The sequence below is a fragment of the Streptomyces sp. NBC_00536 genome (assembly GCF_036346295.1).
Lineage (GTDB): Bacteria > Actinomycetota > Actinomycetes > Streptomycetales > Streptomycetaceae > Streptomyces.
In genome coordinates this window covers 2287959-2403301 of record NZ_CP107819.1, presented here as the reverse complement: position 1 = coordinate 2403301, position 115343 = coordinate 2287959, and the positions used below count along the sequence as shown (strand labels likewise).

Here is a 115343-nt window from a genome sequence, read left to right as displayed (position 1 = left end):
CCGCCGTCTTCGTCGACAACCACGACACCGAGCGCGGCGGTGACACCCTCAACCAGACCGCGGGCGCCACCTACACCCTCGCCAACGTCTTCATGCTGGCCTGGCCCTACGGCTCCCCGGACGTGCACTCGGGGTACGCGTTCACCGACCGGGACGCCGGTCCGCCCAATGGCGGGGCCGTCAACTCCTGTTACAGCGACGGGTGGACGTGCCAGCACGCCTGGCGCGAGATCTCCTCGATGGTGGGCTTCCACAACTCCGCCCGCGGTCAGGCCGTCACCAACTGGTGGGACAACGGCGGCGACCAGATCGCCTTCGGACGCGGGGCGACGGCGTACGTCGCCATCAACCACGAGGCGTCGGCGCTGACCCGGACCTTCCAGACCTCGCTCCCGGCGGGCGACTACTGCGACGTGCAGAGCGGCCGGGGCGTCACGGTGAACGGCTCCGGGCAGTTCACGGCGACCCTCGGACCGGACACGGCCGTCGCGCTCCACGTCAACGCCCGCACGTGCGCGGGCGGTACGACGCCCCCGCCCGCCGCGGCCGGGGCCTCCTTCGCGGTCAACGCCACCACCGTGCCCGGCCAGAACATCTACGTCACCGGTGACCAGGGCGCGCTGGGGAACTGGAACACCGCCTCCGCGCTCAAGCTCGACCCGGCCGCCTACCCGGTCTGGAAGCTCGACGTCTCCCTGCCCGCCGGGACGACCTTCGCCTACAAGTACGTCCGCAAGGACGCCGCGGGCAACGTCACCTGGGAGAGCGGCGCCAACCGTACGGCCACCGTCCCCGCGAGCGGCAAGGTCGCCCTCAGCGACACCTGGCGCAACTGATCCGTCGCTCCACCCCGCCGCCTCAGCCCATCCGCCCCGTCCCGAGGAGATTCCGCCTTGATACGCCCCGTCGCAGGAACCGTCGCCGCCGCGCTGGCGGTGGCCCTCCTGCCCGCACTCCCCGCGGCGGCCGCCGTCAAGGCTCCCGCTCCGCCGCCCTCGGACGCGAAACTGGCGGCGCAGCCCGCCCGGCACGATCTCACCCGGGAGCAGTTCTACTTCGTCCTCCCGGACCGGTTCGCGAACGGCGACCCGCGCAATGACCGGGGCGGGCTGACCGGCAGCCGCATGCAGACCGGTTTCGACCCGACCGACAAGGGCTTCTACCAGGGCGGGGACCTCAAGGGGCTGACCGACCGGCTGGACTACATCAAGGGGCTGGGCACCACCGCCATCTGGATGGCGCCCATCTTCAAGAACCAGCCGGTGCAGGGCGAGGGTTCGAACGCCTCGGCGGGCTACCACGGGTACTGGATCACGGACTTCACCCAGGTCGACCCGCACTTCGGGACCAACGCCGACCTGGAGCGGCTGATCGACAAGGCGCACGGGAAGGGGATGAAGGTCTTCTTCGATGTCATCACCAACCACACCGCCGATGTCGTCGACTATGAGGGGACGTCCCACTCCTATCTGTCGAAGGGGGCCTTTCCCTATCTGACCAAGGACGGGGTGGCCTTCGACGACTCCGACTACGCGGACGGGAAGAAGCCCTTCCCGAAGACGGGTCCGGCCTCCTTCCCGCGCACGCCGCTCGTGCCCGCGGCGAAGAAGGACGCGAAGGTCCCGGCCTGGCTGAACGATCCGGCGATGTACCACAACCGCGGTGACTCGACCTTCGCGGGCGAGTCCGCCGAGCAGGGCGACTTCTCCGGGCTCGACGACCTGTGGACCGAGCGTCCCGAGGTGGTCAGCGGGATGGAGAAGATCTACGAGAAGTGGGTGCGGGACTTCGATATCGACGGCTTCCGGATCGACACCGTCAAGCACGTCGACCTGCCGTTCTGGACGCAGTGGGCCACCGCCCTCGACGCGTACGCGGCCAAGCGCGGGCGCCCGAAGTTCTTCATGTTCGGCGAGGTGTACTCCGCGGACACCGCCGTCACCTCGCCGTACGTGACGCGGGGGCGCCTCGACGCCACCCTGGACTTCCCGCTCCAGGACGCGATCCGGGCGTACGCCGCCCAGGGCGCCGGAGCCGGGCGGCTGGCGTCCGTCCTCGGCGAGGACTACCGGTACACCAGCGACAAGGCGAACGCCTACGAGCAGGTGACCTTCCTCGGCAACCACGACATGGGGAGGTTCGGCTCCTTCCTGAAGCAGGACCGGCCGGGGGCGGGGGAGCAGGAGCTTCTGGACCGCTACCGGCTGGCGAACGAGCTGATGTTCTTCTCCCGGGGCAACCCGGTCATCTACTACGGCGACGAGCAGGGCTTCACGGGCGCGGGCGGCGACAAGGACGCCCGCCAGTCCCTCTTCGCCTCCAAGACCCCGGACTACCTCGATGACGACCAGCTCGGAACAGTGCGCACACACGCGAGCGATGCTTACGATCCGGGACACCCGCTCTACCAGCAGATCAGTGCTCTCTCGAAGCTGACCAAGGCCCACCCCGCCCTGCGCGACGGCGTCCAGAGCGAGCGCCTCGCCGACGGCTCCGTCTACGCCTTCGCCCGTACGGACCCCCGCACCCGCACCGAGTACCTGGTCGCCGCCAACAACGGCCCGGCCCCCCGCACCGTGGAACTCGACGCCCCGGCGGGCGCCGCCTACACCGTCCTCTACGGCGGCGCGGGCACCACCACGGTCTGGGCCTCCTCCACCGGCAAGCTCTCCGTCACCGCCCCCGCCCTCGGCAGCGTGGTCCTCATGGCCACCACCCCCCTCCCGGCCCCCGCCACCCGCCCCGCCGTCACCCTCGCCCCGCCCGCCCCCGGCACCACGGGCACCGCCGAACTGTCCGCCACCGTCACCGGCGGCGGCCCGAGCGGCCCGAGCGGCCTGAACCGCGTCGTCTTCGCCGCCCAGAGCGGCAACGACCCCTGGCAGGTCCTCGGCTCCGCCGACCACGCCCCCTACAAGGTCACCCAGCACATCACCGCCCCCCAGGGCACCCCGCTGCGCTACAAGGCCGTCGTCATCGACGCCTCCGGCCGCACCGCGAGCGCGCTGGCCGCCTCCACCGCCGGCCAGGCCCCGCCCCCCGAGGTCCCCACCGCCACCCAGCGCGAGGACGCGGTCGTCCACTACCACCGCCCCGACGGCGACTACACCAACTGGCGCCTCTACGCCTGGGGCGACCTCGCGGACGGCGAAGCCACCACCTGGCCCGCCGGGCACGACTTCACCGGCCGCGACGCCTACGGCGCCTTCGCCCACGTCAAGCTCAAGCCCGGCGCGAGCAGCGTCGGTTACCTGGTCATCGACAAGGACGGCACCAAGGACGTCGCCGCCGACCGCACCATCGACGTGACGAAGACCGGCGAGATCTGGCTGGAGCAGGGCAAGGAGCCCGCCCGCACCGACCGGCCCGCCTACCCGCCGCAGGACCAGAACAAGGCCGTCCTCCACCTCCAGCGCGCCGACGGCGCCTACGACGGCTGGGGCCTGCACGTGTGGACCGGCGCCGCCACCCCCACCGACTGGTCCAAGCCGCTGCTCCCCGCCCGCACCGATTCCTACGGCGCGGTCTACGAGGTCCCGCTCGCCCCCGGCGCCACCTCGCTCAGCTACATCCTCCACAAGGGCGACGAGAAGGACCTCCCCACCGACCAGTCCCTCGATCTCAAGGCCACCGGCCACGAGGCCTGGCTGCTCGCGGGCCGCCAGAAGTACCTGCTCCCGCAGCCCGCCGGATCCGCCGCCGCCCTCGACCTCACCAAGGCCGAGGCCGTCTGGATCGACCGCGACACCCTCGCCTGGAACGCCCCGCCCGCCGCCGCTTCAGTCCAGCTCCTGGCCTCCCGCGAGGGCGGGATCAAGGCCGCGGACGGCGCCCTCACCGGCACCGACAAGGCCCGCTGGCTGCGGCTGACCCCGGGCGCGCTGAGCGACGTACAGAAGAAGAAGTTCCCGCACCTGGCCGCGTACACCGCCTTCACCGTCGACCCGCGCGACCGCGACCGGGTGCGCGAGGCGCTGCGCGGGCAGCTCGTCGCGAGCGCCCGCGCCGCGAACGGCGCCGTGCTCGCCGCCACCGGGGTCCAGCTGGCGGGCGTACTGGACGACCTGTACGCGAACACCACCCCGCTCGGCCCCACCTTCTCCGCCCGCGGCCCCCGGCTCGCGCTCTGGGCGCCCACCGCCCAGCAGGTCTCCCTCGAACTCGACGGCGGCGCCCGCACCGTCCCCATGCACCGCGACGACGCCACCGGCGTCTGGTCGGTGGACGGCGAGCGCTCCTGGACCGGCAAGCGCTACCGCTACGCGGTGACCGTCTGGGCCCCGAGCGTGCGCCAGGTGGTCCGCAACCTGGTCACCGACCCCTACTCCACCGCGCTGACCACCGACTCGACGTACAGCCTGGTCACCGACCTGGCCGCCCCCGCGCTCCAGCCACCCGGCTGGCGCGACCTGCGCAAACCCGCGCCCGTCCCCTTCACCTCGGCCCAGATCCAGGAACTCCACATCCGGGACTTCTCGATCGCCGACCCCACCAGCAAGCACCCCGGCCAGTACCTGGCCTTCACCGACACCGACTCGGCCGGCATGAAGCACCTGCGCTCCCTCGCCGCGGCCGGCACCTCCTACGTCCACCTGCTCCCGGCCTTCGACATCGCCACCATCCCCGAGGACCCGGCCAACCGCACCACCCCCGCCTGCGACCTCACGGTCTACGCCCCCGACTCCCCGCAGCAGCAGGCCTGCGTGGCGGCCGCCGCCGCGAAGGACGCCTACAACTGGGGCTACGACCCGCTCCACTACACCGTCCCGGAGGGCTCGTACGCGAGCGACCCGAACGGCACCGCCCGCACGGTGGAGTTCCGCCGCATGGTCCAGTCCCTCAACGGCGCGGGCCTGCGCACGGTGATGGACGTGGTCTACAACCACACCGCGGCCTCCGGCCAGTCGGACCTGTCCGTCCTGGACCGCGTGGTCCCCGGCTACTACCAGCGCCTCCTCGCCGATGGCTCCGTCGCCACCAGCAGCTGCTGCTCCAACACCGCCACCGAGAACGCCATGATGGGCCGCCTGGTCGTGGACTCGGTCGTCACCTGGGCCAAGGAGTACAAGGTCGACGGCTTCCGCTTCGACCTGATGGGACACCAGCCGAAGGCCAACATCCTGGCCGTGCGCGCCGCCCTGGACCGGCTGACCCCCGCCAAGGACGGGGTCGACGGGAAGAAGGTCATCCTCTACGGCGAGGGCTGGAACTTCGGCGAGGCCGCCGATGACGCCCGCTTCGTCCAGGCCACCCAGAAGAACATGGCGGGCACCGGCATCGCCACCTTCTCCGACCGGGCCCGCGACGCGGTCCGCGGCGGCGGCCCCTTCGACGAGGACCCGCGCGTCCAGGGCTTCGCCTCCGGCCTGTTCACCGACCCCAACGCGGCCGCCGCCAACGGCACCCCCGAGCAGCAGCTCGCCCGGCTGCGGCACGCCCAGGACCTGATCAAGGTCGGGCTGACCGGCAACCTGGCGGGCTACCGCTTCACGGACGCCACCGGCCGTACGGTCACGGGCGCGCAGCTGGACTACAACGGCCAGGGCGCCGGATACGCGGCGGCGCCGGGCGACGCGCTCGCCTACGCGGACGCCCACGACAACGAGTCGCTGTACGACGCCCTCAAATACAAGCTCCCGCCCGCGACCCCGGCCGCCGACCAGGCCCGTATGCAGGTCCTGGCGATGGCCACGGCCACCCTCTCCCAGGGCCCCTCGCTCTCCCAGGCGGGCACCGACCTGCTGCGCTCGAAGTCCCTGGACCGCAACTCCTTCGACAGCGGCGACTGGTTCAACGCCATCCACTGGACCTGCGCGGACGCCAGTGGCACGGGCAACGGCTTCGGCCGGGGCCTGCCGCCCGCCGCCGACAACCGGGCGAAGTGGCCGTACGCCGCCCCGCTGCTGACCACCCCCGGCCCGTCCTGCACCGACATCACCGGTGCCTCGGCCGCCTACCGGGACCTGCTGTCCATCCGCACCACCGAAGCCGACTTCGCCCTGACCGGCACGGCCGAGGTCCAGGCGCGGCTGGCCTTCCCGCTCGCGGGCCCGGCGGAGACCCCGGGCGTCATCACCATGACCCTCGGCGACCTCGTGGTGGTCTTCAACGCCACGCCCACCGCGCAGCAGCAGCGCGTACCGTCCCTCGCCGGACGGCCGTACGTCCTGCACCCGCGCCAGGCCGCGGGCGCCGACCCGGTGGTCAAGTCCGCGGCGTACGACACCGGGACCGGCGGCTTCACGGTCCCGGCCCGCACGGTGGCCGTCTTCACGACGAAGGGGGCGGCGCAGGGAGCCCGCTGAGCGGGATCAAGGGCCGCCTCACACCACGGTGAGGCGGTCCAGCCGCTTCTCCAGCAGGATCACCCCGTACACCCGCCCGTCCGAGGCCTGCTTGGACGGGAACTCCCCGACCACCCGGTAGCCCGCGCCCTGGTAGTACGCGAGCAGCCGGGGGTTGGTGGAGACGCAGTCCAGCCGCACCCGCTCCAGGCCGGCCCGGGCGATGCGCCGCTCCGCGTGTTCGAGGAGGCGCCGCCCGGCTCCGGCGGGCGCGGCCTCGCGCTCGACCATCAGCCGGTGCACGTACCCGGCGACCGGCGGCTGGACGCCCCAGGCCTCCTCGTCGGACCACCACAGTTCGTACGCCCCGCACACCCGCCCGTCGGCATCGGCGCCGATCCACACCTCGCCGTCCTTCATCCGGGCGCGGAAGTGCGCGGTGTCCTTCTCGCCCGGCTTCCACTGCTCGATGCCCCGCGCCCGCATCCACCGGGCGGCCTGGTCGTACAGGGACACCAGCGTGCCGGCGTCCTTCTCCTCGGCCTGCCGGAACAAGATCCCGTCGTCAATGATCACGCGGTCATTATCACCGCGGGCGGGGCACCGGCTGATGCGCCGACGGCTGCGTCGACTGAGGTACTGCGGGCACGAACGCCGCGAGCCGCCGCACCAGTTCACCGAACGGGCCGTCCGCGGGCTCGTCCGCCAGGATCCGCACCAGCAGCGCGGCCATCTCCTCGTCGTAGGCGGCGCTCACCGCGGCGAGCGCGGCGAAGTCGTGCACCAGCTGCAACTCCAGCTCGGCGCGCGGGATCCGGCGGCCGTCGAGCCAGATCAGCGCGGTGGACTCGGCGAGCGAGACCCAGGAGCGCACGACCAGCTCCAGCCGCGCGGGCGGCCGCTGGACGCCGAGGTGGCTGAGGATCTGCTCGTAGGCGGCCTGGCGGACCTCGTCGATCATCGCGTTGGTGCGGCTGGAGCCGACCGCGGGGCCGCCGCGCATCAGGGCGGAGAAGCCGGGGCCGTGCTCGTCGACGAAGGCGAAGTACCGGCCCATGACCCGCAGCAGCCGGGCGCCCAGGGGCCCTTCGGGCGGTTCGTCGAAGCGCGCGGCCAACTCGTCGGCGGCCCGCCGCAGCGCGGCCTCGTACAGGCTCAACTTGCCCGGAAAGTAGTGGTAGACGAGCGGCCGCGATATCCCGGCGGCCGCCGCGATCTCGTCGATCGACACCTCGTCGGGCGACCGGTGGCTGAAGAGGTCCAGCGCCACCCCGATCAGCTGCTGCCGCCGCTCCTCGACACCCATCCTGCGTCGCACCCCGGTTGTCATGGCAACACCCTACGGGTAGTGCGCGCGGGACTGCATCCGCTATGTTGAACACGTTCAACTGAACGCGTTCAGAATCCAGGGTGGCGGGGGCGATGACCGGCATGCGGGCAGCCGTGACGGTACGAGCGGTGCGGGACGACGACCGGATCCACTGGCTGCAGCGCACCTTCGCGCTGGTCGCGGCGGTGGAAGCGCTCGTCGTCGTCGCGGGCGTGCTGCGCATGGGCGAGTGGGGCCAGCCCGCCACCTGGGGTGTCCTGGTGACGACCGTACCGATCCTGGCGCCGTCCTTCCTCGGCCACCGCCGGGCCGCCTTCGTCGGCGCCTGCCAGGCCATCGGCGCGGCCCTCATCCTGTGGTCCGTGGCGGGCTGTTCGCTGGGCGGAGTCTTCTTCCTTCCCGCCGCGCTGCTCCTGCTGCTCGCGGCGGTCGCCGATCCGCGCCGCCGCCCGGTCGGGGCCTGGGCGGCCTGCGTTCCGGGGGCCCTCCTGACGGCCGTCGTGGTCTGCGCCGCCCGGTACCTGACCGTCCACCTGTGAGCCTGAACCCGCCGGTCGCAACGGTCCCGCTCAGAGGTCCAGCGTCAGGTGTTCTCCCCGGGCCCGGGACACGCACAGCAGCATCGACGTCCCGCGCTCCTCGTCCGTCAGCAGGTCGTCGCGGTGGTCCACCTCGCCCGACAGGACTCCCTGCCGGCAGGTGCCGCAGAAGCCCTGCTCGCAGGAGTACGGGGTGTCGGGCAGCTCCCGGCGCACCGCCGCCAGCGTCGTGCCGTCCGCCGGGACCTCGACCGTGCGGCCCGAGCGCGCCAGCGTCACCGTGAACGGCGCGTCCGCGCCCGAGGGCGCGCCCGGAGCGAACCGCTCCAGCCGGACCTCCACACCGGCCGGGGCCGCCGCCACCGCCGCCGCCATCAGCGGCTCCGGGCCGCAGCAGTAGACCAGCGTGCCCGCCGGGGCCGCCCCGAGCACGCTCAGGCCCGGCAGGCCCGCCTCGTCCTCGGGGACCACCGTGACCCGCTCCCCGTACGCCGCCAGCTCGTCCAGGAACGGCATCGAGGCCCGCGAGCGGCCGCCGTAGAGCAGGGTCCAGGCGGCCCCCGCCGCCGTGGCCGCACGCAGCATCGGCAGGATCGGGGTGATCCCGATCCCGCCCGCGACGAAGACGTACGACGGGGCCGCGGCCAGCGCGAACCGGTTGCGCGGCGGCCGCAGTTCCAGCTCCGAGCCCTCCGTCAGCCCCGCGTGCGCCTCGCGCGAACCGCCGCGCCCGTCCTCGACCAGCCGGACCGCGATCGTGTAGCGGCCCGTGTCCGCCGGGTCCCCGCACAGCGAGTACTGGCGCACCAGCCCCGACGGCAGCGTGATGTCGATGTGCGCGCCCGGGCTCCACGCGGGCAGCTCCGGTGATTCCAGGACCAGGTGGAGCACCCCCTCGGCGGGCTCCGTGCGCGAGACGATCAGCGCGCGCAGGGCCCGGCGCGGCGAGTACCCCGATATCGGGTGTTCCAGGGCGGGGAGCGGCCACAGCGGCGAGCGCTCGATCCGCCGCCGCAGGGCCCGCCTGGCCAGCCACGCGGCCCCGGCCGCCGCGGTCACGGTGGCCGCGCGCCGCACCGCCGGGCTCAGAGCGCTCGCCGGGCCGATCGCGCTCACCGGGCTCACCGGGCACCGCCGTTCGCGCCGGGCGAGGTGGCGAGGTACGCCGCGGCCTGGGCGGTCGACCCCTCCTGCGAGGGGTGGTACGTACGGGACAGGTACGAGGGGATCGACTTCAGCATCGCGCCGGTCGAGGGCAGTACGCCCTGCTGTCCCGCCCGGAAGAACTGGCCGAAGGACGCCTTGGCCCGCGGCAGGCCCGGGTCGTTCTCCATGAAGAAGCGGGCGCCGCGCTGCCACAGGAACACCAGCGCGGTGAAGGCCGTCGCCCAGGTCCTGGCCCGGCGCCGGTAGCCGCCGTCGATGTGCATGAACAGCTCGAAGGCCACCGCCCGGTGCTCGACCTCCTCCGCCCCGTGCCAGCGCAGCAGGTCCAGCATCACCGGGTCCGCGCCCCGCCGGTCCAGCTCGTCGGCGTTCAGGATCCAGTTGCCGAGGAAGGCGGTGTAGTGCTCGATCGCCGCGATCGTCGCCACCCGCTCCTTGAGCCACCACTCGCGGGCCCGGCCCGGCGGCAGGGTGCGGTCCCCGAGGAGCTTCTCGAAGAGCCAGTCCACCTGCGCGGTGTACGGGGTGGGGTCCAGGCCCAGGCGCTTGAGGTGGGGGAGTACGTCGTCGTGCGCGGCGGCGTGCATCGCCTCCTGGCCGATGAAGCCGACCACGTCCGCCCGCAGCCGTTCGTCCGTGATGTACGGCAGCACCTGCTTGTACACGTGGACGAACCAGCGCTCGCCCGCCGGGAGCAGCAGGTGCAGCACGTTCATGGTGTGCCCGGCGAAGGGGTCGCCGGGCAGCCAGTGGAGCGGGGTGTCCTCCCAGGAGAAGGACACGTTCCGGGCCCTGAGCGGTATGTGCTCCGACGCCACGGGTGCGGGTGCAGGTGCGGACGGCGTATTAGACATGGCGTCAATGTACTGATGGGTAGAGCCCGCGCAACACCCCCGTGCAGCTTCCGGTCGCGGGACTACCGCAGGACGCCCGCCTTCGAGCCGTCCGTCAGCTTCCCGGACAGTTCCACCTGAGCGCCCTCCGGTGCCTTCACCGCCAGCCGGTTCCCGGCCGCCGACCCCGTGGCCCCGCCCGTCACCGACAGCGACGTGAACTGGGCCGTGCCCGCCGCCAGTACGTACCAGTGGCCGCCCTGCGACTTCCACAGCACGCCCGCCAGCACCCGGGGCTCCCGCGGCCCGCAGGCCGGTGAACCCTCCGCCTTGGCCGCCTGCGCCGCCACCTGCGCGCCCGGCGCCAGGAACTGCGCCTGCACCCGGTCCGCCGTGCCCCGCCAGGTCTCGGCCCGGGTGCACAGCCACTCCGCCGTACCGTTGTTCTCCGGCAGCGGCTGGCGCGCGTACGCCCACGAGTTGACCGACCGCACCCCGTGCGAACGGACCGCCGGCAGCAGGCACGCGATCCGCGACCACTCGCTCAGCTCCGCCGCCTGCGTCACGTCACGCACCGCGCCCGGAGCGCCCGAGGTCAGCCGGGCCGGGGTCAGCTCGCCCAGGTCCGTCACCAGCCGGGGCCCGGCGGCCGTCTCCAGGGCCAGCGCGTTCCAGGCGGTACACGAACCCGCCGGAGCCGGACCCGCCACCGGAGCGGTGATCCCGTCCGCGGCCAGCCGCAGCGGCGTCGGCGCGTCGGAGGGCTTGAGGAGGTCCCGTACCGACGCCCCCGTCACCCAGGGAGCCGTCAGATAGCGGACGTTGCCGTCCACCCGGCTCAGCACCAGCGCCGTCGCCGACTCGGCCGCAGCGCCGTCCGTACGGGCGAAGTCCAGGGCCGCGCCCGCGGTCCCGGAGCGCGGCTCGGCGTAACGCACCACGCGCAGCCCGTCGTACATCAGCACCACCACCGCCTGGTCGACCGCGCCCGCGAACAGCAGCTGCGGCGGTCCCATCGGCGGCCCCGCCGGAGTACCGGGGGTCGCCGACACCACCACCGAGGCGCCGGGGCGGGCCCAGACGGCCAGCGCGCGGCGCAGCAGCTCCTTGTCGTCCGTACGGTCGCCCCGCGCGGGCCAGACCGCGAAGTCGGAGCGGTCGGCGCCGCGCCAGTCCGCGGCCCCCGCGCGGGTCACCTTCGCCGGGTCCAGCGCCTGCTCGGCCGCCGCGTTACGGGCGTACGCGGGCGCGGCGGCCCCATCGGCGCCCCAGCCCCCGCCCGGCAGCCCCAGCAGCGCCCCGCCCACCAGCAGCGCCACGCCCGCCGCGAGCGAACCCCGCACCCAGCGGCGGCGGCGCAGCAGGTCCGTGGGGCGGGCCTGCAGCACGCACGGATCGAACTCGGGGGAGGCGAAGAGGGCGTCGTTCGAAGGCCCCCCGGCGGCGGCCAGCGCGGCCTCCGGATCCACCACCCCGGCCTCCGTCAGCACCAGCAGCACCTCCGGGCCGTCCAGCCGCTCCAGCGCCCGCAGCACGCACGCGGCGCGGGCGGGCCCGTCGAGCGTGGCCAGCCACTGGTCCAGGGCCAGCTCCTCGGCCCCGCCGGAACGCGGGAACAGCCGCAGCCCCCACACCTGCGGCAGCGCGGGCGGAAACTGCGCGCGGCGGGGCAGGGACCGGAAGGTCAGCGGCAGCCCGGCCTCCAGCGCGGCCCGCAGCACCCGCAGCCGGACGTACGCGTACCCGGCGTCGGAGGCGGGATCGGCGTCCTGCGCACCGCGCTGGAACGGTACGAGGCCCTGCGCGCCGGACGCCTCCCGGCCGCGCGGCAGCGCCCGCTGGGTCAGCGAATGCGCGGTCAGCACCCGGCGGTTGCGCCCGAGGGAGGGCGGCAGCACGAGGTAGGCGAGCCGCACCAGCCGCGGATAGTGCTCGACGATGGCGGCCTCGGCGCGCTCGACGTCGACCCCGGCGTCGAGGGGATGCGGGCGGGGGCGGGTGGCGGTGTCCGGCGCAGTCACGTTCAGCAGAACGAGCGAATCCCCGTATGGTCACCCCGCCGGCTCTTGCCGGGGGCGCGCTTGGCCCCTGCGGGGCAATTCCAGCCTCGCCGGCGTTTGAGGCGCGGGTCTGGGCAGAGCCCAGGAGTGCGGCCTGCGGTCGCGTGTCAAGGGTGGGGGCGCCTGCGGCTGGCGTCCCGGGCGCTGCCCGGACCCGGTCCTCAAACGCCGGACGGGCTGGGGTGGGCCGGGCGTCCCGGGAGGTGGCCCCGGTCCTCAAACGCCGGACGGGCTGAAAACAGCCTCGCCGGCGTTTGAGGCGCGGGTCCGGGCGGAGCCCAGGGAAAGGGGGCCGGGGTCAGGTCGTGAGGCGGGTGCGGAGGGTGGTGATCGTGGGGTCGGGGACGCCGAGGCCTTCGCGGACGTACTTCTCCATCGACCCGTACCGCACCGCGACCTCGTCCAGCGCCGCCGCCAGGTACTCCGGCACGACCCCGATCAGCGCCAGCGCGATCTCCGGGTCACCGCCCGCCGCGGTGAAGCCCTCGATCATCGGGGCGAAGGCGGCGCGGACGGCCGGGTTGACCGAGAGGTACTCCGTCATCAGCGTCTCGTCATCGGCACCGAGCAGCGACAGGACCACGGTCGCCCCCCACCCGGTGCGGTCCTTGCCCGCCGTGCAGTGGAAGAGGAGCGGCCCGGACTCCTCGTCCGCCAGCTCCGTCAGCAGCGTCCGGTACGACCGCTGGCCCGAGGCCGAGCTGACGAAGGAGCGGTAGGTCTCGGCGAAGAGCGCCTGCGCCTTGCCGCCGCCCAGGTGCCGCTCCGCCACCGCGGGGTCGGCCAGCAGGTCCTTGAGCTGCGCGGCGGCCGGCATGCGGCCCGAGTTCACCTTGTCGGCCAGGACGTCGGCCACCAGCATCCGCGCCCCCGGAGGTGCCACGTCCGGGTGGTCGCCGCGTTCGGCGTCGGTGCGGAAGTCGATCACCGTCCGCAGGCCCAGCGCCGCCACGGCGGGGTCGGCGGCCAGGTCGAGCCGGTCGAGCTGGCCGGAGCGCAGCACCAGGCCGGGGCGCACCGTCCGGCCACCGGCTATTCGGGTGCCGCCGAGGTCGCGGAAGTTGGCGACGGTGGTGGACGGGGTGGCGGTCATCGTGGGCAACTCCAGTGGTACGGGCGGGCGGGCACGGCGCCGACCGCGCTCAGGCTATTTTCGGATGTTTTGTGCGGGAAAGGTAATCGGCGGCGAGGGCGACCCCGACCCCGATCCCCAGCGCCGCCAGGTGCCCGGCGTCGGTGAAGGTCCGCTCCCGCCGCAGCACCGGCCGCAGCGCGAGCGCCAGCAGCCCCGCCCGGGCGGCGCCGCGCACGGCCCCGCGCGGCAGCGCCGAGGTGAGGGCGCCCAGGACCGCGTTGAAGCCGTAGCTGGTCCCCACGTCCACCGCCCGCCGGGTCGGCGCCCCGGCCCGGCGCGCCCGCAGCGTCCCGTAAACGAGCAGCGTGGCCCCCGCGTGCCCGAGCAGGAAAACCCCGGCGGCCCACCAGGCCCCGTACGCGTACTCGGCGTACCCGAGGACGGTGAGCAGCAGCAGCGCGTAGGGCAGCGGCATCGGCTCCTCCACCACGAAGGCGCTGCTCAGCAGGGTCTCCCAGCGCCCGTCGGCGAGATTGTCGACATTGGTCGAGCAGCCCCGCAGCACCCGTTCGCGCTCCCGCTCGCCCAGCCGCTCCAGCGCGTACGCACCGAGCTGCACGCCGCCGGTGTAGACCGGCCCCAGCAGTAGTGGATTCACTTGATCATGATCGGCCATGGGCGCGTGGCCCGCACAACCGGTACCGCCGTTCCCGGCGGGCCCGGCGGGTGGGAACATGTTCGGACCATGTCACCTGCCCCCGCGCCCATGCGCCGTACGCGGGCCGCGATGTTCGCGGCGGTGTGTGTCGCATTGGCCGCGCTGGGGCATTCGTACATGTCTGGCCATGACATTCCGGTTCCAGGGCTTCTGGCAGCTTTTGGGGTGACCGGTTCCCTCGCCTGGCTCGCCGCCGGGCGCCGCCGCGGGGGCGTGGCCATCGGGGGCGCGCTGGTCGCCGTACAGGGCGTGCTCCACCTGCTGTTCTCCGCACTGGGCGAGCCGCACGGGACCGCGTCCCCGTCCGCGCCCGGCCCGGCACAGGCCGCCCACGGCCACGCGCCCATGCCCCCCATGCCGGGGATGGACGCGATGCCCGGGATGGCAGCCATGGACGGCATGGACGGCATGGGTGGCATGCCCGGCATGGACTCCATGGGTTCCATGGCCGGGCACGGCGGTCTCGGCATGATCGCCGCCCACGTGCTCGCCGCGCTGTTCTGCGCGGTGTGGCTCGCCTGGGGCGAGGCCGCGGTCTTCCGGCTTGCCCGCACGCTGGGGGCGCTCGCCGCGGTCGCGGCCGCGCCGTTGCGCCGGGCGCTGGGGCTCGTACGGGCGCACCGCCCCCGGACGCCCGCCCGCCCCGCGCGCCCCCGCACTCCGGAGCCGCCGCGCACGCTGCGCGGCGCCGTACGCGTCCATGACGCCGTCAAGCGGGGACCGCCCGGGCCGTCGCACACCCGCGCCACGGCCCCCGGCCGTCCTGCCTGCGCCTGACCGGCGATCCGGCGAGACCTGGGGCCGGTTTCCCCATGTCTTCGCCAACCCCTAGGACCGTCATGTCCATTGAGGAAATCAGGGACACCCATGTCCCTGCCGCCGATCCCGAAACCACCCCCGCCACCACCCCCGCCCCCGCGCCGCGGCCCCGCCGGCGCGGTGCCTGGGCGGCCCTGCGCCCGCTCGTCCTGCGCGTGCACTTCTACGCCGGGCTGCTCATGGCCCCGCTGCTCTTCGTCGCCGCCGCGACCGGGCTGATGTACGCCCTCTCCTTCCAGGCCGAGAAGGTCGTCTACTCCGACGAGCTGACCGTCGCCCACGTCGGACAGCACGCGCTGCCGCTCAGCGCACAGGTCGCGGCCGCCAAGGGGGCCGCGCCCAAGGGCGAGGTCACCGCGGTCTGGCCCGCGCCCGAGGCGGACGCCACCACCCGGGTGGTCATGAAGAGCCCGGGGCTCGCGGACGGCGAGACGCTCACCGTCTTCGTCGACCCCTACACCGCGGACGTGCGCGGGCAGCTGGCCACGACCGGCGACGCGCTGCCGCTGCGGGCCTGGCTCAGCGAGTTCCACTCCAGCCTCCAGCTCGGCGAGTTCGGGCGCAACTACAGTGAGCTGGCCGCGAGCTGGCTCTGGGTCGTCGCGCTCGGCGGGCTCGTGCTGTGGATCGGCCGAACCCGCAAGCGCCGGGCGGAGCTGGTCCTTCCGGACCGCGCGGCCACCGGGCGGCGCCGCACCCTGTCGTGGCACGGGACCGTCGGCCTGTGGGCCGTCGTGGGTCTGGTGGCCCTGTCGGCGACCGGTCTGACCTGGTCGAAGTACGCCGGTGAGAACATCGGGCAGCTCCAGGACCGGCTGGGCGGCGCCACCCCGTCCGTGTCCGCCAAGCTCAAGGGCGGCGCCGACGACGGCGGCGACGAGCACGCGAACCACAAGATCGACGCCAACGGCCAGATGATCATGCCGGTCGGCCCCGACGTCGGCATCGACAAGGCCGTCGAGGCCGCCCGCGCGGCCGGGGTCACCGAGCAGCTCCAGGTGACCCTGCCCGCCCAGGGCAAGGGGTACGTCATCAAGGAGCGGGACCGCACGGTCCCGGTCCACCTCGACGCGGTGTCCGTGGACCCCGCCGACGGCACGGTCATGGACGAACTGCGCTTCGCCGACTACCCGTTGCTCGCCAAGCTGACCCGCTTCGGCATCGACGGGCACATGGGCCTGCTGTTCGGGCTGGTCAACCAGCTCGCGCTGGCGGCCCTCGCCCTCGCGCTCATGTTCCTGGTCTTCTGGGGCTACCGCATGTGGTGGCTGCGCAGGCCGACCAAGGACCGCACCCTGTCCGTGGGCCGGGCCCAGCCGCGCGGGGCCTGGCGGAAGGCGCCGGTGACGGTGCTGCTGCCGCTGGCCGCAGTGACGGCCGTGGTCGGCTGGTTCGTGCCGCTGCTCGGGATCAGCCTGCTGTGCTTCCTGGCGGTGGACATGGTGCTCGGCGCGGTGTCCCGCCGCGGGAAGGCCCGGCGGGAGGAGCCCCAGGAGGCCCCGGCTTCCTGACCCTGCCCCGCACGCGCCAACGGTGGACCCGTGCCTCCCCTCGCGAAGCACGGGCCCACCGTCGGTACCAGTTCAGTTCACTTCGGCCGACTGCGCACGAGCGCTCAGGGGGCGTACTTGTAGCCCACCCGGCGCACGGTCTGGATCGCGCCGCGGTGCGCCACGCCCAGCTTGCGGCGCAGCCGGGCGATGTGGACGTCCACGGTCCGGCCGTCGCCGACGTGGCCGTAGCCCCACACGGTGGTGACCAGCTGGTCACGGCTGTGCACCCGGTGCGGGTGCGCCACCAGGTGCGCCAGCAGCTCGAATTCCAGGTACGTCAGGTCCAGCACCTCGCCGTCGACCTCCGCCGTGCGCTGCTCGGAGTCGATCCGCACGAGCGCGTCGCCCGTGATGGCCGGGGCTGCGGCGGAGGGGGAGGCGGGGGCTCCCGGGCCGAAGGCGGCCGTGGCGAACGGGGCCGGCGCGAGCGTGAGCGGCGGCTGCTGGTGGTCGGCCGGTACGAGCACCAGGTAGCCGACCATCGGCGGCTGGCCCGGCAGGGTCGGCACGGTGTGCTGCGGCGCGGGCAGCCAGGTGGCGCCGGGCGGCAGGAAGTCCACCACGCGGGCGACCTCGTCCCGGTCGACGGCGCGCAGCCGGTGGCGGGGGCTGGGGTTCGTACTGGGCGGGTAGGGGCGGTGGGCGGTCGCAGCGGAGGTGGCGGTGGAGAGGGAACGGGTGTTCGCCATGAGTGGTCAGCTCTTTCACGCGGAGAGTCGGCAGGAGACGTACGTCGTCGTCGTACCGCGCAGACCGAAGGCCTTCGGGAAGGTCTGGAGCAGAGGTTCCGGAAGGCTTTAGAGGGCCGGCGCGTTCTTCGCGCGGCAACACACCCGGTCGAAATCGTGATCCTGACGGGAAGGCCAGAACGGCTCGAGGTCGCTGCGACCTGTCGAGGAGTTGTGCGGATAGCCGGCCATGCGGCCATTCAAGCAGATGTCCCGCGCCCGGGGCAGACCCCGTCTCACCTGCTGGATCGGAATCTCAAATTCCGCGATCATGGTCGCGCGACACCCGCTCAATACCGGACATACCGTCAACGGGTCAGTCGCTTCCGCCAGTCCAGGCCGGTCACACGTATCGCATCGTGGGCGGATCCGTCCCAGCTCCACCGCAGTCCCACCCCCTCCAGGGCGGCGACCACCTCCCGCCCCACGGCCACGGTCCGCTCGTCGGACGCCGCGTCGTCCGGCTCCCCGTCACGCTCCCCGTCCGGCGCGAAGCCCCCGTAGAACAGGAAGAGGTCCCCGCCCTCCGCAGCGCCCTCGGTGCACTGGCGGTGGAAGAACACGAACCCGCGCGCCGCCCCGGATCCCGCGCCCCGGATCTCCGCCAGGCCGCAGCCACGGCAGCACGTGAAGTTCTCCCGCGCCGTGATCCCGGCGGCCTCCAGCGCCGCGAACGCCCGGGCCAGCCGCTCGGGATCGGTCTCGCCGCTCCAGTCGGCCTGCTCCGCGAGCCGCTCCCGCCACAGCCGCACCGCCAGGGCCATGGCCTGCGCCGCGGAGACCGGGCGTACCGTCCCGGTGACCAGGTAGTCCTCGGCCAGCTCGGCCAGTTCCTTCCGCCCGGCGTACCCGCACCGCAGCGACAGCCGGACCCGCTCCTCCAGTTGCTCGCGCACGGCGTCGTCTAGCGGCGGCGGCGTCTCCTCCGGGGTGAAGAGGACGCGCTCCCAGGCCGGACCCAGCTCCCAGCCCTCGTCCCCGCGCGCCCAGCCCGCCATCACCGCACCGACCTCGGCGCCGGTGTGCAGGAAGGCACGGAAGTGCCGGTCGGGACTGCCGTCCCGGTACTCCAACTGGTAGGCCTCGCCGCCGCTGTCGGCCGCGTCGTGCCAGACCTGTATGTAGACGTCGGGGTCGCTCGGGAGCCGCTCGACGATGAGGAAGTGGTCGCCGTCCGCGCCGATGCGCTCCGCCAGCCGCTCCAACTCGCCCGGCGCGGGCCGCACGTAGGCCTCGCCGCGCTCCGTCTCGATCCTGATCGCCATGCCCGTCGCCAGGCCCATCGTCATGCCCGTCGCCCTCGCTGTCCCCGTCATGGGAACAACGGTGGCACGGCCCACTGACAACGGCGCCCACCGCACCCCCGAAGGGGCAGGTGGGCGCCGTTGTCAGTGCCGTCGGGCGGGCGGTCTCAGACCAGGCCGTCCTTCTCCAGGGCGGTGCAGCAGGTGTCCACGATCAGGCGGGTCACCACGTACGGGTCCACGTTCGCGTTCGGGCGGCGGTCCTCGATGTAGCCCTTGCCGTCCTTCTCCACCTGCCACGGGATGCGGACGGAGGCGCCGCGGTTCGAGACGCCGTAGCTGTACTCGTTCCAGGGGGCGGTCTCGTGCAGGCCCGTCAGGCGGTCGTCGATGCCGGCGCCGTAGTTCTTCACGTGGTCGAGCGGCTTGCTGCCCTCGCCCAGCGACTCGCACGCGCGGATGATCGCGCGGTAGTCCTCGCGCATCGACTTCGTCGAGAAGTTGGTGTGCGCGCCCGCGCCGTTCCAGTCGCCCTTGACCGGCTTCGGGTCCAGGGTCGCCGAGACGTTGAAGTCCTCGGCCGTGCGGTAGAGCAGCCAGCGCGCGATCCACAGCTGGTCGGAGACCTCCAGCGGGCCGACGGGGCCGACCTGGAACTCCCACTGGCCCGGCATGACCTCGGCGTTGATGCCGGAGATGCTCAGACCCGCCGCGAGGCAGTGGTCGAGGTGCTTCTCGACGATCTCGCGGCCGAAGATCTCGTCCGCGCCCACGCCGCAGTAGTAGCCGCCCTGGGCGGCGGGGAAGCCGCCGACGGGGAAGCCGAGCGGGCGGATCCCGTCGAAGAAGGTGTACTCCTGCTCGATGCCGAAGATCGACTCCTGCGCGGCGTGCTTCTCGGCGACCGGGCGCAGCAGGGCGCGGGTGTTCGACTCGTGCGGGGTCATGTCGATGTTCAGCACCTCGCACAGGACGAGGAGGTTGGCGCCGCCGCGGATCGGGTCCGGGCAGGAGAACACGGGCTGGAGCACCCGGTCGGAGGCGTGGCCCTCGGCCTGGTTCGTGCTCGATCCGTCGAAGCCCCAGATCGGCAGCTCGTCGCCGTCCGACATGATCTTCGTCTTGGAGCGGAGCTTGGCCGTCGGCTCGGTGCCGTCGATCCAGATGTACTCAGCCTTGTAGCTCACGGGACCGTCCTCAGACTCTGCGGGTGCTGCGGTGACTGCGGTGATGACCGCAGCGTGCCCGCTCGCGATTTCTCTTCCGTTGCCCGTGTGTGAACCCCGTGTTACCGACGTTTACGGCGCGGGCGGGGGTGTGTGTGCGGGTGCGGGGCGGCGGGTGGCCGCGCGTCCGTCCGGGGGCCCGGCGCGTGGGGCAGACTGGGCGCGTGAGCATTTCGTATGATTTCACTTCCGCACATGACGGCTCCGACCAGCCCCGCGGGGCACTGCCCCGCGTGGGCCTGCTCGGTACCGGCCCCTGGGCCCGCCGCACCCATGCCCCCGCCCTCGCCGCGCACACCGGCTCCGCGTTCGCCGGAGTCTGGGGCCGACGGCCCGAGGCCGCCGCCGAACTCGCGGCCGAGTACGGGGTGAAGGTGTACGAAGACCCCGACGCGCTGTTCGCGGACTGTGACGCCGTGGCCTTCGCGCTGCCCCCCGATGTCCAGGCCCCGCTCGCCGTCCGGGCGGCCGCCGCCGGATGCCACCTGCTGCTCGACAAACCGGTGGCCACCGATGTCGACCAGGCCCGCGCCGTGGCCGACGCGGCCGCCCGCCACCAGGTCGCCTCCATCGTCTTCCTCACCCTGCGCTTCGCCCAGCCGACCGCGCGCTGGGTCGAGGAACAGGCCGCCCGGGACGGCTGGTTCACGGCCGGCGCCCACTGGCTCGGCGCGGTCTTCCCGCCCGACGGCGCGCCCAGCGCGTACGCCGATTCGCCCTGGCGCAAGGAGAAGGGCGGCCTGTGGGACGTGGGCCCGCACGCCCTGTCCGTCCTCATCCCCGTCCTCGGCGACGTGGTCCGGATCAGCGCCACGCGCGGCCCCGGCGACGTCGTCCAGCTGGCCCTGCGACACACCTCCGGCGCGGCCAGCACGGCCACCCTCAGTCTGAGCGCCCCCACCGCCGCCGCCGGAGTGGGCCTGGAACTGCGCGGCACGGCCGGGGTGCACGGCCTCCCGGACTGGAGCGACGTACCGGGCGCCTACGGCCGCGCCCTGGACGCCCTCCTGACCTCGGCGCGCACGGGCGTACCCGACCCCCGGGACGCGGCCTTCGGCGCCCGGCTGACGGAGATCCTGGCGGAGGCGGAGGCCCAGGCGGGCCCGGCGGAGCGGTAGCCCCGGCCGGGTCCGCCCGACCGGCCACCTGACCCGGCTACTTGATGAGCGCGTTCGCCACGATGATCACCAGCCCGATCGTGGCGTCCGCCGCTCCGATCAGCAGCGCCGAGGCCATCCGGTAGCCGACCCGGAGCGCGACCAGGGACCCCCACGCGAAGAGCAGCGCGGTGTTCAGCCCGAGCCCGACGGCCGTCACCCCGTGCGAGTCCCAGCCGATCACCCCGGCCAGCACCAGCAGGAGCACGGTGGGCAGCGTGGCCACGATCATCGGCCACTCGTTGAACAGCGCCCGGGCCAGCAGCCGCCAGCGGTGGCCCGCCGAGCCGTCCTGGTGGGTGGTCATGTGGTGGGAGTAGCCGTGCGCGAGCGCGGCGGTCGCGGCGGTCACGAGCACCCAGCTGGCGTCGTAGTACGGGGTGTACTCGCCGCTCTTCTGGTCGAGCGCCGCCAGCAGCCCGCTGGCCAGCACCGTCCCGTACACCCCGCCGAACATCCAGTCGGCGCCCCGCCGCGGGCGGGGGAGCGGGGGCGGGGACGCGGGCGCGGGCGGCGGGGAGCTGATGTCGTCGCTCATGGATGAATGTCCCTTTGGCTGGAGAAAGGGGTGGAAGTCCCCTTTGTGTCGATCAGCCTACGAGTTCCTCCCGTACCGGTCGAAGAGGGCCTGGAGGTAGCCCTCCAGCCGCCCGGTCAGCACGGCCGGGGTCAGGTCGGTGCGGCCGAGGTCGCGCCAGGGCACGGCCACCTTCTCGGCGTCCGGCGCGAAGGCCAGGGCGTCCAGCAGCCGCCAGTAGAGGTGCGCGGCGGGGTCCCCGGCCAGGGCGCCGCCCGCCGCCGCGTACCGGTCGGCGAAGGCCATGCCCGCCGGGACGCCGTGCAGCAGCGCCAGCGCCGTCGAGCAGTGGGCCACGTCCAGGTCGGCCGGGCCCCAGGAGGTCTCCACCCAGTCGACGACCCCGCTGATCCGCAGCCCGGCGCCGCCGCCCGTGAAGAGGACGTTGCCCGGGTGGAAGTCCCGGTGCAGGAAGCACGGCCGGTACCCGGGCGGATCCCGGCGGATGACGTCCACGGCCCGCCGCCACAGCTCCGGCCGCCCGGTGTCCGCGGGCGGGCGCACCCGCTCGGCGGAGGTCCACGCCTCGTAGGCGCGGGGCCGCGCCGCCGCGGGCACCGGCAGCCCGTGGACGCGCACCAGCTGACGGGCCAGCAGTGCGGCGCGCGGGCCGGCCTCCGCGTCGTCCGTGCGCACGGTCCCGGGCAGCAGGGTCATCAGCAGGGACGGGTGGTCGCAGTGGCGCGCCGCCGCGTCCAGGGCCACGAACCCGGCCGCGGGTACGTCCGTACCCGCCAGGAAGCGCAGGACGTCCGCCTCGCGGCGCAGCAGGCCTTCCGCGTGCCGCACGTAGAACGGCTTGACGAAGGACCGCAGCACGAGCCCGCGCCGGCCGCCGGGTCCGGCGATCTCCAGCCGGCGCATCTCGGAGGTCCAGCCGCCGCGCAGCCGCGCCGCCGCCTCGATGCGCTCTCCTTCGGGCAGGCCCCCGGCCACCCACGCCCGCGTGGCGGCCCAGTCGGCTCCCCGGTCCTCGTCCATCGGCGTGCTCACAGGCTCCCCTGCCACGGCTGGTGGCCCGGCCCGGTCGGGTGGGTGCCCGTCACGCCCATGACCAGCGAGTAGAGGCTGGTCTCCGCCGTGATGAAGAGGCGGTTCCGCTTGGCGCCGCCCCAGGCGATGTTCGACACCGTCTCGGGGACCCGGAGCCGTCCGATGAGCGTGCCGTCGGGGTCGTAGCAGTGCACCCCGTCGTCCATCGCGGCCACCCAGAGCCGGCCGCCGTCATCGAAGCGGAGGTTGTCGAAGCGGGCCCCGCCGCGCGCCGCGGCCTCGGCGAAGACCTCTCCGTCCGAGAGGGTGCCGTCCTCGCGCACGTCGAAGACCCGGATGCGGCCCGCCCGGGTGTCGGAGACGAAGAGCTGCCGCTCGTCGGGTGAAAAGACCAGGCCGTTCGGGGCGCCGAAGCCGTCGGCGACCAGCCGCACTTCGCCGGTGGCGGGGTCGACGCGGTAGACGTTGTTGGCGCCGATCTCGCTCTGCGCGCGGTGGCCCTCGTAGTCACTGGTGATGCCGAAGTCGGGGTCGGAGAACCAGACCGAGCCGTCGGAGTGGACCGCCGCGTCGTTCGGGCTGTTCAGCCGCTTGCCCTGCCAGCGGTCGGCCAGGACCGTGACCGTGCCGTCGTGTTCGGTCCGCGTCACCCGGCGGTTGCCCTGCTCGCAGGTGATCAGACGGCCCTGACGGTCCAGGGTGTTGCCGTTCGTGTGTCCGGCGGAGCGCCGGAAGACGCTGACGGCGCCGGTCTCCTCGTCCCACCGCAGCATCCGGTCGTTGGGGATGTCGCTCCAGACCAACTGCCGCCAGGCGGGCAGGTAGAGCGGGCCCTCGGCCCAGCGGCAGCCGGTGTGGAGGACTTCGAGCCCGTCGTCGCCGTTCATGCACCGGCCGGTCCGGAACCGTTCGTCGAACATCTCGTACAGCGCGGGGCGCTCGCTGACCATGTGCGTCTTCCCTCCGGGCGGGTGGCTGCCGAATATCCTTCGGCGTGAACTCAAGTCTCCAAGATGGTGTCTTGCATGCGCAAGATCAATCAGAACAGGGAGTCGCGGATCACAGGGATCGCAGGGACCCTGATGCCGTCCCCAGCGCCCCCAGGCTCCCGGCCAGGACCTCCACCGCCTCCGCGAACCCTCGGTCGCCCAGGCCCGCGTAGCCCACGACCAGCCCCTCGCGGGGGGCCTGGCGGGAGATCTCGTCGCGATCCCCGGCCGAGGGATGGCGGTACTCCGACAGGCCGTCCAGCAGCAGCCCCGCCCCCCGCGCCGCCGCCAGGGCCGAGGACTCCGTGCCCGGCGGGACGTCGAGGACCGCGTGCAGGCCCGCCGCGATGCCCGTGACCCGGACCTGCGGGGCGCGCCGCGCCAGGGCCGCCACCAGGTGGTCGCGGCGGGCGCGGTAGCGGTGCCGCATCCGGCGGACGTGCCGGTCGTACGCGCCCGAGTCCAGGAAGTCGGCGAAGGTCAGCTGGTCCACCGCGCTCGTCCACGACTCCCGCTGCCCCTTCGCCGCCACGACCCGCCCGGCCAGCGCCTCGGGCAGGACCAGCCAGCCCAGCCGCAGGGCGGGGGACAGGCTCTTGCTCAGCGACCCCGCGTAGACCACCCGGTCGGGGGCCAGGCCCTGGAGGGCGCCGACCGGCTTGCGGTCGTAGCGGAACTCCCCGTCGTAGTCGTCCTCCAGGATCACGCCCCCGGTGGACCGCGCCCACTCGACGGCCGCCGTCCGGCGGGCCGGGAGCAGGGGGCCCCCGGTCGGGAACTGGTGCGCGGGGGTGAGCAGGACCGTACGCGCCCGGGCCGGCAGGGCGTCGGTACGGGCGCCGTCCCCGTCGATGGGGACGGCGTACGGGCGCACCCCCGCGGCGGCCAGGATCCCGTGGTGGAACGGCAGCCCGTACGCCTCCACCGCCCAGTCCCGCGGCCGCAGCCCCGCCAGCAGGCGCAGGCCGTTGGCGAAACCCGCGCAGACCACGATGTGCTCGGCATCGGTACGCACCCCACGCGCCCGGGCCAGGTACTCCGCCAGCGCCCGCCGCAGCTCGGGCCGCCCGCGCGGATCCCCGGGCCCGAAGGCATCGGCCGGAGCCGCGGCCAGCGCCCGGCGGGCACTCGCGGACCAGGCACCGCGCGGAAAGGAGGCGGGGTCGGGCTTGCCCTGGGTCAGGTCGTACCGGTGCGCCCGGGGCACGGGCGCGGGCCCGGCGGCGGGCCGCACCGGACGCACCGGCATCCCCTCCGCGACCCGGGTGCCGGAACCCTGCCGGGCGGTGAACCACCCCTCGGCGACCAGCTCGGCATACGCGTCGGCGACCGTCCCCCGGGCCACCCCGAGGTCGGCGGCGAGGGACCGGTACGGCGGCAACCGGGTCCCGGCCACGAGTCGCCCCCCGCGAACGGCCTCGCGCAGCGCCTGGGCGAGCGCGGTACGGCGGGAACCGTGCGGGGACAGGTCGAGGTGCAGGTCGCTGCCGTTGGCGCTGGCGGGGGGTGTGGGGTCGTCGGCGGGGTGGGACTTCGGGTGGGCGGTCACGGGGTGAGGGCCGTTCGGGCGGAGGTCAGGAACCGGTGGATGGCGGCGCGCTCGGCCGGACCGAAGGTGCCGAGCAGATCGACCAGGCCGTCGATCACGGGCCCGAAGAACGCCTGGCCCATCCGTACGGCCTCGGGGGACACCTGGAGCAACACCCGTCGCCGGTCGGCCCCGTCACGGAAACGGTTGACATGGCCGAGCCGTTCCAACCGGTCGATCACGGCGGTCGTACCGGCCGAGTTGAGACCGAGCCGCGCGGCCAGCAGCCCCGCCGTGGCCCTCTCACCCGCGCGCGCGGCGTCGAGCAGGCAGATCAGGGCACGGACATCGGTCGGATGCATCCCGTGAGCGGCCCCGAACTCCGCCTGGCGCAGCCCGAATTCGACGGAGGCGGCACGGAGGAGGTGGACGAGCTCCAGGGGGTCGGGGTCGGGGTTGTCGGGCATGGTGCCTCCGCCTAGGATCCGGTACGGATACAGATCTCTCGCTCATCAAGATGATTGTTCATCAAGATTATTGCTGAGGAAGATTATCGCGTGGACACCTTCCGTACCGCCGCTTACGAGGACTTCCGTACCGCGTACGACGCCGCGCTCCACCAGTGGCCCGGCCCGCCCGGCGCCCGCATGATCCCGACCCCCTACGGCCTCACCCGCGTCAACAGCACCGGTCCCGCAGGCGCCCCGCCGCTCGTACTCCTCCCCGGAGGCGGGACCTCGTCGCTGGTGTGGGGGGCCTGCCTGCGGGCCGGGCTCGCGCGGGAACGGCGGGTCCACGCCGTGGACCTGGTGGGGGAACCCGGGATGAGCGTGCCGGCCGAAGGGCGGTCACTACGCACGGCCGCCGACCTCGCGGAGTGGCTCGACGCCGTCCTCGACGGACTGGGGCTGGGGGAGGGGGAGGGGGTCGTGGAGCTGGGCGGGTATTCCTACGGCGGATGGATCGCCGCACACTACGCCGCCCAGCGCCCCGAACGGCTGCGGCGCCTGGTGCTGCTCGACCCCACCCAGGTCTTCACCGGACTGCGCCCGGGCTACGTGGCGCGGGCCCTGCCGATGCTGCTGCGCCCCACGCCCGAGCGGATCCGCTCGTTCCTGGCCTGGGAGACCGGTGGCGCCCCTCTCGACCCGGCCTGGCTGCGGGTGCGCACGGCGGCAGCCGGATTCCCGGCCACCCGCCCCGTCACGGGCGCGCGCCCGGTACCGGGGGTGGGCGCGGGGGCGGATGTGCCCCTGCTGGCCGTCTTCGCAGGAGCCGCCCGATGCCACTCCGCCGCACGCGCGGCGCGCGCGGCGGCGGCGATACCGGGCGCGGTGGTCGACGTACTCCCCGGGATCTCGCACCACGCACTCCCGTTCACGGGGGCGGTGGAGGTCGTGGAGGCGGTGGGGCGGTGGCTGGCTTAGGGGATGATCACCTCAACCGGCATGGCCGCGAGGCGGGTTGAGGCGGCGCGAGACCGCTACGGGACGTTCCACGCGCCGATGACGGGCTGCCCGTCTTCGGTGGCCAGGAAGCTGAGGGTGCCGGGGTGCGGGTGGCCGAGCAGTCGGGCGGCGGATGCGTCGAGGCCGAGCCAGCGCACGGTGAGCACGCGCGCCAGGTGGCCATGGGCGACGACGGCGACATCGCCGTCGTCCAACAGGGGCCGAATCCGGTCGAGTACCGCGTCTGTGCGCGCTGCCACCTGCTGGAGATACTCACCAGGGCAGGTGGCGTCGCCGGGAATGACGCCGTCCCGCCACAGGTCCCAGCCCGGCCTCGTCTCCTGGATCTGCGCCGCGGTCAGACCCTCGTAGCCGCCGTAGTCCCACTCCATCAGGCCGGGATCGGGCCGGACACCCGTGAGCCCGGCCAACTCGGCCGTCGGGCCGGTGTTTTACGTGTCCGGGGCCGGGGGGGCGGCTGCGCCGCCCTTACCTGTGTTTCGAGCGTCCGGGGTCGGGGATCGTCCGGGGGCTGCCCGTCAGTTCAACTGTCTCTTCGTGCCGGGTCACCCTGTCAAGGGCGCTCCCTTCGGTCGCGTCGCTTCGCGATGGCCTGCGGCCACCCTTGACAGCGCGCCCCGTCACGAAAAGCCAAGAACTGTCGGGCGGCCCCCGGGGGAAGGCGTGGGGGACCTGATCCACGACCCGGTGTTCTGGGCGGGTGGGCCAGCGGCCGGGTGCGGCCCAGCCGCGCCCTCCGGGCGAACAGACGACAAGCAACAGACCCGCGCTCAGATCGCTACACAGTTGCGCTCGGGGAGGCGTCTGCGGGCTGTTTGTGCCTGGGACTTCCGTCAGGCCGAAGTGGAGACGGGTCTGGCAGCCGTCCGCACCAAAGTGAGGGGTCCAAAGCGCCGCAAAAGGTGCATCTTGAAGGGGTGTTGAGTGTCGAGAGTCGCTTGACCCGACTCCATGCTCATCTGGCCGAGCTTTCGGCCTCCCCGCACCCGCCACCAGCCCAAAACGGGCCGCAGACGCCGCTCTCGGAGGAGCGCGTAGCGATTTGGGTGCGGCTTGTCGCTTGTTTCGCCCGGAGGGCGCGGCTTGGCCGCACCTGGCCCCCGGCCCACCCGCCCGGAATCCCGGTAAGTGGCTCCTGTCCCCCATGCCTTCCCCCGGGGGCCGCCCGACAGTTCTTGGCTTTTCGTGGGGACGCGCCCTGTCAAGGGTGGCCGTAGGCCATCGCGTAGCGACGCGACCGCAGGGAGCGCCCTTGACAGGGCGCGGCACCGCGAAGAGACAGTTGAACTGGCGGGCAGCCCCCGGAACCTCCCCGACCCGGACGCGCACAACGCACCCTTTGCGGCGAAGCCGCACCCGGCGCCAGCCGGGCCCCCAGTTACACCCCCACCCGCGTCAGCACCCGCGTCACGCCCCCGTCCCGCTCGCGGACGTCCCTGGTGTGGGTGAAGCCGATGCGGGTCAGCAGGGTCAGGGAGGCTTCGTTTTCGGCGGCCACCGTGGCGTGGACTTCGGTCAGGGCGAGGGTGGTGAAGGCGTAGGCGACGAGCGCCTCGGCGATCTCCGTGCCGAGGCCCGCGCCCCAGGCGGCGGGGGACAGGGCGTAGATGAGTTCGTGGCCGCCGCTCTCGGTGGTCGGTTTGATCTCCGCGTGCCCGACGAGGGCGCCGTCGCGGCGGACGGCCCAGACGTCGAAGAGCTGCTGGGCGTAGACCTTCGTGAAGATCCGCCCGAACAGGGCGCGGTCGTCGGCCTCCGGCGCCGGCCCGTCGCCCATCCACCGCGACACCCGTTCGTCCTGGAACAGGGCGACGAAGTCCTCTTCGTCGCCCGGGGTGTACGGGTCGAGGGTGAGGCGTGCGGTGCGCAGCGAAGGCGAAGTGGTCATGCGCACCGACGCTACGGACCGGTGAGGGGGTGTGGCCAGCAGTTTTAGCGTGGCCAGCGGTTTTACGCGTGGCGGGAGAGGGCGTCGCGGACGGCTTCGTCCGTGCGGGCCACGACCGCCGTGCCGTCGTCGGCCGTGATGATCGGGCGCTGGATGAGCTTCGGGTGTGCGGCGAGGTGGCTGATCCAGCGGGCCCGCGCCGCGTCCGTCGCCTCGCGCGGCAGCTCTCGTACGCCGGTCTCCTTGGCGAGCGGGTCGGACGTACGCGTGATGTCCCAGGGCTCCAGGCCGAGGCGGCCGAGCACCGTGCGGATCTCGTCCTCGGACGGTACGTCGTCCAGGTAGCGCCGCACCGTGTAGTCGGCGCCTTCGGCGTCGAGGAGGGTGAGCGCGCTGCGGCACTTCGAGCAGGCGGGGTTGATCCAGATCTCCATGGGCCGAAGCCTAGCGAGGCTGTCTGGCCAGGGGCTTTTGTCAGTGGTCCCCGGTAAAATCGAGGGAGCACGACAGGAAGCCAACTACCGTTTGGGAGGCTGTAGATGGCCGCTGCCGCGATCATTTCGATGCCCAAGAAGAAGGCACTGCCCGCGGGTCTGCCCCGCGAGTGGTACGAGAGCCACAACCGCCGTCTCAAGGCGATGCGGCTGGCGATATCCCTGCTCGACACGGGGACGTATGACGCTCAGCGCGCGACGAACCGGAAGATCCGGACGATGGCGGTGCGGGTGGGTATCCACCGGCCGTCCAATGTCACCTGCAAGATGGTGCGCTCGTTCATCCGCCAGGCGGGCTGAGCCTCACCGGCCGCCGGGGGTCGCCGGGGTCCCAGGGACCCTGGCGACCCCCGGGGTCAGCGTGCCGGGACCGACAGGACGAGCAGGGCCACGTCGTCCCGGGGGCCGCCGTCGGTGAAGCGGACCAGGTCCCGCCACACCGCGTTCGCCAGTCCCGTGAGGTCCGCCGGGCTGCCCGCCAGCAGGGCGGGCACCCGGTCGGCCAGCGGGTAGAACGCCCCGATCGCGTCCCGGGCCTCGGTCACCCCGTCCGTGTACAGCAGCAGCCGGTCGCTGGGGCGCAGCGCCGTGACGGCGACCTGGAGCGGGGTCAGGTCCAGGAGCCCCAGGCCGAGCGGAGGGCCCGGCTCCGCCGCCAGTTCCGTGACCGAGCCGTGGCGCAGCAGCAGCGCCGGGGGATGGCCGCAGGAGACGATCCGTACGAGGTCCAGCGCGGGCGGGAACTCCAGCAGCAGGGCGGTCGCGAACACCTCGGTGTCCGCCGTGTTCTCCGCGTCCGTGCGCAGGCGGCGGTCCAGGCGGGCGGCGACCGCCGTCAGCCCGGCGTCGTCCAGCACCGCCTCGCGGAACGCGCCGAGCAGCGCCGCGACCGTGGCGACCGCGGCCAGCCCGTGGCCCTGGACGTCCCCGACCAGGGCGCGGACCCCGTGCGGGCCCGCCCGTACGTCGTACAGGTCACCGCCGACCAGGGTGCCGTACTGGGCCGCCCGGTACAGCCCGGCGCACCGCACCGGGCCCACCGCGGGCGGGACCGGCGGGAGCACGGCCAGCTGGGCCGCCTCCGCCACCGTCCGTACGCTGACCAGCTGTGCGTCCCGGCGCTTGCGCACCCAGGCGATGACCACGCTGAGCAGCCCGATGGCGGCCACCGTCGCCAGGTCGGTGCCCCGGGCATGGCCGACGCCCAGGCCCGGCAGGCCGAGCAGGGCCAGCACCAGGGCGGCGAAGAACGCGGTGCCGGTCGCCCCGTACGAGAACGCCGCCACCGGAGGCAGTCCGGCCAGGAAGAACCCCAGCTCCACGTTGCCCGGGGTCAGGCCCTGGGCGGCCACGAGCACCACCAGGGCCACGGCGGGCGCGAACCGGGCCCAGCGCGGCGGGGGCTCCCCGCGCAGCCAGCCCGGTTCCTCGCGTCCGCGTCTCACCACTCCACCCTGGTACCAGGGGCGTCGGCGCGCACGCCGGGCGGCCGCGTGACCGAGAGTGGACCCGTGACGGACTACGACGGGGAATCGCAGAGCGGGGCCATCAGCACCCGGCTCAACTGGCTGCGGGCCGGTGTGCTCGGGGCCAACGACGGAATCATCTCCACGGCCGGGCTGGTGGTGGGCGTGGCCGGGGCGACGACGAGCCGCCCGGAGATCCTGACGGCCGGGGTCGCCGGACTGCTGGCGGGCTCGCTGTCCATGGCGGCGGGGGAGTACGTGTCCGTGAGTTCCCAGCGGGACTCGGAACGGGCCGCGCTGGAGATGGAGCGGCGGGAACTCGCCGAAGAGCCCGAAGCGGAGCTGGCCGAGCTGGCCGGGCTGCTGGAGGCGCGCGGGCTGAGCGAGGAGGTGGCGCGGGAGGCGGCGCAGCAGCTGACGGAACGGGACGCGCTGCGGGCCCATGCCCGGGTGGAACTCGGGATCAACCCCGACGAGCTGGCGAACCCGTGGCATGCGGCGCTGGCGAGCCTGATCGCGTTCACGGTCGGGGCGGTGCTGCCGTTGCTGGCGATCGTGCTGCCGGGGGCGGGGTGGCGGGTGCCGGTGACCGCGGGGGCGGTGCTGTGTGCGCTGGCGCTGTGCGGGGTCGTCAGCGCGCGGCTCGGGGCGGCGCCGGTGGGGCGGGCGGTCCTGCGCAACGTGGCCGGCGGCGCCGTGGCCATGTCCGTCACCTACGCGGTGGGCACCTGGCTCGGCTCCACCTGACCGCCCCCCTGCGGGGCGGCCCTCGGCTCCACCTGACCGCCCCCCTGCGGGGCGGCCCTCGGCTCCACCTGACCGCCCCCCTGCGGGGCGGCCCTCGGCTCCACCTGACCGCCGCCCTCCGGGGCCGCCCTCCGCCTCCGCGGGCCCCCTTCGGCCCCGCCGGGCCATCCCAGCCGCGCCCGCCGCCACCCTTTGCCCGGCCGGGCAGCTTCAGCCTCGCCCACCGGGCATGCCTTGCCCGGCCGGGCCATCTCCAGCCTCGCCGGCGTTTGAGGCGCGGGTCCGGGCGGAGCCCGGTGCGGCCCGCAAGGGCCGTTGCCCCCTGCGGGGCTCCTGGGGCTCCGCCCCAGACCCCGCGCCTCAAACGCCGGCGGGGCTGGAGGTGGCGGCGGCGCCTGGGGCTCCGCCCCGGACCCCGCGCCTCAAGCGCCGGCGGGGCTGGAGGTGCCAGGCGGGGCTGGAGGTGGCGGCAGCGCCTGGGGCTCCGCCCCGGACCCCGCGCCTCAAACGCCGGCGGGGCTGGAGGTGCCCGGCGGGGCTGGATTTGGCCCCGGCGAGCTGAGGGTGGCCCGGCGGGGCTGGATTTGGCCCCGGCGGGGCTAAAGGTGGACCGGCTCGGCGGGGAGGCAGGATGGGGGGATGCGGATCGTGGTTACCGGCTCGGCCGGGCTTATTGGGACGGCGCTCGTGCGGTCGTTGCGCGCGGACGGGCATGACGTCGTGCGGCTCGTGCGGCGCGCCCCCGCCGCGGCGGACGAGGCGGAGTGGGACCCGCGCCGCGGGTACGTCGCGCCCGGCGCGCTGGCCGGGAGCGGCGCCGTCGTGCACCTGGCCGGGGCCGGGGTGGGCGACCACCGCTGGTCGGCGGCGTACAAGCGGGAGATCCGGGACAGCCGTGTCCTCGGCACCGCCGCGATCGCCACCGCCGTGGCGGCGCTGGAGCGGCCGCCGTCCGTGCTGGTCTGCGGGTCGGCCATCGGCTACTACGGCGACACCGGACAGCGCGCCGTCGACGAGAGCGCCCCGCCGGGCCACGGCTTCCTGCCCTCCGTCTGCGTCGAGTGGGAGGCGGCCGCCGCCCCCGCGGCGGCGGCCGGGGTCCGGACCGTCTTCGCCCGGACCGGGCTGGTCGTCGCGGCCGAGGGCGGAGCCTGGGGCAAGCTCTTCCCGGTGTTCCGGGCGGGCATCGGCGGCCGCTTCGGCAACGGCCGCCAGTACTGGTCGTACATCTCCATGCACGACGAGATCGCGGCCCTGCGCCACCTGATCGTCACCCCGGAGCTGTCGGGCCCGGTGAACCTGACCGCCCCGGAGCCCCTGACCAACCGTGAGGTCACCGCGGCCATGGGGCGCGTACTGCGGCGGCCGACGGTGTGCGCCGTACCGGCGCCGGTGATGCGGCTGGTGCTGGGGGAGTTCGCCGGGGACGTGCTGGGCAGTCAGCGGGTGCGACCCGCACGGCTGCTGGAGTCGGGATTCCGCTTCCGCGACCCGGGGATCGAGGACTCGATCCGGGCCGCGCTGGGGTAGTCGCGCGGGGGAAGCCCGGGGCGCGCGGGGGCGCGGACCGGGGGCGCGTACCCGGGGCGCACCGGCGGGCGGACGCCCTTCGGCGTGCGACCGTTTGTGACCCGCATGCGACCCGTATGTGTCCGTAGTGCGACCTGTATGCAACCAGATCTGTTCGAAAATGCGCGTCCAACTCGGGTTCTGCTGGAGCTGGTTGGGGGAAGGAGGACCAGACAAGCCGCGCCGACCTCGGGGAGGGGCACGTGCTCAGCAGCGCACACCATGCGGACGTAGTCATCGTAGGAGCCGGAGTCTCAGGACTCGCGGCGGCACACCATCTGATCGCAGCGGGGGTCAGCGTCACCGTCCTGGAGGCCGCCGGCGATCCCGGCGGCCGGATGGCCACCGAGCGGACCGACGGATTCCGGTTGGACCGGGTCGGTCAGCTCCTCAACACCACGTACCCGGAACTCACCCGCACGCCAGGCCTGGAGGACCTGGTCCTGCGGCCCTTCGCACCCGGCGTCCTCGTCCACAGCGAGGGCAAACAGCTCCGGGCCGGAGCCCTCACCCCGGCCCGCGCCCTCGCCAGCGGCTCGCTCGACCAGGCCCGGCTCAGCGCCGCGCTCGGCCGCCTCGCGGCCCTGCCCGAGGAACGGGTCCTGGCCCGCCCCGAGCGCACCGCGCTCGCCGCGCTCCGCACCCGGACCCTGCCCCCGCGCACGGTCACCGGCGTGCTGCGCCCCCTGCTCGCCACCCTGCTCTGCGACCCGGAACTCACCACCTCCAGCCGGGTCGCCGACCTCGCACTGCGCCGCTTCGCCCGCGGCCGCCTCGCGGTACCGCAGGGCGGGGCCGCGGCCCTGCCCGCGCTCCTCGCGGCCGGGCTGCCGCCCGGCACGGTGCGCACCGGCGTGCGGGTGCGCTCGGTCGCCACCAACCTGGTGACCACCGAGGAGCACGGCGACTTCGCCTGCCGCTCCGTCCTGCTCGCGACCGGCGCCCGCGCCGCGGCCGAGCTGCTGCCCGGCCTGCGGGTGCCCCGCTTCCACCAGATCACCGTCATCCACCACGCGACCGCCGCCCCACTGCCCTGGGACGGATCGCTGCTGCTCGACGGCGACCCCACCTGGCCGGTCTCCCACACCACCGTGATGAGCGCCGTCGACCCGAGCCGCGCCCCGGCCGGGCGTTCGCTCGTCAGCACCACCGTCCTCGGTCCGCCGCCGCCCGCCCGGACGGTGGCCTCCCGCCTCGCCCGGCTCTACGAGACCTCCACCCGGGACTGGGAGCTGCTCGCCGTCCACCACACGCCCGAGGCCGTCCCCGCGATGCCCGCGCCGTACGACACGCGGCGCACGGTCCGACTGCTCGCCGGGCTGTACGTATGCGGCGACCACCGGGACACCAACACGGTGCAGGGCGCCCTGCATTCGGCGCGCCGCGCCACCACCGCCGTCCTGCGCGACTTCGGCATCCCGGTGCCGGCCGCGGAGCCCGTGCCGGCGGCGGCCTGAAACCACCCAGTACGGGGCCCGGTTCCCTCAAGGGGGCCGGGCCCCCGGTGCGTCCGGGGCGCGACTCGGGTCGGCGGGCTGGTGCCGCTCGGTTGGCCCTCCGGGGGCGCCTCAATCGCCGGCGAGGCTGGAGTGGGCTGCGGTCGGCGCTACGACAGGGCCTACGACAAGGCCGCCACCCGGTCCCGGTAGGTCCGTACGGCCGCCGCGTCCCGGTACGGCTCCAGCCGCCGCTCGAAGTCCCGTACGTACTCCACCGCGCGCGCCGAGCGCATCTCCATCGCCTGCTGCGCCGCCTCCGCGCCCAGCGCGCACGCCTGGTCCAGCTCGCCCAGCCCCAGCCGGGCCGTGGCCAGCACCACCCGGCAGAACAGCCGGGAGCGCGCGAAGCCCGGCGCCCGCAGCTGGAGCGAGCGCTCCGCGTGCTGCGCCGAGGCCCGGTACTGCTGCAGGTCGCGGTGGCAGTGCCCGAACTCGTCGGCCAGCTCCCCCTCGTCGAAGGTGCGCGCCCAGTGCGGTACGTCGTCACCGGGGCGCGCCGCGCCGAGCGCGCGTTCCGCCCGTACGAGGGAGGCGGTGGCCGCCCGTACCTCGCCGAGCACCGCGTGCCCCCGGGCCTCCGCCGCGTGCAGCAGCCCCTGGACCACCTGGGGCGGGCCCGATCCGACGCCCTGCTGCGCCACCCGGGCCAGCTGGACGGCCTCCCGGCCGTGGCCGAGGTAGACCGCCTGGCGGCTCATGGTGACGAGCACGTAGGCGCCGTAGGGCCGGTCCCCGGCGGCCTGGGCGAGGCGCAGGGCCTGCACGAAGTAGCGCTGGGCCAGTCCGTGGGCGGCGATGTCGTACGAGGTCCAGCCGGCCAGCCGGGTCAGGTCGGCGGCGGCCGCGAAGAGCCGCCGCCCGGAGTTCTCGCCGTAGGTGCCGCGCAGCATCGGCTCGGCCTCGTGCTCCAGATAGCGCACCAGGGCCTGGCGGGCGTGACCGCCGCCGTAGGCGTGGTCCAGGGCCCGGAAGAGCTCGCCGACCGATCTGAGCGCGGCGATGTCCCCGGAGGTGACCCGCTGGCCCGGGCCGCGGTCGATCTGGCGCTGGCGGGGCACGGTGGACCGGCCCTGGGCCGGGATCCGGGAGGCGCCGGGGTCCGCGCCGCGGCCGACCCGTTCGTCGGCCCGGCCGATCAGCCAGTCCCGGCTGGGGACGACGAGTCCGGCGGGGGTGAAGGCGATCTTCCGCAGTTCGGCGTGGGACCCGGAGTCCTTGCGCCACAGGCCGCTCGCGATGTCCACCGCCTCCTCGGGGGTGGCCGCGAACTCCAGCCCCGCGTAGACCGGAGCGCAGGCGTCCAGCCCGAGGTCCTGGGCCGAGAGCCGCCGCCCGAGCCGCCGGGTGAAGACCTCGGCGATCAGCGCGGGGGTGGTCCCGCGCGGCTGCTGGCCGCGCAGCCACCGGGTGACCGAGGTTTTGTCGTACCGCAGATCGAGACCGTGTTCCAGCCCGAGCTGGTCGACGCGGCGGGCGAGCCCGGCATTGGAGAACCCGGCCTCGGCGATCAGTGCCGCGAGCTGCCGGTTGGGGACGCGCTGGGCAGGTCGTTCCGTCATCGGCTCCACGGTCTCCTGACGTGACGGACCGGTGTCCCGGCCCTGTGAACGGCGTGAATGTAGCGGCGAACACTGCCCGGACCGCCCCTTCTATCCCACATTCATCCGATCGTGCGAAGAACCGGGCAGGCTCTTTACGGACTGCCCCCGAGCCCCCGCATAAGCTGCGGGCATGACCCGCTGGCCCCACGAGCCCGTACCGGAATCCACGGCCCCGCTTCCCGCGCCGGAGATCACCGAGGCCGAGTGCCGCCGGTGCGGCACGCTGATCGCCGGGCTCGACGGGCGCTACGCCTGCGGGGTGTGCGGCTGGGTCAACGACCACTCCGAGGGGCACCGGCGGCTGCCGCGGGCCGACGAGGACCCGGACCGGCCGCCGAAGGGCCGCCGGCAGCCCCGGCGCCTCCCGGCTCCGCCTCCGGCCCAGGACTAGGGGGCCGCGCGGGGGCGCTGCCGACCGGCCGCGGGGGAGCCGTACGCTGGGTGGGTGCGATATGGGTGCGATATGCACGCACAGCGGGTTCAATGAGGAGGCGCTGCGGTGGCTGAGCTGCGGTTTGTCCATCTGGGCTTCGGGCCGGATGCCGTCGAGTACACCGAGGCCTGGGAAGAGCAGCGGCGGGTCCACGCCGCGCGCTTCGCGGACGAGACCGAGGACACCTGTCTGCTGCTGGAGCACCTGCCGGTCTACACGGCGGGCCGGCGCACGGCCGACAGTGAGCGCCCCCTCGACGGCACCCCGGTGGTCGACGTGGACCGCGGCGGCAAGATCACCTGGCACGGCCCCGGCCAGCTCGTCGGCTACCCGATCATGAAGCTGCCCCGCCCGGTGGACGTGGTCGCCCACGTCCGGCGGCTGGAGGACGCGCTGATCCGCACCGCCGCCGATTTCGGCCTGGAGACCACCCGGGTCGAGGGCCGCTCCGGCGTCTGGGTGCTCGGCGACCCCGTCGAGGACCGGCCGAAGATCGGCGGGCTGTCCCTGGACTTCGACCCGCGCCTCGCGGACGAGGAGTTCGACCCCCGGCTGAACGGGCCGGAGTACGCCCCCTCCAACGCCGGCCAGCGCCGCGAGGACCGCAAGCTCGCCGCGATAGGCATCCGGGTCGCCAAGGGCGTCACGATGCACGGCTTCGCGATCAACGTGAACCCCGACAACACCTGGTTCGACCGGATCGTCCCCTGCGGCATCCGCGACGCCGGTGTGACCTCGCTCTCGTACGAACTGGGCCGCGAGATCACCATCGCCGAGGTGCTGCCGGTCATCGAGGGCCACCTGAAGGACGTCCTGGAGGGCGCCGAGCCGCGGCCGCGCGTCGTGGAGCCCGCGGCCTCCTGACCCTGCGGGAATGGGTCCGGCCGCCCGCAGGTTGGCCGACGTAAGAACATATGAAATTACGGGCGTACCCTGGTGGGCGCCGAAGAATCGAAGTCACAGGGAGCCGGTCGTGTCCGCAGTCGCACCCGACGGACGCAAGATGCTGCGCCTGGAGGTCCGTAACGCCCAGACGCCCATCGAGCGCAAGCCCGAGTGGATCAAGACCCGGGCGAAAATGGGTCCCGAGTACACCAAGATGCAGGCCCTGGTGAAGGGCGAAGGACTGCACACGGTGTGCCAGGAAGCGGGCTGTCCGAACATTTACGAATGCTGGGAGGACCGCGAGGCCACCTTCCTCATCGGTGGCGACCAGTGCACCCGGCGCTGTGACTTCTGCCAGATCGACACGGGCAAGCCCGAGGCCCTCGACCGCGACGAGCCGCGCCGCGTGGGCGAGTCCGTGGTCACCATGGACCTGAACTACGCCACCATCACCGGTGTCGCCCGCGACGACCTGCCCGACGGCGGCGCCTGGCTGTACGCCGAGACCGTGCGCCAGATCCACCAGCAGACGGCGGAGCGCGCGGGCGGCCACACCAAGGTCGAGCTGCTCGCCCCGGACTTCAACGCGGTCCCGGAGCTGCTGGAGGAGGTCTTCGCCTCCCGCCCCGAGGTCTTCGCGCACAACGTCGAGACGGTCCCGCGGATCTTCAAGCGGATCCGCCCCGGCTTCCGCTACGAGCGCTCGCTCGACGTGATCACCAAGGCGCGCGAGTACGGCCTGGTCACCAAGTCGAACCTGATCCTCGGCATGGGCGAGGAGCGCGAGGAAGTCACCCAGGCGCTCAAGGACCTGCACGCCGCGGGTTGCGAACTCATCACGATCACCCAGTACCTGCGGCCCTCGTCGCGGCACCACCCCGTGGAGCGCTGGGTGAAGCCGGCCGAGTTCGTGGAGCTGGCGAAGGAGGCCGAGGACATCGGCTTCTCCGGTGTGATGTCGGGTCCGCTGGTGCGTTCCTCGTACCGCGCCGGCCGGCTGTACCAGCAGGCGATGGACCACCGGACGACCGCGTGACGCGGACTGTGTGAATTCGCGCACAAAGTCTTACCAAGCAGTAACACCACGGCGACGCGGCCCCTAGGCTCCCTCAAGGGAGACACCTGGTGGGCCGCGTCAATGTTTCATCACCGTTTGACCAGTCGGTCATGCCCTGGTAACACCAATCAGTGACGCTGGGTCCACTCACCGCACACGCGCCACCGCGCGAGCGCCGCCCCCGCAGTACCCCGCAGCACCACGCAGCTCCATCGATGAGAGCACCAGAGAGGGATCGACATGCAGGCCGCGCCCGTTCGCGCCATCGCCATCCCGTCGTTCACCGATGCCTTCCGGGGCATCGAGTCGCTGCTCATGAGCGGCGCCCGGCGCAACGCCTGGACGGCGGTCCTCGAAGACCGTCGCAGGGCCAAGGACCGGGTCGAAACCGAGCACGTACTCGAGGCCGCGGCGACCCGGACCCCGCAGGCCACGTAAACTTCGCTGCATGGCGAGGAAGTCAAACGCAGAGACTGCTGCGAACCCCGGGCGACTGAAGCAGATCGCCCTGACGTACAAGATGACCCGTAAGGCCGACCCCAAGGTCGGTCTCATCGTCGCGGGCGTGGGAATCGTCACCCTTGGTGTCTTCCTCGGGATCGGCTTCCTGATCGGCCACCCGGTCTACCTGGGCATCCTGGGTCTCCTGGTGGCGTTCCTGGCGATGGCGATCATCTTCGGACGGCGTGCCGAGGCCGCCGCCTTCGGGCAGATGGAGGGCCAGCCGGGCGCCGCCGCGGCGGTACTGGACAACGTGGGGCGGGGCTGGACCACCACCCCCGCCATCGCGATGAGCCGCCAGCAGGACATCGTGCACCGCGCGGTCGGCAAGGCCGGCGTCGTGCTCGTGGCCGAGGGCAACCCGAACCGGGTCAAGAGCCTGCTCGCCGCCGAGAAGAAGAAGCTGGCGCGCATCATGCCGGACATCCCGGTGCACGACATCATCGTCGGCACGGGCGAGGGCGAGGTCCCGCTCAAGAAGGTGCGCACGACGCTCCTCAAGCTCCCGCGCGTCCTGCAGGGCCCGCAGATCACCGCGGTGAACGACAAGCTCCGTGCCATGGGTGACCTGATGAGCAACATGCCCATCCCCAAGGGTCCGATCCCGGGCCGCGGCGCCCGGGGCGGTCAGCGGCCGCCGCGCGGCTGACCCGCGACGCGAGCCGCATTGCATACAAGACATACAAGTGGGGCGCCCCCGGTCATCGACCGGGGGCGCCCCACTTGTATGTGCACCGGATGTTGTTCAGATACGGACCTGGACGGCGCGGGAGAGGCGGTCGTGCAGGCCGCGGGCGTCGCGGTCCCAGATGACCGCCGGGACGACCAGGGCCAGCAGCAGGGTGCGCAGCACCACGCGGCCGAAGCCGAGGCGGCCGCCGTTCTCCGAGATCACCCGGAGTCCGAGGATCCGCTTGCCGGGGGTGAAGCCCACGGTGCCCACCGTCAGGACGGCCAGCGTCACGAAGAGCCCCAGGGTCCAGTTGCCCGTCGCGGTCATGTCGCCCCGCGCGATCAGGCCGTACGCGATCACCTGGCAGCCGAACCAGTCGATGGCCACGGCGCCCAGCCTGCGGCCGAAGCGGGCCACGGAACCCGGGCCCTCCTTGGGGAGGCCGAGCTGCTGGCCCGGGTACCCGAAGTCGGCGCCCATGTCCTCGGCGGCCGCGCGCGGGCCGGAGAGCCACGATCCGATTGCTTGCCTGTTGTCCACCCGACCACGGTACCCGTGGTGTTCCCGCGGGCTTCGACGGGACCCTGGTTAACTTGTGCGAAACAAATGGGTCATGCTTGAGAAATCCCGTTTGCTTATGGTCGGGACCAGCGTGCGCCACCGCACTGGACGCACCACGAGCTATGCAGCCCGCCCCTGCCCGGGGGGTCGGGAGTAGGAGGAGTTGGATGTTCCAGAACGCCGACGAAGTGAAGAAGTACATCGCAGACAACGACGTCAAGATGGTCGACGTCCGTTTCTGTGACCTGCCCGGCGTGATGCAGCACTTCACGATCCCGGCCGGCGTCTTCAACCCGGACGATGAACTGGCGTTCGACGGCTCTTCGATCCGCGGCTTCCAGGCGATCCACGAGTCCGACATGGCGCTGCGCGCCGACCTGTCGACGGCCCGTATGGACCCGTTCCGCAAGGACAAGACGCTCAACATCAACTTCTTCATCCACGACCCGATCACGGGCGAGGCCTACAGCCGCGACCCGCGCAACATCGCGAAGAAGGCCGAGGCGTACCTCGCCTCCACCGGCATCGCCGACACCGCGTACTTCGGCCCCGAGGCCGAGTTCTACGTGTTCGACAACGTGCGCTTCGCGACCAGCGCGAACGAGAGCTTCTACCACATCGACTCCGAGGCCGGCGCCTGGAACACGGGCTCGACCGAGAACAACCGCGGCTACAAGGTCCGCTACAAGGGCGGTTACTTCCCCGTCGCCCCGGTCGACCACTTCGCCGACCTGCGCGCCGAGATCTCCCTCGAACTGGACGCCCAGGGCCTCCAGGTCGAGCGCCAGCACCACGAGGTCGGCACCGGCGGCCAGGCCGAGATCAACTACAAGTTCAACACGCTGCTCGCCGCGGCCGACGACCTCATGCTCTTCAAGTACATCGTGAAGAACGTCGCCTGGCGCAACGGCAAGACCGCGACCTTCATGCCGAAGCCGATCTTCGGCGACAACGGCTCGGGCATGCACGTGCACCAGTCGCTGTGGGCGAACGGCGACCCGCTGTTCTACGACGAGTCCGGCTACGCGGGCCTCTCGGACACCGCCCGCTACTACATCGGCGGCATCCTCAAGCACGCCCCGTCGCTCCTCGCCTTCACCAACCCGACGGTGAACTCGTACCACCGCCTGGTGCCCGGCTTCGAGGCCCCGGTCAACATGGTCTACTCGCAGCGCAACCGCTCCGCCGCCATGCGCATCCCGATCACGGGCTCGAACCCGAAGGCCAAGCGCGTCGAGTTCCGCGCCCCGGACCCGTCGTCCAACCCGTACCTCGCCTTCTCGGCGCTGCTGCTCGCGGGCCTCGACGGTGTCAAGAACAAGATCGAGCCGATGGAGCCGATCGACAAGGACCTCTACGAGCTCTCGCCCGACGAGCACGCGAGCGTCCCGCAGGTCCCGACCTCCCTCGACGCGGTGCTGCGCGCGCTGGAGGAGGACAACGAGTACCTCCAGGCCGGCGGCGTCTTCACGTCCGACCTGATCGAGACCTGGATCGACTACAAGCGCACCCACGAGATCGCCCCGATCGCGCTGCGCCCGCACCCGCACGAGTTCGAGCTGTACTTCGACCTCTAAGCCGTGCAGTAGTACCAGTAAGGGCCGCCGCCCCGGATACCGGGACGGCGGCCCTTCGCCGTGTCTAAGGTTTCCGCACCGGGGAAAGGGGCGGGATCGGTGGACGAGCAGGGGACGGTGCGCAACACCGTGATCGGCGACGAGGTCGCCGGGGTGGTGGTGCAGGCGCAGACGATCTCGAACCTGTCGGTGTGGACGTCGCCGCCCACCCCGCCGGGGCCGGACCCGGCGGCGGCCGACGACTGGCTGCGGAGGGCGGACGGAGCCGGGGTCTGGCGGCACGTGGGCGGCGGCCGCGAGTGCCGGGCCGGCCGGGACGCGGTGGCCGCAGTACTGGCCGTGCTCGCCGAGCGGCGGGACGTGCTGGAAGCGGAACTGGCGGCGGACCCGTGGGCCGATCCCGGGCTCCCTTCGCGTTTCCTGGAGCAGATCGAACTGCTGCTGGGCGAACCGGACCGCAGCCCCGGCTTCGACCTGTACCCCGCCGAGGCGGCCCTGCTGGTGCTGCTGCCCTTCCTGCACCGGGTGCACTACCTGGAGCGGGCCGCCCTGCTGGCCGGGATCCGCCCCTGGAGCCTGCGGCCCGAGGAGGCCGCCGGGCCGGACCGCAGGGCGTACGAGGTCTTCGTCGACCAGGACGAGACGCTGGTGCAGCGGGCCCTGCGGAGCCCGGAGGGGGAGGCGCAGGCGCAGGCGGGGTGGTGGCTGTTCCACCGCTGGCTGGTCCAGCAGCGCGAGTTCGCCGACCCCCGGTCGGTGGCCGGTCTGCTCGAAGGCCTGGGCGCAGGGGCCGCCGCCTCGCTTGGTGAGGTGCTCGCCCCGCGCCGGATCACCGCCCTGCTCCAGGGCCTGCGGCGCGGGCCCGACGTGTGCCATCCCGAGTTCCTGGGCCAGCTCGCCGCCGAGGAACGGGTCCGCACCGCGGACGGTCCCCAGCTGATCCGCGAACAGCGGCTGATGCTGCTGGGGGCGCTCGGGCACGCCATGACCCCCGGCATGACCGCGATGCCCGGGATCGTCGCCGAGCACCTCGCCATCCCGCACCCCGTGAACCTCGTCGAGCTGCACCGGACCCTGCGGGAGGCGGCCTGGGGCGGCTCCCCCGAGCTGCCGGTGCTGCGGGCGGAGTGCCGCCACGAGGCCGTGGTCGAGGGGCTCCGCGAATACGTGGGGCGGGTCGACGAGGTGCTCGACGCGGTCCGGCGCACCGCCCGGGACCGGATCACCGATCCCCTGCCGGTCCTGCCCGTGCGGCTGTCCGCGGACGCCGTGACGGCGGCGGACGGGGCCTTCGACGGGTACGCGAGGTTCCGCAGCGACGGCAGGCGGTTCCGGGACCTGGCCATGGGCATCGAGCTGTACAAGGACCGCGACCTGGCGGTCCGCGAGCTGTACCAGAACGCGCTGGACGCCTGCCGGTACCGGCGGGCGCGCAGCGAATACCTCGACCGGACCCACCCGCCCGCCGGGCGCCACCAGAGCGGCTACGAGGGACGGATCTCCTTCGTCCAGGGGGTCGACGCGGACGGCGTCGGCTACCTGGAGTGCACCGACAACGGCGTCGGCATGGGCGAGGCGGAACTCCGCGGGGTCTTCGCCCAGGCGGGCGCGCGCTTCGCCGAACAGCTGGAGTTCAAGCTGGAACGGGCGGCCTGGGAGGCCCTGGACCCTCCGGTCACCCTCTATCCGAACAGCCGGTTCGGGATCGGGGTGCTCAGCTACTTCATGCTGGCCGACGAGGTCAGCGTCACCACCTGCCGGATGGCCCCGGACGGCAGCTTCGGCCCGGTTTACGAGGTGTCCATCTGCGGCCCCGGCCACCTGTTCCGCATCGTCAAGACCGCCCTGCGCGGGCGCGAGGCGGGGACGACCATCCGGCTGAGGCTGCGCCCGGGGCTGCTGCCGGAGGGGTGGTCCAGTGTGGGGGTGCTGGAACGGCTGCTGGGGATCGCCGAGTTCGAGACGACGGCGGAGGACGGTGGCGAGGGCACCGTCTGGCCCGCCGGCCGGTTCAAGCCCCGGGCGGACTACGACCCGCGCGAGTTCGGGCTGTCGGCGTCTGGCACGGTGCGGGAATGGGTCGGAGCTCCGGCCGGTGCGCACGTCCTGTGGTGTGAGCGCGGGGGCGCGCTGCTGGTGGACGGGCTGGTGGTGGACCCCGTCGAGAGCGCTGGGGTGCTTGCCGGGCGCGGCCTGGTCGGTGCGGTGATCAACCTGACCGGCCCGTGGTCCCCGGCCCGGCTCTCGGTGGACCGCAGGAACGTCATCGACGATGTCGAGCCGGTCGTACGAGGGCTGTTGGAGGGTGCCGCGCACGTCCTCGCGGGCGGTGAGCCGGAATTCTCGGACTACGCGTGGCTGTGCCGGGTCGCTACCGCGAGCGCGCCGCTGGCGGACATCGTGACAACCGCGCTGGCAGCGAGCGGACGGCGCTTCCTCGTGGGGGGTGCGGCCCTGGGAGGAGGCGACGTGGGTTTCTTCCCGGCCGATGTCTTCATCCTCCGGTCCGGCAGGAGGATGGGCGACCTGGACACATCGGAGGTGGAATGGCTCGATACCGTGCCCGACCACATCCTTCTCTGGCGGGTCCTCGCCCAACGCCCGCAAGCCACGATGTCCACGCTGGTGGAATGCTGTCCCGAGGTCGGTGAGGTACAGGGGCTCCGCAGCGCACTGCCCTCCGATCAGGTGCTGGTGCGGAACAGCAAGGTGCATCTGGATCTCAATGACATCGCTCGTATCGCGCGGGGATTCCGGGCGGACCCGCGGGACGTCGCCCGGCAGGCCGATGCTCTCGGTTTTCCCGGACTCTCTCCTGCGAACTGGACGCGGGACGCCCGTCTGACCACGGTCGACAGCCGCGTTTTTGACGCGATTTCTGGCGGAATCCGTCCGGACTGCGGGCCGGTCACGACCGCCGCCCTCATGGTGGCCGTGCGCGAGTGCCGGAAGGGGCCCGCCGAAGCGGCCGCCCATCTGCGCGGGTTCGGCTGCGAGGTGCCGCAGGACGTGGTGGAGATGTGCGAGACGGCCGAGCATGAGCCTCTGATCCGGCTCGACCCGAAGCGTCACGGCGGTGCGTGCTTCATGCCCGGGTCCGAGGTTCCCGCCGGGCACCTCGCCAAGGCGAGCCTGGACTCCGGGCTGGCCGTCTCCGAAGTCTGCCTACGGCTCGCAGCCCATGGCCTCCGGCCGGACGCCGCCGGGCTCCCGGAACACCCAGGGGAGGAGCTCGTCGCACTGCTGAGCGTGGGCGGGAACGGGAAGCCGTCCTGGTTGGAGCGGTCCCGCGCCGCGACACCCGGCCATGTCCTCGCGGTCGCGCAACGGTCGCAGGAGCGGCCGGGAGAGGTAATCGACCGTCTGGAGGCGCTCGGGTTCGGTGGCCCCCGGGTGATGGCGCCCCACGTGGCGCAAGCGGACGTCGACGTTCTGTCCGACAGGGTGAACACCGGATTCCTCGACCCGGAAGAGCCGCTCTCCTACGTCCAGGTCTTCGACGGATTCTGGGAATCGCCGGAGAGGATGCGGCACCGGATCGCCCGGCTGAGGGCGTACGGGTTCCGGGTGCCGCTGGAGGTACCGAAGCGCCCGACCGATCTGGACCGGGACGTACTGCACGGGGGCATCTTTCCCTGGCATGTCCTCGACGTCGGTGCGACGGTACCCCTCGCCCATGTGGTCGCCGTCGCCTACGAGTTGCAAGTCACGCCCGCGGTGTTGGCGAGGCGCCTGCAGGTCTACCGGCTCCAAGTGTCCCACGCCTCCCTGCCGGAGGGACTGTCCGAGCGAGAGGCGTGGAAGCTGATCGGGATGAGCAGGAAGGCGGAGGGTGACGTGCCGACATCGCGTGACTTCTCCCTCCAGGTCCTGTGCGAAGCGGCCGAGGAGCGGGGCAAGACCCTGCACGAGATCGTGGAACTGCTCCGGCAGTTGGGCCTGGACGTGCCCGACCCCGCGCAGACCATCCGGGCCGCGCTGGCGCGCGTACCCCGGGCCTAGTCACCGCAGCAGCGGCATCGCGCCCGTCAAGGCGTGGAGGCTTTGGGCGGCGAGGGTGGCGGGGGAGCCGGGGCCCTGGGTGGGGCCGTCGGTGGTGGACCAGACTTCCAGGGCCACGCGGATCGCGTCGGTGGCCGCCGCGGCGAGGAGGCGGACCGACAGGGCGTCCGCGTCCGGGCCGGCGAGGCGGGCGATCAGGGGGACCAGCTGTTCCTCGGACTCCTGGTTGACCCGGTACCAGACGGCCCGCAGGGCGGGGTCGCCCGCCGCCGCGCGGAGCAGGCCCCGGGTGACCTCCAGGCCCTCTCCTATGACGAGGGGGTCCGTGAGGGAGCGGGTGACGGCGCGCTCCAGGGCCTCGGCCAGGGGGGTGCCGGGGCGTTCCTCGGCGAGCAGGGCGCGCCATTCGTCTCCGCCGCCCGCGAGCAGCGGTGCCACGGCTTCCTGCTTGTTGCGGAAGTAGCGGTAGAACGTGCGCAGCGCCACACCCGCGCGGTGCGCGATGTCCTCGGCGGTGGTGCCGTCGGGGCCGTGTTCGGCGAAGAGTTCGCAGGCGGCGCGGGCGATGTCCAGCTGGGTGGCGGCCTTGCGGCGTTCGGTCAGCGACTGTGCCCCGGAGCCGGGCTGGGGAGAGTACGGGCGGGGAGATCTCACCCCCGAAGCCTACCTGGGACGAGGGAATACTGCGGCATTCATTGTCATGCTGGCAAAACGTGCCATCGAGTCGTATGTTTGGCCCTATGAACCGTTACGAAGGACGTCGCGTCCTCATCACCGGCGGTGGCTCCGGCATCGGCCAGGCCACCGTCCACCGCATCCTCTCCGAGGGCGGCCGGGTCCACACCGTGGACGTCAGCGAGGCCGGCCTGAAGGCCACCGCCGAGCAGGCCGCGGCCGACGGGCACGGCGCAGCGCTCACCACCGCCGTCCTCGACATATCCGACGAAGCCGCCGTACGGGCGGGCGTGGCCGCGGCCGTCGAGGGCCTCGGGGGGCTCGACGTACTCGTCAACGCAGCCGGGATCCTGCGCTCCGCGCACACCCACCAGACCACGCTCGACTTCTGGAACAAGGTCATCACGGTCAACCTGACCGGCACCTTCCTGATGATCCGCGAGGCGATCCCGGCGCTGATCGAGGGCGACCAGCCGGTCGTCGTCAACTTCAGCTCCACCTCGGCGACCTTCGCCCACCCCTACATGGCGGCCTACGCGGCGAGCAAGGGCGGCATCCAGTCGATGACCCACGCCCTCGCCGCCGAGTACAGCAAGCAGGGCGTGCGCTTCGTCGCCGTCGCCCCGGGCTCCATCGAGAGCGGGATGACCACCGGCAACGGCCCCGGCCTGCCCGAGGACACCGACTGGAGCCTCTTCGCGAAGCTGGCCCCGGCCCTCGGCCAGGGCTTCGCCGGTCCGCAGACCGTCGCGGGCGTCGTGGCGATGCTCGGCTCGGAGGACGGCGCCTTCATCACCGGTACGGAGATCCGTATCGACGGCGGCACCCACTACTAGACACAGGACTACGCGCCGAAGCGTTCCCAGAGCCGGGGGAAGTGTTCCGCCAGCCCGGCCTCGTCTTCGAGGTCGAGCACGGTGCCCTCCGGCTCCGCGGCCTGCTGGGGGACGCCCAGGTCGGGCGGCTCCGCGCCGGTGAGCTGCTCGTACGCCTCGTCGGCCGCGTAGCCCAGCTCCTCGCCGTCCCCGTCGATCTCCTCGTCGAAGTCGTCCAGCAGCTCGGCGAGGTGGTCCGGGTCGTGCACCGCGCCCTCGAAGACCTCCCGGCCCTGGCCGATCAGCCAGCAGCGGAAGAAGTCGAAGGCGTCGTCGCTCGCCCCGTTCAGCAGGACGGCGGCCGCGCCCCACAGGTCCCAGGTGTACGCGCGGTTGTACCGGGACTCGAAGTGCCGGGCGAAGTCCAGGACGGAGTCAGGGTCGAGCCGCGTCAGCCGCTCGACGAGCAGGTCGGCGTGTTCCTCGGGGTCGCCCTCGGCGGCCTCGCGGGTACGGTCGACGATCTCCCAGAACTCCGTCTCGTCCATCACGGCTCCAGCATCACGGTTGTGACCCCCACCCGCCACCGCGCGTACGGCGAAAGGCCGGTGTCCGCCCCTTCCGGGGCCGGACACCGGCCTTATGGCTCAGTGCGACAGAGACCTACAGACCTACAGACCTACGGATCTACAGGCCGTAGCGCTCGCGGGCTTCCTTGACCGACGAGGCCGGGACCTCGCCGCGGCGGGCCAGCTGGGCCAGCGAGGCGACCACGATCGACTGGGCGTCGACACCGAAGTGGCGGCGCGCGCCCTCACGGGTGTCGGAGAGGCCGAAGCCGTCCGTGCCCAGCGAGGTGTAGTCCTGCTCGACCCACTGGCTGATCTGGTCCGGGACCTGACGCATCCAGTCGGAGACGGCCAGGACCGGGCCCTGGGCACCTTCCAGCGCGCGGGTGACGTACGGGGTACGGACCTCACCGCGCAGCAGGGCTTCGTCGCACTCCAGCGCGTCGCGGCGCAGCTCGCCCCACGAGGTGGCGGACCAGACGTCGGCGGACACGTTCCACTCGGCGGCGAGGAGCTTCTGCGCCTCCAGGATCCAGTGGATCGCCGTGCCCGAGGCCATGAGCTGGATCTTCGGCGCGTCGGCGGCCGGGGCCGCCTCCGCCAGGTCGGCCGCCGTGTTGAAGCGGTAGAGGCCGCGCAGGATGCCCTCTTCCACGCCCTCCGGCATGGCGGGCTGCACCTTCGGCTCGTTGTAGACCGTCAGGTAGTAGAAGACGTCCTCGGGCTGCTCGCCGTACATCCGGCGCAGACCGTCCTTGACGATCACCGCGATCTCGAACGCGAAGGCCGGGTCGTAGTTCAGCGACGCCGGGTTCGTGGACGCGATCAGGTGCGAGTGGCCGTCCGCGTGCTGCAGGCCCTCACCGGTCAGGGTGGTGCGGCCGGCGGTGGCGCCGACGATGAAGCCCTTGCCGAGCTGGTCGGCGAGCTGCCACATCTGGTCGGCGGTGCGCTGCCAGCCGAACATCGAGTAGAAGATGTAGAAGGGGATCATCGGCTCGCCGTGCGTCGCGTACGACGTACAGGCGGCGATGAAGTCGGCCATGGCGCCGGCCTCGGTGATCCCCTCGTTGAGGATCTGGCCGTCCTTGGCTTCCTTGTAGTACATGAGCTGGTCGCGGTCGACCGGCTCGTACGTCTGGCCCAGCGGCGAGTAGATGCCGGCCGACGGGAAGAGGGACTCCATACCGAAGGTACGGGCCTCGTCCGGGACGATCGGCACCCAGCGCTTGCCGGTCTCCTTGTCCCGCATCAGGTCCTTGACGAGCCGGACGAAGGCCATGGTGGTGGCCATCTCCTGCTTGCCGGAGCCCTTGAGCAGCGGGGCGAAGGAACGGTCCGCCGGGGCGGGCAGGGCCACGTGCTTGACCTTGCGGGCCGGGGCCGGGCCGCCGAGCGCCGCGCGGCGCTCGTTCAGGTACTGGACCTCGGGGCTGTTGGCGCCCGGGTGGCCGTAGGGGACCTGGCCGTCGGCGAAGGCGCTGTCCGGGATCGGCAGGCCAAGGAGGTCGCGCATGTCCTTGAACTCGTCGACCGTCAGCTTCTTCATCTGGTGGTTCGCGTTCTTCGACTCGAACCCGGCGCCCAGCGTGTAGCCCTTGACGGTCTGCGCGAGGATGACCGTCGGAGCACCCTTGTGCTCCAGCGCGGCCTTGTACGCGGCGTAGACCTTGCGGGGCTCGTGGCCGCCGCGGGAGCTGTGGAAGCACTCGGCGATCTTCGCGTCGGAGAGCACGCCGGCCAGCTGTACGAGCTCGGCGTTGGCGCCGAAGAAGTGCTGGCGGATGTAGGCCACGTCGCGGGTCGCGTACGTCTGGAACTGCGCGTCCGGTACCTCGCGCAGGCGGCGTACCAGGGCGCCCGTGGTGTCGAGCTGGAACAGCTCGTCCCAGGCGGAGCCCCACAGGGACTTGATGACGTTCCAGCCGGCGCCGCGGAACTGGGCTTCCAGCTCCTGCACGACGCGGAAGTTCGCGCGGACCGGACCGTCGAGGCGCTGCAGGTTGCAGTTGATGACGAAGGTCAGGTTGTCGAGCTGCTCGCGGGAGGCCAGGGCCAGGGCGGCGGTCGACTCGGGCTCGTCCATCTCGCCGTCGCCCAGGAAGGCCCAGACGTGCGAGTTGGCGGTGTCCTTGATGCTCCGGTTGTGCAGGTAGCGGTTGAACCGCGCCTGGTAGATCGCGGAGAGCGGGCCGAGGCCCATGGAGACCGTGGGGAACTCCCACAGCCACGGCAGGCGCCGCGGGTGCGGGTACGACGGGAGGCCGTTGCCGCCCGACTCCTGGCGGAAGAGGTCGAGCTGCTGCTCGGAGATCCGGCCGTCGAGGAAGGCGCGGGCGTAGATGCCGGGGGAGGCGTGGCCCTGGATGTAGAGCTGGTCGCCCGATCCGTCGGACTCCTTCCCGCGGAAGAAGTGCTGGAAGCCGGTCTCGTAGAGCCAGGCCGCCGAGGCGAAGGTGGCGATGTGGCCGCCGACGCCGTACTTGGAGCCGCGGGTCACCATGGCGGCCGCGTTCCAGCGGTTCCAGGCGGTGATGCGGGCTTCCATCGCCTCGTCACCGGGGAACTCCGGCTCCGCGGCGGTGGGGATGGTGTTGACGTAGTCCGTCTCCAGCAGCTTCGGCAGCGCGAGGCCGGCGGCCTCGGCGTGCTGCAGGGTGCGGCGGAGCAGGTATTCGGCGCGGCGCGTACCGGCGGCCTGTGCGACGGCGTCGAGGGAGGCCGCCCATTCGGCGGTCTCCTCGGTGTCGCGGTCCGGGAGCTGGTCGAGCTCGCTCGGAAGCTTTCCTACGGGGTCGGACATCGGTGTGCGCCGCCTTCCGGACAAGGAGAGGTGGTGGAGAAAATCCCTGACGGGCAGGACAGGGTCGTTGGACCCGTGTGGGGTCCGCGGACGACTGTAAGTCGCTGATCGATGATCGATCAAACAAAAGTGGCGAAAAAATGGCCGTAGGACAAAAGTCGGCACTGCGTGCCAATGAATAAGGCACGCAGTGCCGGTCAAAACGGGGTGAATCGGGCGCACGTGCGGTGCGCGTGAGGCGTGCGTCAGACGTGCGTCAGGCGCGCGGGGCGCACCCCAGGACATGCCGCTTCACGAGCAGACCGATGTCCGGATCCTGGTTGCGGAAGGCCTCGACGAGCGCCGCGTGCTCCTCGGCGTACGACTTCTGTACGGTCCCCAGCCAGCGGATCGACAGGGCCGTGAACACCTCGATGCCCAGGCTCTCCCAGGTGTGCAGCAGCACGCTGTTCCCGGCGGCCCGCACCATCTCCCGGTGGAAGCCCACCGTGTGCCGCACCTGGGCCGTGCCGTCCTCGACCCGGTCGGCCTCCCACAGGGCCGCCACGTGGGGCTCCAGGGCCGTGCAGTCGGCCGCCAGGCGGGGCGCCGCCAGCTCGGCGGCGATCTGCTCCAGGCCCGCGCGGACCGGGTAGATCTCCTCCAGGTCGGCCGCGGAGAGGTTGCGCACGCGCACGCCCTTGTTGGGCGCCGACTCGATCAGCCGCAGGATCTCCAGCTCGCGCAGGGCCTCGCGGACCGGCGTCTGGCTGACCTCCAGCTCGACGGCGATCCGGCGCTCCACGATGCGCTCTCCGGGCTTCCAGCGCCCGCTGACGATGCCCTCCACGATGTGCTCGCGGATCTGCTCGCGCAGCGAGTGCACCACGGGTGGCGTGATCATCGGGTCTTCATCTCCTGATCGGTGTGCAGGGCCGTGCGGACCGGACTCGGGGGCCCCAGCGGGTACCCGACGCCGATGCCTAGACAATACGGCGGCGCCCCCGTCCGGAAGTATTCCGGACGGGGGCGCCGACGGTGAGGCTCGTTACAACAACGGCGCTGCTAGAGGCCGAGCTCGACCTCGAACTCGCCCGCTTCCAGGATCGCCTTGACGGCCGAGAGGTACCGGGCCGCGTCCGCGCCGTCCACCAGACGGTGGTCGTAGGACAGGGTCAGGTACGTCATGTCGCGGACGCCGATGACGGTGCCCTCGGCGGTCTCGATGACCACCGGGCGCTTGACCGTGGCACCGATGCCCAGGATGGCGGCCTGGTTCGGCGGCACGATGACCGTGTCGAACAGGGCGCCGCGCGAACCGGTGTTGCTGATGGTGAAGGTCGCGCCCGACAGCTCGTCCGGCGTGATCTTGTTGCCGCGGACCTTGCCGGCCAGCTCGGCGGTGGCCTTGGAGATGCCCGCCAGGTTGAGGTCGCCCGCACCCTTGATGACCGGGGTCATCAGGCCCTTCTCGGAGTCCACGGCGATGCCGATGTTCTCCGAGTCGAAGTAGGTGATGGTGCCCTCGTCGTCGTTGATCCGGGCGTTGACGACCGCGTGGGCCTTCAGCGCCTGGGCAGCGGCCTTGACGAAGAACGGCATCGGCGAGAGCTTGACGCCCTCGCGGGCCAGGAAGGAGGCCTTGGCCTTCTCGCGCAGCTTCATGATCTTGGTGATGTCCACCTCGACCACGGAGCTGAGCTGCGCCTGCGAGTGCAGGGCCTTCATCATGTTGTCGCCGATGACCTTGCGCATGCGGGTCATCTTGACGGTCTGACCGCGCAGCTCGGAGACCGCGGCGGCCGGGGCCTTCGCGGCCGGAGCGGCAGCGACGGGGGCCGGGGCAGCGGCGGCGGCCTTGGCGGCCTCGGCGGCGGCCAGGACGTCCTGCTTGCGGATGCGGCCACCGACACCGGTGCCCGTCACCGCGGACAGGTTGACGCCGGACTCCGAGGCGAGCTTGCGCACCAGCGGGGTCACGTACGCGCCCTCGTCACCGGCGGAGACCGGCGCGACGGGGGCCGCGGCGACCGGAGCCGGGGCGGCAACCGGGGCCGGGGCGGCAACCGGCGCGGCGACCGGGGCCGGCGCGGCCACGGGAGCCGGAGCGGCCGGGGCGACCGGAGCCGGAGCCTGGACGGCCGGAGCCGCCACGGGGGCCGGAGCGGCGACCGGGGCCGCCGCGACCGGAGCCGGGGCAGCGGCGGCCGGAGCGGCCGCGGGGGCAGCGCCCGCGACGCCGATGACGGCCAGACGCGCGCCGACCTCGGCGTTCTCGTCCTCGGCGACCAGGATCTCCAGCAGGGTGCCGGAAACCGGCGCCGGGATCTCGGTGTCGACCTTGTCCGTGGAGACCTCGAGCAGCGGCTCGTCGGCCTCGACCGACTCGCCGACCTGCTTCAGCCAGCGGGTGACGGTGCCCTCGGTGACGGACTCGCCCAGAGCGGGGAGCACGACGTCCGTGCCGGCTGCCGGGGCAGCGGCGGCGGGGGCCGGGGTCTCGGCGACCGGGGCGGGGGCCGCGGGGGCCTCCACGACCGGAGCCGGAGCGGCGGCGACCGGCTCGGCGGCGGGGGCCGCGGCCGGAACCGGGGCACCGCTGCCGTCGTCGATGACGGCCAGCTCGGCGCCGACCTCGACGGTCTCGTCCTCGGCGACCTTGATGGACGCGAGGATGCCGGAGACGGGGGAGGGGATCTCGGTGTCGACCTTGTCGGTCGAGACCTCGAGCAACGGCTCGTCGGCCTCGACGCGCTCGCCCTCGGCCTTCAGCCAGCGGGTGACGGTGCCCTCGGTGACGCTCTCACCGAGCGCCGGAAGGGTTACGGAAACCGACATGGTTTCAGTTGCTCCTAACGAAAGTGCGGAAGTGGTCGTCGCGCCCGTGACTGTGGATTAGTCGTGGGAGTGAAGCGGCTTGCCGGCCAGGGCCAGGTGGGCCTCGCCGAGCGCTTCATTCTGGGTCGGGTGCGCGTGGATGAGCTGCGCGACCTCGGCCGGCAGAGCCTCCCAGTTGTAAATCAGCTGGGCCTCGCCGACCTGCTCGCCCATCCGGTCGCCGACCATGTGGACGCCGACCACGGCACCGTCCTTGACCTGGACGAGCTTGATCTCGCCCGCGGTCTTCAGGATCTTGCTCTTGCCGTTGCCCGCGAGGTTGTACTTGAGGGCCACGACCTTGTCCGCGCCGTAGATCTCCTTGGCCTTGGCCTCGGTGATGCCGACGGACGCGACCTCGGGGTGGCAGTACGTGACGCGCGGCACACCGTCGTAGTCGATCGGGACGGTCTTGAGACCGGCCAGACGCTCCGCCACCAGGATGCCCTCGGCGAAGCCGACGTGCGCGAGCTGGAGGGTCGGGACGAGGTCACCGACGGCCGAGATGGTCGGCACGTTGGTCTGCATGTACTCGTCGACCAGGACGTAGCCGCGGTCCATCGCGACGCCCTGCTCCTCGTAGCCCAGACCCTGCGAGACCGGGCCGCGGCCGATGGCGACCAGCAGCACCTCGGCGTCGAAGGTCTTGCCGTCGGCCAGCGTGACGCGCACGCCGGTCTCGGTGTACTCGGCCTTCTGGAAGAAGGTGCCGAGGTTGAACTTGATGCCGCGCTTGCGGAACGCGCGCTCCAGGATCTTCGAGCTGTTCTCGTCCTCGACCGGGACGAGGTGCTTGAGGCCCTCGACGACGGTGACGTCGGTGCCGAAGGACTTCCACGCCGAGGCGAACTCGACGCCGATGACGCCGCCGCCCAGGATGATCGCGGACTCGGGCACGCGGTCCAGGACCAGCGCGTGGTCCGAGGAGATGATGCGGTTGCCGTCGATCTCCAGGCCCGGCAGCGACTTCGGCACGGAGCCGGTCGCCAGCAGGACGTGGCGGCCCTGCACACGCTGGCCGTTCACGTCGACGGAAGTCGGGGAGGAGAGGCGGCCCTCTCCCTCGATGTAGGTCACCTTGCGCGAGGCGACCAGGCCCTGCAGACCCTTGTACAGGCCCGAGATGACCTCGTCCTTGTACTTGTGGACACCGGCGATGTCGATGCCCTCGAAGGTGGCCTTGACACCGAACTGACCCGCTTCGCGAGCCTGGTCAGCGACCTCGCCCGCGTGCAGCAGAGCCTTCGTGGGGATGCATCCGTTGTGCAGGCAGGTGCCACCGAGCTTGTTCTTCTCGATCAGGGCAACGTCGAGACCCAGCTGGGAGGCCCGCAGCGCCGCGGCGTAACCGCCACTGCCACCGCCGAGGATCACTAGGTCGAAAACGGTGCTGGCGTCGTTCGCCACGTCACGTCCTCCATGCATGTGCGCCGGGCGCCGGCCCTCTGGGACCGGGCGGCGGCTGGTAATCGGCCGCTTTTCTTCGGCCCTGTGGTGGGGGCCCTGTCCTGCCGAGAACCCATCTTCGCATTTGTCGGGGGAACGCGGGACGCCGGGCCTGCCCTGGGGCAGGTCGTTCTGCCCGAACCTGGGGTTACCGCAGCGTAGAAACCTACGGATTTCGTTGGCAGCGAACAGGCCCCGGCCGTGATCAGAAAATCTGATCACGGCCGGGGCCCGTGTGGAGCCGGGCTCCCGTGCGTCAGCCCAGGTCGCCCGTGGCCGTACGCTCGGCCAGCCGCACCAGGGTGCGGACGGCGGAGCCGGTGCCGCCCTTCGGGGTGTAGCCGAACGGGGCGCCCTCGTGGAAGGCCGGACCCGCGATGTCCAGGTGCGCCCAGGTGATGCCCTCGCCCACGAACTCCTGGAGGAAGAGGCCGGCCACCAGGCCGCCGCCCATGCGGACACCCATGTTGGCGATGTCGGCGGTGGGGGAGTCCATGGTCTTGCGCAGGTCCTCGGGGAGCGGCATCGGCCAGGAGGCCTCGCCGACCTCCTCGGCGATCTCGTGGATCGAGGTGCGGAAGGCGTCGTCGTTGGCCATGATGCCGAAGGTCCGGTCGCCCAGGGCCAGCACCATCGCGCCGGTCAGGGTCGCGACGTCGACGATCGCGTCCGGGTTCTCCTCGGAGGCCTTGGTCAGGGCGTCGCCCAGGACCAGACGGCCCTCGGCGTCCGTGTTGAGGACCTCGACGGTCTTGCCGCTGTACATGCGCAGGACGTCACCGGGCTTGGTGGCGGAGCCGGAGGGCATGTTCTCGGCGAGCGCGAGCCAGCCGGTGACATTGACCTGGAGGCCCAGCTTGGCCACGGCGACGACGGCGGCGAAGACGGCGGCGGCGCCGGCCATGTCGCACTTCATCGTCTCGTTGTGACCGGCCGGCTTGAGGGAGATGCCGCCCGAGTCGTAGGTGATGCCCTTGCCGACGAAGGCGAGGGTCTTCTCCGCCTTGGCGTGGGTGTAGGAGAGCTTCACCAGGCGCGGCAGGTTCTCGGAGCCCTTGCCGACGCCCATGATGCCGCCGAAGCCGCCCTTGAGGAGCGCCTTCTCGTCCAGGACCTGGACCTTGATGCCGTTCTCCTTCGCGGCCGCGGAGGCGACCGCGGCGAAGGCCTCGGGGGTCAGGTCGTTCGGCGGGGTGTTGATCAGGTCACGGGCGATGTTGACCTCGGCCGCGACGATGGCGGCGCGCTCGGCCGCGGCCTTGTGCTCCTTGTCGCGCGGCTTGGCGCCGAGCAGGGCCACCTCGGCGAGGGGCTGCTTCGGGCCCCCGTTCTTGGAGCCGCTCTTGGCGACCTTGTTCTCGCCGCCCTGGTAGACGGTGAAGGCGTACGCGCCCAGCAGCGCGCCCTCGGCGACCGCGGTCACGGCGGAGGCGTCGTCCAGGGGCAGTGCGAAGGCGGCCTTCTTGGTGCCGTGCAGCGCGCGGGCCGCGGCGCCGGAAGCGCGGCGCAGCGCCTCCTCGTCGTAGGACTCGTCCGTGTCCGGGACCGAGCCGAGCCCGACCGCCAGCACGACCGGGACCTTCAGGCCGGCCGGGGCGGGCAGCTTGGTGGTCTCGCCTTCGGCGCCGGTGGCACCGAGGGCTTCGAGCACGGCGCCCAGCTTTCCGTCGAACGCCTTGTCCACGGCCTCGGCGCCGGCGGCGACTACGGGGCCCTTGGGGCCCTTCGCCACGCCGACCACGAGGGCGTCGGCGCGCAGCGTCGCCGCGCCGGCAGTGCTGAGAGTCAGAGCAGTCACGGTGGTGAAGTCTCGCTTCCGTCTATGTGGTGTGGGGCTGCGGTCGGGTCGGGATCGCCGGCCGTTCCGGCAGCGATCGTATTCCGGCTCGGCGGCCGCCAGAAATGAGCCTACGCGTACGGACTCGTCCGTACGCCACTCGAAGGTTTGGCAAGTTGTTCGATCCGAAGGCCTGGAGGTTCACCCATCTGTGGTCTCCGTTCCAGGTTTCCCGCTTAGACCTGACGAGGTCCGAGAGACTCGAGCCACTCTCGCAAGGGGACGCGGGGTCCCTTTGCATGATTTCCACAGAGCCTCCCCGGACCGGCCGACCGCCACACGGTCATGGCCGAGGGATGCCTGCGGGGGGAAAGGCCGAAATGGTCAACAAGAACCGGATGAACAGGGTCGCCGCCGCCATGGCGGCGACGGCCCTGATGTCCGTCGTCATTCCCGCCGCGACCGCTCAGGCGGCCACGGCACCACGGATCGACCTGAAGGTGCTGGTCGTCGACGACGGCGGCAGCTCCGTCCAGGCGATCACCGCGGAACTCACCAGCAGCGGGGTTCCGTTCACCCGCGTCGACCTGGGCAGCAGCAGCCGCCCGGTGATCAACGCGGCCTATCTCGCGGACACGGTCAACGGCCAGCCGCGCGCCAAGTTCCAGGGCGTCGTGCTGCCCAACGAGAACCCGTTCGGAGCGGGCTCGGCCGAAATGACCGCGCTCAGCGCCTACGAGACGACGTACGGCATCCGTCAGGTGGACGCCTACACGTGGGCGCACCCCGAGGTGGGCCTGGAGTACACGGACAACGGGGGGTACGGCGGGACGCTCGACGGCACGCAGGCGGCCGTCACGGCGGCGGGCAAGACCGGTCCCTTCGGGTACCTGGGGGGTCAGGTCACCTTCGAGGACAACTCGCCGCTGATCCCGGAGAGTTACGGCTACATGGCCAAGCCGCGGGCGGGCTACACCAGCTACCTCGACGCCCCGGTCGGCGCGGGACGGGCCTCGCTCGTCGGCGAATACGCCCACGACGGGCGCAAGGAACTGGTGCTGACCTTCGGGTACAACCAGTACCAGCAGCAGTTCCGGCTGCTGGCCCGCGGCATCGTCGAGTGGCTCACCCAGGGCGTCCACCTCGGCCAGAGCCGCAGCTACTTCGCCGTCCACGTCGACGACGTACTGGCGCCGGACGCGCGCTGGAGCAAGGACCTCAACTGCACGCCGGGCGACTACGCCTGCGCGGGCGGCGCGGGCCAGGAGAGCGACATCCGGATGACCGCCGCCGACGCGCAGTACCTCGCGCAGTGGCAGACGAGCAAGAACTTCAAGCTCGACATGGTCTTCAACGCCGGGGCGGGGGAGGAGTGGAAGACCGAGCACGGCAACGCCGACGCGCTCGCCGCCCAGCTCATCGCGGACAAGGCGAAGTACCGCTGGGTGAACCACACCTACACGCACCTGTTCCTCGGGTGCCTGCAGAACGTCGCCACCAACCCCTGGAGCTGCCAGACCAACGCCCAGGGCGCCATCCAGTGGACCACCCGGGCCGACATCTCGAAGCAGATCAGCGACAACAACAACTGGGCCGTCTCCAAGGGCATCACCACCGACCGCTCCGAACTGGTCACCGGTGAGCACTCGGGCCTCAAGGTCCTGCCGCAGCAGCCCGTGGACAACCCGAATCTGGCCGGGGCGCTCGCCGACAACGGCGTGAAATGGACCGCGAGCGACAACTCCCGGGAGCCCGACATGCGGGCCGTCGGCGCGGCCCAGACCGTCCCCCGCTACCCGATGAACGTGTACTACAACACGGGCACCAACGCGGAGATGGCCGACGAGTACAACTGGATCTACACCAGCCGCGCCGACGGCGGCAGCGGGGCGTGCGAGGACAACCCGGCGACCTCCACCTGCCTGCCGGCCCCCCTCGACACGAACACCGGCTACCTGAACTACATCGTCCCCCAGGAGGCCCGTACCGCCCTGCGGCACGTGCTCTCCAACGACCCCCGGCCGCACTACGTCCACCAGGGCAACCTCGCCGAGGAACGCACCCTCTACCCGGTGCTCAACCAGGTCCTCGACACCTACCGGACCCTGTACGCGCCCAGCGCCCCGATCGTGAACCAGAGCCAGAAGGACTCCGGCGTCGAGCTGAGCCGCCGGACCGCCTGGGACAAGGCGCTCGCCGCGGGCCAGGTCACGGCCTACCGCATCGGCAACGACGTCACGGTCAAGGCGCCCAGCGGGGTCGTCGCGCCGGTCACCGTCCCGGAGGGCACCAAGAAGCAGATGCTGCTCGGCACCTCCGTCTTCGGCACCGCCTACGCGGGCAACCGGTCGGCGTGGACCGCGCCGGAAGTCCTCCAGTCCGCCGTGACCCTCAAGCTGCCCAGCTGACCCAGCAAGCCCAGCCGAACCGGCCGGCCCAGCCGAACCGCCACGGCTGACCGGCCACCACCACGAGGCACACAGCGCTGCACAGCGCAGCGCCTCGGCACGACAGCGCCGGCGCTCCGCGAACCCACGGGCGCCGGCCCCTTTTCCGTCCTGGGGGGACACACCACATGAGCCATGGGCGTCATGTCACCATGCTCACCGAAGGCACCTATCCGCATGTTCACGGGGGCGTCAGCACCTGGTGCGACCAGCTGGTCCGCGGCATGCCCGAAGTCGACTTCAACGTCATAGCCCTCACCGGCTCGGGTCGCGAGCCGGTCACCTGGGAACTGCCGCGCAACGTCTACCGGCACACCGCCGTGCCGCTCTGGGGACCGGCGCCCGGCCGCGGCCGCCGCTGGGCCCTGCGCGGCAAGGCCCACCGCCGCTTCACCGAGACCTACGAACAGTTCCTGCTCTCCCTGCTCGACCCGGCGCCCGGCCCCGGCAACGCGGCCTTCTCCGCCGCCCTGCACGAACTCGCCCTGCACGCCCGGGCCGGCCGCCTCGCCACGGCCCTGCGCTCCGAATCGGTCCTGCGCACACTCATGGCCGTGTGGACCCGCCCGGAGCTGCCCACCGCGGGCGCGGCCCCCACCATCCACGACGCGCTCACCGCGACCGACCTGCTGGAACACGCGCTGCGCCCGCTCGCCGTCCGGATCCCGCCCGACAGCGTCGCGCACGCCGTCAGCAGCGGCCTCGCCACCCTCCCGGCGCTCGCCGCCAAACGCCTCGACGGCGTCCCGTTCCTCCTCACCGAGCACGGCATCTACCTGCGCGAGCGCTACCTCGGCTACCGCACCGCCGCCCAGCGCTGGCCCGTCAAGGCCCTCATGCTCGGCTTCTACCGCGAGCTGAACGGCGAGGGGTACCGCCAGTCAGACCTGATCACCCCGTGCAACCAGTACAACCGGCGCTGGGAGGAGCGCGGCGGGGCGCCCTCCGAGAAGATCCGTACGGTCTACAACGGCGTCGACCCGCACGCCTTCCCCGAGGCCGGGCCCGAACCCGCGGTCCCCACCCTCAGCTGGTGCGGACGCATCGACCCGATCAAGGACCTCGAAACCCTCATCCGCTCCTACGCGTTCATGCGCGAGGAGCTGCCCGCCCTGCGGCTGCGCCTCTTCGGGCCGGTCCCCGCGGGCTGCGAGGACTACCGGCTGCGCCTGGAGAAGCTCGCCGCCGAACTCGGGGTCACCGACGGGATCAGCTACGAGGGCCGCATCGAAGAGGTCGCCAAGGCCTACGCGGCGGGCAGCATCGTGATGCTCTCCAGCATCAGCGAGGGCTTCCCCTTCAGCATCATCGAGGCCATGTCCTGCGGGCGCACCACCGTCTCCACCGATGTCGGCGGGGTCCGCGAGGCCGTCGGGGACACCGGGCTCGTCGTCCCGCCCCGCGAACCCGAGCTGATGGCCAAGGCCACCCTCGCGCTGCTGCGCGACGACGCCCGCCGCGCGGAACTCGGCCGGATGGCGCGCAAACGCGTGGTGGAGAAGTTCACCCTCCACCAGTCCGTGGACGGCTTCCGGCACATCTACCGGGAACTCGCCGGACAGCCCGTGCTGCCCGTCCACGCGGGCGACGACTGGACCCAGCGCCTCGCCGACCCCTGGTACCGCGAACTCGCCGCCGACGGGAGCCTGTGGTGAGCGGTTCCCTCTGGCTCAAGATCCCCGGCGGCGACACGCTGCCCGCCATCCCCCGGCCCCGCCGCACCGGGCCGGGGGTGCCCGCCGCCGACCCGATGGACGAACTCGCCGACCGGCTCGGCCCGTTCATCGCCGCTGCCGTGCACCCCGACGAGATCGCCGCCGTCCTCGAGTCCGACGGCATGACCGACGAACACATCCGGCTCGCCTACGGCCGCGACGACTCCTTCGCACTCGCCGAGGAGCTGTACGCCCGGGTGCCCCGGGCCTTCCCGGAACCCGCCGAGACCCCCGACCCCTGGAAGGTCTCCCTCACCGCCTGCCTGCTCCGCGGAGTGATCTTCGCGCTGCCCGGGCTCGCCTACATCCTGGGCGCGCCCCTGCTGGAAGGGCCGCCCGACCGGCTCGGGCTGCCCGCCGGAACCCTGACCCTGCTCGCCGGGGCGCTCGTCGGCTGGGTCTGGGACCAGACCCTGTCCCACCGCGCCTACTCCTGGCTCGGCCTCGGCGACCGGGCCGCCGCCGGACGCACCCTGCTCGTCGGCGCCCCCGCGGGCGCCCTGCTGGGCAGCGCCGCCGCCCTGGCCGTGCCCGGCGGCCCGGCCTTCTCCTACGCCTTCGCCGCCGGCCAGGCCGTGTACGTCGGGGCGGCGACCGTCCTGCTCGTGCTCGGCCGGGAGCGGCTGCTGCTGTGCGCCCTGCTGCCGATGGCGGCGGGCGCCGTGGTGTCGCTGACCACCGGCCTGCCCACCCCGGCCCGGGTGGCGCTGCTCGCCCTGTCGCTGCTCGGGGCCTGCGCCCTCGCCCTGCGGGAACTGCCGCTGGCCGAGGGCGTACGGGCGGCGGCGCGCCGGGTCCGCGAGCGGGTCCGGCGCGGGCCCGGTGAAGGAACGGTCCGCTGGCGGATGCTGCGGGGCGCCGAGGAGGAGTTCGCGCCGCGCGGGCCCCGGCTCGCGGACTCGGTGCCCTTCGGGGTGTTCGGCCTGGGCACCGGCCTGCTCGTGCTCTACGCCGCCCTCGGTGAGGTGCTCGCGGGCGGCCCCGCCGAGGCGGTCGCGGCCCCCTCGGCGGTGGCCCTCACCCTCAGCATGGGCCCCGCCGAATGGCTGCTCCACCGCTTCCGCAGCGGCTCCCTGGCGGGGCTGCGGGCCGCCCGCTCGCCCCGGGCGTTCGGGGGGCGGATGCTGGTGACCCTGGCCGAGTGCCTCGCCTCGTACCTCGCGGTGCTGCTCGCCCTGGGCATCGCCGGAACCCTGCTGTGGCCCGGGGCGCCCGGGCTCACCGGGGTCCGGGTGGCGACCCTGCTGCTGCTCGGCGCCGTGATGTGGACCGGGCTGCTGCTCCAGTCCTTCGGCGCGGTCCGGGCGGCGGCCGCGGTGTGCGCGAGCGCCGCCGCCGCGCAGAGCCTGGCGCTGCTGACCGGCTTCGGCCAGCCCCGGCTGGTCCAGCTGGCGGTGGCGGGGACCGCGGCGGTGGCGCTGGCCGCGCTGGTCTGCGTACTCCTCGGCCGGGCGACGGCGCACCGCTGACATGACGACCAGAGAATCGAAGGACCACATGCTGCTGGTGCCCCTGTACGAGCACCCCGCCGACCGGCCCGAGGCCTGGGAGACCCTGATCCGGTCCGCCGGCCGCCTGCACTCGGTGGTGCTCAATCCCGACAGCGGCCCGGGCGCCGCTCCCGACGAGCGGTTCGCCGCCGTCGCGGAGCGGCTGCGCGCCGCGGGCGTGCCCGTCCTCGGCTACGCCGACACCGACTACGGGCGGCGCCCGCACGCGGCCGTCGTCCAGGACCTGCTGCGCCACCGCGACTGGTACGGCACCGACGGCGCCTTCCTCGACCAGGCCGCCGCCGACGGGGACCAACTGGGGCACTACCGGCGGCTCGCCGTCGCGTCCCGGGCCGCGGGCGCCCGTACGCTCGTACTCAACCACGGCGTGCACCCGCACCCCGGGTACGCCGAACTCGCGGATCTGCTGGTCACCTTCGAGGGCCCGTGGGACGCCTACCGCGACGCGGCGGCGGCCCCGCCGTGGACCGCCGACCATCCCGCGCAGCGGTTCTGCCACCTGGTGTACGCGGTCCCGCCGGGCGCGCCCACCGCCGAACTGGCCGCGCAGCGCGGGGCGGCGGTGCACTGCGCGGTCCCGGGCACCGGTGCGCACCCGTGGGGGACCCTGCCGTACGCGCTGGAGGCCGCCGGATGAGGAGAACGCCCGCACGGGGACAGCGGGGACCGCGGGGACGGCTGCTGCTCTGGCTGCTGCCGATGCTGCTGCTCGCGGCCTGTACGGCGGGCCCGGACGACGACGGGGACGACAACGGCCCGGGCCCGGGTCCGGCGCCCACCCGGGCGCCTGGGGAGCGCTGGCAGCCGGGGCCCGGCCTCGGCTGGCAGTGGCAGCTCACCGGGAAGCTGGACACCTCGGTGAACGCGCCGGTCTACGACGTGGACGGGTTCACCACCACCAAGGAGCAGGTCGCGGGCCTGAAGAAGGACGGCCGGGAGGTGATCTGCTACCTGTCGACCGGCGCGTGGGAGGACTTCCGGCCGGACGCGGGCGACTTCCCGAAGGAGATGCTCGGCAAGGGCAACGGCTGGGAGGGCGAGCGCTGGCTGGACCTGCGGCGGCTGACCGAACTGGAACCGCTGATCGCGAAACGGTTCGACATGTGCCGGGACAAGGGCTTCGACGCGGTGGAACCCGACAACATGGACGGCTACCGCAACACCTCGGGCTTCCCGCTGACCGCCGACGACCAGCTGCGCTACAACCGGCTGGTCGCGAAGCTCGCGCACGACCGGGGGCTGGCGGTCGGCCTCAAGAACGACCTGGACCAGATCCCGCAGCTGGTTGGCGACTTCGACTTCGCGGTCAACGAGCAGTGCGCGCAGTACGGGGAGTGCGAGCGGCTGACCCCGTTCGTCGCGGCGGGCAAGGCGGTCTTCCACGTGGAGTACGAGCTGCCGCTCGGCCGGTTCTGCGCCCGCTCCAAGGAGCTGGGGCTCAGCTCGCTGCAGAAGAAGTACGAGCTGGACGCCTGGCGCAAGGCCTGCTGAGCCGAGCCCCCGGACGTCCGCTCACACCGGCAGGATGCTGCTTACACCGGCAAAATGCTGCTCACACTGGCAAGATCACATGCACCCGGTAGCCGCCGCCGTAGCGCGGTCCGGCGAAGCAGGAGCCGCCCAGCGCCCCCGCCCGTTCGCGCATGCCGAGCAGGCCGTGACCGCCGCCCGGGTCCACCGGCTCCGGCGAGGGGTCCGCGCCGGAGCCGCCGTCGTCGAGCACCGTGACCTCGGCCGACCCGCCGACCCGGACCACGCTGACCTCGGCGCGGGCCCCGGGACCCGCGTGTTTGCGCACGTTCGTCAGCGCTTCCTGGATCACCCGGTACGCGGCCAGGTCCACGGCGGCGGGCAGCGCCGCCCCGCTCTCCGGGCCCAGCTGGACGACCACGTCCACCGGCAGCCCGGCATGGCGGAAGGTGTCCACCAGCGCGTCCAGGACGGCGAGTCCCGGCGCGGGCTCGGTCGGGGCCTCCGGGTCACCGGACTGGCGCAGCAGCCCGACGGTGGCCCGCAGCTCGTTCAGGGCGGAGCGGCTGGCCTCGCGGACGTGCGCGAGGGCCTCCTTCGCCTGGTCCGGGCGCTTGTCCATGACGTGCGCGGCCACCCCGGCCTGCACGTTGACCAGCGCGATGTGGTGCGCCACCACGTCGTGGAGGTCGCGGGCGATCCGCAGCCGCTCCTCGGCGACCCGGCGCCGGGCCTCCTCCTCGCGGGTGCGCTCCGCGCGCTCGGCCCGTTCCCGGATCGCGTCGATGAAGGCGCGGCGGCTGCGGACGGCGTCCCCGGCCGCCGCGGCCATCCCGGTCCAGGCGAACAGCCCGAGGTTCTCCTGTGCGTACCAGGGCAGCGGCCCGGCGAGCATCGCCACGCCGGTCAGCCCGGCCATGGTGAGCAGGCCGACGCGCCAGGTCGTCGGCCGGTCGGTGCGCGCGGCCAGCGTGTAGAGGGCGACGACCGCGCCCATCGCGACGGGCGCCCGGGGCTCCCCGTTGACCAGCTCGGCCAGGGCGAGCGCGCTGGTCGCGGCGAGCACGCCGCGCGGGTGGCGGCGGCGCAGCACCAGGGCGGCCGCCGCGAGGACCATCAGCACGAGCGACAGCAGGTGGGGGGCGCGGGTGCCGAAGGTGGGCTGCCCGTGCGGTCCGTGCGGGTCGGCGAACGACCCGAGGACCATGGCGGCGAACACCCCGAGGGCGAGCAGGGCATCGGTGGCGAGCGGGTGCGCGCGCATCCAGTACCGGGTACCGGCCAGGGGCGGCCCGAAGGGTGTGGTCACGGGAAGCTACGGTACGGCCCGCGGGCCGCCGCCCCGCGTGGAGTGGGCGGGCGGGGCCCCGGGCGGCGGGGGCCTGCGCCCCGGCGGGACGTTTCGCCGCGGCGATCCCCACACGGCGCGGACCACGCACACCACCATCACGGCGGCGATGGCCGCCAGGTGTTCCTTGCCCGCCAGGTTGTTCTTGACGATCACCTCGATGATCATGACGGCGATCACCAGCCCCCCGGTCACGTACGCCCGGTAGCGCCAGCACACGAACACCGCGAGCCCCACCACCGCCGCCGACGGCCCGGTGTCGTTGACCACCCGGTCCGTGAGCGGCAGCCCGAAGGGGTGCTCCGGGCTCAGCGACAGCCCGATCCGCGCGTACGTCGTACCGGCCAGCGTGGCCACGTACCCGATCAGCAGCGTCCGCCACCAGCCGATGCAGATCTCCGCGATCCCGAACACCAGCAGCATCTGCAGCAGCGCGCCCCACACCGGCAGGTCCAGGGCGGGCACGAACAGCGACAGCGGGGTCCGGATCAGGGCCAGCCAGAACGGGTCGGCGGCCTTCACCGACCCGAGGTTCTGCACCGGCTGGAAGCCCCACGACTGGTTCTGCACGATCTGGAAGACCGAGGTCAGAGCGACCGCGCCGATCGACATCGGGACCGCCCGCCACCCCTTGGCGGCGAGCGCGTCCCGGACGGTCGAATACAGGGGCCCCCACTCTTGGCGGGCGAACCGCCTCAAGGAGGGTGGAATCAACGCTTCGTCTCCAGGTGTCTGCGGTGCAGCCACTTCGGCAGGCCGGGAGCCTCCAGGAAGCCCTCGGCACGGCCCGCCGCGATACCGATCCGCAGCAGATCCGAACTCTTCTCGAAGAGCATGAACCGCGGTTCCCAGATCGGCCGGTATTTGGCGTTGGCCCGGTAGAGGGACTCGATCTGCCACCACCGCGAGAAGAAGCTGAGCAGCGAGCGCCACATCCGCAGCACCGGACCCGCGCCGAGCTTGGAGCCGCGCTCGAAGACGGAACGGAACATCGCGAAGTTCAGCGAGACCTGGGTGACCCCGATCTCCTTGGAACGCTCCAGGAGTTCGATGACCATGAACTCCATCAGGCCGTTCTCGGAATCCCGGTCACGGCGCATCAGGTCGAGCGAGAGACCCTTCGGTCCCCACGGTACGAACGACAGCACGGCCCGCAGATCGCCGTTGCCGTCGGTGCACTCCAGCATCACGCACTGGCCGTCCGCCGGATCACCCAGCCGGCCCAGCGCCATCGAGAAACCGCGCTCGGTCGCGCCGTCGCGCCAGTCGTCGGCCCGCCGCAGCAGGACGTCCATCTCCTCGGCCGGAATGTCCGCGTGCCGCCGGATCCGCACCTCGTACCCGGCCCGCTTGACCCGGTTGAAGGCCTGCCGGACGGTCCGCATCGCGCGGCCCTCCAGCGTGAACTCGTCGGTCTCCACGATCGCCTCGTCGCCCAGCTCCAGGGCGTCCAGGCCGTGGCGGGCGTAGATCGTGCCCGCTTCCTCGCTCGCGCCCGTCACCGCGGGCACCCAGCCGTGCTCACGGGCCTCGGCCAGCCACGGCTCGATCGCCCCGGGCCACGCCTCGGGGTCGCCGATCGGGTCGCCGGAGGCCAGCGAGACCCCGCCGATCACCCGGTAGGTGACCGCGGCCTTGCCGGTCGGGGACCAGATGACGCTCTTCTCGCGGCGCAGCGCGAAGTAGCCCAGCGAATCGCGGTCGCCCTGCTTGGCGAGCAGCGCGCGCAGCTGCTCCTCGTCCGCCTCGGTGAGCGGATCCACGGCCCGGCGGGAGCGGAAGGCGGCGAACAACACCGCCAGCAGCAGCACCGTCGACATCACGTTGATGAAGACGTCCACCCAGGCGGGCGTGGTGATCCCGCTCAGCGCCTGGTCGTCGGGGGCCAGGGTGACCAGCCGCATCACGCCGTAGCGCCAGCGGGTCAGGAACGTCACCCCGGACTGGTCCGGAGCGTCGTTGGTCGCCCCCACCAGCAGCGCCGCGACCAGCGAGGTCAGCAGCAGACCCACCGCGCCGACCACGGTCGCCAGCTTCGGGTTGGAGCGGTCACCGCGGGCGTAGAACTCCTTGCGGCCCAGCAGCAGCGCCCCGACGAACGAGGCGGTCAGGACCAGCGAGATCCAGTTCTGGGTGTGCTGACGGAACTCGGGGTAGTACGAGGTGCAGGTGACCAGGGCGAAAGCGAGCAACAGCAGCCCGCTGAGCACCAGGTTGAGGATCCACGCGGCCCGCTTGCGGCGGCCCATCGTCACCGCGAGCATCAGCGAGAACAGGCCGGACGCGAAACCGGCCGTGAGCAGGTACGGCGTGTAGAAGTCGGCGGTGTTGTGGTCGCGCAGGTCCTGCCCGAGCGAAAGCCACACCGCACTGAGGAAGTTGACGAAGGTGACGGCGCGCAGGTACCACACCGCGAACGCGGCGCTGCGCCGCGAACGGGCGCTCCCCCTGCCGGTCTCCCGGCCGGATTCCCGGCCGCCCCCGGATTTCGCGGCGTCAGTGCCGGATTCTTTCCTGCCGCTCGGTACGCCGCCGGGTCCTCGGTCGGTGTTCCGGTCGGTGTCTGCGCTGGTCAAACGGACCTCTCCCATGGAAAGCGATGATATGGGGCCCGCCTTCCCCCGGAGAGCCGGAAGACCCCGGGCTGAACCACTACTCCGGCGACGGTCCGGCCGGTTCGGCCGTCCGCTCCGGGAGGTCCGCCGCGAGCGCGGCGGCCGCCTGGACCAGGGGGAGGGCGAGCAACGCCCCGGTTCCTTCTCCCACTGTGACGCCGTGGTCGAGCACCGGGTTGAGTGCCATCCGGTCCAGTGCCTTGGCCTGGCCCGGCTCGCCGCTCGCCTGGCCCGCCAGCCACCAGTCCGGGGCCCGGAAGGCGGCCCGCTGGGCCACCAGACCGCAGGCCGCCGAGACGATCCCGTCGAGGATCACCGGCGTACGGCGCACCGCGCACTGGAGCAGGAAGCCGGTCATCGCGGCGACGTCCGCCCCGCCGACCGCCGCCAGCAGCGCCACCTGGTCCCCGAGGACCGGGCGGGCGCGGCGCAGCGCGTCACGGATCGCGGCGCACTTGCGCATCCAGGTCAGGTCGTCGATGGGCGCGCCGCCGCGCCCGGTGACCACGGAGGCGTCCGTGCCGCACAGCGCGGCGACGAGGGTGGCGGCGACGGTGGTCCCGCCGACGCTGATGTCTCCCAGGACGACGAGGTCCGTACCGGAGTCGGCCTCCTCGTCGGCGATCGCGATGCCGAGGCGGATGGCGTCCCGGGCCTCCTCGACCGTCATCGCGTCCTCGGTGTCGATGCGGCCGCTGCCCCGGCGGACCCGGTGCTTGACCACGTCCTCCGGCAGCAGGGCCGGATCGCAGTCCAGGCCCGCGTCGACGACCCGCAGCCCCGCGCCGAAGCGGGCGGCCAGGATCGACACCGGGCTCGTGCCGTCGAGCACGGACCGCACCAGCAGGTGGGCGCTGCCCGCGGGCCGGGCGGAGACGCCCTGAGCCGCGATCCCGTGGTCGGCCGCGAACAGCACGACGCGCGGCCGCTCGACCGGGCGGACCGGTACGGAGCCCTGCGCGGCCGCCAGCCACTCGGCCAGCTCGTCGAGCCGCCCGAGCGCCCCGGCGGGCACCGCCAGCCGCTCGCGGCGCTCCTCGGCGTCACGCCGGACGCCCCCGTCGGGGCGCTCGATCAGATCGGAGAAGTCGTCGAGATTCAGCGTGGTCATCTGCCGAAGAGTACCCGTGCCCGCACGCCGGTTCATGCCCCGCCCGCGGGGCCCGCGGGGCGCGGTCCGGCGCCCTGGCGGATCGTCAGTCCTTGAGGACCACCGGCTGGCCCGACACCACCAGCAGGACGTGTTCGCACTCCGCCGCCACCGCCGCGTTCAGCCGGCCCAGCTCGTCCCGGAACCGCCGCCCCGACGCCGTCGCCGGGACGATCCCGGCCCCGACCTCGTTGCTGACCAGCACCACCCGGCGCCTGGTGGACCGTACGGCCGCCACCAGCGCCGCCGTGCGCGCGCGCAGCTCCTTCTGGCCGCGGCCCGCCCACGTGTCGTCGTCCCAGGCACCGGCCCGGTCCATCGCGTCCGTGAGCCACAGCGCCAGACAGTCGATGAGCAGCGCCGGCTCCCGCGCGCCGCCCTCCAGCAGCTCCACCAGTTCGCAGGTCTCCACGGTCTGCCAGCTGCCCGGCCGCCGCTCCCGGTGCAGCCCGACCCGCGCCGCCCATTCCGGGTCGCCGTCACGGGTGCCGCTCGTGGCGACGTAGAGCACCTCGGGGAAGGCGGCCAGCCGCCGCTCCGCCTCCAGCGACTTCCCGGACCGGGCTCCGCCCAGCACCAGGGTGCGCCGCGGCAGGTCCGGCGCCGCGTGGTAGGCGCCGACGGTCAGCGTGGTCCCGTCCGCCACCACGCGCGCTCCGGCGGCCGCGCTGCGGCGCTCCAGCTCGCGGCCGGGCGGCACGTCGTGGTCGAGGTGGACGGCGATCACATCGGTGGCCGGGCCGACCGCGCCGCTCGCCCGCAGCCGGGCCAGTGCCTCGGGCCGCCCCAGCACGTCCAGCAGGACCATGTCGTACGGCTGCTCCGCCACCCCGTTCGTCCCGGCGGGCGCCCCGCCGGGCGGCAGGTACAGCAGCCGGTCACCGTCGGGCCCGGTCACCTCGTACCCGGTGCCCGGCGCGTCCATCGCCACCGCCCGCACCCGGTGCCCGCTGATCACCGACAGCCGCTGCCCGTCCGGCACCCGCCCCGCGGCGGGCAGTCCCGGCGGCAGCTCCACGGCGGGCCCGTCGTGCGGGTGGCTCAGCAGCACCTGGCGGACCCCGCCCAGGGAATGCCCGGCCCGGGCGGCGGCCAGCACGGCCCCGGGGGTGAGATCGAGCAGCAGCGCCCCGTCCACGAGAACGGCGGTCGCGGCCCGCGCCCGGGTGCCCACGGAGACGGCGCAGGCCGCACAGGGACAGCCGGGGCGGGGCAGTCCTTCGGGTGTGCCGGTGCCCAGCAGAGTCAGTTCCACGGGATGATCCTCCCGCGTCCGCGGGAGTGGTGCGCGCCCGGCCAGGGCAAGTCGTAGTCTCTGGGCAGATTCACGGGGAGTACCCGGACACGTACCGGACGGGTGCCGGGCGAGCAACGGAGGCGGACATGGCGTGGACGTGGCGGTTCGAGACGGCCGATGGCAGCGAGTCGACCCCGGCGGTGACGCCGGAGGAGTTCACCACGCAGGGCGACGCGGAGTCCTGGATCGGTGAGTACTGGAAGGAACTGCTCGAAGGCGGTACGGAGCAGGTGAAGCTGTCCGACGACGGCGGCACCGAGCTGTACACGATGAGCCTGCGCGAGGCCCTGAACGCCTGAGGTCCGGCCGGACCGGTCCGGGGGCCCGCCCCCGGACCGTGGGTTCAGCCGCGGACCCCGCACAGGTGCAGCAGCGCCGCGACCCCGCGGTAGGGGTCGGTGCGCCCGGCCCGGTCCTCGGCCGCGAGCAGCAGTTCCAGTCCGTCCTCGGGCAGGGCCGCCCCGTCCGTCTCGCTGCCGTCGGTGAAGACCCGTACGCCGTACCAGGCCTGCAGCGGCGCGCCGATGCCGGACAGGGTCGCGGTCAGCGTGCCCAGCCGGTCGGCCCGCACGTCCAGGCCCAGCCGGTTCGTGTAGCCCACCGTGTCGAAGGCGGCCAGCGCGGTCGTCCAGTCACCGGTGAGCGCGGGGCGCATCGCGAGGGCGTCGCCGTTGCGCACGAGCAGGGACAGCAGCCCGCCGTGCGCCAGCATCCGGGCCAGCCCGGCGAGCATGCCGTCCGGCTCCGGTACGTACATCAGCACGCCGTGGCAGAGCACCACGTCGAAGCTGCCGGGCAGGAAGTGCGCGCCGGTCTCCCGGCCGTCGCCCTCCATCAGCCGGACCCGGTCGCGGATCCCGGCCGGTTCGGCGGCGAGCGCCTCCTGGGCCACGGCGAGCATGCCGGGGTCCTGCTCCAGGCCGGTCACCATGTGCCCGGCCCGGGCCAGGCGCAGGGCCTGGGTGCCCTGGCCCATGCCGACGTCGAGGACGCGCAGCCGCTGCCCGACCGGGAAGCGGTGCGCGATCTGCTCGTCGACCTGGCGGCCCACGAGTTCCTGGCGGACGGCGTTGCGCAGTCCGCCCAGGCCCTCCAGCCACCGTCGGGCACCGCCCGCGAAGCCGTCGTCCGCGGCCGCGGGCGACGCTCCGGTCAGGGCCGTTCCCCGCGCTTGACCTGCGGCTTCGGCAGGCGCAGCCGGCGCATCTGGAGGGTGCGCATCAGGCCGTAGGCGACGGCGCCGCGCTTCGGCTCGTCCGGGAAGCGGGTGTTCAGCGCCTTGCGCAGGCGGATGAACAGGCCGATGGAGTCGATGATGATCAGCACGATCACACCGAGCCACAGGAGCAGGGCGATGTTCTGGATCGAGGGGACCCGGACCATGCTCAGCACCAGGATGATCACTGCGAGCGGCAGGAACATCTCGGCGACGGAGAAGCGGGAGTCCACGAAGTCACGGGCGAACCTGCGCACCGGGCCCTTGTCGCGGTTGGGCAGATAGCGCTCGTCGCCACTGGCGAGGGCCTCGCGCTGCTTGGCCATCTCGGTCCGGCGGCGTTCACGGGCGCGCTTGGCATCCTCCTTGCGATTGCCGGTCGAGGCCACCACGGCCTTGCGCTGCGACTGGGCCACAGCACGCTTCGGCGTCGGGCGGCCCTTCGGGGCCTGCGGGTCACGGGTCTGCGAGAGGTCGGCGCCCACCTTGTCGGCGGCGGCGGCCTTCTCTTCCTTGGAGGAGCGGCTACCAAACACGAAACCAACCCTACGTGCTCGCGGGCACGGCCCCCACCTCGGCGGGGAACGATCCCGCAACGGCGGGCGTCTTTACCGGTGACGGGTCCGCCCGCCGCGCCCGCCTCCCAGGGGGTCCACTACTCCTCCAGCGTGACGGGGCGGAGCCGAGGTCGTCCTGGAGGAGGAGCACATCCGTCCGCGAACAGTGCGGTAATAGAGACAGGGCCCGTACTGTGGGTTCTGTAGGTGACCACGAGCCGAAGTCCTTCAGAAGGGGGCGCGCGAAGCCCATGAGCGGTGTCATGAAGCGTATGGGGATGATCTTCCGCGCGAAGGCGAACAAGGCCCTTGACAAGGCCGAGGACCCGCGCGAGACCCTCGACTACTCGTACCAGAAGCAGCTCGAACTGCTGCAGAAGGTCCGCCGCGGGGTCGCCGACGTCGCGACCTCCCGCAAGCGCCTGGAGCTCCAGCTCAACCAGCTCCAGGGCCAGTCCGCCAAGCTGGAGGACCAGGGCCGCAAGGCCCTCGCGCTCGGCCGTGAGGACCTGGCCCGCGAGGCCCTGTCCCGCCGCGCCTCGCTCCAGCAGCAGGTCAGTGACCTCGAAGTGCAGCACCAGACCCTCCAGGGCGAGGAGGAGAAGCTGACCCTCGCGGCGCAGCGCCTCCAGGCCAAGGTGGACGCCTTCCGCACCAAGAAGGAGACCATCAAGGCCACCTACACCGCGGCCCAGGCGCAGACCCGGATCGCGGAGTCCTTCTCCGGCATCTCGGAGGAGATGAGCGACGTCGGCCTCGCCATCCAGCGGGCCGAGGACAAGACCGCCCAGCTCCAGGCCCGCGCGGGCGCGATCGACGAGCTGCTCGCCTCGGGCGCCCTGGACGACCAGAGCGGCCTCGGCTCCAAGGACGACATCCAGCTCGAACTGGACCGCCTCTCGGGCGGTACGGACGTGGAGCTGGAGCTGGCCCGGATGAAGCAGGAACTGGCCGGCGGCCCCTCCGCGCAGCAGCAGGCCATCGAGGGCGGCGGCGCGGGCGGCGCCCAGCAGCCGCAGACCCAGCACCGCTTCGACAAGCAGTAGAACGGGGCCCGTCATGATTGTCCGCATCATGGGGGAAGGCCAGGTCAGGCTCGACGACAAGCACGTCACGGAGCTGAACGTGCTGGACGACGAGCTGCTCGAAGAGATGGAAGCGGGTGACGAGGAAGGCTTCCGGCGGACGCTGGGCGGCCTCCTCGACGCCGTACGCCGTCTGGGCAGCCCGCTCCTGGACGACGAGCTGGAGCCCTCAGAGCTGATCCTGCCCGCGCCGGACGCGACGCTGGACGAGGTCCGGGAGATGCTCAGCGACGACGGCCTGATCCCGGGCTAGAGCCGCCGCCGGGGCGGGCCTCAGTGCTTGTCCGGGGTCCCGCCGATGAAGTTCTCGAACCGGCGGCGCGGCGCCGCCCAGCGCCGGTCGTGATGGAACGCCCGCAGCCCGGCCTTCGCCCGGGCCCGCGGGCGTTTCGTGTAGAACCGCCGCGCGTACGGCGAATCGGGCCGGGCCAGGCGGATCGCACCGATCAGCGCCACGAACGGGATCACCGTCCCCAGCAGCGCGGTGCGCGGTTTCCCCTTCCACAGGGCGATCAGGGCCAGGAAGAAGTTCGTGGCCGTGTTCATCACGACCAGCCCCCGGTTGTGCCGCTCGGTGGCGGTCAGTTCGCTGACCCCGAACGGCAGGAACCCGCCGAGCACCAGCGCCACCAGCGCCGCCGTCAGCACCACGATCTCCACGCTCTTGCGGCCCTGCTCGCTCCAGTACACGTCGTCCAGGTGCAGGACCAGCGCGAACTCGTCCAGCACCAGACCCGCGCCCAGCCCGAAGAGCACCGCCGAGATCAGTGCCCCCACGCTGTGCCGGCCGCTGCCCACCGCACCGAAGCCGCCGATGATCGTCAGCACCACGCCCGGCACCACGTGGTGGACGTGCAGGCCGCCCGGGGTGATGTTCTTGAACGGTCCCCGGCCGGCCCGGATCAGCCGCGTGATCGTCCGCGTGACCAGGAAGGACGCCACGAACGAGAGCAGGGCGAGGAGCAGCGGGAGCTTCCCCGGTTCCACGATGTTCCGGTACCACCAGTGACCCATGACACCAGCTCCCCATTTGGCATGTAATGGGTAATTTACCGTCAGCGGCGAGCGGGTACCGTTCCCGCGGTGAACGATCCGCTCCCCGGCCCGCCTCCCGAGCCGCTCCCCGAGCCGCTCCCGGGCTCCCCCCTGCGCCCGCCCGACGAACGCGCCTCGCTCCGCGACGGCCTGCGCTTCGCCTTCGGGACGCTCACCGTGCTGCCCGCCCGCATCACCCGCTGGGACCGCCCCGCCGCCCGCACCGGGATGGCCTGCGCGCCCCTGGCCGGCCTGGTCGTCGGGCTGTGCGCGGCCGCGCTGGGCTGCCTGCTGCTGCTCCTCGGCGCGTCGCCGCTGCTGGCCGCCGTCGCCACCGTGGCCGTGCCCGCCGCGCTCACCCGCGGGCTGCACCTCGACGGGCTGGCCGACACCGCCGACGGCCTGGGCAGCGCCAAGCCCGCCGACACCGCGCTGCGCATCATGAAGCAGTCCGACATCGGGCCGTTCGGTGTCATCTCCCTCGTCCTGGTCCTCCTCGTGCAGGCCGCCGCGCTCGCGCAGGCCTACGCCGACGGCTGGGCCCGCGGCGCGCTGGCCACCGCCGTCGCCGCCGTCGCCGCCCGGACCGCCCTGACCCTGGCCTCCCGCGACGGGGTGCCCCCGGCCCGGCACGAGGGGCTCGGCGCCGCCGTCGCGGGGACCGTCCCCGTACGGACCGCCGCCGCGGTCGCCGCCCTCGCCGTCGCCGCGGCCGCGGCCGCCGCCGTGGCGCTGGGACCGGCCGCCGCCGCGCAGCACGCCGTCGCCGTCCTCGCCGGGCTCGGCGCCGCCGAACTCCTGCTGCGCCGCTGCGTGCTCCGCTTCGACGGGGTCACCGGGGACGTCTTCGGCGCGCTGGCCGAGGTCGCGGCGACGGTGGCCCTGGTGGTCCTCTCCCTGGGCTGAGCCGGTCGGTGCGCGGGGCGGCGTACGCCCTGACCGCCGGGTGCGCGGGGCGACGTACGCTCTCTTCCCGTGGAACACACGCCGAGCGACCCGCAGACCCCCGCCGCGCCCATCCGGGTGCTCCTCGCCGACGACCAGGCCCTGCTGCGCAGCGCCTTCAAGGTGCTGGTGGACTCCGAGCCCGACATGGAGGTCGTCGGGGAGGCCGCCGATGGGGCGCAGGCGTACGCGCTCGCCCGCGAGCGGCGGGCCGACGTGGTCCTCATGGACATCCGGATGCCCGGTACCGACGGGCTCGCCGCCACCCGGATGATCAGCGCCGACCCGGAACTCTCGGGCGTGCGCGTGGTGATGCTGACGACCTTCGAGGTCGACGAGTACGTCGCCGCGGCCCTGCGGGCGGGTGCCTCCGGGTTCCTCGGCAAGGGCGCCGAGCCGGAGGAGCTGCTGAACGCCATCCGGATCGCCGTCGCGGGGGAGGCCCTGCTCTCCCCGGCCGCCACCAAAGGCCTGATCGCCACCTTCCTGGCCCAGGACGGCGGCGCCGGCCCGGCCCCCGGCACCGCGGCGGGCGCGCACGCCGAACGGCTCGCCACGCTGACCAGCCGGGAGCGCGAGGTGCTCGGCCTGGTCGCGGGCGGACTGTCCAACGACGAGATCGGCGGCCGCCTGGAGGTCAGCCCGCTCACCGTCAAGACCCACGTGAACCGGGCGATGGCCAAGCTCGGCGCCCGCGACCGGGCGCAATTGGTGGTCATCGCGTACGAATCGGGCCTGGTGCGGCCCCGGTCCGAGTGACGGGAGCGGCGGCGGGAGCCGTGGCGGAGTAGCGGAGGAGTAGTGGGGGAGTACTCCGGACGCGGTATACGCGGCATAAGGACGGGACCTGCGGGCGACGTCCGGGCGCTCCGGGGCGGGAGAGGGTGGGGTAACCCTCGCTCAACTCGGCAGAGAGATCTCATCCATGTCCTGGCTGTCCCGCTTCAGCCTTGCCCAACGGGCGCTGATCGGCCTCGTGTCGATCGTCGCGCTCCTGTTCGGCGCCATAGCCATCCCGCAGCTCAAGCAGCAACTGCTGCCCTCCATCGAGCTGCCGATGGTGTCCATCCTCGCGCCGTACCAGGGCGCCTCGCCCGACGTGGTCGAGAAGCAGGTCATCGAGCCGATCGAAGCCACCCTCAAGGGCGTCGACGGCATCACCGGCATCACCTCCACCGCCAGCGAGGGCAACGCCCTCATCATGGCCAAGTTCGACTTCGGCGACAGCGGCACCAAGCAGCTCGTCGCCGACGTCCAGCAGGCCGTCAACCGGGCCCGCGTCCGGCTGCCCGCCGAAGTCGACCCCCAGGTCGTCGCCGGTTCCACCGACGACATGCCGACCGTCGTCCTCGCCGCCACCTCCGACAAGGACCAGCAGGCCCTGGCCGACCAGCTGCAGCGCAGCGTCGTCCCCGTCCTGCAGGACATCCCCGGCGTCGGCCAGGTCACCGTCAACGGCGTGCAGGACCTCCAGGTCACCGTCACCCCCGACCGGGCGAAGCTGGCGGCCGCCGGCCTCGACACGGCCGCGCTCGCCAAGGGCCTGGAAGCGGGCGGCGCCACCATGCCCGCCGGTTCCTTCGACGAGGAGGGCAAGAACCGCACCGTCCGCGTCGGCGGCGGCTACACCTCCCTCGCCCAGCTGGAGGACCTGCGCCTGAGCCCCGGCGCCGGCCCCGGGACCGGTTCGGGCTCGGGCTCCGGCTCGGGCAAGGCGGTCCGCCTCGGCGACGTCGCCACCGTCAAGCAGGAGCCGGCCAAGTCCGTCTCCATCACCCGCACCAACGGCAAGCCCAGCCTCGCCGTCGTCGTCACGATGGACAAGGACGGCAGCTCCGTCGCCATCTCCGACGCCGTCAAGGACAAGCTGCCCGGGCTGCGCACCTCGCTCGGCGCCGGCGGGGCCCTCACCGTGGTCAGCGACAACGGCCCGGCCGTCGCCACCTCCATCTCCAGCCTCACCACCGAGGGCCTGCTCGGCCTGGTCTTCGCGGTGATCGTGATCCTGGTCTTCCTCGCCTCGATCCGCTCGACCCTGGTCACCGCGGTCTCCATCCCGCTGTCCATCGTGCTGGCGCTGATCGTGCTGTGGACCCGCGACCTGTCGCTGAACATGCTGACGCTGGGCGCGCTCACCATCGCCATCGGCCGCGTCGTCGACGACTCCATCGTCGTCCTGGAGAACATCAAGCGGCACCTGTCCTACGGCGAGGAGCGCGAGGCCGCGATCATCACCGCGGTCAAGGAAGTGGCCGGCGCGGTCACCTCCTCGACGCTCACCACCGTCGCCGTCTTCCTGCCGATCGGCCTGGTCGGCGGCATGATCGGGGAGCTGTTCAGCTCCTTCTCGCTCACCGTGACCGCGGCCCTGCTGGCCTCGCTGCTGGTGTCCCTGACGGTCGTACCGGTCCTGTCGTACTGGTTCCTCAGCGCCCCCAAGGGCGTGGGCGGCGCCCCCGTCGACCCGGCCGCCGTGCGCCGCGCCGCCGAGGAGAAGGAGTCGCACAGCCGCCTCCAGACCTTCTACGTCCGCGTGCTGCGCTTCGTCGCCCGCCGCCGCCTGGTCACCGTGGCCGTCGCGTGCGTGCTCCTCGTCGCCACCTTCGCGATGGCGCCCCTGCTGAAGACCAACTTCTTCGACAAGGGCGAGCAGGACGTCCTGACCATCAAGCAGGCGCTGGCCCCCGGCACCTCCCTGGCCGCCTCCGACGAGGCGAGCCGCAAGGTGGAGAAGGTCCTCGCGTCGACCGACGGGGTCAAGGACTACCAGGTCACCGTCGGCTCCTCCGGCTTCATGGCGGCCTTCGGCGGCGGTACGGGCTCCAACCAGGCGTCCTACCAGGTGACCCTGAAGGACGCCAAGGACGGCGAGGCCGTCCAGAAGCACATCGAGACCGACCTGGCCAAGCTCGACGGCATCGGCCGCACCACGGTCTCGGCGGGCGCCGCCTTCGGCAGCCAGGACATCAGCGTGGTCGTCAAGGCGGGCGACGCCGGTGTCCTCGCCAAGGCCGCCGAGCAGGTCCGCGCCGAGGTCGCCAAGCTCAAGGACGTCAGCGACGTCCAGAGCGACCTGTCCCAGTCGGTGCCCCGGATCTCCGTCACCGCCACCGCCAAGGCCGCCGACGTGGGCCTGAACCAGGCGGCGGTCGGCGCGATCGTCGCCCAGGCCATCCAGGGCACCCCCGCGGGCAAGGCGTTCCTCGGCGACACCGAGCGCAACGTCGTCATCGCCTCGGCGCAGCCCGCCAAGACCCTCGCCGACCTCCAGGCCCTGCCCGTCGGCCCGGTCAAGCTCGGCGACATCGCCGACGTCAAGGTGGTCCCCGGCCCGGTCGCGATGACCCGGATCGACGGCGCCCGCGCCGCCACCATCACGGCCAAGCCGAACGGCGACAACACCGGCGCGGTCAGCACCGAACTCACCGCCAAGCTCAAGGCCCTGGACCTGCCCGCCGGGGCCACGGCCACCATCGGCGGCGTCTCCTCCGACCAGAGCGACGCCTTCGGCTCCCTGGGCCTGGCCATGCTCGCGGCCATCGCGATCGTGTTCATGCTGCTGGTCGCGACCTTCCGCTCGCTCGTCCAGCCGCTGATCCTGCTGGTCTCGGTCCCCTTCGCGGCGACCGGCGCGCTCGGCCTGCTCCTCCTCACCGGCACCCCGATGGGCGTCCCGGCGATGATCGGCATGCTGATGCTCATCGGCATCGTGGTGACCAACGCGATCGTCCTGATCGACCTGGTCAACCAGTACCGCGCCCAGGGCCTGGGCGTCGTCGAAGCCGTCGTCGAGGGCGGCCGCCACCGGCTCCGCCCGATCCTGATGACGGCCCTGGCGACGATCTTCGCGCTGCTCCCGATGGCGCTCGGCGTCACCGGCGGGGGCGGCTTCATCTCGAAGCCCCTCGCGGTGGTGGTCATCGGCGGCCTGGTCAGCTCCACGCTGCTGACCCTGCTCCTGGTCCCGGCCATCTACACGATGATCGAACTCCGCAAGGAGCGCCGCGCCGCCAAGCGCGCCGCGAAGCGCGCGTCCCGCCTCCCGGCAACCCCGCCCACCGAAACCCCGTCCCAGACCCCGGCCCAGGTCTGACCGTACCGGCGGCACCCAAGCGGCTCCCGAGACCTGCACGTTGGTCTCGGGAGCCGCTGTCGTACGGGCCTCCCGGAGGGTGCCGGGAGGCCCGTACGAGCCGTTCGCCCGGCCTTCGCGAGGCCTTCGCGGCGGTGGCTCCAATGTCCGATGACGTAGGATTTCGGGGCCCGGCCCGACTGCCCGGTCCGACCGCCCGGTCCCTCCATCCCCTCTGCTAAGGACTACGTTGAGCGCGATATCCGCCCCGCCCACGGACACCGTGAGGCCGTCGGGTCAGCAGGGCCGGCCGGCGAAGAAGCCAGGTGGCGCGGCGTCGTGGATGCGCCATCACGCCAACCGGTTCGGCCCGGCCGTCGGCGTCTACGCGACGGTGAAGCTGAGCGGGTTCGTCTTCTTCATGTACCTGCTGCACTTCTCGGCGGAGTACCGCAAGAAGCCCCTCGGCAACGGGGGCGGCGCCCGGCCGTGGGACGTCCTGAGCACCTGGGACGGCGCGTACTACCTGGACATCGCCGCCAAGGGGTACCACCCGCAGGTGCTGGGTCCCGGCATCGAGGCCGTCCCGAACTCCTCCGCGTTCTTCCCGCTGTACCCGGGGCTGATGCGCGGCGTGTCGGAGGTCACCGGCCTCGGCGTCTACGGCGCGGGCATCCTCGTATCGGTGCTGGCGTCCCTGTTCGCCGCCGCGGGCATCTACGCGGTGGTCTCGCTGATGAGTTCGCCCAAGGCGGGCGTCGTCGCGGCCGGACTGTGGGGCCTGCTGCCCGGCTCCGGCGTCGAATGGGCCGTCTACACCGACTCGTTGTTCGTGGCCCTGGCGGCCTGGGCCTGCTACTGCGTCATGACCCGGCAGTGGATCCCGGCCGGTGTGCTCGCGCTGGTCAGCGGCTTCAGCCGGCCGACGGCGGCCGCGGTCATCGGCGCGGTCGGACTGGCGGCGCTGATCGCCCTGTTCCAGCGCAAGGACGGGATCGCCCGCCCGCTGACCGCCATGCTCATCGCCCCGTGGGGGTTCATCGGCTACATCCTCTGGGTGGGCTACAAGATGAACGACCTCGGCGGCTACTTCAAGATCCAGCGCGCCTGGGAGCACTACTTCGACGGTGGCCGGTTCATGCTGAAGGCCATCCCCGAGATCATGATCGGCCGCTACCACTACCTGTGGGCCTGGGGCATCGCTGACCTCTTCAGCCTCATGATGCTGATCGTCCTGCCGGTCCTGCTCATCCTGTTCTTCCGGCTGCGGCCGCCGCTGGTCCTGGTCGTCTTCACCCTGCTGACGATCGCCTCGACCGTCACGAGCCAGCAGATCGTCTCCAACGTGCCGCGCTACCTGCTCCCGGCCTTCCCGCTGTGGATCGCCCTGGCGATCCCGCTCAGCCGGCTCAAGTGGACCTCGCTGGCGCCGATCCTGCTGATCATGGGCGTCGCGGCGGGCTGGTACGGGGGCTTCGTGACCTTCCAGCTCGGGACGCCGTAACGGCCCACCCGGGCCGCTGACCGTACGAACGGCGAAGGGCTGCACCTCGTGGGAGGGGCGGCCCTTCGGCGTGTCCGGGGACCGGTTGACCGGTTACGGGAGGGCGAGCATGCGCTCCAGGGCGAGCTTCGCGAAGCTCTCGGTCTCCTTGTCCACCTGGATCTGGTTGACGAGGTTGCCCTCGGCCAGGGACTCCAGGGTCCACACCAGGTGGGGGAGGTCGATGCGGTTCATCGTGGAGCAGAAGCAGACCGTCTTGTCGAGGAAGACGACTTCTTTGTCCTCGGCGGCGAATCGGTTCGCCAGGCGGCGGACCAGGTTCAGTTCGGTGCCGATGGCCCACTTGGAGCCGGCCGGGGCCGCTTCCAGGGCCTTGATGATGTACTCGGTGGAGCCGACGTAGTCCGCCGCCGCGACGACCTCGTGCTTGCACTCCGGGTGGACCAGGACGTTCACGCCGGGGATGCGGGCGCGCACGTCGTTGACCGAGTCGACCGAGAAGCGGCCGTGCACGGAGCAGTGCCCGCGCCACAGGATCATCTTGGCGTTCCGCAGCTGCTCGACGGTCAGGCCGCCGTTCGGCTTGTGCGGGTTGTACAGGACGCAGTCGTCCAGCGACATGCCCATGTCGCGGACGGCGGTGTTGCGGCCCAGGTGCTGGTCCGGGAGGAAGAGGACCTTCTCGCCCTGCTCGAAGGCCCAGTCCAGGGCCCGCTTCGCGTTGGACGACGTACAGATCGTGCCGCCGTGCTTGCCGGTGAAGGCCTTGATGTCGGCGGAGGAGTTCATGTACGAGACAGGCACCGTGACGTCGGCGATGCCGGACTCGGTCAGCACGTCCCAGCACTCCGCGACCTGCTCGGCGGTGGCCATGTCGGCCATGGAGCAGCCCGCGGCCAGGTCCGGCAGGACGACCTTCTGGTCGTCCGTGGTCAGGATGTCCGCGGACTCGGCCATGAAGTGGACGCCGCAGAAGACGATGTACTCGGCCTCCGGCTTGGCGGCCGCGTCCTTGGCCAGCTTGAACGAGTCGCCGGTGACGTCGGCGAACTCGATGACCTCGTCACGCTGGTAGTGGTGGCCGAGGATGAAGACCTTGTCCCCGAGCTTCTCCTTGGCCGCGCGGGCGCGCGCCACGAGGTTCGGGTCCGACGGCGAGGGCAGGTCGCCGGGGCACTCCACCCCGCGCTCGCTCTTGGGGTCGGCCTCGCGGCCGAGCAGCAGCAGGGCAAGGGGCGTCGGCTGGACGTCCAAAGGCTGGGCGGTGGTCACGACACGCACCCTTTCTGTTCTGCGACAAGGGACTTCTGAAGAGAGACGTCCGAGGGACTCACTGCGAACTCACTGCGACTTCTCGTCTATTTGACGTTATCTATGATAGCCGCTTCACGTCACTTTGACGATGCCGATAGTGTCGATGTGACGCATTCGCCCGGCGGCCCTCAGGGGGCCCGCCCCGGCGCGCCGGTGTGCGAGCATGAATATCTGGAACAAGCGCCGGACCCGGAATGAATCGGCGGCCGCGCTCGTTGCCACCGACGGCAAGAGTCCGACGTTTCCCTGCCCCCGCCGGGAAGCCGCCCACTTCGGGAGTGAATGCAGATGTCCGTTCAGGACGAAAAGACCACTGTGAGCGACGGCATCCTCCTGTCCGACGCCGCCGCCGAGAAGGTCAGGACCCTGCTGGAGCAGGAAGGCCGCGAGGACCTGGCGCTCCGCGTCGCCGTCCAGCCCGGCGGCTGCTCCGGCCTGCGCTACCAGCTCTTCTTCGACGAGCGCTCCCTCGACGGTGACGTGGTCAAGGACTTCGACGGCGTCAAGGTCGTCACGGACCGGATGAGCAGCCCGTACCTGCACGGCGCGTCCATCGACTTCGTCGACACGATCGAGAAGCAGGGCTTCACGATCGACAACCCGAACGCCACGGGTTCCTGCGCCTGCGGTGACTCGTTCAGCTAAACCCTGACGTGTGACACACGTGACAGAGGGGCCCTGCCGTCGGACTGACGGCAGGGCCCCTCTGTCGTGGGCCCCCTCTGGCGTACGCGCCCGTACGTGTCCGCCTACTGCCGGGGCAGCGGCTTGCCCGTGGTCCCGTCGACCACCTTCCGGTTGCCCAGCGGCTGCTCCAGCGTCACCGTCACCGACATCTCCTTGGCGAGCATGATGCAGGCCCCGCCCGGGTTCGTCGGAGTGTCGGTGATCTTCACCGTCACCGCCTCGGCGCTCTCCCGGGCCTCGGCGGCGTACGTACTGCACGCCCCGCCCCAGAAGTTCACCGTCAGCTTCCGGTCCGCCCCGGAGTACGAGAACCCGGGCACCGTACGGCCCGGCTGCGGCGCGGTGGCTCCGTCCCGCGCGGCGGGCTGGGACACCGTACGAGCGGCGCCGCCCCCGTTGCCCGCCACCTCGAAGAGCCATGCGGGCACCAGCCCGCGGCCACCGTCCACGGTCCCCGCGGCCAGACCCAGCACCGCCGAGCGGACCGTCTCCGTACGCGGCGGCTTCATCGGGCGCGGCTCCGGGTTGCACGGCAGGGTGTCGGTCGGCCCGACCGCCGTGTCCGGCTCCAGCGGTACGGACGTCGCGCACCCGCCCGGCCCGGTGCCGGAGCCACCGCCCGAGGCGGCGTTCAGCCGGTCCAGGGCCTCCTTCGCGCCGACCACCGGCTGCTCGGCGGACCGTACGGGCGCCTTCAGCTCGCCGGTCCCCGCCACCACCTGGCCGTCCGGGCCCACGCTCACCGTGCTCTGCCAGCCTTGCGTGGGCAGCCCGCCGACCACCGGGTCCGCGGTCACCACCCGCACCGAGCCGCGGACCTGCCGGGCGTCCAGCTTCGCGCCGTCCTGGCCCGCCGCCGCGAGCAGCGGAGCCGCCGCGGCCTTCGCCGCCTCCTCGCTCACCGCAGTGCCCGCGGGGGAGGCGGGACCGGCCGCCGTACCGGATGCGGGTGCCTGGCCCGCCGCCGGGGCCTGTGCGCCGTCGCCGCCGGGGAGGGTGGCGGGCCCGCAGGTGTCCTTGCCGCGCACGCAGTTGTCCGAGCCGCCCGCGAGGTGCCGGGTGAAGTTCCAGGTCCCGGGCGCCTTGAGGGTCACCTGGAGGCGAGGCCCGGACGGGTCGCCGACCACACCCGCCTGCCAGAAATCGCCCTCGTGCCGCGGGGTGCCCGAGATGCCGAGGGCCGTCGCGAGCCGGGCCACCTCGGCCTCGGTCACGTCACCGCCCGCCGCGAAGGACGGCGCGCTGGCCGGACCCTGCGGGAGGGGGCCGTCGGCCCGGTAGGTCACCCCGGAGCCGGACGGATCCGGTTCCCCCGGGGCGATGCCGGGAGCGGAGGGGCCGACGGAACCCGGGGAGCCGGGGGAGGCCGCCCGGCCCGCGTCGCGCGCGGACATGGACGCCTCCGCGGCGCCGGTGCCGGTGCCGCCGTAGGCCGTGGACGCCCAGTACGCCGTGCCGCCCCCGGCGAGCAGCACGGCGGCCGCGACCGAGGCGACGGCCCAGCGGGGACGCCGTCGGGCGCCGCCCGGCCGCACCGCCGCTTCGGCCACCTCGGTCACTGCGGCCGGTTCGGTGTTGTCAGTCGGACCGGAATGCTCGGTGGTCACCGCATCGCTCCTTTGCCTGCCTCGCCGTCGTGATGCGAGTGGGACGGAACAGGAGCGGAACCGGTTCCCCGGACCTTCGGGTGAGTCAGTATCCGTACTGCGCGGTGGAGGCGATGAGCCGCGCGGAGGCGGGCGGCACGCTCACCCCGTGGATCTGCGAGGGCGCCACCCGGGCCGGGCGGGGGCCCGCCGGGACCGACCAGTGGGGGGCCATCCGGGCACAGTCGCCCAGAAGCCGGACGAATCCTGGCTGACGAGAGACTTCCGTGGTCCGCTCGGGAGCGGTGTACTGCGGGTACCCGAAGCCATCCGTGTAGGTCATGACGGCACCGTAAGCAGCAGTCTCGGTGCGAAGAAAGACCTACTACGGGGTAGTTTCGGCCGGTCGGCCGTTCGCCGTCGACCGGGTAGCTTTGACTGTCCCCTTGCCGCCCCTCGCAGGAGCATCCACGCCGTGCGCATCGCAGTCACCGGCTCCATCGCCACCGACCACCTCATGACCTTCCCCGGCCGCTTCGCCGACCAGCTGGTCGCGGACCAGCTGCACACGGTCTCCCTCTCCTTCCTCGTCGACAACCTCGACGTGCGACGCGGCGGGGTCGGCCCGAACATCTGCTTCGGTATGGGGCAGCTCGGCAGCCGCCCGGTCCTCGTCGGCGCCGCCGGCTACGACTTCGACGAATACCGCGCCTGGCTCGACCGCCACGGCGTGGACACCGAGTCCGTACGGATCTCCGAGGTGCTGCACACCGCGCGCTTCGTGTGCACCACGGACGCCGACCACAACCAGATCGGCTCCTTCTACACCGGCGCCATGAGCGAGGCCCGGCTGATCGAGCTGAAGGCCGTCGCCGACCGCGTGGGCGGCCTGGACCTCGTCCTGATCGGCGCCGACGACCCCGAGGCGATGCTGCGCCACACCGAGGAGTGCCAGACGCGGGGGATCCCCTTCGCCGCCGACTTCTCGCAGCAGATCGCCCGCATGGACGGCGAGAACATCCGCACCCTCATGGAGGGCGCGACGTACCTCTTCTCGAACGAGTACGAGAAGGGCCTCATCGAGTCGAAGTCCGGCTGGACCGACGCGGAGATCCTGGCCAAGGTCGGCACCCGGGTCACCACGCTCGGCTCGAACGGCGTGAAGATCGAGCGCGTCGGTCACGACCCGATCGTGGTCGGCTGCCCCGAGGAGACCGCGAAGGTCGACCCGACGGGTGTCGGCGACGCCTTCCGTGCGGGATTCCTCACGGGGCTGGGCTGGGGGGTCGGGCTGGAGCGGGCGGCGCAGGTCGGCTGCATGCTCGCGACGCTGGTCATCGAGACGCTGGGCACCCAGGAGTACACCCTGGCCCGTGCCCACTTCATGGAGCGCTTCGCCAAGGCCTACGGCGACGAGGCCGCCGCCGAAGTCCAGGCCCACCTGTCCTGACCCCCGGGGGCGGAGCCCCCTCCGCCCCCGCCCCTCAGCCTGCCCTCAATCGCCGGGCAGGCTGAGGACGCCCTCAATCGCCGGGCGGGCTGAAGATGCCCTCAATCGCCGGGCGGGCTGGGGTATGCGCTGGTCGGGATGGGTGTGCCCTCAATCGCCGGGCAGGCTGGGGTAAGCGCTGGTCGGGATGGGTGTGCCCTCAAGCGCCGGGCGGGCTGAGGATGCCCTCAAGCGCCGGGCGGGCTGGGGTATGCGCCGGTCGGGCTGGGTGTGCCGTCAACCGCCGGGCGGCTGAAGACGCCCTCAAGCGCCGGGCAGGCTGGGGTAAGCGCCGGGCGGGGCTGGGGACGTGCCGCGCGGGCTGGGTTTTGCCCTCCGGGTGACCTCGGCCCGATCTCAGCCTCGCCGGCGTTTGAGGCGCCGCCGGAGGCAACAGAGGCCCAGCGCAGCGGCACCCGGACCCGCCCGCGCAGCGGCCCACCCGCGCCCGCAGCGCCATCGGCACCCGGACCCGCGCCCGCAGCGCCAGCGGCCCGCCCGCGCCGGAGCGCCACCCGGGCCCGCGCAGTGCCAGCGCCAGCGGCACCGGCCCCCTCACACCACCCTTCGCACCGTGTACGCGACCCCCACGCCGCCGGGGCCAGGGGCTTCGCCCAGGTATTGCTGGCCGCGCATCGCGCACCAGGCCGGGATGTCCAGCCGGGCCACCTCGTCGTCCGACAGGACCGTCACCGTCCCGCCGACCGCCACGCCCCCGATCGCGTTGCCCAGCTCGATCACCGGCTGCGGACACCGCATCCCGAGCGCGTCGACCACGAGGGAGTCCACCGGGCCCGCCGCGGCCGGCGCCGGCGCCGGCGACACGCCGAGCCGGGCCCGTACGCCCGCCACCACCCCCGGCAGCACGTCCAGGAAGCCGTTCACGTCCTCCGCGGTCGTGCCCGCCGGCAGCGAGACCCGGACGTTGCCCTCCGACAGCACTCCCATCGCCTTGAGCACATGGCTGGGGGTGAGCGTCGAGCTGGTGCAGGAGGACCCGGACGACACCGAGTACCCGGCCCGGTCCAGCTCGTGCAGCAGGATCTCCCCGTCGACGTAGAGGCAGGAGAAGGTGACCAGGTGCGGCAGCCGCCGCAGCGGATCGCCGACCACTTCCACGTCCGGGACCAGCCGGGCCACGCGTCGCCGGATCCGGTCCACGAGGACCCGCAGCCGCTCCGACTCGGCCGCGGCGTCCGCCCGTACGGCGCGCAGCGAGGCCGCGGCGGCCACGATGGCCGGGATGTTCTCGAAGCCGGGGGAGCGGCCCGACTCCCGTTCCCCGCCGGGGCCTTGGGGTGCGAAGCGGACCCCCTTGCGGACGGCGAGGAGGCCGACTCCGGCCGGGCCGCCCCACTTGTGCGCGCTCGCGGCCAGCAGCGACCACCCCTCGGGCGCCGGCCCCCACGGCAGCGACTGCGCCGCGTCGACGAGCAGCGGCACCCCCGCGGCCCGGCAGCGCTCGGCCACTTCGGGCACCGGCTGGACCGTCCCCACCTCGTGGTTGGCGGACTGCAGGGCGGCCAGCGCGGTGTCCGGCCGCAACGCCCGTTCGAACACCTCCGGGTCGACCGCGCCGCCGCGGTCGACCGGCACTTCGGTGAACGCGCCTCCGCGTGACTCGACTGCCGCCGCCGAATGGAGGACAGAACTGTGTTCGACCGCGGACACCACGAGGTGCGTTCCGACGCGCCGACGGCCCGCCAGGGCGCCCTCGATGCCCGCGTGAACGGCGTGCGTCCCCGAAGGAGTGAAGACGAGTTCGTCCGGACGGCACCCCACCGCCTCGGCCGCGGCCTCCCGCGCCGCGTCCAGCAGCAGCCGGGCCCGCCTGCCCTCCCGGTAGAGCCGGGCGGGGTCGGCCCAGCCCTCGTCCAGCGCGGCCTGCAGGGCCTGCCGGGCGACCGGGTGCAGCGGAGCGGCGGAGGCGACATCGAAGTACGGCATCCGCTCACGCTATCCGCAGGGCCCGCGCGGGCGGACGTCCCCCGAGGTCAGGGCCCGTCAGATAGCCTCCGGACACCGCCATTCAGGGGCAGACGGACCTTCCCCCGTACGGCGGAGCCACCCCTTCGGGGGCAGTAGCGGCGCGTTGGGCACCCTCCCCGCGCGACCCCAAATAGCGTCCAGTAGGGTTTGGTCCGCATAAACATCCAAACCCCTGCCTGCGTCAGGGCCGGCGACCGACCCGAACACGGCCGCGGCCGACCGCGCGGGCCGAGACTCTCGGGAAGGCGCTACGTGAGTCCCTACGGCTCCGACCGCTCGCCGCGGCGCCCGATGCGGCGGAAGCTGCTGCAGGCGCTGACTGCGGGCGTGGTCCTGGCGACCGCCACTGGTTGCTCGTATTCATATAAAGACTTCCCCAACCTCGGTATGCCGGATCCGGTCACCAAAGAGGCGCCGATCATCCTCTCCCTGTGGCAGGGGTCGTGGGCGGCCGCTCTCATCACGGGCGTCCTGGTCTGGGGTCTGATCATCTGGAGCGTCATCTTCCACCGGCGCAGCCGGACGAAGATCGAGGTTCCGCCGCAGACCCGGTACAACATGCCGATCGAGGCGCTGTACACCGTGGTCCCGCTCATCATCGTCTCGGTGCTGTTCTACTTCACCGCGCGTGACGAGTCGAAGCTGCTGTCCCTCTCCGCGAAGCCGACGCACACGATCAACGTGATCGGCTTCCAGTGGAGCTGGGGCTTCAACTACGTCGAGAACGTCGACGGCGACGCGGCGACCCCCAAGGCGGGCACGGTTCCGAAGGAACTGGCCTCCCTCCCGGACCGCTACACCAAGGACTTCCCGGCAGGTTCCGAGGGCGTCTACGACAAGGGCGTTCCTGGTTCGCGCAACCCGGACACCAAGAACCCGGGTCCGACCCTCTGGCTCCCCAAGGGCGAGAAGGTCCGCTTCATCCTGTCGTCCAACGACGTCATCCACTCCTTCTGGGTGGTCCCCTTCCTGTTCAAGCAGGACGTCATCCCGGGCCACACCAACGTCTTCGAGGTCACCCCGACCCAAGAGGGCACCTTCATGGGCAAGTGCGCCGAGCTCTGCGGCGTCGACCACTCCCGGATGCTCTTCAACGTCAAGGTCGTCTCCCCGGAGGCGTACCAGGCGCACCTGAAGGAGCTGGCGGAGAAGGGGCAGACCGGTTACCTCCCGGCCGGCATCAAGCAGACCGACCCGGCCCGCAACGCTGAGGTGAACAAACTGTGAGCATCCTCAACCAGCCGCAGGGTGCCGCCGCGGACTCGTATGAGAACGAGCTGCCGGTACGGCGCAAGCAGCCGGGCAATGTGGTCGTGAAGTGGATGACCACGACCGACCACAAGACCATCGGCACGATGTACCTGGTCACGTCGTTCGTGTTCTTCATCATCGGCGGGATCATGGCGCTCTTCATGCGCGCCGAGCTGGCCCGTCCGGGCACGCAGATCATGTCGAACGAGCAGTTCAACCAGGCGTTCACCATGCATGGCACGATCATGCTGCTGATGTTCGCCACCCCGCTGTTCGCCGGCTTCGCGAACTGGATCATGCCGCTGCAGATCGGCGCGCCCGACGTGGCGTTCCCGCGGCTGAACATGTTCGCGTACTGGCTGTACCTCTTCGGTTCGACCATCGCGGTGGCCGGCTTCGTCACCCCCTCGGGTGCCGCCGACTTCGGCTGGTTCGCCTACTCCCCGCTGTCGGACGCCGTCCGCTCGCCGGGCATCGGCGCCGACATGTGGATCATGGGTCTGGCCTTCTCCGGCTTCGGCACGATCCTCGGTTCGGTCAACTTCATCACCACGATCATCTGCATGCGCGCCCCCGGCATGACGATGTTCCGCATGCCGATCTTCGTCTGGAACGTGCTGCTGACCGGTGTTCTGGTCCTGCTCGCCTTCCCGGTGCTCGCCGCCGCGCTCTTCGCGCTGGAGGCCGACCGCAAGTTCGGTGCGCATGTGTTCGACGCGGCCAACGGCGGCGCGTTGCTGTGGCAACACCTCTTCTGGTTCTTCGGACACCCAGAGGTGTACATCATCGCCTTGCCCTTCTTCGGGATCATTTCCGAAGTGATCCCGGTCTTCTCGCGCAAGCCGATGTTCGGTTACATCGGCCTGATCGCCGCGACGATCGCGATCGCCGGCCTCTCGGTGACCGTGTGGGCCCACCACATGTACGTCACCGGTGGTGTGCTGCTGCCGTTCTTCTCGTTCATGACCTTCCTGATCGCGGTACCGACCGGTGTGAAGTTCTTCAACTGGATCGGCACCATGTGGAAGGGCTCGTTGTCCTTCGAGACCCCGATGCTCTGGGCAGTCGGCTTCCTGATCACCTTCACCTTCGGTGGTCTGACCGGCGTCATCCTGGCCTCGCCCCCGATGGACTTCCACGTCTCCGACTCGTACTTCGTCGTCGCGCACTTCCACTACGTCATCTTCGGCACCGTGGTCTTCGCGATGTTCTCCGGCTTCCACTTCTGGTGGCCGAAGTTCACGGGCAAGATGCTGGACGAGCGCCTGGGCAAGATCACCTTCTGGACCCTGTTCGTGGGCTTCCACGGCACGTTCCTGGTGCAGCACTGGCTGGGTGCCGAGGGCATGCCGCGTCGTTACGCGGACTACCTCGCCGCCGACGGCTTCACCGCGCTGAACACGATCTCGACGATCAGCTCGTTCCTGCTCGGCCTGTCGATGCTCCCCTTCATGTACAACGTCTGGAAGACGGCGAAGTACGGCAAGAAGGTCGAGGTCGACGACCCGTGGGGTTACGGCCGCTCGCTGGAGTGGGCGACGTCCTGCCCGCCGCCGCGGCACAACTTCCTCACCCTGCCGCGGATCCGTTCCGAATCCCCGGCGTTCGACCTGCACCACCCGGAGATCGCGGCCCTCGACCACCTGACGGACCACGCCGTGGCTCCCCAGGCGGTCACCGGTGGCAAGGAGGCCGGCAAGTGAAGATCCAGGGCAGGATGTTCCTCTGGCTCTCCCTGTTCATTCTGATCATGGCCGTCGTGTACGGCGTGTGGTCGAAGGAACCGGTCGGAACCACCGCTCTCTTCCTGGCCTTCGGCCTGAGCGTCATGATCGGCTACTACCTGGCCTTCACGGCCCGGCGCGTGGACGAGATGGCCCAGGACAACCTGGAGGCCGATGTCGCGGACGAGGCCGGCGAGCTGGGATTCTTCTCCCCGCACAGCTGGCAGCCGCTCTCGCTGGCCATCGGTGGCGCCTTCGCCTTCATGGGCGTCATCTTCGGCTGGTGGCTGATGTACTTCTCCGCGCCGCTGATCCTGATCGGTCTGTGGGGCTGGGTGTACGAGTACTACCGGGGCGAGAACGCCAACCAGTAGGACGGCAGCACCGCGCGTAACCCACTTGGGGCCCGGACACCTCGTCAAGAGGAGTCCGGGCCCCTCGTTTGCAGTCACCCCGCGCGCCGTAATTGTCATATCTTCATAGCGTGGTCTCATGAACCACTCACCGCGTCTTTGGACGGTAATCGGCTGCTCCCTGCTGGTCGCGTCCCTCGGGGCCGGCGCCACCGCATGCGGGTCCGGCGACACCAACCCGCTGTCTGCCCGCCCCTACGACGCGGGCGACGAGGTCGCCTTCAACCAAGCGTCGGGCGGCCGCCCCGTCGACCCCGACCGCCCGCTGGAGGTCACCGCCAAGAAGGGCGACGGCCGGATCACCGACGTGAGCGCCGTCGACACCCACGGCCGCCGCCTCGCGGGCGAACTCTCCGCCAAGGGCGACCGCTGGCACAGCACCGCGCCGATGGCCGCGGGCGTCCGCTACACCGTCATCGTGGGCACGGAGGACGAACGCGGCGCCCAGGGGCAGCGCACGCTGAGCTTCGAGACCACCCCGGCCAAGAAGGTCGTCCACGTCGAATTCGGCCCGGAGGCGGGCAAATACGGAGTCGGCCAGCCCCTGACGGCCGAACTGACCGAACCGGTCAAGGACAAGGCCGCCCGCGCCGTCATCGAACGGGGCCTGATCGTGGACGCCCCCGACAACGTCCAGGGCGCCTGGCACTGGGTGGACGACAAGAAGCTCCACTTCCGGCCCAAGGACTACTGGCCCGCCAACACCACCGTCTCCGTACGGAGCAACCTGGAGGGCGTCAAGATCGCCGACGGGCTCTACGGCGCCGCCGCCAAGTCGCTCACGCTGGAGATCGGCGACCGCGTCGAGGTCACCACCGACGCCTCCTCGCACTACCTGACCTTCAAGCGCAACGGAGAAGTGATCAACACCATTCCGGTCACCACCGGAAAGCCCGGCTTCTCCACCCGCAACGGCGTCAAGGTCGTGCTGGGCAAGCAGTACTACGTCCAAATGCGCGGAGACACCGTCGGCATCGGCGGCAGCGAGTACTACAACCTCCCCGTGTACTACGCCACCCGGGTGACCTGGAGCGGTGAATACGTGCACGCCGCGCCGTGGTCCGTCGGCTCCCAGGGCTACGAGAACGTCAGCCACGGCTGCACCGGCATGAGCACCGGCAACGCCGCCTGGTTCTACGAGAACATCAGCGAGGGCGACATCGTCCGTGTGATCAACAGCATCGGCGAGGACATGGACCCCTTCGGCAACGGCTACGGCGACTGGAACCTGGACTGGAAGGAGTGGCGCGAGGGCAGCGCCCTGCTCAAGGGCACCCAGGACGGGCGCAGTCCCGTCGACGCCGCCCGGCTGCGCCCCCAGGTCTGAGGCACCGTCGGATCACACCGGACACGCCCGGAACCGGGCCGCGCCAGACGCACAACGGCCCCTGGAAGCCCGTAGAAGGGCTCCAGGGGCCGTTGGCGCGATGACCGGGTGCTTCAGGTGCCTCAGGCGCTCACGGACAGCCGCGTCCGCAGTACGTCGGCCAGGGCCTCGGGGAAGTCCACCGGGTCGACCGGCAGGGTCACCGCCCGGTCGGCGCGGCTCCAGGTGGCCAGCCAGGCGTCCTGCGGGCGCCCGATCAGCAGCAGCACCGGGGGACACCGGAAGATCTCGTCCTTGATCTGCCGGCACACGCCCATGCCCCCGGCCGGTACGGCCTCACCGTCCAGCACACAGGCGTCGATGCCGCCCGCGTCCAGCTCCTTGAGGACGGCGTCCATGGTGGCGCACTCCAGGAACTCCACCGGCGGCAGGTCCGCTGCGGGCCTGCGCCCGGACGCCAGCCGCACCTGCTCCCGGGTGTTGGCGTCATCGCTGTAGACCAGAACCCGCGCAGTCGCCCGCATTTCGTTCCTCCACGTGTCACATGAATCACGTTGATGATGTCGCGGATGCTACTCCGTCCGACACCCTGTCAACATCGGTTCGCAGGGGCCTCTGATGGGCCGTTCGGGCCTTGCACACGCCCCGGACACTCCGAACGGCACCCCCCGGGGTGAGGGCGGGATAAGCGACCGACATAATGTCGGTCGTGGCGACAGCAACGACAGTAGATACCGGGCACGCGCACCCGACGGTCAACAGGCCGAACCTCGTCAGCGTCGGAACGATCATCTGGTTGAGTTCCGAGCTGATGTTCTTCGCGGCCCTCTTCGCGATGTACTTCACCCTGAGATCAGTGATGGGCGCCGAGCATTGGGCGGAACAGGCCGAGGCCTTGAACCTGCCCTTCTCGGCGACGAACACCACGGTCCTGGTGCTTTCCTCGCTCACCTGCCAGCTCGGCGTATTCGCAGCCGAGCGCGGTGACGTGAAGAAGCTCCGGACGTGGTTCATCATCACGTTCATCATGGGTGCGATCTTCATTGGCGGCCAGGTGTTCGAGTACACCGAGCTGGTCAAGAAGGATGGCCTGAGTCTCTCGTCAGACCCGTACGGCTCGGTGTTCTACCTGACCACCGGCTTCCACGGGCTGCACGTGACGGGCGGCCTCATCGCCTTCCTCCTGGTCCTCGGCCGGACGTACGCGGCCAAGAGGTTCACCCACGAACAGGCCACGTCGGCCATCGTCGTGTCCTACTACTGGCACTTCGTCGATGTCGTCTGGATCGGCCTCTTCGCCACGATCTACCTGATCAAGTAGCGAACACGTCGCCGGGCCCGACCCGGCACTCCATCCAGACACACCGACGCAGAAGATCCTGACACCGGGGTAATCCGTGAAAAAGCTCTCCGCACGACGACGCCATCCGCTGGCGGCGGTCGTCGTTCTACTCTTCGCCCTGGCGGTCACTGGGGGGCTGTACGCCGCCTTCGCGCCCGCGGGCAATGCGCAGGCCGACGAAACCTCCCAGTCCCTCGCCATCGAGGAGGGCAAGAAGCTCTACGCCGTGGGCTGCGCAAGCTGCCACGGGACCGGCGGCCAGGGTTCCTCTGACGGCCCGAGCCTGGTGGGTGTCGGCTCCGCGGCCGTCGACTTCCAGGTGAGCTCGGGCCGTATGCCCGCCCAGCAGCCCGGCGCTCAGGTGCCGAAGAAGCCCGTCATCTACACCCAGGCGCAGACCGACCAGCTGGCCGCGTTCATCGCGTCCCTCGGTGCCGGTCCGATCACGCCGACCGGGAAGCAGTACGACCCGGCGGGCGCGGACATCGCCGCGGGTGGCGAACTGTTCCGCAACAACTGCGCGCAGTGCCACAACTTCACCGGTGAGGGCGGCGCGCTGACGCACGGCAAGTACGCCCCCAACCTTGAGGGCGTCGAGCCGAAGCACATCTACGAGGCCATGCTCACCGGCCCGCAGAACATGCCCTCCTTCCCCGACAGCACCATGCCGGAGAAGCAGAAGAAGGACATCATCGCGTACCTCCAGAACGTGAACGGCGAGAAGTCGAACAGCCCCGGCGGCCTCAAGCTCGGTGGCCTCGGCCCCGTGTCCGAGGGCCTCTTCGGCTGGATCTTCGGACTGGGTGCGCTGATCGCTGTCGCCGTCTGGGTCGCGGCCCACACCGCTAAGGCCAAGAAGTCATGAGTAGCCAAGACATTCCCGAAGAGAAGCACCTGCCGAGCGAGCAGGGCGACGCGCACCACGGTGGCGTGGCAGTGGCGGACGACCCGTTCGCCGACCCGGGCCTGCCGGCCCACAAGCCCCGTATCCAGGACATCGACGAGCGGGCGGCCAAGCGCTCCGAGCGCACGGTCGCGATGCTGTTCACGCTGTCGATGCTGGCCACGGTCGGCTTCATCGCCTCGTACGTGACCCTGCCGGTCGACAAGATCGTGTTCATCTTCCCCATCGGGAAGGTGAGCGCGCTCAACTTCGCCCTCGGCATGACCCTGGGCACGGCGCTCTTCTGCATCGGCGCGGGCGCGGTCCACTGGGCCCGCACCCTGATGTCCGACGTCGAGGTCGCCGCCGAGCGGCACGAGATCGCCGCTCCGCCGGAGGTCAAGGCGCAGGTCCTCAAGGACTTCGCCGACGGCGCCAGCGAGTCGGCCATCGGCCGGCGTCCCCTGATCCGCAACACGATGCTGGGCGCGCTGGCCATGCTGCCGCTGTCCGCCGTCGTGATCCTGCGCGACCTGGGCCCGCTGCCCGAGGACAAGCTCCGCAAGACCCTGTGGGCCAAGGGCAAGCTGCTCATCAACTCCAACACGATGGAGCCGCTGCGTCCCGAGGACATCATCGTCGGGTCGCTCACCTTCGCCATGCCCGAGGGCCTGGAGGAGGACCAGCACGACTTCCAGACGCAGATCGCCAAGGCTGCCCTGATGATCGTCCGCATCAAGCCGGAGGACATCAAGGACAAGCAGGAACTGGAGTGGTCCCACGAGGGCATCGTGGCCTACTCGAAGATCTGCACCCACGTCGGCTGCCCGATCAGCCTGTACGAGCAGCAGACGCACCACGTGCTCTGCCCGTGCCACCAGTCCACCTTCGACCTCTCCGACGGCGCCCGCGTCATCTTCGGTCCCGCTGGTCACGCGCTTCCGCAGCTGCGCATCGGCGTGAACAGCGATGGCTTCCTCGAAGCGCACGGCGACTTCGAAGAGCCCGTCGGTCCTGCATTCTGGGAGCGCGGATGAGCACTGCCACTGAAACGACGGAGCGCAAAGCGCCTGCCGGCGAGCGCGTAGCGGACTGGGCGGACGGCCGCCTGGGCATCTACGGCCTCGCCAAGGCCAACATGCGCAAGATCTTCCCGGACCACTGGTCCTTCATGCTCGGTGAGATCTGCCTCTACAGCTTCATCATCATCATCCTCACGGGTGTGTACCTGACGCTGTTCTTCCACCCGAGCATGAACGAGGTCGTGTACCACGGCTCGTACGTGCCGATGCAGGGCGTCCAGATGTCCGAGGCCTTCGCCTCGACCCTGGACATCAGCTTCGACGTGCGCGGCGGTCTGCTGATCCGCCAGATCCACCACTGGGCGGCGCTGATCTTCGTCGCCGCGATGGTCGTGCACATGATGCGCGTGTTCTTCACCGGTGCGTTCCGCAAGCCGCGTGAGGTCAACTGGGTCTTCGGCTTCCTGCTGCTGTTCCTCGGCATGTTCACCGGTTTCACCGGTTACTCGCTGCCGGACGACCTGCTGTCGGGTACCGGTGTCCGCTTCATGCAGGGCGCCATCCTGTCCGTCCCGGTCGTCGGCACGTACCTGTCGATGTTCCTGTTCGGCGGGGAGTTCCCGGGCGGCGACTTCGTCTCCCGGTTCTACTCGGTGCACATCCTGCTGCTGCCCGGCATCATGATGGGCCTGCTGGTGGCCCACCTGATCCTGGTCTTCTACCACAAGCACACCCAGTTCGCGGGCCCCGGCAAGACGAACAACAACGTCGTCGGCATGCCGCTGCTGCCGGTCTACATGGCCAAGGCCGGAGGCTTCTTCTTCCTGGTCTTCGGTGTCATCGCGGCCATCGCGGCGATCGCCTCGATCAACCCGATCTGGGCCATCGGCCCGTACCGCCCGGACCACGTGTCCACCGGTGCGCAGCCCGACTGGTACATGGGCATGCCGGAAGGCCTCATCCGCGCGATGCCGGGCTGGGAGATCAACCTCTGGGGCCACACGCTGGTCCTGGGCGTGTTCATCCCGCTGCTGCTCTTCCCGCTGGTGCTCTCCTCGATCGCCATCTACCCGTTCATCGAGTCCTGGGTCACCGGGGACAAGCGCGAGCACCACATCCTGGACCGCCCGCGCAACGTCCCGACCCGCACGGCGTTCGGTGTCGCCTGGATCGCGGAGTACATCGTGCTCCTCATCGGCGGCGGCAACGACATGTTCGCCCAGTACTTCCACCTGTCGATCAACTCGATCACCTGGTTCGTCCGGATCGGCTTCTTCGCCGTCCCGGTCCTCGCCTTCATCGCCACCAAGCGGATCTGCCTCGGCCTCCAGCGCCGGGACCGGGACAAGGTGCTGCACGGTCGCGAGACCGGCATCATCAAGCGCCTGCCGCACGGTGAGTTCGTCGAGGTCCACGAGCCGCTCTCGCAGGGCAAGCTGCACACGCTCACCTCGTACGAGCAGTACAAGCCGATCGAGATCGGCCCGACGGTCGACGAGAACGGTGTCGAGCGCAAGGTGAAGGCCCTGGAGAAGCTCCGTGCGAAGCTCAGCAAGGGCTTCTACGGCGAGAACAACCAGATTCCGAAGCCCACGGCGGAGGAGTACAAGGAGATCCAGAGCGGCCACGGCCACCACTGACTCCGCATGACCGACTGATTTCGGTCAGTCTTCGCGTCGCCACGGCAAGAGCCCCGTCCAGTCACTGGACGGGGCTCTTTGCCGTCCGCTCCGCCTGGATAGGCTGGGGCCTCACCCATCGACTGTGGACCATCAGGAGCGGACCATGAACGTTGTGACCCCGGCAGGCGGCGACAGCGTGGCGGCCCGTACCTGGCCGGCCGTACTGGACGCCCTTCTCGACGGCCGCGACCTCGGCGCGGACGACACGGCGTGGGCGATGGACCGGATCATGCGCGGCGAGGCCACCAACGCCCAGATCGCGGGCTTCGTGGTCGCGCTGCGGGCCAAGGGCGAGACCGTGGCGGAGATCAACGGCCTCGTGCGGACCATGTACGAACACGCCAACCTGATCGAGGTCCCGGGCCGCACGGTCGACATCGTCGGCACCGGCGGCGACGGCGCCAAGACGGTCAACATCTCGACGATGTCCGCCATCGTCGTCGCCGGTACGGGCGCCAAGGTCGTCAAGCACGGCAACCGCGCCGCCTCCTCCTCCAGCGGCGCCTCGGACGTCCTGGAGAAGCTCGGCGTCAACCTCGACCTGAGCCCCGCCCGGGTGGTCGAGGTCGCGGAGGAGGCGGGCATCACCTTCTGCTTCGCCGTCAAGTTCCACCCGGCGCTGCGGTACGCGGCCACCGCCCGTAAGGAACTGGGCATCCGCACCACCTTCAACGTGCTGGGCCCGCTGACCAACCCCGCGCGGGTACGGTCCCAGGCGACCGGGGTCGCCGACCCCCGGATGGCCCCCATCGTGGCGGGAGTCCTCGCCGAGCGCGGCTCCTCCGCGCTGGTGTTCCGGGGCGACGACGGCTTCGACGAACTGACCACCACGGCGACCTCCCGGGTGTGGTGGGTGCGCGACGGCAAGGTCGCCGAGCAGGCCTTCGACCCACGCGACATCGGCATCCCGCTGGTCGACGTCTCCGCGCTGCGGGGCGCGGACCCCGCCTACAACGCGGACGTGGCCCGCCGCCTGCTGGCGGGGGAGACCGGACCGGTCCGCGACGCCGTCCTGCTCAACTCCGCGGCCGCCCTGGTGGCCCTGGACCCGGGCACCGGCACCCTGGAGGAGCAACTGGCCGCCGGCATCGTCCGCGCGGCCGAGTCGGTGGACTCGGGCGCGGCCCTGGCGGCGCTGGACCGCTGGGTGAAGGCCAGCAACGCGTAACCCTGCGAGGTGGTTTTGCGTCAGGCCCCGGTTCCGACATGCGGACCGGGGCTTGTGCGTGCCGGATCTTGTGGCAGGATGCTGACCAGGTCACGAGTGACAGCGTTTAGGCCCCGGCTTGCTGTCCGGCAACCCTCCTTCCGTGGCGGGGTGCCCCGGGTGATGACCAGGCCGTAGGCAGCGAGGCTTACGGCAAGCGCGGATCCCTCGATTCCAGGGGTCCTGGTCTCTAGAGGAGCGTTTTTCCGTGAGCAAGCGAATGCGATAGGGCGACTCGCCCCTTCTTCACCCCCGGAAACAGGGTCCTGTCCGCGTACCCCTCGGTACCTTCGACGCACCCCACCGTCTCCCGGGGCTTTCCCGTACCCCGCCGCACCCGGCCGCGTACGGGCCACTTGAAGCCATTCACCCCTGCCTGCCGGGAGATACCGCCATGTCCGCATCCCTGAACGCCGCTGCCACCACCACCGCCGACGCCGCTTGTGACGCGGCCTGTGCCGAGCCGCTCCAGGTGCTCGGCCGGGACGTCACCGTGCCGCTCGTCACCGGCGGCGAAGTCACCTACGCGGCCCTCGACTACGCGGCCAGCGCCCCGGCCCTGCAGCGCGTCTGGGACGACGTGGCCGCCTACGCCCCGTACTACGGCAGCGTGCACCGCGGAGCCGGATACCTCTCGCAGCTCTCCACCGACCTCTTCGAGCAGAGCCGGGCCACGGTCGCCGAGTTCCTCGACTGCCGCCCCACCGACCAGGTGGTCTTCACCCGGTCCACCACCGACTCGCTGAACCTCCTCGGCCAGGTCCTCCCCGCCGACTGCCAGGTCTTCGTCTTCGAGACCGAGCACCACGCCTCGCTGCTGCCGTGGCGGGGCGCGGAGGTCACCTACCTCAACGCGCCCCGCACCCCGGGCCAGGCCGTCGCCACGCTGGAGCGGGCGCTCGCCGACCGCGACCCCTACGGTCCCGCGCTGGTCTGCGTGACCGGCGCGTCCAACGTCACCGGTGAACTGTGGCCGGTCAAGGAACTCGCCGCCGCCGCGCACGCCCACGGCGCGCGGATCGTCCTGGACGCCGCCCAGCTCGCCCCGCACCACCCCGTGTCCGTCCAGGACCTCGACGTCGACTGGGTCGCCTTCTCCGGCCACAAGCTGTACGCGCCCTTCGGCTCCGGCGTGCTCGCCGGGCGGGCCGACTGGCTCCAGGAGGCCGAGCCGTACCTCGCGGGCGGCGGGGCCTCCCGCAAGGTCGCCCGGCGCGAGGACGGCGGCGTGGACGTCGAGTGGCACACCACCGCGGCCCGCCACGAGGCCGGCTCCCCGAACGTCATCGGCGTCTACTCCATCGCCTCCGCCTGCCGGGCGCTGACCGAGGCCGGGTTCGACACGCTGGTCGCCCGCGAGCGGCACCTGATCGCGAAGGTCCGCGAAGGCCTGGCCGAGGTCCCCGCGGTGCGGATCCTGTCCCTCTTCGGTGACGACGCGCCGCGCGTCGGCGTCATCTCCTTCGTCGTGGACGGCTGGAACAGCTCCCACTTCGCCGCCGCGCTGTCCGCCGAATACGGCATCGGTGTCCGCGACGGCCTGTTCTGCGCCCACCCGCTGGTGCGGACCCTGCTCGGCAGCGAGCCGCAGGCCCAGGGCGAGTGCGGGGCGCCGGATTCGGAGCCGGGGGAGCGCTCGCTGAACGCGATCCGCGTCAGCTTCGGGGCGGGGACGCCGGACGAGCACGTCGCGCGGTTCGTCGGGGCCGTCCGGGAGCTGGTGGCCCAGGGCGCGCAGTGGACGTACCGCACGGAAGAAGGCCGCTGCGTCCCGGCCGTGTGACGTTCCGCCTCAATCGCCGGCGGGGCTCGGGGTGTGTCCCCGTACCCAGGGTCGGGTGGGCGGGCCGTGTCCGTGCCGGTGCCCCGCACGAGTGTCTCCTCGGCTCGCGGGCGCGGGCCGGTCGGACAGTGCACCCGGTGGTGACCGCTCGTCCTGCGGGGACACTCCTGCGTGTCCCCGTCCCGGCCACGACCCGCCGCGCGGGGCCCATCCCAGCCCCGCCGGCGTTTGAGGCGCCCCCGGAGGGACAGCGGCTACGCGTCGAGGCCGATGGCGAAGGCCGCTTCCAGGTCGTGCTGGGAGTACGTGCGGAACGCCACGTGCGTGTCCGTGGCCTCCACGCCCGGGATCTTGCTGATGCGGCCCGGGATGATGTCCGCCAGGTCGTCGTGGCGGGGCACCCGGACGAGGGCGATCAGGTCGTAGGTACCCGTGACGGAGTACACCTCGCTGACGTTCTCCAGCGCGGCGATCGACTCGGCGATCTCGGGGATGCGGTCCACGCTGGTCTTGATGAGCACGATCGCGGTGATCACGGCTGGCTGTCTCCCTCGGTGGCCGTCGCTGGTCGCCTCACTCTAGTCGTACGCCGATATCGGACCCACGCGTAGAGGAACCCGACCGAGAAGCCCACCACGTGGGCCAGGTACGCCACTCCGGGCCCGCTCCCGGCGCGCTGGGCCGCCAGCCACTGCAGGCCGAACCAGAACAGCAGCACGATCCAGGCCGGGAAGCGCAGCGGCACGAAGAAGAGGAACGGGAAGAGGCTGGTCACCCGCGCCTTGGGGAAGAGGCAGAGGAAGGCCCCCAGGACGGCCGAGATGGCCCCGGAGGCGCCGACCAGGGTCTGGTCGGAGGAGGCGTTGGCCGCCGCGTAGGCGGCCAGGGCGAGGTAGCCGGTGGTGACGTAGAAGACGAGGAACCGGGCCCGCCCCATCCGCTCCTCGGTCATCGCGCCGAAGACGTAGAGGAAGAGGCAGTTCCCCAGCAGGTGCAGCCAGCCGCCGTGCACGAAGAGCGCGGTCAGCGGGGTGAGCGCCGCGCGGCGGCCGCCGGCGAAGAGTTCGTCCGGTACGACGCCCCAGTGCCGGAAGTACGCCGTCCCGGCGGCGACGAGCCGCTCGCCCGTGCCGTAGACCGGGTTGAGCCCGGAGGCCGGGCTCAGGACGAAGACGGCCGCGCAGGCCGCGATCAGCGCGTACGTCACCACGGGGCCGCGGCTTGGGGTCATGGGACAGAGCATGGCGTAAGGGGAGGGACCGGGGCAGCTCGCCCCGCCGCGTCTCGCATGGGGGACAGGGCCCGGCGCGAGGGTGACGTCAGGCCGTAGGGTTACGAGCTACGGTCCCGCCGAGAGGCGCGGACCGCTTTAATTGAAAGAGCGACCAAGGAGTGAGCGGCCTGATGACGGTTCCCCTGCCGACCGAGACGACCCGGTGGCGCTGCACGCTGTGCGGCAACCTCACGCGGTTCGACGTCACCCGTTCGTCGAAGGTCGTGGAGTACGTCCACCTGGACCTCGCCGGGGAGCCCAAGGTCGAGGAGCGCGAGGTGGTCAATGAGACCATCGAGTCGGTCCGCTGCCGCTGGTGCAACGCGGTGGACCAGATCGAACTCGTGGACCGGCCGGGTTCGGACTCCTGAGGGAGTCGGAACCCGCGGTCGAGAAGTAACGGTAGGGGTGACGGATTGTGGAGCCAGCAAGCGGCGCTGAGCCGGCCGACGCGGCCGGTGACGCCGCGGAGGTGCTCGACCGCCCGCTGCCCGAGGGCGTGCGGCGCAAAGTGGTCGCGCTGGTCTCGGACGCCTTCGGCGGGCTGACGGTCGCCGACCTTCCGGGCCAGTTGCGCCAGTACGCCCGGTTCACCCCCACCCGGCGGGCCAAGTTCGCGGGCAACGCGATGGCGGCGGCCGTGGAGACGGACGCCGTCTTCCGCGGCCGGGTCGCCGAGAAGCTGCGCGAGGCCCAGCCGGAGCTGTCGGCCGCGCTGGAGTCCGGCGCGCCGCCCGCCGCCGCGGATCCGCTGGACGTCGCGGCCGCCGCGTACGTCCTGCGGCCCGCGGGCTGGGTCAAGCTCGTGGCCGCGGCCGGCGAGGAGGCGCAGCGCGCCGACGCCGAGCGGGTCGGCGAGGAGACCCAGCGCGAGCTGGAGCGGCTGCGCGAGGAGCTGGCGCACCTGCGCGAGCAGCAGCGCACCGGCGGCGAGCAGGTGCGTACGGAGCTGGAAGCGGCCCGCAAGGAAGCCGAATCGCTTCAGCGCAAGCTGCGCAGCGCCCTCAACGACGTCAAGCGGGGCGAGGCGGCCCTGCGCAAGGTGATGGCCGAGGTCGACGGGATCCGCAGCGAGACCGGTGCGCGGGTGGTGGCGGCCGAGAGCGAGTCGCGGCGGCTCAAGTCCCGGCTGGCGGAGGTGGAGTCGGCGCTGGAGACCTCGCGCCGGGCCACCCGCGAGGGCCGCAGCATCGAGGACATGCGGCTGCGGCTGCTGCTGGACACGGTGCTCGACGCGGCCCAGGGGCTGCGCCGGGAGCTGGCGCTGCCGCCGGTCTCGACGCGTCCCGCGGACACGGTGGAGGCGGTGGAGCCGGGCCGGATGACCCCGAAGGACATCGCGGCGCGGGCGCTGTCGGAGACCGATCCGGCGCTGCTGGACCAGTTGCTGGCGCTGCCCCAGGCCCATCTGGTGGTGGACGGCTACAACGTCACCAAGACCGGCTATCCGACGATGCCGCTGGAGAAGCAGCGGCTGCGGCTGCTGGGCGGGCTGTCGATGCTGGCCGCCCAGAGCGGGGCCGAGATGACCTGTGTCTTCGACGGGGCCGAGCTGGCCGCGCCGGTGCTGCTGGCGCCGCCGCGCGGGGTGCGGGTGCTGTTCTCCAAGGCGGGCGTCACGGCGGACGAGTTGATCCGTCAGCTGGTGCGCGCGGAGCCGCCCGGGCGGCCGGTGGTCGTGGTCTCCACGGACCGGGAGGTGGCGGACGGCGTGGCCAAGGCGGGGGCGCGGCCGGTCACGTCCGCCTTGTTGCTGAAGCGGCTTTCGCGCGTTTCGTAACTCCTGGGCGCGATCGCCGGATTGCCGGGATTTTCGGAACGTACCGTCAAGTGACCGCTACGGGGCGTGGGGTGAAGGTAAAGAAGCTGGTCGGTGACCGATTTTTTTGTCGTCAGGATTTGAACTGATCACAGGAAGGTCACTAGGGTCGGCCCAAACCTTCGTGCGATGGATCACTCATTCGGGGTGCCGGGCGAAGGGGCTGCCGAGTGTGCGTGCTCCGGCGGCTCTAGGAAGAAGGAGCTCGCCCCCGTGGCGTCCCACCGTCGACCCAAGCAGCCGAGCCGCCTTCGCGTGACCGTCCTGACGGCCACCGCGACCGCGGCCGTCGTCCTCTCCGCCAATGGCGCCTCCGCCGCCCCGCAGCCGAGCAAGGACGAGGCCAAGGCCAAGGTCGACGCGCTCTACGAGGAGTCCGAGCAGGCCACCGAGAAGTTCAACGGGGCCAAGGAGCGCCAGGAGAAGCTGGAGAAGGAGATCGGCCAGCTCCAGGACCAGGTCGCCAAGGGGCAGGACGAACTCAACACCCTGCGCAGCGCGCTGGGTTCGATGGCGAGCGCCCAGTACCGCACCGGCGGCATCGACAACTCGCTGGCGCTCTTCCTCTCCGCGAACCCGGACGAATACCTCGACAAGGCCTCCACGCTGGATCAGCTGAGCGGCCAGCAGGTCGAAGCCGTCAAGAAGATCCAGGCCAAGCAGCGGAGCATGGCGCAGAAGCGTCAGGAGGCCTCGGGCAAGCTCGCCGACCTCGACGCCACCCGCAAGGAACTCGCCGAGAAGAAGAAGACCTCCCAGGACAAGCTCGCCGCGGCCCGGGAGGTCCTCAACTCCCTGAGTGAGCAGGACCGCGCGAAGATCAGCTCCGACGAGAAGAAGGCCAGCAGCGGAGCCGCCGACACGGCGAACTCCGGCGGCGGCGCCAAGGGCTCGGGGCGGGCCGGAGCGGCCCTCGAATACGCCAAGCAGCAGCTCGGCGACGCCTACAACATGGGCGACACGGGCCCCGACTCCTGGGACTGCTCGGGCCTGACCCAGTGGGCCTACGCCCAGGCCGGCGTGGACATCCCGCGCGTCACCTACGACCAGGCGAACGCGGGCCGCCACCTGAGCCAGAGCGAACTGCAGCCCGGCGACCTGATCCTGTTCTACGACGACCTGCACCACGTCGGCCTGTACGCGGGCAACGGGATGACGCTGCACGCCTCCAACCCGCGCGGCGGCGTGAAGTACGAGGCCGTCGCCAACATGCCCTTCCAGTTCGGCGTCCGCGTCGGCGGCTGAGCCCGCCCCCTTCCGTAAGGGGCGCGCCGTACACCGCCCATCCGGGCGAATTGCACACGCGCGCTCCGCCCCCTCGCCCCGTCGGTGACCTGCGTCTCCGGCGGGGCGTCACTGTGCGTGCCCCTCGGAGGTCGTTGGCCGGTGCGTGCTCGCGCCGCTACTGTCTGCCAGCGCGGAACCCGGCACACGGCCGTCCAAGAGGGCGGACCCGGGCCCCGCGCCAGCGGAAGGGAGCGGCTCAACGTGGCATCCCATCGCCGGACCGCGCCTACGGGGCACGACCGGAGCACCAGGGTCACCGTCCTGACCGCCGCCGCGGCCACCGCCGCGGTCGCCCTGACGGGCGTACCGGCCAGCGCGGCCCCCGCGGACCCGCCCGCCGGGACCCGGGCCCAGGTGGACCAGCTGTTCGAGGAGGCCGAGCAGGCCACCGAGCGGTTCAACGCGGCGGGGGAGCGCAGCGCGAAGCTGCGCGCCGAAGTCCTGCGCGCCCAGGACGCCGTGGCCCGCGGCCAGGACCGGATCAACACCATGCGCGGGGTGCTCGGCAGCTTCGCCGGGGCCCAGTACAAGTCCGGCGGACTCGACCCGGCCGTCGAGCTGATGCTCTCCGAGGACCCCGACGAGTACCTCGACAAGGCCAGCGCCCTCGACCGGCTGACCGGCCGCCAGACCCGGCAGCTCGACGAACTGCGCGAGGAGCAGCGCAAGCTGGACCAGGAACGCCGCGAGGCCTCCCACAAGCTCGCCGAACTCGACGAGCTGCGCGCCGACACCGCCCGCCAGAAGCGCTCCGTCACCGCCAAGCTCGCCGCCGCCCAGCGGCTGCTCAACGCGATGCCGACGGAGGAGCGGGCGTCCTACGAGCGGTCCTCGCGCTCCGGCGGCCGCGCCGACGCGCTGCCCGAGGGTCCGGAGGCGTTCGGGTCCGGGGGCGCGTCCTCGGGGCGCGCCGCGACCGCCGTGATGGCGGCCAGGGCCGCGGTCGGGCGCCCGTACGTGTGGGGGGCCACCGGGCCCTCCGGATTCGACTGTTCCGGGCTGATGGTGTGGTCCTACCGGCAGGCGGGCGTCTCCCTGCCGCGCACCTCGCAGGAGCAGCGGCACGCGGGCCGCCGGGTGTCCCTCTCCGAGGCGCGGCCCGGTGACCTGGTGACCTACCGCTCGGACGCCAGCCACGTGGGCATGTACGTCGGCAACGGCCAGGTGGTGCACGCCCCCTACCCGGGGGCCGCCGTGCGCTACGACCCCGTCGGGATGATGCCGGTGTCCTCGGTGACCCGGCCGTGAGCTGCCCAGCCGTGCGCTGACCCGGGTGTGCCGCGCGCGTACGATCGCCGGATGGTCCGGGGTCCCGTACGCGCGCTGCTCCTGCTGCTGGCCGTCCTGCTGGCCTGGGGGTCGGCCGGCTGCGGTGGTGGGGCCGTGGCGCGCCCCGACGGCGCCGAGCGGGCCGTCCGGGCGGCGGTCTCCGCGTGGTCGGCCAAGCCCCCCGCGGCGCTCGCCGCGGTCCCGCTGGAGGGCTGGACGTACGAGGTCACCTCGGTGCGCCGGGACGGCGCCCGGGCCTCCGCCCGCGCGGAGCTGCGCTACAGGCTCACCGGGTACGACGCCGCCCCGGCGGGTTCGGCCCGGGCACTGACGCTCAGCGAGGACGGCGCCGGGTGGCACGTCACCGGTGACCGGCCCGCGCCGGGAGCGCTGCCGCAGCTGTGGGACCAGAGCCCGGTGAGCGTGGTGCGCGCCGAGCACGTGCTGGTGCTGGGCGCCGCCGGGCGGACCCGGGAGAGCCTGGAGGAGATCGCGGTGGTGGCCGGGCGGGCCGTGCCCGAGGTCGGCGCGGCCTGGCCGCGGCCGTGGGCGGGCCGGTTGGTGGTCCTGGTCCCCGCCGACCTGGACGCGATGGCGGCCCTGCTGGGGCGGCCCGCCGACTCCTACCGGGGGCTGGCGGCGGTCACCACCGGGCTGGTGGGCGTGTCCCCGGCCCCGGCGGACCGGATCGTGGTCAACCCGCAGGCGTACGAGGGCCTCAGCGAGCTGGGCCGCCAGGTGGTCCTCACCCACGAGAGCACCCACGTCGCCACCCGCTCCGCGACCACCGCCTCGACCCCGCTGTGGCTCTCCGAGGGCTTCGCGGACTGGGCGGCGTACCGTTCGGCGGGGCGCACCCCGGCGGAGGCCGCCCCGGCCCTGCGCCGGGCCGTGAACCGGGGTGAACTTCCGTCCGCGCTCCCCCCGAACGAGGCGTTCACCTTCGGGGGTGACGCGCAGGCGATGGCCCGGGCCTACGAGGGGGCCTGGCTGGCCTGCCGGCTGATCGCCGACCGCTGGGGCGAGGCGGCCCTGGTCAGGCTCTATGCCGAAGCAGGCCGGAATCCGCTGCCGACGGCCCTGCGGAGCACCCTCGACACCGACCTCCCAAACCTCACCCAAACGTGGCAATCGGCCCTGCGGGAGGAGCTGCGCTGAGCGGTAGCCTCGCCGCCTGATGCACAAGACGCTGATCGTGACCAACGATTTCCCGCCACGTCCGGGCGGCATCCAGGCCTTCCTGCACAACATGGCGCTGCGCCTGGATCCCGGCCGGGTCGTCGTCTACGCCTCCACCTGGAAGCGGGGCGCGGAAGGCGCCGCGGCCACCGCCGCCTTCGACGCGGCGCAGCCCTTCCCCGTCGTCCGGGACCCCGCGACGATGCTGCTGCCCAGCCCCCGGGTGACCCGCCGGGCCACCGAGCTGCTGCGCGAACACGGCTGCGAGGCGGTCTGGTTCGGGGCCGCCGCCCCGCTCGCCCTGATGGGCCCGGCGCTGCGCCGGGCGGGGGCCCGCCGGGTGGTGGCGACCACGCACGGGCACGAGGCGGGCTGGGCCCAGCTGCCCGGCGCCCGCGCCCTGCTGCACCGGATCGGCGAGGGCACGGACACGGTCACCTACCTGGGCGAGTACACCCGGTCGCGGATCGCGGGAGCGCTCGGCGAGGCGGCGGCGGCCCGGATGACGCGGCTGCCGCCCGGGGTGGACGAGAAGACCTTCCACCCGGGGTCGGGCGGTGACCTGATCCGGGCCCGGCTCGGGCTGACGGACCGGCCGGTGGTGGTGTGCGTGTCCCGGCTGGTGCCGCGCAAGGGCCAGGACACCCTGATCCGGGCGCTGCCGCTGATCCACGCCGAGGTCCCGGGCACGGTGCTGCTGATCGTGGGCGGCGGGCCGTACGAGGGGGCGCTGCGGGCGCTGGCCGCGTCGGCGGGGGTCACGGACGCGGTGCGGTTCACCGGGGCCCTGCCGTGGGGGGAGCTGCCCGCGCACTTCGGGGCGGGGGACGTCTTCGCTATGCCGTGCCGGACCCGGCGCGGCGGGCTGGACGTGGAGGGGCTCGGGATCGTCTACCTGGAGGCTTCGGCCACGGGCCTGCCGGTGGTGGCGGGGGACTCGGGGGGCGCGCCGGACGCGGTCCTGGACGGGGAGACGGGGTGGGTGGTCCGCGGCGGCTCCGCCACGGACACCGCGGACCGGATCGTCACGCTGCTGCGGGATCCGCAGCTGGCCCGGGCGATGGGGGAGCGGGGCCGGGCCTGGGTGGAGGAGCGGTGGCGCTGGGACCTGCTGGCGGACCGGCTGCGTGCGCTGCTGTGACAGGGTGGGCCGCTCCCGGTCGCGGCGTCGGGGCTGCGGTGATCACGTACCGGCCGTAACAAGGCTGCTATCGGCCATATCTGACTGTCACTCAGATGTCTGGCAGTACGACATCTGGGTGGACGATAGGATTCCGCCCATGATGCGAGCATGACATCACAGCTGACGCGCCGTCACCTTCTGGGGGTCGGCGCCCTCCAGACCGCCGCGGCCCTCGGGTTCACCCGGATCGGCCTGTCCTCCGCGGCCGCCGCCGAGCCCGCCGCCGCGCAGTACGCCCCCGCCATCGTCGTCGGCTCCGGCTACGGCTCAGCCGTCGCCGCCCTGCGGCTCGGGCAGGCGGGCGTACGGACCGTCGTCCTCGAAATGGGACGGCTCTGGGACACCCCCGGCCCCGACGGGAAGGTCTTCCCCTCCACCTCCGCGCCCGACCAGCGCTCCATGTGGTACCGCACGCGCACCGAGGCCCCGCTCGCCCAGTTCCTCTGGCTCGACGTGGTCAACCGCGACATCAGCCCCTACCCCGGCGTCCTCGACCGGGTGAACTACGGAGACATGTCCGTCTACGTCGGCCGGGGCGTCGGCGGCGGCTCCCTCGTCAACGGCGGCATGGCGCCCACCCCCAAGCGCTCGTACTTCACCGAGGTGCTGCCCCGGGTCGACGCCGACGAGATGTACGGGACCTACTACCCGCGGGCCCGCCAGATGCTCGGCGTCAACGACATCGACCCGTCCTGGTTCGAGTCCACCGAGTGGTACCGCTTCGCCCGGATCTCCCGCAAGCACGCCCAGAACACCGGCCTGAAGACCACCTTCGTGCCCAACGTCTACGACTTCGAGTACATGAAGCGCGAAGCGGCCGGCACCGCCACCAAGTCCGCGCTCGCGGGCGAGGTCATCTACGGCAACAACCACGGCAAGAAGAGCGTCGACAAGACCTACCTCGCCGCCGCCCTCGGCACCGGCAACGTCACCATCGAGACCATGCAGCGCGTGGTCGCCGTACGCCCGGACCCGGCCGGGGGCTACGTCCTCACCGTCCAGACCAGCGACCTGACCGGACGGGTCACCCAGACCCGCGAACTCGGCTGCAAACAGCTCTTCCTGGGCGCGGGCAGCCTCGGCACCACCGAGATCCTGCTGCGCGCCCGCGAGACCGGCGCGCTCCCCGCGCTCAGCGACGAGGTCGGCCGCGGCTGGGGCCACAACGGCAATGTGATGACCGCCCGGGCCAACCACCTCTGGGACACCGTCGGCGCCAACCAGGCCACCATGCCCGCCCTGGGCATCGACGACTGGGACAACGCCTCGAACCCGGTCTTCGCCGAGATCGCCCCGCTGCCGATGGGGATCGAGCACTGGATCTCGATGTACCTGGCGATCACCAAGAACCCCGAGCGCGGCCACTTCACCTACGACGCGGCCACCGACTCGGCGAAGCTCCAGTGGACCCGGGACCAGAACACCCCGTCCGTGAACGCGGCGAAGAGCCTCTTCGACCGGATCAACCGGGCCAACTTCACGATCTACCGCTACGACCTGTTCGGCGGCAACAGGAACTTCGCCGACAACTTCACCTACCACCCGCTCGGCGGCTGCGTGCTGGGCGCCGCCACCGACGACTACGGCCGCGCCAAGGGCTACCAGGGGCTGTACGTCGTCGACGGCTCGCTCGTCCCGGGCTCGCTCGGGGTGAACCCCTTCGTCACGATCACCGCGCTCGCCGAGCGGAACATGGCGCGGATCCTCGCCCAGGACCCGCGCTAGGCCCCTCTTGGCACTCAGCCCCGGTAGAGGGCCTCGACCTCGTCCGCGAAGTCCTTCGCCACCACATTGCGCTTCAGCTTCAGCGAGGGCGTCAGGTGGCCCGACTCCTCCGTGAACTGGGAGGGCAGAATGCGGAATTTCCGCACCGATTCCGCCTTGGAAACCGCCGCGTTGCCGTCGTCCACGGCCTGCTGGACGGCGGCGTTGAGGTCCGCGTCCTCGCGCAGCGAAGCCGCCGTCGAGCCCGCGGGCTTGCCGTTCTCCGCCGCCCACCGGCCGAGGAACTCCTCGTCGATGGTCACCAGCGCGGCCACGAACGGCCTCGCGTCACCGACCACCATGCACTCGGCGACCAGCGCGTGGGCGCGGATCCGGTCCTCGATCACCGCGGGAGCGACGTTCTTGCCGCCCGCGGTGACGATGAGTTCCTTCTTGCGCCCGGTGATCGTGAGGTAGCCGTCCTCGTCGAGGGTGCCGACATCGCCCGTACGGAACCAGCCGTCGGCCAGCGCCTCGGCGGTCGCCGTCTCGTTCTTCCAGTACTCCTTGAAGATGTGCTCGCCGTGCAGCAGCACCTCGCCGTCGTCCGCGATGCGCACGACCGATCCCGGGAGCGGCTGGCCGACCGTACCGATCTTCGTGCGGTCCCACGGGTTGAAGGCGGTCGCCGCGCACGACTCGGTCAGGCCGTAGCCCTCCAGCACGGTGAAGCCGATCCCGCGGAAGAAGTGGCCGAGCCGCTCGCCCAGCGGGGCGCCGCCGGAGATCGCGTACTCGCCGCGGCCGCCGAGGACCGTGTGCAGCTTGCTGTAGACGAGCTTCGAGAACACCTTGTGCTTCAGCTTGAGGCCGAAGGACGGGCCGCCCGGGGTGTCCAGCGCGCGGCTGTAGGCGATCGCCGTCTCGGCGGCCGCGTCGAAGATCTTGCCCTTGCCGTCGGCCTGCGCCTTGGCGCGCGCCGAGTTGTAGACCTTCTCGAAGACCCGCGGCACACCGAGGATCAGGGTGGGGCGGAAGGACTGGAGCTCGTCGGTCAGGTTCTTGATGTCCGGTACGCAGCCCAGCCGGATGGGGGCCAGTACGGCCGCCACCTCGACCAGGCGGCCGAACACGTGGGCCGCCGGGAGGAAGAGCAGGACCGAGCACTCGCCGGTGCGGAAGAGCGGGCTGAGCCGCTCCACCACGTTGCCGCACTCGGCGAAGAAGTTGCGGTGGGTCAGCACGCAGCCCTTGGGGCGGCCGGTGGTGCCCGAGGTGTAGACGATGGTGGCCGGGTCGTCGGCGTTGGCGAGGCCGCTGCGCTCGTCGACCTCGGCGTCGGTGACCGAGGCGCCCGCGGCGCGCAGGGTCTCCAGGGCGCCCGCCTCGATCTCCCAGACCTCGCGCAGCTCCGGGAGCCGGTCGCGCAGGGCGGCGACGGTCGCGCCGTGCCCGGGGCTCTCCACGATCACGGCGGCGGCGCCGGAGTCGCCGAGGATCCACTGGATCTGCTCGGGCGAGCTGGTCTCGTACACGGGGACGGTGACGGCGCCCGCGCTCCAGATCGCGAAGTCGATCAGGACCCACTCGTAGCGGGTCCGCGAGATGAGGGCGACCCGGTCGCCGGGCCGGACGCCGGCCGCGATGAGGCCCTTGGCCGTGGCCCGGACCTCGGCCAGGAACTCGGTGGCCGTCACGTCCTGCCAGGCATCGCCGACCTTGCGTGCCATGACGGCGGTGGCCGGATGCTGAGCTGCGTTGCGGCGGATGAGATCCGTCAGGTTCCCGTCCGACGGGACCTCGTACAGGGCCGGAAGGCTGAACTCGCGCAAGACTGCTGCTCCTCTGGGCGCCATCGCCACCATGTGGACCGACCGGACGTTACCCACGAGTAGTGGGTTCCCGATAGGGGGAACCGGCCAGATGTTCCGTGCGTCACACGACGCGGCCATACCCGCCCGACAGTAGTCGACCCCGCTGGAGACTCGGAAGTAACCGCAGGTCCGGGCAGCTGTACGAGATCCTCCGCACCCCGCCTATGCCCCGTTCCCGTACGCCCCTAGGGTGACGGCATGGGTGGCAAAGGAACCAAGAGCGGCACGCGGGTCCACGTGGTCAGCGACGTGCACGGGAACACCGACGCGCTGGCCCGGGCCGGGGAGGGCGCGGACGCCCTGATCTGCCTGGGCGACCTGGTCCTCTTCCTGGACTACGCCGACCATTCGCGCGGCATCTTCCCGGACCTCTTCGGCGTCGAGAACGCCGACCGGATCGTGGCCCTGCGCACCGAGCGGCGCTTCGACGAGGCCCGCGCGCTGGGCCGCGAGCTGTGGGCGGGCCTGGACCGCGAGCGGGTCATCGAGGGCGCGGTGCGCCGGCAGTACGAGGAGATGTTCGCCGCGTTCCCCACGCCCACCTACGCCACCTACGGCAATGTCGACATCCCGTCGCTCTGGCCCCAGTACGCCCGCCCCGGCACCACCGTCCTCGACGGCGAGCGCGTGGAGATCGGCGGCCGGGTCTTCGGCTTCGTCGGCGGCGGCCTGCCCACCCCGATGCGCACCCCGTACGAGGTGGACCCGGAGGAGTACGCGGCCAAGATCGAGGCGCTCGGCGAGGTCGACGTCCTGTGCTCGCACATCCCGCCCGAGGTCCCCGAACTCTGCTACGACACCGTGGCCCGCCGCTTCGAGCGCGGCAGCGCGGCCCTGCTCGCCGCCATCCGCCGGACCCGCCCCCGGTACGCACTGTTCGGCCACGTCCACCAGCCGCTGGCCCGCCGGATGCGGATCGGCGCCACCGAGTGCGTGAACGTCGGGCACTTCGCCTCGACGGGAAGGCCCTGGGCCCTGGAGTGGTGAGGTCCACCCGCGCGGTAGCCTTCACGCGGCGGCCGCAGGCCGCGACACTTCCTGAACTTCCCCAGCTGCCGCTGGGAGGTGCCACCAGCCCGGAGGAGCGACCGCGATGGCGGAACACACCAGCTCGAGCATCACGATCGAAGCGGCGCCGGCTGACGTCATGGCCGTGATCGCCGACTTCGGACGCTACCCCGAGTGGACCGGCGAGGTGAAGGAGGCCGAGGTGCTGGCCTCCGACGCCGAAGGCCGCGCCGAGAAGGTGCGCCTGCTGCTCGATGCCGGGGCGATCAAGGACGACCACACCCTCAACTACACCTGGAAGGGTGCGGACGAGGTCAGCTGGACCCTGGACAAGTCGCAGATGCTGCGCCAGCTCGACGGGTCCTACCGGCTGGCCCCGCTGGACGGGGGCAAGCGCACCGAGGTCACCTACCAGCTGACCGTGGACGTCAAGATCCCGATGCTCGGCATGATCAAGCGCAAGGCCGAGAAGGTCATCATCGACCGCGCGCTGGCGGGCCTGAAGAAGCGCGTCGAGGCCGTCGAGGGCTGAGGCCGGCCCCTTCGGACCACCGCACCTGACGGACTCGCCAGCCGGGTCCGGGTGCGTGCTCACCCCGCCCCGCCGTACCCGTCGTACCCGACCCGGAGCCGTCGCACGTGCACACCTTGCTGATCACCGGCCCCGGCGGCGCGGGACGGACCACCGTCGCCGCCGCCACCGCCCTCGCGGCGGCCCGGCGCGGGCGGCGGGTGCTGGTCCTCTCCGGCGATCCCGGCGACCCGCTGGGCACGCTCCTGGGCCCGGCCCTCGGCGAAGCCGCCGAGGTGGCGCCCGGGCTCACCGCCGTACCGGTCGCGGCCGACGGGCTGTGGGCCGCCCGGATCGACTCCGCGGACGAGTTCCGCGCCGAACTGGTCACCCTCCAGGAGCGCGGCTCCACCGTCCTCGGGATGCTCGGCGCGCGGCCCCTGGGCGCCGAGGAACTCACCGAACTCCCGGGCGCCGAACAGTTCGCCCTGCTGCGCGCCCTGCGCCGGGCGGCCGGGGCGGCCCGGGCCGGCGCCTTCGACCTGGTCGTCGTCGACATGCCGCCCGTCCACCAGGCCATCGCCACCCTCGCGCTCCCGGCCCAGCTGCGCCGCTACCTCGCCCGGCTGCTGCCCGCCCAGCGGCAGGCCGCCCGCGCGCTGCGGCCCGTACTGGCCCAGCTGGCGGGCGTACCGATGCCCGCGCAGTGGCTGTACGAGGCCGCCGCGCGCTGGGACGAGGAGCTGGCCGGGGTGCAGGCCGTGGTGGAGGCGGACACCACCTCCGTACGGATGGTCGCCGAGCCGGGACCGGGCGCCGACGGCGTGCTGCGGCTCGGGATGCTCGGCCTGGCCCTGCACGAGCTGCCCGTCGGGTCGGTCGTGGCCAACCGGCTCGTCCCCCGCGACGCCGCGGACCCCTGGCTCGCCGGGCTGGCCGCGCAGCAGGACAAGTACGTCACCACCTGGGCCGGGGCCCACCCCGATGTCGCCCGGCCCGGCCTGGACCACCTGGGCGCGGACCCGCGCGGCCCGCGGGACCTGGCCGCGCTGGACGCGCAGGGTGAGCTGGCGGACGTACCCTCCGGGCCGCGCCGGGCGTGGGCGATCGAGGACCGGCTGGCCGAGGACGGGGTCCTCGTCTGGGCGGTGCCGCTGCCCGGTGCGACCAAGGGGGACCTGGATCTGGTCCGGCGCGGGGACGAGCTGCTGCTGACGGCGGGCCCGTTCCGCAGGATCGTTTCGCTGCCCTCGGCGCTGCGCCGGTGCACCGTCTCGGGCGCGGGGCTGCACGAGGGGACCCTGCGCATCCGCTTCACCCCGGACCCCGGCCAGTGGCCGCTCACCCCCTGAACGAGGCGCCGCCGTTCGGGTAACGTCGAGGGTGTTCCCACCGCCCCGCAGCCTGTCCAGGAGAGTCCGCCATGAGCGAGGCCACCGACCGTCCCGCAGACGACGACGCCTGGGCCAGGGCGTGCGCCGAGGACCTGGCCGCCGAGCGGGAACGCCGCCGCGCGCAGGGCGGGGACGGCTCCGCCACCGGGAGCCCCGCCGAGGAACTGTTCAAGCTCTTCGAGGCCGTCGCCGACAAGGTCGCGGGCCTCAACAACCCCTTGATGGGCATGGCCGCGCAGGGCGCCGCCCGGCAGTTCGTCAGCCAGGCCAAGAGCGCCGTCAAGCCCGTGATCGAGCGCAACCCCGAGGTCTTCGACCACCTCGCGGCCGCCGGCTCCGAACTGCTCGCCGCCTACCGCTCGGCCGTCGAGGGCCACGAGCGCCGCTGGACCCGGGACGAGCCCTCGCCCCGCACGCACCCCGCGCCCGGCCCCCGGGCCGACGGCAAGGACGACCAGGACGGACCCGGGTCCGCCGAGCGCATCGATCTCGACTGAATCCCGTCCAGTGCTCGGGTACCGTGGGCCCCGGCGGGGTTTGACCGGAAACCGAGGGACTAATGGGACTCACCATCGGCGTCGACATCGGCGGCACGAAGATCGCGGCCGGCGTGGTCGACGAAGAGGGCACCATCCTTGAGACGTACAAGGTGCCCACCCCGCCGACCGCGGACGGCGTGACCGACGCGATCTGCGCCGCAGTGTCCGAAGTCGGCAGCAGCCACACCATCGAGGCCGTCGGCATCGGCGCCGCCGGATACGTCGACGACAAGCGCGCGACCGTGCTCTTCGCGCCCAACATCGACTGGCGGCACGAACCGCTCAAGGACAAGGTCGAGCAGCGCATCGGGCTGCCGGTCGTCGTCGAGAACGACGCCAACTGCGCGGCCTGGGGCGAATACCGCTTCGGCGCCGGCCAGGGCCACGACGACGTCATCTGCATCACCCTCGGCACGGGCCTCGGCGGCGGCATCATCATCGGCAACAAGCTGCG

Annotated in this window: 99 protein-coding genes and 1 riboswitch (2 of these 100 cut by a window edge); of the genes, 55 read left to right on the top strand and 44 right to left on the bottom strand. The window is 72.2% G+C overall.

The annotated features are described in order from the left end of the window. Together OHS33_RS10395 and pulA are read left to right on the top strand one after the other, a co-directional pair. Positions 1-836, top strand: the 3' end of a protein-coding gene (locus OHS33_RS10395; RefSeq protein ID WP_330330101.1) for a carbohydrate-binding module family 20 domain-containing protein. 862 nt of this gene lie to the left of the window's left edge; the window shows 836 of its 1698 coding nt (coding positions 863-1698); its start codon lies beyond the left edge, outside the window; it ends in the stop codon at positions 834-836. 57 nt (positions 837-893) lie between these two features. Then, positions 894-6305: a pullulanase-type alpha-1,6-glucosidase gene (gene pulA, locus OHS33_RS10390; RefSeq protein ID WP_330330100.1), complete on the top strand. Its 5412-nt coding sequence runs from the start codon at positions 894-896 to the stop codon at positions 6303-6305. A gap of 18 nt (positions 6306-6323) precedes the next feature. On the opposite strand, the gene OHS33_RS10385 is transcribed toward pulA, so the two are convergent. Together OHS33_RS10385 and OHS33_RS10380 are read right to left on the bottom strand one after the other, a co-directional pair. Then, positions 6324-6860, bottom strand: coding sequence for a GNAT family N-acetyltransferase (locus OHS33_RS10385; protein ID WP_330330099.1), 537 nt, complete (start codon positions 6858-6860; stop codon positions 6324-6326). 10 nt (positions 6861-6870) lie between these two features. Continuing rightward, positions 6871-7614 carry a TetR/AcrR family transcriptional regulator gene (locus OHS33_RS10380; protein WP_330330098.1) on the bottom strand — a complete coding sequence of 248 codons (744 nt, stop codon included), beginning with the start codon at positions 7612-7614 and terminating at the stop codon, positions 6871-6873. Between the two features lie 92 nt (positions 7615-7706). Here OHS33_RS10380 and OHS33_RS10375 point away from each other — a divergent pair, with 92 nt between their 5' ends. Continuing rightward, the gene (locus OHS33_RS10375) at positions 7707-8153 is read left to right on the top strand and encodes a hypothetical protein (RefSeq protein WP_330330097.1); all 447 of its coding nucleotides are present in this window, start codon (positions 7707-7709) and stop codon (positions 8151-8153) included. 30 nt (positions 8154-8183) lie between these two features. Here the strand turns inward: OHS33_RS10375 and OHS33_RS10370 are convergent, their stop codons facing one another. The 5 genes from OHS33_RS10370 to OHS33_RS10350 form a co-directional block, all read right to left on the bottom strand. Next, positions 8184-9230: a PDR/VanB family oxidoreductase gene (locus OHS33_RS10370; RefSeq protein ID WP_330334989.1), complete on the bottom strand. Its 1047-nt coding sequence runs from the start codon at positions 9228-9230 to the stop codon at positions 8184-8186. A 44-nt stretch (positions 9231-9274) separates the two neighbouring features. Then, positions 9275-10174: a metal-dependent hydrolase gene (locus tag OHS33_RS10365; RefSeq protein WP_330330096.1), complete on the bottom strand. Its 900-nt coding sequence runs from the start codon at positions 10172-10174 to the stop codon at positions 9275-9277. Positions 10175-10236: 62 nt separating this feature from the next. Then, complete coding sequence (locus OHS33_RS10360) at positions 10237-12174, bottom strand: hypothetical protein (protein WP_330330095.1); 1938 nt, start codon at positions 12172-12174, stop codon at positions 10237-10239. A gap of 337 nt (positions 12175-12511) precedes the next feature. Then, positions 12512-13306: a tyrosine-protein phosphatase gene (locus OHS33_RS10355; RefSeq protein ID WP_330330094.1), complete on the bottom strand. Its 795-nt coding sequence runs from the start codon at positions 13304-13306 to the stop codon at positions 12512-12514. Between the two features lie 49 nt (positions 13307-13355). Further along, entirely contained in the window at positions 13356-13946 is a 591-nt protein-coding gene (locus OHS33_RS10350; protein WP_330330093.1) for a rhomboid-like protein, read from the bottom strand. A 225-nt stretch (positions 13947-14171) separates the two neighbouring features. Between OHS33_RS10350 and OHS33_RS10345 the strand changes: the two genes are divergently transcribed. Continuing rightward, complete coding sequence (locus OHS33_RS10345; RefSeq protein ID WP_330330092.1) at positions 14172-14783, top strand: hypothetical protein; 612 nt, start codon at positions 14172-14174, stop codon at positions 14781-14783. A gap of 62 nt (positions 14784-14845) precedes the next feature. Further along, positions 14846-16336, top strand: a complete 1491-nt coding sequence (locus OHS33_RS10340; RefSeq protein WP_330330091.1) for a PepSY-associated TM helix domain-containing protein — start codon at positions 14846-14848, stop codon at positions 16334-16336. 104 nt (positions 16337-16440) lie between these two features. Here the strand turns inward: OHS33_RS10340 and OHS33_RS10335 are convergent, their stop codons facing one another. The 3 genes from OHS33_RS10335 to glnII all read right to left on the bottom strand — a co-directional run bounded on the left by OHS33_RS10335 (position 16441) and on the right by glnII (position 19537). Next, on the bottom strand, positions 16441-17067 hold the full coding sequence (locus tag OHS33_RS10335) for a winged helix-turn-helix domain-containing protein (RefSeq protein ID WP_330330090.1): 627 nt from the start codon (positions 17065-17067) through the stop codon (positions 16441-16443). A 347-nt stretch (positions 17068-17414) separates the two neighbouring features. Next, complete coding sequence (locus tag OHS33_RS10330) at positions 17415-18422, bottom strand: DUF6891 domain-containing protein (protein ID WP_330330089.1); 1008 nt, start codon at positions 18420-18422, stop codon at positions 17415-17417. A gap of 95 nt (positions 18423-18517) precedes the next feature. Next, complete coding sequence (glnII, locus tag OHS33_RS10325; protein ID WP_330330088.1) at positions 18518-19537, bottom strand: glutamine synthetase; 1020 nt, start codon at positions 19535-19537, stop codon at positions 18518-18520. A gap of 209 nt (positions 19538-19746) precedes the next feature. Between glnII and OHS33_RS10320 the strand changes: the two genes are divergently transcribed. Then, a complete protein-coding gene (locus tag OHS33_RS10320; protein ID WP_330334988.1) occupies positions 19747-20694 on the top strand; it encodes a Gfo/Idh/MocA family protein in 948 nt (315 codons plus the stop codon). Between the two features lie 37 nt (positions 20695-20731). Here the strand turns inward: OHS33_RS10320 and OHS33_RS10315 are convergent, their stop codons facing one another. From OHS33_RS10315 to OHS33_RS10295, 5 genes are all read right to left on the bottom strand, one after another. Beyond that, positions 20732-21271, bottom strand: a complete 540-nt coding sequence (locus tag OHS33_RS10315) for a hypothetical protein (RefSeq protein WP_330330087.1) — start codon at positions 21269-21271, stop codon at positions 20732-20734. 57 nt (positions 21272-21328) lie between these two features. Further along, on the bottom strand, positions 21329-22291 hold the full coding sequence (locus tag OHS33_RS10310) for a phosphotransferase family protein (protein ID WP_330334987.1): 963 nt from the start codon (positions 22289-22291) through the stop codon (positions 21329-21331). Positions 22292-22299: 8 nt separating this feature from the next. Continuing rightward, a complete protein-coding gene (locus tag OHS33_RS10305) occupies positions 22300-23253 on the bottom strand; it encodes an SMP-30/gluconolactonase/LRE family protein (protein ID WP_330330086.1) in 954 nt (317 codons plus the stop codon). 109 nt (positions 23254-23362) lie between these two features. Beyond that, positions 23363-24841 carry a MocR-like pyridoxine biosynthesis transcription factor PdxR gene (gene pdxR / locus OHS33_RS10300; protein WP_330330085.1) on the bottom strand — a complete coding sequence of 493 codons (1479 nt, stop codon included), beginning with the start codon at positions 24839-24841 and terminating at the stop codon, positions 23363-23365. Continuing rightward, the gene (locus OHS33_RS10295) at positions 24838-25287 is read right to left on the bottom strand and encodes a MarR family winged helix-turn-helix transcriptional regulator (protein ID WP_330330084.1); all 450 of its coding nucleotides are present in this window, start codon (positions 25285-25287) and stop codon (positions 24838-24840) included. Before OHS33_RS10295 ends, pdxR begins: the two co-directional genes overlap by 4 nt. Positions 25288-25377: 90 nt before the next feature. On the opposite strand from OHS33_RS10295, the gene OHS33_RS10290 reads away from it, so the two are divergent. Continuing rightward, positions 25378-26247 (top strand): alpha/beta fold hydrolase, encoded by an 870-nt coding sequence (locus OHS33_RS10290; protein WP_330330083.1) that lies wholly within the window; start codon positions 25378-25380, stop codon positions 26245-26247. A 56-nt stretch (positions 26248-26303) separates the two neighbouring features. Here OHS33_RS10290 and OHS33_RS10285 read toward each other — a convergent pair whose 3' ends face one another. The 3 genes from OHS33_RS10285 to OHS33_RS10275 form a co-directional block, all read right to left on the bottom strand. Next, positions 26304-26699 (bottom strand): histidine phosphatase family protein, encoded by a 396-nt coding sequence (locus OHS33_RS10285; protein ID WP_330330082.1) that lies wholly within the window; start codon positions 26697-26699, stop codon positions 26304-26306. Positions 26700-27667: 968 nt separating this feature from the next. Further along, positions 27668-28177 carry a GNAT family N-acetyltransferase gene (locus OHS33_RS10280; RefSeq protein WP_330330081.1) on the bottom strand — a complete coding sequence of 170 codons (510 nt, stop codon included), beginning with the start codon at positions 28175-28177 and terminating at the stop codon, positions 27668-27670. Between the two features lie 62 nt (positions 28178-28239). Continuing rightward, on the bottom strand, positions 28240-28611 hold the full coding sequence (locus OHS33_RS10275) for an ArsC/Spx/MgsR family protein (RefSeq protein WP_330330080.1): 372 nt from the start codon (positions 28609-28611) through the stop codon (positions 28240-28242). A 105-nt stretch (positions 28612-28716) separates the two neighbouring features. Between OHS33_RS10275 and OHS33_RS10270 the strand changes: the two genes are divergently transcribed. Beyond that, positions 28717-28971, top strand: a complete 255-nt coding sequence (locus OHS33_RS10270) for a hypothetical protein (RefSeq protein WP_330330079.1) — start codon at positions 28717-28719, stop codon at positions 28969-28971. Between the two features lie 56 nt (positions 28972-29027). Here OHS33_RS10270 and OHS33_RS10265 read toward each other — a convergent pair whose 3' ends face one another. Then, positions 29028-30116: a PP2C family protein-serine/threonine phosphatase gene (locus OHS33_RS10265; protein ID WP_330330078.1), complete on the bottom strand. Its 1089-nt coding sequence runs from the start codon at positions 30114-30116 to the stop codon at positions 29028-29030. A gap of 66 nt (positions 30117-30182) precedes the next feature. Here OHS33_RS10265 and OHS33_RS10260 point away from each other — a divergent pair, with 66 nt between their 5' ends. The 3 genes from OHS33_RS10260 (at position 30183) to OHS33_RS10250 (ending at position 33910) form a co-directional block, all read left to right on the top strand. Beyond that, positions 30183-30884: a VIT1/CCC1 transporter family protein gene (locus OHS33_RS10260; RefSeq protein WP_330330077.1), complete on the top strand. Its 702-nt coding sequence runs from the start codon at positions 30183-30185 to the stop codon at positions 30882-30884. Positions 30885-31523: 639 nt separating this feature from the next. Then, complete coding sequence (locus OHS33_RS10255) at positions 31524-32414, top strand: TIGR01777 family oxidoreductase (protein WP_330330076.1); 891 nt, start codon at positions 31524-31526, stop codon at positions 32412-32414. Positions 32415-32656: 242 nt separating this feature from the next. Then, positions 32657-33910, top strand: a complete 1254-nt coding sequence (locus OHS33_RS10250) for an FAD-dependent oxidoreductase (protein ID WP_330330075.1) — start codon at positions 32657-32659, stop codon at positions 33908-33910. Between the two features lie 161 nt (positions 33911-34071). Here OHS33_RS10250 and OHS33_RS10245 read toward each other — a convergent pair whose 3' ends face one another. Beyond that, positions 34072-35511: a regulator gene (locus OHS33_RS10245; RefSeq protein ID WP_330330074.1), complete on the bottom strand. Its 1440-nt coding sequence runs from the start codon at positions 35509-35511 to the stop codon at positions 34072-34074. Positions 35512-35683: 172 nt separating this feature from the next. Between OHS33_RS10245 and OHS33_RS10240 the strand changes: the two genes are divergently transcribed. The 5 genes from OHS33_RS10240 to OHS33_RS10220 all read left to right on the top strand — a co-directional run bounded on the left by OHS33_RS10240 (position 35684) and on the right by OHS33_RS10220 (position 39078). After that, the gene (locus OHS33_RS10240) at positions 35684-35944 is read left to right on the top strand and encodes a hypothetical protein (RefSeq protein ID WP_330330073.1); all 261 of its coding nucleotides are present in this window, start codon (positions 35684-35686) and stop codon (positions 35942-35944) included. A gap of 108 nt (positions 35945-36052) precedes the next feature. Beyond that, positions 36053-36850: a lipoyl(octanoyl) transferase LipB gene (gene lipB, locus OHS33_RS10235; protein ID WP_330330072.1), complete on the top strand. Its 798-nt coding sequence runs from the start codon at positions 36053-36055 to the stop codon at positions 36848-36850. Positions 36851-36959: 109 nt separating this feature from the next. Further along, a complete protein-coding gene (lipA, locus tag OHS33_RS10230) occupies positions 36960-37907 on the top strand; it encodes a lipoyl synthase (RefSeq protein WP_330330071.1) in 948 nt (315 codons plus the stop codon). A gap of 261 nt (positions 37908-38168) precedes the next feature. After that, positions 38169-38366, top strand: a complete 198-nt coding sequence (locus tag OHS33_RS10225; protein WP_214937012.1) for an SCO2195 family GlnR-regulated protein — start codon at positions 38169-38171, stop codon at positions 38364-38366. 10 nt (positions 38367-38376) lie between these two features. Next, complete coding sequence (locus OHS33_RS10220; RefSeq protein ID WP_330330070.1) at positions 38377-39078, top strand: DUF4191 domain-containing protein; 702 nt, start codon at positions 38377-38379, stop codon at positions 39076-39078. Positions 39079-39174: 96 nt separating this feature from the next. On the opposite strand, the gene OHS33_RS10215 is transcribed toward OHS33_RS10220, so the two are convergent. Continuing rightward, positions 39175-39642: an RDD family protein gene (locus OHS33_RS10215; RefSeq protein WP_330330069.1), complete on the bottom strand. Its 468-nt coding sequence runs from the start codon at positions 39640-39642 to the stop codon at positions 39175-39177. 188 nt (positions 39643-39830) lie between these two features. Between OHS33_RS10215 and glnA the strand changes: the two genes are divergently transcribed. Together glnA and OHS33_RS10205 are read left to right on the top strand one after the other, a co-directional pair. Further along, positions 39831-41240: a type I glutamate--ammonia ligase gene (gene glnA, locus OHS33_RS10210; protein WP_330330068.1), complete on the top strand. Its 1410-nt coding sequence runs from the start codon at positions 39831-39833 to the stop codon at positions 41238-41240. Between the two features lie 99 nt (positions 41241-41339). Next, positions 41340-45242, top strand: coding sequence for a wHTH domain-containing protein (locus tag OHS33_RS10205; RefSeq protein ID WP_330330067.1), 3903 nt, complete (start codon positions 41340-41342; stop codon positions 45240-45242). On the opposite strand, the gene OHS33_RS10200 is transcribed toward OHS33_RS10205, so the two are convergent. Further along, positions 45243-45896, bottom strand: coding sequence for a TetR family transcriptional regulator (locus OHS33_RS10200; RefSeq protein ID WP_330330066.1), 654 nt, complete (start codon positions 45894-45896; stop codon positions 45243-45245). It lies immediately after the preceding gene. An 86-nt stretch (positions 45897-45982) separates the two neighbouring features. Here OHS33_RS10200 and OHS33_RS10195 point away from each other — a divergent pair, with 86 nt between their 5' ends. Then, positions 45983-46753: an SDR family NAD(P)-dependent oxidoreductase gene (locus OHS33_RS10195; RefSeq protein ID WP_330330065.1), complete on the top strand. Its 771-nt coding sequence runs from the start codon at positions 45983-45985 to the stop codon at positions 46751-46753. 8 nt (positions 46754-46761) lie between these two features. On the opposite strand, the gene OHS33_RS10190 is transcribed toward OHS33_RS10195, so the two are convergent. The 6 genes from OHS33_RS10190 to OHS33_RS10165 form a co-directional block, all read right to left on the bottom strand. Next, a complete protein-coding gene (locus OHS33_RS10190) occupies positions 46762-47280 on the bottom strand; it encodes a DUF4240 domain-containing protein (protein ID WP_330334986.1) in 519 nt (172 codons plus the stop codon). A 139-nt stretch (positions 47281-47419) separates the two neighbouring features. Continuing rightward, a complete protein-coding gene (gene aceE, locus OHS33_RS10185) occupies positions 47420-50104 on the bottom strand; it encodes a pyruvate dehydrogenase (acetyl-transferring), homodimeric type (RefSeq protein ID WP_330330064.1) in 2685 nt (894 codons plus the stop codon). Between the two features lie 256 nt (positions 50105-50360). Continuing rightward, positions 50361-50984 carry a GntR family transcriptional regulator gene (locus OHS33_RS10180; RefSeq protein WP_330334985.1) on the bottom strand — a complete coding sequence of 208 codons (624 nt, stop codon included), beginning with the start codon at positions 50982-50984 and terminating at the stop codon, positions 50361-50363. Between the two features lie 164 nt (positions 50985-51148). Further along, positions 51149-52921, bottom strand: coding sequence for a 2-oxoglutarate dehydrogenase, E2 component, dihydrolipoamide succinyltransferase (sucB, locus tag OHS33_RS10175; RefSeq protein WP_330330063.1), 1773 nt, complete (start codon positions 52919-52921; stop codon positions 51149-51151). 57 nt (positions 52922-52978) lie between these two features. Next, on the bottom strand, positions 52979-54367 hold the full coding sequence (gene lpdA, locus OHS33_RS10170; protein ID WP_330330062.1) for a dihydrolipoyl dehydrogenase: 1389 nt from the start codon (positions 54365-54367) through the stop codon (positions 52979-52981). A gap of 295 nt (positions 54368-54662) precedes the next feature. After that, positions 54663-56204 (bottom strand): leucyl aminopeptidase, encoded by a 1542-nt coding sequence (locus OHS33_RS10165; RefSeq protein ID WP_330330061.1) that lies wholly within the window; start codon positions 56202-56204, stop codon positions 54663-54665. A 359-nt stretch (positions 56205-56563) separates the two neighbouring features. On the opposite strand from OHS33_RS10165, the gene OHS33_RS10160 reads away from it, so the two are divergent. From OHS33_RS10160 to OHS33_RS10140, 5 genes are all read left to right on the top strand, one after another. After that, on the top strand, positions 56564-58591 hold the full coding sequence (locus tag OHS33_RS10160) for a hypothetical protein (protein ID WP_330330060.1): 2028 nt from the start codon (positions 56564-56566) through the stop codon (positions 58589-58591). A gap of 167 nt (positions 58592-58758) precedes the next feature. After that, entirely contained in the window at positions 58759-60285 is a 1527-nt protein-coding gene (gene pelF / locus OHS33_RS10155; RefSeq protein WP_330330059.1) for a GT4 family glycosyltransferase PelF, read from the top strand. After that, positions 60282-61814 (top strand): hypothetical protein, encoded by a 1533-nt coding sequence (locus tag OHS33_RS10150; RefSeq protein ID WP_330330058.1) that lies wholly within the window; start codon positions 60282-60284, stop codon positions 61812-61814. The genes pelF and OHS33_RS10150 overlap by 4 nt, the downstream gene beginning before the upstream one ends. A gap of 1 nt (position 61815) precedes the next feature. Beyond that, positions 61816-62493, top strand: a complete 678-nt coding sequence (locus OHS33_RS10145) for a spherulation-specific family 4 protein (protein ID WP_330330057.1) — start codon at positions 61816-61818, stop codon at positions 62491-62493. Next, positions 62490-63347: an endo alpha-1,4 polygalactosaminidase gene (locus OHS33_RS10140; RefSeq protein WP_330330056.1), complete on the top strand. Its 858-nt coding sequence runs from the start codon at positions 62490-62492 to the stop codon at positions 63345-63347. The genes OHS33_RS10145 and OHS33_RS10140 overlap by 4 nt, the downstream gene beginning before the upstream one ends. A 61-nt stretch (positions 63348-63408) precedes the next feature. Here OHS33_RS10140 and OHS33_RS10135 read toward each other — a convergent pair whose 3' ends face one another. The 5 genes from OHS33_RS10135 to cobU form a co-directional block, all read right to left on the bottom strand. After that, positions 63409-64590: a sensor histidine kinase gene (locus tag OHS33_RS10135; protein ID WP_330334984.1), complete on the bottom strand. Its 1182-nt coding sequence runs from the start codon at positions 64588-64590 to the stop codon at positions 63409-63411. A 51-nt stretch (positions 64591-64641) separates the two neighbouring features. Beyond that, the gene (locus OHS33_RS10130) at positions 64642-65373 is read right to left on the bottom strand and encodes a hypothetical protein (protein ID WP_330330055.1); all 732 of its coding nucleotides are present in this window, start codon (positions 65371-65373) and stop codon (positions 64642-64644) included. An 11-nt stretch (positions 65374-65384) separates the two neighbouring features. Further along, positions 65385-67265 (bottom strand): phosphatidylglycerol lysyltransferase domain-containing protein, encoded by a 1881-nt coding sequence (locus tag OHS33_RS10125; protein ID WP_330330054.1) that lies wholly within the window; start codon positions 67263-67265, stop codon positions 65385-65387. 61 nt (positions 67266-67326) lie between these two features. After that, positions 67327-68400 (bottom strand): nicotinate-nucleotide--dimethylbenzimidazole phosphoribosyltransferase, encoded by a 1074-nt coding sequence (cobT, locus tag OHS33_RS10120; RefSeq protein WP_330330053.1) that lies wholly within the window; start codon positions 68398-68400, stop codon positions 67327-67329. Between the two features lie 85 nt (positions 68401-68485). Continuing rightward, positions 68486-69694: a bifunctional adenosylcobinamide kinase/adenosylcobinamide-phosphate guanylyltransferase gene (gene cobU / locus OHS33_RS10115; protein ID WP_330330052.1), complete on the bottom strand. Its 1209-nt coding sequence runs from the start codon at positions 69692-69694 to the stop codon at positions 68486-68488. A 128-nt stretch (positions 69695-69822) separates the two neighbouring features. Here cobU and OHS33_RS10110 point away from each other — a divergent pair, with 128 nt between their 5' ends. Next, positions 69823-70035: a hypothetical protein gene (locus OHS33_RS10110; protein WP_330330051.1), complete on the top strand. Its 213-nt coding sequence runs from the start codon at positions 69823-69825 to the stop codon at positions 70033-70035. 44 nt (positions 70036-70079) lie between these two features. On the opposite strand, the gene OHS33_RS10105 is transcribed toward OHS33_RS10110, so the two are convergent. Then, positions 70080-70787 carry a class I SAM-dependent methyltransferase gene (locus OHS33_RS10105; protein WP_330330050.1) on the bottom strand — a complete coding sequence of 236 codons (708 nt, stop codon included), beginning with the start codon at positions 70785-70787 and terminating at the stop codon, positions 70080-70082. A 101-nt stretch (positions 70788-70888) separates the two neighbouring features. Further along, complete coding sequence (locus tag OHS33_RS10100; RefSeq protein ID WP_330330049.1) at positions 70889-71488, bottom strand: DUF3043 domain-containing protein; 600 nt, start codon at positions 71486-71488, stop codon at positions 70889-70891. Between the two features lie 272 nt (positions 71489-71760). On the opposite strand from OHS33_RS10100, the gene OHS33_RS10095 reads away from it, so the two are divergent. Next, complete coding sequence (locus tag OHS33_RS10095) at positions 71761-72555, top strand: PspA/IM30 family protein (RefSeq protein WP_330330048.1); 795 nt, start codon at positions 71761-71763, stop codon at positions 72553-72555. A 13-nt stretch (positions 72556-72568) separates the two neighbouring features. Next, positions 72569-72847, top strand: coding sequence for a PspA-associated protein PspAA (gene pspAA / locus OHS33_RS10090; protein WP_330330047.1), 279 nt, complete (start codon positions 72569-72571; stop codon positions 72845-72847). 20 nt (positions 72848-72867) lie between these two features. Here pspAA and OHS33_RS10085 read toward each other — a convergent pair whose 3' ends face one another. Next, positions 72868-73608, bottom strand: a complete 741-nt coding sequence (locus OHS33_RS10085) for a hypothetical protein (RefSeq protein WP_330330046.1) — start codon at positions 73606-73608, stop codon at positions 72868-72870. A gap of 132 nt (positions 73609-73740) precedes the next feature. Here OHS33_RS10085 and OHS33_RS10080 point away from each other — a divergent pair, with 132 nt between their 5' ends. The 4 genes from OHS33_RS10080 (at position 73741) to OHS33_RS10065 (ending at position 80150) form a co-directional block, all read left to right on the top strand. Then, positions 73741-74535, top strand: a complete 795-nt coding sequence (locus OHS33_RS10080; RefSeq protein WP_330334983.1) for an adenosylcobinamide-GDP ribazoletransferase — start codon at positions 73741-73743, stop codon at positions 74533-74535. Between the two features lie 69 nt (positions 74536-74604). Then, positions 74605-75333, top strand: a complete 729-nt coding sequence (locus tag OHS33_RS10075; protein ID WP_330330045.1) for a response regulator transcription factor — start codon at positions 74605-74607, stop codon at positions 75331-75333. 166 nt (positions 75334-75499) lie between these two features. Next, a complete protein-coding gene (locus OHS33_RS10070; protein WP_330330044.1) occupies positions 75500-78667 on the top strand; it encodes an efflux RND transporter permease subunit in 3168 nt (1055 codons plus the stop codon). A 322-nt stretch (positions 78668-78989) separates the two neighbouring features. Further along, complete coding sequence (locus OHS33_RS10065; protein WP_330330043.1) at positions 78990-80150, top strand: hypothetical protein; 1161 nt, start codon at positions 78990-78992, stop codon at positions 80148-80150. A gap of 93 nt (positions 80151-80243) precedes the next feature. Here the strand turns inward: OHS33_RS10065 and nadA are convergent, their stop codons facing one another. Next, positions 80244-81431 carry a quinolinate synthase NadA gene (gene nadA / locus OHS33_RS10060; RefSeq protein WP_330330042.1) on the bottom strand — a complete coding sequence of 396 codons (1188 nt, stop codon included), beginning with the start codon at positions 81429-81431 and terminating at the stop codon, positions 80244-80246. 321 nt (positions 81432-81752) lie between these two features. Here nadA and erpA point away from each other — a divergent pair, with 321 nt between their 5' ends. After that, positions 81753-82109: an iron-sulfur cluster insertion protein ErpA gene (gene erpA, locus OHS33_RS10055; RefSeq protein ID WP_214949940.1), complete on the top strand. Its 357-nt coding sequence runs from the start codon at positions 81753-81755 to the stop codon at positions 82107-82109. Between the two features lie 104 nt (positions 82110-82213). Here the strand turns inward: erpA and OHS33_RS10050 are convergent, their stop codons facing one another. Beyond that, positions 82214-83758, bottom strand: a complete 1545-nt coding sequence (locus OHS33_RS10050) for a hypothetical protein (protein ID WP_330330041.1) — start codon at positions 83756-83758, stop codon at positions 82214-82216. Between the two features lie 85 nt (positions 83759-83843). Then, on the bottom strand, positions 83844-84080 hold the full coding sequence (locus OHS33_RS10045) for a hypothetical protein (protein ID WP_330330040.1): 237 nt from the start codon (positions 84078-84080) through the stop codon (positions 83844-83846). A gap of 132 nt (positions 84081-84212) precedes the next feature. Between OHS33_RS10045 and OHS33_RS10040 the strand changes: the two genes are divergently transcribed. Then, on the top strand, positions 84213-85187 hold the full coding sequence (locus tag OHS33_RS10040) for a carbohydrate kinase family protein (RefSeq protein WP_330330039.1): 975 nt from the start codon (positions 84213-84215) through the stop codon (positions 85185-85187). Between the two features lie 594 nt (positions 85188-85781). Here OHS33_RS10040 and OHS33_RS10035 read toward each other — a convergent pair. After that, a complete protein-coding gene (locus tag OHS33_RS10035; protein ID WP_330330038.1) occupies positions 85782-87173 on the bottom strand; it encodes a cysteine desulfurase/sulfurtransferase TusA family protein in 1392 nt (463 codons plus the stop codon). 294 nt (positions 87174-87467) lie between these two features. Between OHS33_RS10035 and ctaC the strand changes: the two genes are divergently transcribed. The 4 genes from ctaC to OHS33_RS10015 all read left to right on the top strand — a co-directional run bounded on the left by ctaC (position 87468) and on the right by OHS33_RS10015 (position 91930). Further along, complete coding sequence (ctaC, locus tag OHS33_RS10030; RefSeq protein ID WP_330330037.1) at positions 87468-88442, top strand: aa3-type cytochrome oxidase subunit II; 975 nt, start codon at positions 87468-87470, stop codon at positions 88440-88442. Further along, positions 88439-90169, top strand: a complete 1731-nt coding sequence (gene ctaD / locus OHS33_RS10025; protein WP_330330036.1) for an aa3-type cytochrome oxidase subunit I — start codon at positions 88439-88441, stop codon at positions 90167-90169. The genes ctaC and ctaD overlap by 4 nt, the downstream gene beginning before the upstream one ends. Then, entirely contained in the window at positions 90166-90564 is a 399-nt protein-coding gene (locus OHS33_RS10020; RefSeq protein ID WP_330330035.1) for a cytochrome c oxidase subunit 4, read from the top strand. The genes ctaD and OHS33_RS10020 overlap by 4 nt, the downstream gene beginning before the upstream one ends. A gap of 118 nt (positions 90565-90682) precedes the next feature. Continuing rightward, positions 90683-91930, top strand: a complete 1248-nt coding sequence (locus OHS33_RS10015) for a L,D-transpeptidase (RefSeq protein ID WP_330330034.1) — start codon at positions 90683-90685, stop codon at positions 91928-91930. Positions 91931-92052: 122 nt separating this feature from the next. Here the strand turns inward: OHS33_RS10015 and OHS33_RS10010 are convergent, their stop codons facing one another. Continuing rightward, entirely contained in the window at positions 92053-92454 is a 402-nt protein-coding gene (locus OHS33_RS10010) for a hypothetical protein (RefSeq protein ID WP_330330033.1), read from the bottom strand. Positions 92455-92630: 176 nt separating this feature from the next. Here OHS33_RS10010 and ctaE point away from each other — a divergent pair, with 176 nt between their 5' ends. The 6 genes from ctaE to OHS33_RS09980 all read left to right on the top strand — a co-directional run bounded on the left by ctaE (position 92631) and on the right by OHS33_RS09980 (position 99849). Further along, positions 92631-93251 carry an aa3-type cytochrome oxidase subunit III gene (gene ctaE, locus OHS33_RS10005; protein WP_330330032.1) on the top strand — a complete coding sequence of 207 codons (621 nt, stop codon included), beginning with the start codon at positions 92631-92633 and terminating at the stop codon, positions 93249-93251. Positions 93252-93327: 76 nt separating this feature from the next. Next, the gene (qcrC, locus tag OHS33_RS10000; protein ID WP_330330031.1) at positions 93328-94137 is read left to right on the top strand and encodes a cytochrome bc1 complex diheme cytochrome c subunit; all 810 of its coding nucleotides are present in this window, start codon (positions 93328-93330) and stop codon (positions 94135-94137) included. After that, positions 94134-95192, top strand: a complete 1059-nt coding sequence (qcrA, locus tag OHS33_RS09995) for a cytochrome bc1 complex Rieske iron-sulfur subunit (RefSeq protein ID WP_330330030.1) — start codon at positions 94134-94136, stop codon at positions 95190-95192. Before qcrC ends, qcrA begins: the two co-directional genes overlap by 4 nt. Next, positions 95189-96817: a cytochrome bc1 complex cytochrome b subunit gene (gene qcrB, locus OHS33_RS09990; protein ID WP_330330029.1), complete on the top strand. Its 1629-nt coding sequence runs from the start codon at positions 95189-95191 to the stop codon at positions 96815-96817. Before qcrA ends, qcrB begins: the two co-directional genes overlap by 4 nt. A gap of 145 nt (positions 96818-96962) precedes the next feature. Beyond that, on the top strand, positions 96963-98027 hold the full coding sequence (gene trpD, locus OHS33_RS09985) for an anthranilate phosphoribosyltransferase (RefSeq protein ID WP_330330028.1): 1065 nt from the start codon (positions 96963-96965) through the stop codon (positions 98025-98027). An 88-nt stretch (positions 98028-98115) separates the two neighbouring features. After that, positions 98116-98232, top strand: a riboswitch (SAM riboswitch). A 228-nt stretch (positions 98233-98460) separates the two neighbouring features. Next, positions 98461-99849, top strand: a complete 1389-nt coding sequence (locus OHS33_RS09980) for an aminotransferase class V-fold PLP-dependent enzyme (RefSeq protein WP_330330027.1) — start codon at positions 98461-98463, stop codon at positions 99847-99849. 254 nt (positions 99850-100103) lie between these two features. Here OHS33_RS09980 and OHS33_RS09975 read toward each other — a convergent pair whose 3' ends face one another. Continuing rightward, positions 100104-100385: an Lrp/AsnC family transcriptional regulator gene (locus OHS33_RS09975; RefSeq protein ID WP_330330026.1), complete on the bottom strand. Its 282-nt coding sequence runs from the start codon at positions 100383-100385 to the stop codon at positions 100104-100106. After that, positions 100382-101080, bottom strand: a complete 699-nt coding sequence (locus OHS33_RS09970; RefSeq protein WP_330330025.1) for a rhomboid family intramembrane serine protease — start codon at positions 101078-101080, stop codon at positions 100382-100384. Before OHS33_RS09970 ends, OHS33_RS09975 begins: the two co-directional genes overlap by 4 nt. Before the next feature lie 173 nt (positions 101081-101253). Here OHS33_RS09970 and OHS33_RS09965 point away from each other — a divergent pair, with 173 nt between their 5' ends. The 7 genes from OHS33_RS09965 (at position 101254) to OHS33_RS09935 (ending at position 109584) form a co-directional block, all read left to right on the top strand. Further along, positions 101254-101493 (top strand): hypothetical protein, encoded by a 240-nt coding sequence (locus OHS33_RS09965; protein ID WP_330330024.1) that lies wholly within the window; start codon positions 101254-101256, stop codon positions 101491-101493. Between the two features lie 44 nt (positions 101494-101537). Beyond that, positions 101538-102902, top strand: a complete 1365-nt coding sequence (locus tag OHS33_RS09960) for an NYN domain-containing protein (RefSeq protein ID WP_330334982.1) — start codon at positions 101538-101540, stop codon at positions 102900-102902. 252 nt (positions 102903-103154) lie between these two features. After that, on the top strand, positions 103155-104186 hold the full coding sequence (locus OHS33_RS09955; protein WP_330330023.1) for a C40 family peptidase: 1032 nt from the start codon (positions 103155-103157) through the stop codon (positions 104184-104186). A 243-nt stretch (positions 104187-104429) separates the two neighbouring features. Beyond that, positions 104430-105476: a C40 family peptidase gene (locus OHS33_RS09950; protein ID WP_330330022.1), complete on the top strand. Its 1047-nt coding sequence runs from the start codon at positions 104430-104432 to the stop codon at positions 105474-105476. Positions 105477-105527: 51 nt separating this feature from the next. Further along, positions 105528-106655, top strand: coding sequence for a hypothetical protein (locus tag OHS33_RS09945; RefSeq protein ID WP_330330021.1), 1128 nt, complete (start codon positions 105528-105530; stop codon positions 106653-106655). A 19-nt stretch (positions 106656-106674) separates the two neighbouring features. Then, a complete protein-coding gene (locus OHS33_RS09940; RefSeq protein WP_330330020.1) occupies positions 106675-107817 on the top strand; it encodes a glycosyltransferase family 4 protein in 1143 nt (380 codons plus the stop codon). Positions 107818-107967: 150 nt separating this feature from the next. After that, the gene (locus tag OHS33_RS09935) at positions 107968-109584 is read left to right on the top strand and encodes a GMC oxidoreductase (RefSeq protein ID WP_330330019.1); all 1617 of its coding nucleotides are present in this window, start codon (positions 107968-107970) and stop codon (positions 109582-109584) included. Positions 109585-109598: 14 nt separating this feature from the next. Here the strand turns inward: OHS33_RS09935 and OHS33_RS09930 are convergent, their stop codons facing one another. Further along, entirely contained in the window at positions 109599-111395 is a 1797-nt protein-coding gene (locus OHS33_RS09930; RefSeq protein WP_330330018.1) for an AMP-dependent synthetase/ligase, read from the bottom strand. Between the two features lie 240 nt (positions 111396-111635). Here OHS33_RS09930 and OHS33_RS09925 point away from each other — a divergent pair, with 240 nt between their 5' ends. The 5 genes from OHS33_RS09925 to OHS33_RS09905 all read left to right on the top strand — a co-directional run. After that, positions 111636-112424 (top strand): metallophosphoesterase family protein, encoded by a 789-nt coding sequence (locus OHS33_RS09925; protein WP_330330017.1) that lies wholly within the window; start codon positions 111636-111638, stop codon positions 112422-112424. Positions 112425-112530: 106 nt separating this feature from the next. After that, on the top strand, positions 112531-112977 hold the full coding sequence (locus tag OHS33_RS09920) for an SRPBCC family protein (protein ID WP_330330016.1): 447 nt from the start codon (positions 112531-112533) through the stop codon (positions 112975-112977). 107 nt (positions 112978-113084) lie between these two features. Then, positions 113085-114308, top strand: a complete 1224-nt coding sequence (locus tag OHS33_RS09915) for an ArsA family ATPase (protein WP_330330015.1) — start codon at positions 113085-113087, stop codon at positions 114306-114308. 71 nt (positions 114309-114379) lie between these two features. Then, positions 114380-114847: a DUF5304 domain-containing protein gene (locus tag OHS33_RS09910; RefSeq protein WP_330330014.1), complete on the top strand. Its 468-nt coding sequence runs from the start codon at positions 114380-114382 to the stop codon at positions 114845-114847. Between the two features lie 62 nt (positions 114848-114909). Further along, positions 114910-115343, top strand: partial view of an ROK family glucokinase gene (locus tag OHS33_RS09905; RefSeq protein WP_330330013.1) — the 5' end (the start) only. It continues 508 nt past the right edge of the window; only the first 434 of its 942 coding nucleotides appear in the window; the start codon lies at positions 114910-114912; the stop codon falls past the right edge of the window.

Bases quoted from the DNA above. Each gene is read 5' to 3' on its own strand.
- cobT (WP_330330053.1), bottom strand. From the start codon at position 68,400: ATGACCACGCTGAATCTCGACGACTTCTCCGATCTGATCGAGCGCCCC.
- OHS33_RS10070 (WP_330330044.1), top strand. From the start codon at position 75,500: ATGTCCTGGCTGTCCCGCTTCAGCCTTGCCCAACGGGCGCTGATCGGC.
- OHS33_RS10315 (WP_330330087.1), bottom strand. From the start codon at position 21,271: ATGAGCGACGACATCAGCTCCCCGCCGCCCGCGCCCGCGTCCCCGCCC.
- OHS33_RS10365 (WP_330330096.1), bottom strand. From the start codon at position 10,174: ATGTCTAATACGCCGTCCGCACCTGCACCCGCACCCGTGGCGTCGGAG.
- OHS33_RS10380 (WP_330330098.1), bottom strand. From the start codon at position 7,614: ATGACAACCGGGGTGCGACGCAGGATGGGTGTCGAGGAGCGGCGGCAG.
- pelF (WP_330330059.1), top strand. From the start codon at position 58,759: ATGAGCCATGGGCGTCATGTCACCATGCTCACCGAAGGCACCTATCCG.
- OHS33_RS10295 (WP_330330084.1), bottom strand. From the start codon at position 25,287: ATGCCCGACAACCCCGACCCCGACCCCCTGGAGCTCGTCCACCTCCTC.
- OHS33_RS10035 (WP_330330038.1), bottom strand. From the start codon at position 87,173: ATGCCGTACTTCGATGTCGCCTCCGCCGCTCCGCTGCACCCGGTCGCC.
- pspAA (WP_330330047.1), top strand. From the start codon at position 72,569: ATGATTGTCCGCATCATGGGGGAAGGCCAGGTCAGGCTCGACGACAAG.
- OHS33_RS10280 (WP_330330081.1), bottom strand. From the start codon at position 28,177: ATGACCACTTCGCCTTCGCTGCGCACCGCACGCCTCACCCTCGACCCG.
- OHS33_RS10240 (WP_330330073.1), top strand. From the start codon at position 35,684: ATGACCCGCTGGCCCCACGAGCCCGTACCGGAATCCACGGCCCCGCTT.
- OHS33_RS09940 (WP_330330020.1), top strand. From the start codon at position 106,675: ATGCACAAGACGCTGATCGTGACCAACGATTTCCCGCCACGTCCGGGC.
- erpA (WP_214949940.1), top strand. From the start codon at position 81,753: ATGTCCGTTCAGGACGAAAAGACCACTGTGAGCGACGGCATCCTCCTG.
- OHS33_RS10340 (WP_330330091.1), top strand. From the start codon at position 14,846: ATGTCCATTGAGGAAATCAGGGACACCCATGTCCCTGCCGCCGATCCC.
- qcrA (WP_330330030.1), top strand. From the start codon at position 94,134: ATGAGTAGCCAAGACATTCCCGAAGAGAAGCACCTGCCGAGCGAGCAG.
- OHS33_RS09970 (WP_330330025.1), bottom strand. From the start codon at position 101,080: ATGACCCCAAGCCGCGGCCCCGTGGTGACGTACGCGCTGATCGCGGCC.
- OHS33_RS10330 (WP_330330089.1), bottom strand. From the start codon at position 18,422: ATGACGGGGACAGCGAGGGCGACGGGCATGACGATGGGCCTGGCGACG.
- OHS33_RS10015 (WP_330330034.1), top strand. From the start codon at position 90,683: ATGAACCACTCACCGCGTCTTTGGACGGTAATCGGCTGCTCCCTGCTG.
- OHS33_RS10335 (WP_330330090.1), bottom strand. From the start codon at position 17,067: ATGGCGAACACCCGTTCCCTCTCCACCGCCACCTCCGCTGCGACCGCC.
- OHS33_RS10135 (WP_330334984.1), bottom strand. From the start codon at position 64,590: ATGCGCGCGCACCCGCTCGCCACCGATGCCCTGCTCGCCCTCGGGGTG.
- OHS33_RS10085 (WP_330330046.1), bottom strand. From the start codon at position 73,608: ATGGGTCACTGGTGGTACCGGAACATCGTGGAACCGGGGAAGCTCCCG.
- qcrB (WP_330330029.1), top strand. From the start codon at position 95,189: ATGAGCACTGCCACTGAAACGACGGAGCGCAAAGCGCCTGCCGGCGAG.
- OHS33_RS10195 (WP_330330065.1), top strand. From the start codon at position 45,983: ATGAACCGTTACGAAGGACGTCGCGTCCTCATCACCGGCGGTGGCTCC.
- OHS33_RS10270 (WP_330330079.1), top strand. From the start codon at position 28,717: ATGGCCGCTGCCGCGATCATTTCGATGCCCAAGAAGAAGGCACTGCCC.
- OHS33_RS10305 (WP_330330086.1), bottom strand. From the start codon at position 23,253: ATGGTCAGCGAGCGCCCCGCGCTGTACGAGATGTTCGACGAACGGTTC.
- OHS33_RS10275 (WP_330330080.1), bottom strand. From the start codon at position 28,611: ATGGAGATCTGGATCAACCCCGCCTGCTCGAAGTGCCGCAGCGCGCTC.
- sucB (WP_330330063.1), bottom strand. From the start codon at position 52,921: ATGTCGGTTTCCGTAACCCTTCCGGCGCTCGGTGAGAGCGTCACCGAG.
- OHS33_RS10125 (WP_330330054.1), bottom strand. From the start codon at position 67,265: ATGGGAGAGGTCCGTTTGACCAGCGCAGACACCGACCGGAACACCGAC.
- OHS33_RS09945 (WP_330330021.1), top strand. From the start codon at position 105,528: ATGGTCCGGGGTCCCGTACGCGCGCTGCTCCTGCTGCTGGCCGTCCTG.
- trpD (WP_330330028.1), top strand. From the start codon at position 96,963: ATGAACGTTGTGACCCCGGCAGGCGGCGACAGCGTGGCGGCCCGTACC.
- OHS33_RS10145 (WP_330330057.1), top strand. From the start codon at position 61,816: ATGACGACCAGAGAATCGAAGGACCACATGCTGCTGGTGCCCCTGTAC.
- OHS33_RS10245 (WP_330330074.1), bottom strand. From the start codon at position 35,511: ATGACGGAACGACCTGCCCAGCGCGTCCCCAACCGGCAGCTCGCGGCA.
- OHS33_RS10045 (WP_330330040.1), bottom strand. From the start codon at position 84,080: ATGACCTACACGGATGGCTTCGGGTACCCGCAGTACACCGCTCCCGAG.
- OHS33_RS09910 (WP_330330014.1), top strand. From the start codon at position 114,380: ATGAGCGAGGCCACCGACCGTCCCGCAGACGACGACGCCTGGGCCAGG.
- OHS33_RS10095 (WP_330330048.1), top strand. From the start codon at position 71,761: ATGAGCGGTGTCATGAAGCGTATGGGGATGATCTTCCGCGCGAAGGCG.
- OHS33_RS10140 (WP_330330056.1), top strand. From the start codon at position 62,490: ATGAGGAGAACGCCCGCACGGGGACAGCGGGGACCGCGGGGACGGCTG.
- OHS33_RS10065 (WP_330330043.1), top strand. From the start codon at position 78,990: ATGCGCCATCACGCCAACCGGTTCGGCCCGGCCGTCGGCGTCTACGCG.
- OHS33_RS09935 (WP_330330019.1), top strand. From the start codon at position 107,968: ATGACATCACAGCTGACGCGCCGTCACCTTCTGGGGGTCGGCGCCCTC.
- OHS33_RS10255 (WP_330330076.1), top strand. From the start codon at position 31,524: ATGCGGATCGTGGTTACCGGCTCGGCCGGGCTTATTGGGACGGCGCTC.
- OHS33_RS09925 (WP_330330017.1), top strand. From the start codon at position 111,636: ATGGGTGGCAAAGGAACCAAGAGCGGCACGCGGGTCCACGTGGTCAGC.
- OHS33_RS10190 (WP_330334986.1), bottom strand. From the start codon at position 47,280: ATGGACGAGACGGAGTTCTGGGAGATCGTCGACCGTACCCGCGAGGCC.
- aceE (WP_330330064.1), bottom strand. From the start codon at position 50,104: ATGTCCGACCCCGTAGGAAAGCTTCCGAGCGAGCTCGACCAGCTCCCG.
- OHS33_RS10310 (WP_330334987.1), bottom strand. From the start codon at position 22,291: ATGGACGAGGACCGGGGAGCCGACTGGGCCGCCACGCGGGCGTGGGTG.
- OHS33_RS09965 (WP_330330024.1), top strand. From the start codon at position 101,254: ATGACGGTTCCCCTGCCGACCGAGACGACCCGGTGGCGCTGCACGCTG.
- ctaE (WP_330330032.1), top strand. From the start codon at position 92,631: ATGTCGGTCGTGGCGACAGCAACGACAGTAGATACCGGGCACGCGCAC.
- glnA (WP_330330068.1), top strand. From the start codon at position 39,831: ATGTTCCAGAACGCCGACGAAGTGAAGAAGTACATCGCAGACAACGAC.
- OHS33_RS10010 (WP_330330033.1), bottom strand. From the start codon at position 92,454: ATGCGGGCGACTGCGCGGGTTCTGGTCTACAGCGATGACGCCAACACC.
- OHS33_RS10220 (WP_330330070.1), top strand. From the start codon at position 38,377: ATGGCGAGGAAGTCAAACGCAGAGACTGCTGCGAACCCCGGGCGACTG.
- OHS33_RS10355 (WP_330330094.1), bottom strand. From the start codon at position 13,306: ATGACCGCCACCCCGTCCACCACCGTCGCCAACTTCCGCGACCTCGGC.
- OHS33_RS10110 (WP_330330051.1), top strand. From the start codon at position 69,823: ATGGCGTGGACGTGGCGGTTCGAGACGGCCGATGGCAGCGAGTCGACC.
- OHS33_RS10225 (WP_214937012.1), top strand. From the start codon at position 38,169: ATGCAGGCCGCGCCCGTTCGCGCCATCGCCATCCCGTCGTTCACCGAT.
- OHS33_RS10375 (WP_330330097.1), top strand. From the start codon at position 7,707: ATGACCGGCATGCGGGCAGCCGTGACGGTACGAGCGGTGCGGGACGAC.
- OHS33_RS09920 (WP_330330016.1), top strand. From the start codon at position 112,531: ATGGCGGAACACACCAGCTCGAGCATCACGATCGAAGCGGCGCCGGCT.
- OHS33_RS10160 (WP_330330060.1), top strand. From the start codon at position 56,564: ATGGTCAACAAGAACCGGATGAACAGGGTCGCCGCCGCCATGGCGGCG.
- OHS33_RS09980 (WP_330330027.1), top strand. From the start codon at position 98,461: ATGTCCGCATCCCTGAACGCCGCTGCCACCACCACCGCCGACGCCGCT.